This window comes from Pelagirhabdus alkalitolerans, assembly GCF_900096905.1.
Classification (GTDB): domain Bacteria; phylum Bacillota; class Bacilli; order Bacillales; family Amphibacillaceae; genus Pelagirhabdus; species Pelagirhabdus alkalitolerans.
Genome location: NZ_FMYI01000004.1, coordinates 1 through 115,343 on the forward strand (window position 1 = coordinate 1; position 115,343 = coordinate 115,343).

Sequence of the window (115,343 nt, forward strand, 5' to 3'; positions counted from 1 at the left end):
CGCCAGCGTTCGTCCTGAGCCAAGATCAAACTCTCATTAAAATGAGTTAAGTTTATCTAAACTCGGTTCAAAAGCACTAGCTTTTGTCTTACTTCATTTCTTAACGTACTGGTTGTTTCGTTCAGTTTTCAAAGATCAATATGATTCGCTATCTTTGCGACAGCTTTTATATTATATGATATCTAACAGGTTATTGTCAATAACTTTTTTTAAAATCATATAATACTTCAGTTGCTATTTAAAAGCCTTAATATTTGCGCTTAATTAAGCAACGTTTATAACTATACCACGGAAATAAAACAGTCGTCAATCCTTTTTTATATTAAAAAACATTGACGACATATTCAAATCATATCTTACTATAAAGTCGATGATAAACATTAACACCTTTTGTTTCTTCTAAAGTAACCTGGACATATTCCTTCTCTATTAAATACGCAAGCATCATCGACAAATCAAGTTGATACTCCTGAACAGAAGGATGTGATTTTAACTGTTTAAAGCCCCATTTTTCCGAGCTATCTCCCATTACATTTAATAAATGACTAGAGCCAATGCCAATTTTCCCATTTATAGCAAAATCAATTGCGAGCATCATTAGTTCTAATCGCTCATTAATAGGTTCATTATTATTTAATAATTCTTCATATAGCTTATATGTCGCTGGATCAATTCTCCTTACTTGATTCCAAACAACCATCTCTGGATAAAAACCTTCTTGGATAAGGCTTAATCGCCCTAAACTATGAATGGCACTAATAATCTTTTGATAACTATCTAAAAAATCACGATTTTTATATAAGCTTTTTGCTTCTTGATAGCTACGTGTTAATTTCGCAAATTCTATAGCTAGTCGCAACTCTCTTTTTTCTTTAGGATAAACATCGAGATCTTCTCTTAGTTTTGAAACATACTCATTTTGATCATACACAACATCACCTTCAGTCACCCAGTAAACCATTCGTCTATACGAACTCGTATCAATCCAATATTCAAGACGATTTTTATCAACGACATGCATGGCACATGTATAATCTTCAATTAAATAGTGTTTGACATACCAATCATTTTGAGCATTTTCTACAATGATTAATAAAACAACATCAAATTGGTCCGTTACTGGGCTGGCGCTATTTGTTTTATATAACTTTATAACACCTAATGTATCTGGATCACTTGCTCGTTCTTGATAGAGAGAACGTAATAAATCTTCCATCATAACTCACCCCTCACTTAATCTACTACCATGATATAACCTTTTTCGACAAAAAAGCAAAAGTTCCTCTTAACTTGATTAATTTTATGCTAAATCAAGTTAAGAGGAACTTTTTGCAGAAGATAAAAAACCTTTCTGTAGATCATCTACAGAAAGGTTTTAACATTAATGAGTTGTTTTACAATCCGGACATGTCCCGTAAATCTCCATACGATGATGACTAACCTCAAACCCTGTCACTTTCTCTGCCAACGCTTCTACTTCATCTAACGTCGGATAATGAAAGTCAACAATTTTACCACAAGACTCACAAATCACATGGTAGTGCTTAGAAGTATTGTAATCAAACCGACTGGAAGCATCTCCATAGGTTAGCTCTTTAACTAAACCAATCTCTCTAAACACCCGCAAATTATTATATACGGTTGCTACACTCATATTTGGAAATTTTCCTTCTAAGGCTTTATAAATATCATCAGCCGTAGGATGAATCTCTGCATTAATTAAATACTCGAGGACGGCATGTCTTTGAGGTGTTATACGGACACCTGATTCCTTTAACCGATCGACTGCTTCATGGAGTTCATGTTCATGATTGTGTTCATGCATCGCCATCCACCTCTCTTTCGTTGATAGAAGTACAAATCATTATAACAAGCGACTCCTATAAACACGCATTTAAGTCTTGTTATCGAATAACTTCTATTATTACTTTATAATACTTATAATTAGTGTACCTTTAAATGGCGTGTTCGTCAATCAAACAAGCATATTCTCATTAATTTTTTCAACATTAAAGTTTAAAAAGTGCTCTTAATGTTCTTCTACAAAAGGACGTTCTTCATAAGCACTAAATGTTGTCACATATCTGGCAGCTACAAATAGCAAGTCTGATAAGCGATTTAAATATACAAGAACCAAAGGATTAATCTCATCTTTTAAATCAATTACGATTCTTTCAGCTCTTCTTACGATTGTCCGTGCGTGATGAAGACTCGTTGTCGTTGGGTGCCCTGTTGGGAGAATGAATTGCTTCAATTCAGGTGTTTTTTCTTCCCATTGATCAATCGTCTTTTCCAAGTCATCAATATGAGATTGTTTTATCGGCCAAGGTACCTTCTTCTCAGCAGGTGTCGCCAGCTCCGATCCCACATGAAAAAGCAACGTTTGCACTTTCTCCATACAACGTAAAAATGCTTTACGATCAGAAAGTGACCATGTAAGACCGTGATCTATAGAGTTTTGAGCAATACCAATCACGGCGTTCGCCTCATCACAAGTTCCGTAAGCCTCTACTCTTAAGTGGTTCTTCTTGACACGCTCACCTGAAAATAACGATGTTTCTCCTTGGTCACCTGATCGTGTATATATACGCATTTTTAATACCCCCTACTTGGATTTATAACATTAACGGACGGCTTTTTGTCATTTAAATATTCATTTAAATTATCTTCAAAAATGGCTAACGCTCTAGGTAAATAAAAAACAGACTTACCAGATACGTGCGGCGTTAACGTAATCGATTGATGATCCCAAAATTCATGATCAGACGGTAATGGTTCAATCGGGGTAACATCTAATATCGCATGTTCGATTTCACCTGAATTCAGCGCGTCAATCAAAACAGATGCTTCAACTGCATCACCTCTCCCCATGTTAAGGAATACAGCATCTTGTTTCATCACCTTAAAATGATGAGGTTGATAGAAGTGATGTGTTTTTGATGTACTAGGCAAAATAGAAATAACAAAATCTGATTGCTCTAAAGCATTTTCTAAATGATCGGTATCAAAAACCTCATCAAAATATGGACGCTCACCGCCACGATTTGTTACCGCGATTGTTTTCATTCTAAAAGCTTGCGCTAACCTTGCCAATTCTTCCCCAATTGCACCTGCTCCTACAATAGACATCGTACGGTGTGAGATTTCTTTAGTCGGTATTTTTTGATTCCATTCTTTATCTTCCTGAGCATTTGCAAATGCTAAATTTGACCGGTAATAGTTCAACAACATTGAAATGGCATATTCTGCCATCGGAATCTTATGAATACCTTTAGCGTTTGTTAATAAAACATCTCGTTTTTCAATCGCTTTAAGTGGCATCATTTCAACACCAGCAGAAATAACCATAATCCATTTAAGATTAGGGGCTTTATCGATATGTTCTTCAGCCATATCTTCACCATATGTGATCAGTACCTCAACATCTTGAAAATAAGCCTCAGCTTCATCAATAGATTCTGAAAATACAAATTGACAAGTGGGATAGCGATCGATTAATTGTTTTTCTAATTTATTCGTCAAACGAGTTGTTGATACGATAAGCATCATGATCACCTTACTTTCATATTATTCCCTTAAAAATAGTGTTAAAAACAAATAAGCTCTCGGCATATTTTACCGTTTATGTACAAAAAACGCTAGCCCTTATTATAGAAGAAACTAGCGTTTTTATCTGACTTTTATTTAATGTTGTCTCGAATATATTGTAGCGCTTCTTCAACATGCCCTTCTACTTTCACATCTCGATAGGCTTTTTGAATAACACCATCTTCATCAATAATAAAAGTGGATCGTTGATTACCATAATACTCGCGATCAGGTTTTTTCTTCAATTTCCAAACTCCAAAGGCCTCAGCTAACTGATGGTCTTCATCGACAACCAATGTGAATGGAAGTTCATGCTTTTCTTTGAACTCCTTATGACTTTCACTTGAATCAGGACTCACACCGATGATGACTGTATTTAAGTCTTCAAAACTTTGATAATTATCCCTAAATGAGCAAGCTTCATCTGTACAACCTGGTGTATTATCTTTAGGGTAGAAATATAATACAATCGACTTACCCTTAAAATCTGACAACGAAATAGTCTCACCCTCACTCGTTTGCAAGGATTGCGTTGGTACTTTGTCTCCTATATCAATCATTACTTAGCCTCCTTATATTTTAATTTTAGATTAACGAACTTAAGCCGCCTGAACAAATAATCCGCTTCAATTAATTGATAGCGTTAATAGATCATTTACCCACTTTAAATCAACATTAAACCTATTTCTATTGTATATTTATCGAATAAAGATGATTTGATTTACGGCATATTGTATGCTCCCTTTGATAAATAACATTTTAATTATTACCTGATATTAATTTTGTTACTTCAAAATTCCCATAATATACAAGAATGTTTTTTCTTTAAATAATCATTAGCTAATAACTGATCTTTATACCAGATATAAAAAATTTATTCAATATTTTGAATATTTATTTAATTTAGAATTGATATTATTTTCTGACTATGATATTATAATTTTGAAATCATGCTTTATTTGTCAAATGTATGACTTCCCTTCAAAGCATGAAAGTCTTTGCCTCAACGTTTTCAATTCGTTGAGGTCTTTTTTTGTTTAATTTATCCTCATTACGGCAATAAGTTAAGATAGAGAGAAAAAGGAGGCACTTCTGTCATGCGATTAGGTGCAAGAATGTTTAAAACGGGTCTAGCTGTTGCACTTGCGTTATACCTTGCTCAGTTAATCGGATTTCCTTCAACTGTTTTTGCCGGATTTGCTGCGGTTTTTGCCGTACAACCATCGATATATCAATCATTTAAAACGATCATTAAACAACTTCAAGCAAATTTCATCGGTGTTGTTACAGCAACTTTAATGGCTTTCTTGCTTGGCAACGATCCTATTGTAGTTGGTATTGCTGTCATCTTCGTGATCAGCATGTGTCGATTTTTAAAGTTAGAAAAAAGCGCTGTGTCAATCGCACTTATCGCGGTTATTTCTGTTATGGAAACAACCACCATGGAAATACATCAATTTGCGTTTGTTCGATTCTCAACGCTAATGCTTGGAATTTTATCTTCTTTCCTTGTGAACTTATTGTTTATTCCACCCAAGTATGAAACTCGTCTTTTTAAACAAATAGATGTACTCACAACTGAAGTATTACAATGGTTACGTGTCACATCAAGACACCTTTCTGATGACCCTTCTTTAAAGAAAGAAATGTATCGAATTAAAGTCGAATTAAGACGGTTAGATGAGATTTATACACTGTATTACGAAGAGGGTGTTTATTTTAAGAAAAATCAACTAGCTAAAACACGAAAGCTTGTCGTATTCCGTCAATTAATTCATGTTCTTAACAAAGGATTTGATGTTTTAAAATCTTTACAAAAAGTAGATAATCGAGCCCGTTTAATTCCAGAAGACGTAAGAGACTTGCTCGTTAAAGAAATTGACCTAGCTATTCACGCACACGAACAAATATTACTTGGCTTCATGCGTAAATTAAAGCGAGATGATGATATCGATCACTTAGCTCAATCAAATATTCCACTACTTGTCGACCGATTACTTGAAATGTATCAAAAAAACGAAACAGATTATTTAACATTTCTACCACTTGCTACAATGTTAATGCGTTATCACAATGAATTAAAACATTTAGAAACTTTATTAAATAGCTATGATCGATTTTACAACAATGAAAAGTTAGAAATGATCGCTAAGCGTGATTTAGATTATTAAGACGTAAAATCAATTAAAAATGAGGTGAGCTCTTTTAATTAGAGCCACCTCATTTTTTAAATAGGATATGTTAAAAATAGTTCGTACAATTGCTCGACCTTTTCATGCGAAAAAGGTCCCTTACGTTGTCTAATCATATGCGTTAATTCTTCAACACTATCCCATAATACACGGTCTATTTCTTGCGGATAATTCATTTGTTGACTGTGCAACTCATATTCGTCTTCATCTAACAACGTATACGTCATGTCAGGGAACACCTTTACATCTAAGTCGTAATCAATGTATTTAACAGCGCCATCTTCAAAGACAAAGGGCGAGCTAATATTGCAATAATAGTGAATTCCATCTGCCCTTAGCATACTTATAACATTAAACCAATGTTCGGTATAAAAGAAACATATAGCGGGTTCCCGCGTTAACCAAGACCTCCCGTCACTTTCTAATACACGCGTCCGATCATTTGCACCAATTATACGCGTGCTTGTCGCTTTTAGAATTGTCGTTTCCTGCCAAGTTCGATGGAGCTGCCCATTATGCTTATAGCTTTTAATTTGCATAGGTGAACCTATCTTAGGGTCAGCCATCTTATCTTCCTTTCTTTATCTGAATAACTAACATTATTATAACTTTTATCCATCAGAAAAGAAAATAAAATAACCAAAAAGTTAATGATCAAATTTTCTATAATTAATATGAATACAAAAAATGACCCCTCATATGAGCGGTCATTTTTTGTGCTTTATTGATTTTTTTGTTGGTTGTTCTGTTGTTTGTTTTGTTGAGATTTCTTATTTTGTTGCTTCACACGCTCAATATCAGTTTCTGAAGCGAATTCAGCACCGTATTGACCTTGACCTTGTTGCATTTGTTGGTTTTGTTGAGCTTGTTGTTTTTGGCGTTTAGCTTGTTCTTGGTTTTTTCCTTCGCGTTGTTGATTTTGGTTTTTAGCCATATTTATCACCTCCACGGTTGTTAACTTAACCATTACGAGATGAATTTATGCTAGTAAATTAAACCATCTTTAATTCAAATATTGATAAACCTTTTGATGTGGTACAGGGAAAGGAAACGCATCTATTTTGGATTTTTCCACCAACATTTGAGAGTGTTCAACATGCTTAATATTTTCAACTTTAAAATAATGAACATCTAATTCCCATATCACATGGGAAAAAACATGCTTGATCGATTCAAGCTGTTTATGTTCAAAAACTTGTGTTTGATAAACCTCTTCAACATAGGGAAGAATAAGCGCTTGATCAACTTCTTTTTTTTCCAACATCATAAATTGCCACATATTCGCTAGCAATCCGTTTTCTGGACGCTTTTCAATTAGCAATTGTCCTGATTGATCTTCCAAAACAAGTACATAATAAGAGTGTGTCGACTGCTTTTTCTTTTTTGATTTTATCGGTAATACATTTTGTTTATTTGAATGAAAAGCTTGGCAATGAGCTTTCACAGGACAACGATCACATTTAGGGCTTTGCGGCCGACAAATAAGAGCGCCCAATTCCATTAACCCTTGATTAAAACTAGAAGGGTCTTGCTCTGATATCAATTGCCTTACGAGTGCTTCAAATGTCTTTTTTGTTTTAGGTTTGGCTATATCTTCTTCAATATTACAAAGACGTGATAAAACACGCATGACATTGCCATCAACTGCCGGTTCAGGCTGGTTATAAGCAATACTCATAATCGCGCCTAATGTATAAGGACCAATACCTTTTAATTTAGAAAGGGACTGTTTTTCCTTTGGTACGACACCACCATAAGATTCTTTTACTTCTTTTACAGCTGTTTTTAAATTTCTTGCCCTTGAATAATACCCTAGACCTTCCCAAGCTTTCAGCACTTCTTGTTCATCAGCATCTGCTAGAGCAGAAGGTGTTGGAAATTGTCGAATAAATGCATTAAAATAAGGGATAACCGTATCAACTTGTGTTTGCTGCAACATAATCTCAGACACCCATACTTTATATGGGTCTTGATCTTCTCGCCAAGGTAAGGTACGTTTATTGTTATTGAACCAATTAATTAGATCACGTCTGAATGCATCTTGATCTATTCGTTTTGCATAATCTGTCACTATTATCATCCTTTATATTCACCAATGTTTCCTTAAGGTTTAATTCAATCAAAAAATGGCTACAAGTAAGTATAACACTTTTTAAATCACGATTAGATTATATAGTGAACATAAATAAATTGGAAGGGGGCGGACATAAATGGACACCGGTACCCATATTGCAATGGGAGTAGCCCTCGGCGGTATTGCAACCTTAGATCCCTCTGTTGGTGGTGACCCAGTACTTTTTAGCGCTGTCATGGCAGGAACCGTTATCGGGTCACATGCACCTGATTTTGATACTGTACTAAAATTAAAAAGTAATGCTGTCTATTTACGACACCATCGCGGTATTACACATTCGATCCCTCTTGTTTTGTTTTGGGGTCTTCTCATTTCAAGTTTAATTTTTTTGGCCATCCCTAACATGCCATATGCTGTTTTATGGCGCTGGACGACATTAGCTGTTGTTATTCATGTGTTTGTCGATATTTTTAATGCATACGGGACTCAAGCGCTTCGTCCTTTTTCAAATAAATGGATAGCTTTAGGTTTTATTAACACCTTTGACCCCGTCATTTTCACAGCACATATTGTTGGTTTTGGTTTTTGGATGCTTGGGTTTAATCCCGCCCAGACGTTTTTAACAATTTATAGCCTACTCGTCTTTTATTATTTAAAACGTTTTTTACAAAAACGTGTATTGGAAAGAAAAATTGAGATCTACTACGGGGAAGTTGAAGGAATATTCACCTCTCCAACCATTAATCAAAGAATTTGGCGACTAGCTATTACAACGAAGGATAGTTTTTATGTCGCTCGTGCGAATCACGGAAATATCCAAATCGTTGATCAGTTTGAGCGGATTCCAGTTCCGAATAATAAATTGATGGCAACGGCTAAAACGGATCGTAACGTGGCTGCCTTTTTATCTTTTTCAAAAGTTTATAGGTGGGAGCAAGTTGAATATGACGACTACACTGAAGTTCGGTTTATCGATCTTCGATATCGATCAAAAAGTCACTACCCATTCGTAGCTGTCGTTAAAATATCTGAGGACTTGGAGATCTTAAACTCATACACGGGGTGGGTCTTCTCTGAAGATAAACTTCAAGATAAGCTATTGCTTGAGGACGTTTAATATTAATAAATATAAGTAAGACAGCATGACGAACGTATTTGCCAATTCAATATTGGTAAGTACGTTCTTTTCATCTGCTCATCGTTTTAAAGAGTGATTATTTCAAATCGTGTGTAGATCCATGTATAATAGAGGAAAAAAGTTAGGAGATAACATGATTAAACTATTTGCAACTGATTTAGATGGTACGTTACTAAAAGAAAATAAATATATTACGGAAAAAGATCAAAATATGCTAAGACAACTCTATCAACAAGGGATCGAGATTGCTTTTGCAACAGGTCGGTCTGATTCAGAGATTCTTCGTTTGTTTGAACAAATTGGGATAAAGGGGCATCGTGTGAGTCAGAATGGCACTTTCGTCTATAGCAAAAACGACGACACAATTAGTGAAAGACATTTCAAACAAGATATAAGTCTTCAATTGATCGATGAAATCGAAGGATTGCATTTGCCTTATTTTGTCTCGACTAAACATGACATTTTTTTCACTGAGCATTCCCCTTTTATTGAACAAATACAAGGATTGTTCCATTCTAAACTAAAGCACTTACCTAATTTGAACGACGCGATTTCAAATGGACTAAAACCATCAAAATTTATGGTTCTTGGTGAAACGGAACCTTTAAAAGTCATCCAAAAGCAAATGTCTACGAAATTTAATCACGAAATGGAAAGTTTTCTGTCTGATCCTAGGTGTATCGATATAGTACCTAGCGGTGTTAACAAAGCGAATGGACTCGAACATCTTATGAGACACTTAGAGATTGAAAAACAAGACATCGCTGTCGTGGGGGATTCTTATAATGATATTCCGATGCTTAATATGACTGAAAATAGCTATGTCATGACAAGTGCCGCAACCGATGTAAAAGTACATGCCTCTAGCGAAGTCCAACACGTTTATGAAGTGATTGAAGCGCTCCAATTTAATCTAAAATAGTGTAAAAACCTGAGTGACCGATATATCCTTAACTCAGGTTTTTCTATACTTGGTGAGTATCATGTTCATCCATGAATCGGTTGATTAAATCTTGTGTAAAGCCTTTCTGATAGAGGCCGGCTTTTAATTTTTGGGTTAGCATATAACCTTCGTGTTTCTTTCGGTAACGTTTCAATAATTTCTCGCCTTGATAAACTAAAGCATCCCACTCATCATTACTTGAGTCTTCACGCTCTTCAACCAAACGCTCAAAAGCTAAATTAATAACATGTTGGTCATATCCTTTTCTCATAAGGGTTTGTTTTTGCTTTTGCATCATTTGTTTGAGTGATTCTTTTTTTGAATGTAATGATTGTTTAGCTAGCCATTTTTCTATGTGCTGCAACTGTTGTTGATCATCAAATGCTTCAAGTGCTTGATTAATAATCAATTGATCGACACCTTTTTGGATCAATTCTTTACGAATCATATTAGGACCTTTCATCGTTGTATTTATTTTCGTTAACACATAAGCTTGACTAAACGCTTTATCATCTAATAATTGATCATTTAATAAACGCTCAACAATGTGGTTGATCTCCTCTTCATCAATCTCTTTGTCCTTTAAATACGTTCGCATTTCATAAACAGATCGCATCCGATGACTTAAATAATTCAATGCTTTTGAATATCCTTTATGAACAGAATCTTTTCGAAGTAGTGATTCGATTTCATCTTGAGTTAGTTGGACACCTTTTTGTAAACCTTCTTGAATTAATGTATCTTCTTCAACACTAAAACCGTAGTATTCTTTTTCTTGGTCAATTAAATGAATATTATATCGTTGTTTATTTTTTTTCTGAATCGATATTTTTGATATCGTTGGCATCACGTACACTCCTTCAAGTTAATCGTTTCTCCTCGTCGATCGTAATTATAGTTTAACACGTTCAAGATAGAGAATATAATTAATGCAAATTGTACACACTATTTACAAACAAAAAAAGCTCTAAAGACCAATGTCCAAGAGCTTACGTCGTTTGATTATGTGATTGTGATTCTTTAATAACATATTTACAACTCTTTTCCCCTTTTGCTATGCAGGTCACACGTTCAATATGATCTGTATTAAGTGCTTCTTTAAATAATTCTAATTCGCACTGACAAGGGGTATCATAACGACTTGAAATCGCAGCGATCGGACAGTTAAATTGTTCAAATGTCACTGTAGACTCCCCACTTAGATCAGACTCTTCAGTGAACTCAGCCATATAGCCATTATCTTTTTGAATATCGACCAACTGTTTCACGCGCTCTCGGAGACTATCTTCATCATAAATGTGTCGTTTGTATTTTCGCAACATACGTGCTTCTCGTTTTTGAAACAGCTCATCGATTGCATCATTCCCAATCGTCTCTTGAATGTCTTGAAGCATTTCAATCACTAATTGGTCATAATTATTTGGAAATAACCCATGCCCTGCATCAGTCAATCGATAAAAAATGACAGGCCTCCCCATTGGTTGCCTTACTGTTCTAGAGGTAATATACCCTTCACCTTCAAGTTTAACTAAATGTTTTCTAACAGCCATTTCTGTAATATCTAAGTATTCTTTTAACCCACTAACTGATAGCTCTTTCTTTTTTTTCAACAATTCTAAAATAGCTTCCCTAGTCGATTGATCCTTCGCCATATCCAACACCTACCCTTATGACTATAGTAACGAAAAAAGTTTGTGAAGTAAATAACAATCTTGCCTTTTTATATATTTTTATTAAATAAGTATAGATGAACAGGACAACTTAATGAATGCAAAATATATGACAATCATGTATGATTCAATTATAATATACTTCTTACAATAACACATTTATGGGGGAGTGGGTATTATCGGTATCGTTATTGTTGAAATTTGTGAAAGTAATCTTTTACAGACGATTGAAGCAGAGCAATTATTCGAATCCACCTACCCTGAAGTATCTGTCATTGTTAGCGAATGCTTATCATTTTGCGGTATGTGTCGATTCAGGCCTTTTGCATTAGTAAACAATCGCAGAATTAAAGGGAAAGATGTCGATGATTGCATTAAAAATATAAATCAAGCAATTGAAGAAGAACTTGCTTTTTATGCTTAATATGCAGAAACTGGATGATCAACTATAAAACGTTGAATGCATCCAGTTTTTTATTTATGCACTAAATTTTAAATTGTTTAACTAATTGATCCAGTTCAGCAGCTGATTTTCTTAACGTTTTCGAACCCGTTGATACCTCTTCCATTGATGATGAAGCCTCTTCAGCTGATGCTGATGTCTCTTCTACACCTGCTGCTGACTCCTCAGAAATAGAAGCAATTTCTTGAACAGAATCATTAACACTTTCAGAATCACTTGCTAACTCTTCTAAACCTGACATAACTGAGTTAACATGGTCTGTCATGTTATGAATCGCTTTTTCAATCGCTTCAAACCTGACACCTGTTGCGTGTATATCTTCTGTTCCTTGTGCGACTTCCTTATAACCTTTTTCTAAAGCTTCAGAAACAGCCTTAGACTCGAGTTGAATTCTATTTACAATCTCGGTTATATCCACAACAGACTCTCCAACTTGTTCTGCTAGCTTTCTTACTTCATCGGCAACAACTGCAAACCCTTTACCTGATTCACCTGCTCTAGCCGCTTCAATCGCTGCATTTAATGCCAGTAAATTTGTTTGATCTGCTATATCCTTAATAACACCGACCAATTTAGAAATTTGTTTAGACTCATCATCTAAACCTGATACTTTACTAACTGCTTGTTTCACAATTGCATCAATACTGCCCATTTGTTCAATTGAACGATTCATGTACTCATTACCGGAATGCGTTTCATCCAATACATTTGATGTCGATGTGCTAATTGTTTCACCACTTGTATTGATTGATTGAATTTTCTCAGCAAAAGCTTTCATCGTCCCCGCTAAATCTGAAGCAGCATTTGCTTGTGTTTCAGTACCGCTAGACAATTCTTCCATTGTTGCTGCAATTTGCTCTGTTCCTTGTCTAACATCATCAGCCGATTGATTTAAATCCTCACTTTGAGTATTTACTAAGTTCGATGTTTGTTTAATTTGATCAATCATTTGAGTTAAATTCAAACGCATTTTATCCATCGATGATGCGAGACGTCCAATTTCATCTTTTCCTTGATATGAAACAGACTCCACCGTCAAATCACCAGATGCAATTTGGTCACTGACTGTCACCACTGATTTTAAATGTTTAGAAACATGGCGACTAATCAACAAGAAGAGTACAACACCAATAACAAAGGATACGAGCATTGCACTATATAAGACTGTTTGAGCTAACATTTGAGCGGAATGAGCATCATCTAAAGCTTCGTCACGTTCTTCTAATATTGAATCTCTCAAATATTCTAAATAGAGTGATGTTGAACTTGCTAAATTATTAAACCGGTTACTATATATACTCATTACATTTTCCGGTTCGTCCATTGCATCTGCAATATCTTCTTCAAACATTTCATCTAATTCATAATTATTATCTAACACTTCTTGATATAATGCTTCTTGTGTATGGTTATTTAATTCTCCTCCTAAATAATCGAGTAGCTGGTTTACTTCTTCACTCGCTTCCATATAATCATCGTAATGTGTTTGATTCCAAAATTGTGAATATGTATTCGCAGACAATGCTTTAGCTTGTATTTGCGCACTTAGTTCCGTCACAAATACTGCTCGGTCTCCACGTCTTTCCAATTGTTCAACAGATCTTTGTGATTCTTGAATAGACCAACCAATCAAAACTGTGGATAGAAATAACAAAATAAAAATAAAGATAAATGCAGCCCCGTACTTCCATCCAATCGACATATTATGTAGTGGTGACATTCGTTTAGATTGTTTACGTTCTTTCTTATTTTTTTTAACAAACTTAAATCGACTTACCTTAAATCTTTCTCGTGGTTTTTTCTTTTTCTCTCGACTTTTTAATTTTTTGATCATGTACACGCCTCCTATAAAAACGCTTTCATAATTTTTGTAAAAAACTTCGTTCATTAGATAAATTTACTAACGAAACTTAATATCATTGTATACTTAAACACACGCCCAAACAAGTCATTTTTTTAATGTTTTTGTGACAAAGTTGAAAACGGCCTCTATATTAAATGAGGCCGTCTCCGTCTTTTCTTCTTTTACTTATTTCTTTAACAGCATTTGTTATATGTTGTTCTCTTTCGTCATCTTCAAATCCTTCAAGACCGTAGTAATACATACCTTCTAGTTCTTTTTTCCAAGCGATTTTACCAAGCATATTAAGGTCAACATTTTCTAAATTAAAATACGCCTCAACAAGAAATGCTTTTTTGTTGATCGGAATATTTAAGGCTGATTTAAATTTCATACCACGCGGGCTAATATCTAAAATCTCCATACTTCCTGTATCTGTCTTACTCAAGTTTTTTTGGTCTTCTTGATTTAATAAAAGTGAAAAAGATCCTTTAATTGGATCAAGAAACTCGTAACGAAACGGCTCACGGCGTTTATATTGCATGAACTCACCTTCTTTTTATTAGCGTAATGTTAAACGACCATCTTTATTTAAACGTGCATGGATCATCGATTCATCACGTTCAAACGCGTGTTGCTGATCACCAACACGAATAATGGTACCTTCCATTGCTTTTCCTATCCTGATTTTTTCATCTTCGGGAACGGTTACAAACGTTTTCGTTCCCATTTTACCCCCGACTTCATTTAAATCAGCGCCACCTAAAGCTTCAATACGACCCCCACGCGCCACGCCTTTAATATAAACTGCTCCTTCAGCTTGAATATCCGTATTAACACATGATTTTCCAGTGATCGTAATATCACCAGCGCTAATTAATCGACTGTTTAATGAGTTCTTCAAAGAGATCTCTGCCTCAGCATCATTTTGTAAATCTGTTAATTGCTTTAACCCTTCCATTTGTTCAACTAAATTTTTCAAAAAGTCGAGTGTCACATATCGGCTTGGGATTTTTAAATAGACTTCTTTTAAATCTTTCGCTACCTTTTTCCACTCTTCATCCGCAAGAAATTTCTCTTCTTGGTCAACAAGCTTAATAAATGTCCGAACATTTGACATTAAGTTGTTAAATCTTTTTTCTTTTAACATGGTCACAAGTGAGCTGACACTAGCATCACTAAACTGACTCTGTTTAAAAGACTCAGACTGCACAATTTGTTCAATTAAACGATATAATTGATCTGACTGTGTATGGAGGGTTTTTAAGGCGTGCTGTAATTCTACATTAACCTCACCACCTGCTGAGACATCAGAGGCATTAACACTACCATATATTTGAATCGATTTACTTGCATGAATGACTGCTCCATTTACCGTATCATTAATTAATACACTCCCGCCAGAGCTAATGGTCATATTTTCAGTTACTTGACCGGTAATTCGAATATCACCTTGGAAATGTATATTGCCTGATTCCATATCGACATTACCTTCATGAACCATTTGTTGAAGAACTTTTGTTTTAACAAATTGATCTCGTTGTTCGATAAATGGACGTCCGTTTTCATTTGCTACCACTTTATCATCGAGTAAAATCGTTCCTTTTTGAGTTTTTACATTAATCTCTTTTGGTTTTCTTGGCTCAATAACCTCACCCTTTATAGAAGTTCCTTTTAAACCTTCAAATGCTGGATGAATGATCGCAATAACTTGACCTTGTTCAACTGTTGGAATTTGTTTTCTTTCTCTATAATCAATTTGATGCTCATCTTCAGAAGCTTTAAGAAAATCTAATACATCGGTTTCGACTATCTTCTCAACCGATCCATCAATAGGCTCTGTTGGCTTTTTACCTTCAGCGATCACAAAATCGCCACCCTCATCTGAGAGAAGGGCTTCATTTATTTTATTGTGATCAATACCGTATACAACACCAATCTCTTCTAAATAGTCTAATACATCCTTTGCTGTAATGGATTGATGTAACTCTGTTTTTTCTATTGTATCCACAGTGATTTGATATGATGGAGCAACATCTTTTACTTGTCTTTTAATTAGAACACCTGGATAAATCGTTAATATGGCCTGAAGGTCATTTTCTGTTAATTTAACAGACCATTTTGTGGGTCTTTTTTCTTCTAATAATTCAAATTCTAACTGGTCATTTTCAGATATAAAGATAAATGTATCTTCAACAATTTTACTGTTCTTTTTTAACTTTACCCCTTTACTTACTTGAATGGATGGTTGGTGTTTATCACTATCTCGAACATAGACGCGACCATTTTGAACCCACACTTTTCCTTCCAATGATTTTGATGCATAGCTTTCCCCGTCATCTATCTCATTAGGTTCATTATTTTTCACGTCATCTATTATCACATCATCTTGAGTCGTCTCAACCTCTGCTTCATACGTATCAAGAAATTCATCTAACGAAAGTGAACGCTCTTGTTTTTGACTATCTTTACTGGGTGCAGTCACAGTTGGGTTTGGACTCGTTGGCTTTTCAACTTGCTCTCTTGTTAATTTTACGATCGCATCTTTACTGCCGATCCCAAACACACCTTTTTTCTCAGATTGAATCACTTCGATGTGTACTTGTTCAATGTTTAAGTTTAACGTCTCTAAACCAACGCTAATTGCCTCTTTAACTGTAGATCCTTTTGAAATAAATGTTTGCATCTCATACACTCCATTCTGCTTTCAATCATTATGTATGACGGAGAGGATTAAAATAAAAATCCACCTAAATAAAAGAGGTGGACTTATCGACTCGCATCTCTTCGGTAGCCCGGCGATCATCATTATTTTACATAATATTAGACCCGTAGCTTTGCGTCCTTATTTTTCAATAAGTTTGCCATTATCGTCATGCCGTTATTTATTTTTTGAACGCTTTTATTATAGTAAGAAAGAATTAGAATCGCAATCCTAATGACAAAAATAAATTTTTTCGTCTTTCAAACTACCTCTTTCTTCTTTAGTCTTATTTCCCTATATCCTTTTTAGATAAACATTGTTTAAATAGATAGAGTGATTACTTTACATACCTTTTGGTTTTTTATATTAGACAAATTCTGTTGCGTTATGATACTATATATAGTGATTAAAGAAATTATAAATCACTATATATAGTATTTTTTGTGATTGAGGAGGATTATTCATATGCAAACGACGATTCAGTCGATTCAAAACAAACTTGATTACCTTGCTAAGTGTTATGACGTTGATTTAACATCATTAAAGGAAAAAGTTCATCAAGCTGAAAGAGAGGAAAAAGAAGCAAGAGATACCGCTTTATTTTATGCGTTAAACCAAATCGCGATGGATGCACCCGATTGGACGTTTATATCAGCTAATTTTTATCTTGACCAACTTTATGAACAGGCAAGCAAAAACAGAGGTTATGACGAAGTTAAAAAATACGGTGATTTCAACCAATTAATCTCAACATTAATTGAAAAAGGAATTTACTCAAAACAACTACATAATAGCTATACAGCTGAAGAAATCAAACAACTTCAAGAAGCTATTGATCCGAGTCGAGATGAGTTGTTTAATTACATCGGATTATTCTTACTCAGTGACCGGTACTTAGCTCGTGACCATGATCGAAACTTATATGAACTCCCTCAGGAGCGATTCATGATTATAGCAATGACTTTAATGCAAAATGAGGACACATCAAAACGCATTGAGCGTGTCAAAGAAGCTTACTGGGCATTATCAAACCTTTATATGACGGTTGCAACACCAACATTATCTAATGCTGGTAAAAGCTACGGACAACTCTCTAGCTGTTTTATCGATACCGTCGATGATTCATTAGATAGTATTTATTTAAATAACTGGGATATCGCTAGACTTAGTAAAGACGGTGGTGGTATCGGTATTTATTACGGTAAGGTACGAGCACTTGGTTCTGACATCAAAAAATTCAAAGGCAATTCATCAGGCATTGTTCCGTGGATTAAATTAATTAACGATACAGCCGTAAGTGTTGATCAACTCGGACAGCGACAAGGCGCCGTTGCAATCTATCTCGATATTTTCCACAAAGATATTATGAATGGCTTTTTAGACCTTAAAACAAATAATGGTGATGAGCGCCGAAAAGCACATGATATATTCACAGGTGTATCCATTCCTGATCTATTTATGGAGCAACTTAAAATTAAAGATGAAAACGGCAAAAGTGTTGGTGAGTGGTCTACATTCTGTCCTCATCAAGTGAAGCAATTTATGGGCTGGAAAGATGAAGATGGTAATCCGCTTGGACTTGAAGACTTCTATGATGAAGAAGATCAAAAGTATTTCACTGAGAAATACCAAGAGGCCGTTAATCATCCAACGCTACCTAGAAAAACATACCGTGCAATGGACATCATGGCGCGCATAATGGTCGCTCAACTTGAAACGGGAACACCTTACATGTTCTATCGTGATGAAGTCAATCGTCAAAACCCGAATAAACATGTGATTGGCGAGGGTAGAACGTCGATCTATTCAAGTAATTTATGTACAGAAATAGCTCAAAATATGTCACCAACGACTATTGTTCGTGAGTATCAAGACGAAGATGGTAACATCGTCATTGTTAGAAAACCTGGTGACTTTGTTGTTTGTAACTTGTCATCCATTAATTTAGCAAAAGCGATTCCTAGCGATGTCTTGTCCCGTCTTATTCCAATCCAAGTACGCATGCTCGATAATGTCATCGACTTAAATACCATTAGTGTCGGACAAGCTGAAGCAACAAATAAAAAGTATCGTGCTGTTGGACTTGGAACATTTGGTTGGCACCACTTATTAGCAAAAGAGCACATTCATTGGGAGTCTGAAGAAGCGATTGATTATGCTGACTCTGTTTATGAAGATATTGCGTATTACACCATTCAAGCTTCTATGGAGCTTGCAAAAGAAAAAGGATCTTACGAGAAATTCAAAGGAAGCGAATGGGACACAGGCCGCTACTTCACAAGACGTGAGTACACGAGTGAAAGATGGCAACAATTAAGCCAAGATATTAAATCATTTGGCCTTAGAAATGGTTGGCTGATGGCTGTTGCACCTAACTCTTCGACTGCTAAAATTGGTGGCTCAACAGATGGGATCGACCCTATTTATGCGATTGAATATGCCGAGGAAAAGAAAAACTTTAAATTTAAAGTAACAGCACCTGATATCAACCATGAAACGTACCCATTCTACAGACGCGCACGTCACGAGCTGGATCAAGTTTATAGCATCAGACAAAACGCAAAGCGTCAGCGTCACGTCGACCAAGGTATTAGCTTTAACCTTTATGTCAGACACGACATTAAAGCTAAAGAGTTACTAAATTTACACCTAGCAGCTTATGAAAATCGTTTAAAAACAACTTATTACGTACGAAGCACTTCTCAGACAGAGATCGACGAGTGCGAAGCATGCCATAGTTAATAAGGAGGCTAACAATGAGTTTTACTGATACACCTTTATCTCGCATAAAGCTATTAAATCCAACCTACCCAAACAAAGCAACTGGTGTCATTAACGGACAAAATTCTGGGCTTTTAAATTGGAATGATATTGCTTATCCACAAATGTATGATCTTTATCAAACGTTGCTATCAAACTTTTGGAAAGCTCAAGAGATCAATATGCAAGATGATATTAAACAGTGGGATTATTTAACGGAAACAGAAAAAGATGTTTTCTTAAGAATTAACACTCAGCTGGCATCTTTAGATAGCTTGCAAACACCAACAATGACACAAGTCATGGATTATGTAACAGACTCGAGTTTTAAGGCGATTTTTGCAGTCATTAGCCAACAAGAGGCTGTTCACAATGAATCTTATTCATATATTTTAAGCTCTCTTGTTCCGCTTGCCGAACAAAACAAACGATTTGATCAAGCAAAAGAAGACCCTGTCGTGCAAAAACGAAATCAATTAATACTAGATCACTATGAAGCGTTTAGAGAAGAGCCAACACCACAAAAATTATATGAGCTCGCCATCAATTCAATTAATCTTGAAGGTATTTATTTCTATGCTGGTTTTGCCTTTTTCTATCACTTAGCACGTCAGCAAAAGATGTTAAAAACAAGCACGATGATTAGCTATATTCAACGTGATGAAATGCAACATGCTTATTTCATCAGTCAATTTATTCGTATTCTTTTAACTGAGAATCCAGAACTAAATACAGATGAAAACATTCAATATGCATATGACACCATTGACCGTGCCGTTCAACTTGAAAAAGAATGGGCAAATTATATTCTTGAAGATATTGAAGGGATTGATTTAGAAGAATTCCATCACTACGTCGAATACCTAGCAAATAAACGATTCCGACAGATTGGACTTGATAATTATTACCCTGAACGTGACAATCCAATGGCGTGGATTCATGTTTTTAGTGATGAAATGATGAACGAAACGAAATCAGATTTCTTCGAACAAAAATCAAGAACGTATACGAAAGTGTCGTCATCAAATGGTTTTGATGAGTTGTAAAGGAGCGTATAATCAATGAAAGCATGTATCATTTATAGTTCAGTGACAGGTAATACCTATCAGTTAGCTCAAGAGGTCTATGATACTCTATCCGCTTCTATAGAAGATTTAGATTATGTTCATGTTGATGAAATTGATTATGATCAGCTATTAAATTATGATTTTATTGCTATCGGAACGTACACATGGGGAAGCGGTGACTTACCTATGGAAATGGAACCTTTATTTGATTGGTTTGAAGAACAATCACCGAAGCATTTAAGAACAGCCGTATTTGGCACGGGAGATAGCTTTTATCCTAACTTCTGTGGTGCGGTTGACTTATTCCGGGATATGTTATATGTTAAAACGACTTTAACTGTCACCCTTAAAGTTGAACTCATGCCTCAATCACATGATATCAAAAAAGTACCAACTTTCTGTGACCGTCTCATGCCAGAGCCTGTTTATAGCTAAATATATAATCTTAACTAAAGCATAAATAAAGCTAATGATCCGTTCATGTGTTGAACAGATCATTAGCTTTAATTTTTTTGAAAATATGATATAAAACTATTTTTCAGTTTTAAACTGTTTCATTTGTCGATCGAGTGATTCACCCGATTCTTGTAACTGCTCTGCAGAGTCTGTTACCATCTTAAGCGCTTCTAATTGCTCTGCCGCTGAGGCATCAACTTCTTCAGATGCAGCTGCTGTTTCTTCTAATATCGTTGCAATATGACTAATCGATTCAACGACTCGTTCCTTATATTGATCAATTTGATGTATATCCGAACCAATTTCCTCAATCGCACCAATCATTTGTTTATTCTCAGCTGAAATATCACTAAATAATTGTGATGAGTCTCGAGCCACACCACTTTGTTTATCTGCCATCGTTTGAGTCTGCTCTATCTGATCAACGGCCGTTTTAGAAACATTTTGAACAACTTGAATCGTACTAGAAATGTCTGTAGTCGCATGAGATGTTTGTTCTGCAAGTTTTCTAACTTCCTCAGCCACAACGGCAAATCCCTTACCGTGTTCACCAGCACGTGCCGCTTCAATTGACGCATTTAGAGCAAGTAAGTTTGTTTGCTCGGAAATATCGCTGATCGTATTTACAATAGAGTCAATGTTTGTAATCTGACTTGATAAATCAGTTATCACATGCCCAATCTCATCAACGACTTGTTTAGATTGATCGGCACTTGATTGTAATTCACTCATCTGCTCCACACCACGATCATTAATCTGATCAACCTGTTCAGAAAAGGATTTGAGTTGCTCTGTTTTCTTCACTAAATTTGTCAGCTGCTCAGATAAACTTAACGTTTGTTCATTTGTGTCTTCTGCATGCTGACTAGCATCTGTTGTCCCTTCTGAAACTTGACTCATTGCCCGACTAATTTCTTCACTTGATGCCGTGGTTTCTTCTGATACAGAGCTTAGTTGTTCAGTCGCATCAGATACGGTTGTAACCGATGTACGAACAGCTTCAACTAAACCTTTAATATTTGCTACCATCTGATTAAAGTTCGTTGTTAATTCACCCACTTCATCAGAAGTTTGGGGCTTGATATAAACGGATAAATCACCTGAAGCCACCTTGTCAACTTCTTTATTCAATCGATGAATAGGTTTTACAAGTCGTCTTGCTAGTATAAGAGCAATCACGATAAAGACAAGCATGACAATTAATGCAATACCGCCCATCGCCATTAACAATTCATTTAATGCTGCATATACTTCGCGATCTGGCATCACAAATCCTAACGTCCAATTTGTTCGTGGAATTTCTTGATAGTAAATATGTGCTGAATCTCCATCTACTTCTGCTTCATGAATGCCAGTTCGGCTTTCATTGATCGCGTCATTCAATGTGCTGAATGTCTCATCTTCACTCAGTGCTGATCCTGAAAATTCATCTTCATCTGGGTGCACGATAAAATGGTCTTGAGCATCTAGAAGGAATGCTTGTCCACTCGTTCCAGTATCCACATCTTGAATCACTGTTTGCAATTGACTAATGTCAATATCACTTGAAATAACCCCTGAAAATGTGCCGGATGCATCGTAAAAAGGAATACTTGTCGTAATTAACGTCATGTCTAACGCCTCATCATAATAAGGAGCTGTCCATGTAATCTCATCCTGTTCTTTTCCAGCTAAATACCAGTCGTGCGTAGGGTAATCGTAATCAGGATCTTCATATTCATCAGTAAATATGACGTTATCTCCATCTTTATAGCCATATGGACCAAAAAATTCTATGTCTTCATCATACATAAAAGGTTCAAACCATACGCCCATTCCATACGTATCCTCATTTAATTCAAGAAATTCTTCAAACAGCTGTTGATACTGATCATGGTCGAAGGATGTTCCTTCAACTTGAACTACACGAGCCATGGACTCCCCTAATCGTTGATGTCCTAACAATTCACCATCAATATAATGTGTGATGTCATTTGCTAAATAGTCCATTTTTTCTTCTATTTGATCTTCTAGCTCAGCCTCAGCTAATCGGTAACTAAAATAACTAAGCACGAACATGGCCAACACAACAATCGGTATGAAAATAAGAATTTTCATCCGAATACTACTTTTTCGTTTCATAATTCTCCCCCTTGATCATATCTTTTATAGATGATCAGATTTATAAAACCTTATATTTATTTATCGACATAATTCGCGAAATGTATAGAGTTTCCTTATATTTCGCTGTGTAATTTATGTTGACTTTGCCAACTATTAACATTACTCTAAAATTAGCTATAATCGGATACATTAACTCGTTTTTCGGAGGTGACGATATGGACGAGATCGCAAATTTAATTGAATTTTTACTCCCGCTTTTTATTTTGCAATTTATTCTCATGGTGGCTGCTCTTATTGTCTGGTTTAAAACGGATCAGACAAAAGGCCCTAAGTGGCTTTGGTTAGTCATTATTATTTTTGTGAACACGATTGGCCCGATCCTGTTTTTCATAATCGGAAGGAGACATGACTAGATGCAGTTACAAGTTAAAAAACTAACAAAAGACTTCAACAATATAAAAGCTGTTGACGAGCTATCTTTTGAATTAAATCAAGGTGAGTGTGTTGCACTTCTAGGTGCTAACGGTGCCGGTAAGACGACAACACTACGCATGTTAGCTGGACTACTAAAGCCGACTGACGGGACCATTGAAATTGAAGGATCGAACGGAAAAAAAGATGTTCGATCTGAAATTGGTTACCTTCCCCAACACCCTGTCTTTCACGGTTGGATGACGGGTATGGAGTTCTTAGTATTTGTTGGTAAACTCGCTCACCTCTCGCAAAAAGAGGCCAAAACAAGAGCGATCGAATTACTTGAACGGGTTGGTATTTCTGATGCTGCAAATATGCGCATCCACAAATACTCTGGAGGCATGAAGCAACGATTAGGTATTGCACAATCATTGATTCATCAACCTCGCTTACTCTTAATGGATGAGCCTGTTTCATCTCTTGATCCAATTGGAAGACGAGAAGTTTTAACATTACTTAAGGAATTAAAAAAAGAAACAACTCTATTATTCTCCACGCATATTCTTAATGATGCTGAAGAGATTAGTGATGGTCTTATCGTTATTGATCACGGCAAAATTAAAGAAAAAGGTTCTCTTGAAGCATTACAGAAAAAATACCAAAATCAAAAAATTGATCTCCACTTTGAAACAGTTGAAGAAAAACAAATTGAAGAAATCGAGGCGTTAGAAGGCATTGAAAGTGTGTTAGCAACTGCTGATGGCATCACGTGTATGGTTTCTGATTTAGACGTTGCAAGAGAGTCTGTTCTAAATGCTACTTTGTCTCACAATTGGTCCTTGAATTATTTCACGACTGGGAAAACAACACTTGAGGATATGTTTATGGAGGTGCTCAACCAATGAATCAATTTAAAACATTGATGAACAAAGAATGGCTTGAACATTGGCGTAATTTTAGTTGGATTTGGGTACCCATCACTTTTATATTAATTGGGATTATGGATCCGATCACTACTTATTATTTACCTGTTTTATTAGAGGAATTCGGTGGATTTGAAGAAGAAATTATCTTTGAAATACCCGCTATGTCAGGGGCTGATGTTTTAATGATGAGTCTATCAGAATATAGCATGTTCGGTGTTTTAATTATTATCTTATTAACGATGGGAACGATTGCCGCGGAACGTCAAAGTGGCGTTAGTGACTTAATTTTAGTTAAACCAATATCAACCGTGTATTACATTTTATCTAAATGGCTCACTAAAGTTATATTTTTTATAACATCTTTTATTTTGGGCATGCTTTTTAGTTGGTATTATACTAATTTATTATTTGATTCTATTTCCTTTAGTGAATGGTTCTGGACAATTCTCTTTTACAGTTTATGGCTCATTTTTGTCATAACGCTTGTTGTCTTTTATAATACCTTATTTAATAAACAAGCTGTTGTGGCTGGTGTTTCAGTATTAACATTGATTATTATGTCCATCATTAACGGCGTTTTCTCAAATAGAATGCCATGGTTCCCTAATAATATTAGTGCCTTAATAGCAGACATGTTAAATGAAGGTCAAATTTCTACAGATTTATGGATTGCATTTTTTGTTATGATCGCTATCATCTCAAGTTTACTCTTGTTATCGTTCACCACATTTTCGAAGAATGAAAAATAAAATCACGCATTCGATTACTAATATCGAATGCGTGATTCTTTATTTAGATTGACGGACTGTTGGAAGTGTCGCACACCTAAATGAGCCACCCGATTTAATAATTTCTGAAAATGGAACTTTTATGACTTGAAATCCTCTATCCTTTAATGCCTGATTGACAAGTAAATTTTCTGGTAAACTAATCACCGTCTTATTGCCTAATGATAAGACGTTCGTCCCTAACGATATATACTCAGAATCATCGACCTCTATTAAATCGTAATGCTCAGACAATTTATCATAATCTGCGTGAGATATTCCTTTTTTATAAACAATCGCCACATCAGGTGACACAATATTAAATGCACAATCCAAGTGTAAAATGTCCTCACCTAAATCAATCATCTCAATCGAATATGTCGGCAAATAAGCTTTTAATTCTTCGACAGCTCTTCGGCTAGTGCGTTTACTTAACCCTATCCAAACACGAGTGCCATCAATGATGACGTCTCCACCTTCTATTGGATAATCGGAAAAGGTAATATAATCAAAGCCTAGATCATTTAAATGCTGTTTTAATTTATCGGTTTCAGCTTTTCGAATCGTTCGTTTCATCTTACTCACAAAAAAAGTTTCACCGATGGTAAAACCGATATCCCTTGTGAATACTTGTTCATTTAATTGCTCTTCCGGTTCAAGACTTGTAATTTGAACGCCTCGTTCTCTCATCAAATCTACAAAATGAAGGTGCTGTTTTTTCGCTTTATTGATATCGATATTATGGTCAATATAATATTTTTGTGTTTCGTTAATAATTTGTGTAATTCTCATATAATTAGGTGGAGAAACGATCACTTGTTTTAACGGATCATACTCTGTATGGCACTCATATTGTTTTTCTTTAATCATCTTAACTTCCCCTCCTTCTGTCTGTATTCGACATTATAGCAAACATTTCACATAGAAACATCTATTCAAAACGCTGTGTATAAACTATTTAAACAGTTCTTTACATGATTATTCACAATAGGATTTGTAGAATTTAAGGAAATATGCTTTATTTCTCCATATTATCTAAACTATCATTATCAATACTCAACAATAAATGAATATATATTCAAAAAATTTAATTTATTTTTATTACAATTGTCTGTAAAATACATTACATGAAGGCTTCTATTGGGAGCAATATGTGTTCTAAAATGAATATATTAATGAGAAAGAGGGGGTTATCTTATCTTCGGTTACTATAACAAGCTATCTTCTAAAGTATATAATCTAGATAAATATATTGGACTTTCTTTTGGAGATGTTGAATTCTACAGAGATCGCTTAAGTTCTTGTAAAGGCGATATTCTTGAACCCGGGGTTGGAACAGGGCGGATCTTAATACCACTCTTAGAAAGTGGCTTAAAAGTAGAAGGATTTGACTTATCAGAAGACATGTTAGATATTTGTCGACACAACTGTAAAAATAAAGGGTTAAATCCAAGTTTATTTAAGGGACATATGGAAAGCTTTTTAGTGGATAAAAAGTATGAAGCCATTATCATACCTACTGGAACATTTTTATTATTACATAAAAGAAGCGATTCTATAGATGCTTTGAAAAACTTCTATAATCATCTTACAACTGACGGTAAGTTGATATTAGATATCTTTTTACAACCCAATCTAACAGTTGACAATACCACTACTAAGACCTGGGAATTAGAAGATCACATCATAACATTAGAAAGCAAGGTCGTCGATGTAGACGTAATCAACCAATACACCCTATCACACCATCGCTATGAGAAATGGACTAATGGTGAACTATCAAAAACTGAATTAGAGCGTTTTCCACTGCGGTGGTACGGCATTGAAGAATTTAAATTAATCTTAGAAAAAATAGGATTTAAAGACATTATCATATCAGCAGATTACAATTATGGAGAGTATCCAACTAAAGCGAGTCAAATGGTGACATTTGAAGCAACAACTAATAAACAAGAAAGAGTTTAAATATAAAATATCATAAATAACTCAATGATAAGCTTTTCGAGCCAATCATTGAGTTATCATTTAACTATGCTTGTTTATTTACAACAATTTGATCATTCTCTACATCGACTAACATTTTTTCTACCTCTTCATCTTCTAACAAGAGATCCGTGATCCCGTCCTCAACGGTTTCTTGAATCACCCGTCTTAAAGGACGTGCACCAAAGTTTCGATCGTAACCTTTCTCTGCTAAAAAGCTCTTAGCTTCTTCAGTCACAGTAATGGTATACCCTTGTTCTTCTGTTCGTTCTCTTAATTCACCTAACATCAAATCAACAATTTGAATTAAATGTTCTTGTTCAAGTTGATCGAAGGTAATAATGGAGTCGAAACGGTTCAAGAATTCTGGTTTGAAATAATCACTTAAACTTTCAAGCGTTGTAACAGCTTCATTTTGATCTTTCGTGAAACCAACATGTTTCTCTTTAAAGCTTGTGCCTGCATTACTTGTCATAATAATGACAGTATCTTTAAAGTTAACGGTGCGACCATGGCTATCGGTTAGATGTCCATCTTCCATAATTTGAAGGAACATATGCTGAACATCTGGATGCGCCTTTTCAATTTCATCTAACAAAATTAAACTATATGGTTTACGACGGATTTTTTCTGTCAGTTGACCCGCTTCTTCATGGCCAACATAGCCTGGTGGTGAACCGATAATTTTAGATACAGCATGTTTTTCCATATATTCACTCATATCCAATCGGATCAGGGCATCTTTTGTTCCAAATAATTCTTCAGCTAATACTTTCGTCAATTCAGTCTTCCCTACACCAGTTGGTCCAACAAATAAGAATGAACCAATTGGACGGTGTTCGGATTTTAATCCTGCTCGGCTACGACGTATCGCTTTGGCCACTTTATCAACCGCATGGTCTTGTCCAATCACAGAAGATGCTAGTTGGTCTTTCAAATGACGCATTTTCGTCTGTTCATCAGCCTGCATTTTTTTCACTGGAATACCCGTTTTTTCTTCAATCAATGATTGAATGTCTTCTGATGTTACCGATTCAGAAGGATCATCATTTGCTTCTTCCAGCTGCTTTTCTAACTGAATTTCTTCATGTCTTAAGTGAGCAGCACGTTCATAATCTTCCTTTTCAGCTGCTTTAAACTTTTCTTTTTCGATTGTATCTAAGCGTTCTTGAATGGAAGACCGATCTGATTCAGAATGGGTTAAGTTAAGTCTGGCACCAGCCTCATCAATTAAATCAATCGCCTTATCCGGTAAGAAACGATCTTGGATATAACGTTTAGATAAACGCACAGCATCTTCGATCACTTCGTCAGGATAAATAACATGATGATAGTTCTCATATCGATCTTTAATGCCTTTAAGAATTTGAACGGCTTCTTCAACAGATGGTTCATTAACCATAACCGGTTGGAATCGACGTTCTAGTGCTGCATCCTTCTCAATTTGACGATACTCTTTAAGAGTTGTTGCCCCTACTAACTGGAGTTCCCCTCTAGCAAGTGCGGGTTTTAAAATGTTCCCAGCATCCATTTGAGAACCTTCTGCTGTACCAGCACCAACCAATAGATGAATCTCATCAACGAACAATATAACATTTGATCGTGATTGTAATTCTGATACAAGTTCTTTCATTCTCTCTTCAAATTGACCTCTCACACCTGTGTTGGCAACTAATGAAGCAACATCTAATAAATATATTTCTTTATTTTCTAGTTTTTTCGGAACGTCTTGATTAACAATTTTCAAAGCTAACCCTTCTGCAATCGCCGTCTTACCAACACCAGGTTCACCGATTAAGACTGGGTTATTTTTATTTCTGCGATTTAACGTTTCAACCACACGTTTAACTTCTTGTTCACGGCCAATCACTGGATCAATTAAGCCTGATCTAGCAGCATCCGTTAAATTACGGCCTAGCTCATCAAGTAAGCCACCTTGGTCGTTGTTTTGTTTCGTATGAACGTTTTGTTTCGATTGATTAAATTGAGGACCATTTTGACTAAACCCTTGTTGGTCACCTTGACCATAAAAACCACTAGGGTTCATCGACTGTTGTTTAATTTCATTAAAGCATGATTCACAGAGGTGCATACGTTCAGTATGCTGATTCATTCGGAGTGTCACATTGACAGTTGCGGGACGTTGCATACATTTTTGACATTTCATAAGGTCTCTCCTCCTTTTCGCTTTCTTTTGACCTTCTTTGACTATTAGTATACTCTGACCTTCTTTGACTTTCAACTCATTTGATCAAAATTTACAAATTCTCTTTTCGCCAAGCCATTTATCAACCCTTTATATGTTATGATAGATATAACTATAAAGGAGGAAGATTAAATGAAATGTAAAATCAAAAGTCAAAAGAAAGTAGCTACCCTTTCCACAAAAGGACTTGCTATGTACCAACACGCTAAAATCGTCCAAGCACAAGGTCGGTCAAAATCAAACTACTATTTAATCTTTCATAAAAATCGTTACATCAATACCATTAAAGCTGATGAGCTAAAACAAAATAGCTTCATTAAACGAGCGTTCGATAACGGTATCGTTATTCATGGTGATCACCCAGCGATCTATGAATTAACGAACGACTCTATTTTTCCTTGTTCTAAACCGAGACAAGTCATGGATCGTTCCTTAAAAATGCAGCCGAACATCGAACAACTCATCATCCTCTCTTATTTCGATCAAGTCATTGACTCTGCCAAAATTCATAACGAATTCATTAAAACAGCACGTACTTTTCTCCAAAATGGTAAACGTCAAAAGGCATATACAGCCTTAACACTCCTTCTTCAAATGGAACCCCATCATCATTATGCTAAAGACATGGTCAATGATGTTGCTTTTGTTGATTCACATATGAAACCCGAAGAACTTGAGTTCTACACACCTCTAGACATTAATCGATTAAAAAACCTTTTCAAAGAACAAAACCGCACACTTGATTACTTAATTTTACAAACTCATCGATTAACAAATCGTTTTAGCCAACAAGCGTGGGATGCATTTTTACCACAATTAAAGACTTATCCAACCTCCGTGCAGCGTCTGACATTACTCAGTATGTATAAACATAAACCAGCATTAATGAACTATGAAGTATTTAGTGACGCTCTTTTATCCGTTGTAACCTCTGATGAATATATAAAATTAGTCCTTCACCCTACATTCAATCATAGTATTGAACCTAAACAATTTTTATCACAACTTAAACAATCAAGTAATCGTACAAAATATCAAATATTCCAAAAGAGAAGCCATTCTTTTGATGATCGTATACAAGATTTTGATAACGAAACAAAAGAGATCGCTATTCGTATCATTATTGAATCATTATTAGATACAACTGAGATTGATACCATTCTTGAATGGATCGAATCAAAACAGGACAACCTGTCTTATACGGGGGCACTACAACAAATCAAACAACTTCAAGAAGACCCGGATAAACAAGAAACACTAGCCGAGCTCTATAAAAAATTTCACGCATATTCAAAAGCGATAGCTTGTTATAAATGGGTAATGGATTTGGACCCTACAAACGAGGCTGTTAATAAGCAATTAATTACTTTATTAAAAGAACAAGATCAAACAGAAGAGGCCAAAGCTTATCAACAACAATTCATTCAACTCGTTAAATACGAACAGTAAGGAAAGGACTGAAATCGGATGAATCAAGCAAAAAATTACTATGCTTTAATTGATATTGGTTCAAATACAATGCGTCTTGTGATCTATGAACAGGAAGCATCCAGACGACTAAAAGAGGTTGAAAATGTTAAAGTCGTCGCCCGATTAAGAAACCATTTAAATGCAGACAATGATCTAACAGAACGAGGACAAGCCATCCTAATCGATACTTTATCGGACTTTTCTTCAGTCCTAAACGTCTATCCTTTACAACAATTCACCTGTATTGCAACAGCTGCCATTAGACAAGCCAACAATCAAACACAACTTGTTAAACGGGTAAAAGATGAACTTGGTTGGGACATGCGTATTCTTAGCGAGGCAGAGGAAGCTTATTATGGTTATCTAGCTGTCGTGAATTCAACATCCATAAACGAAGGTATTACGGTTGATATGGGTGGTGGGAGTACAGAGGTCACCTATTTTAAAAATCGGGATATTCTTTTTAGTCATAGTTTTCCTTTTGGTACATTAACACTGGATCAACTTATTTCAGATCAGGACTCTAAAGAGACAAACAATCAGCGTATTAAAGATTTTGTATATGAACAATTCGCAACGCTCGATTGGCTAAAAGATCGACACGTCCCCATTATTGGTATTGGTGGTAGTGCTCGTAATTTAGCACAAATCGATCAGCATGATAAAGCCTATCCAATGGCCGGGCTTCATCAGTATGAAATGAATCAAGATGATATTTTACGCGTTTTTCATTATCTCAATCCATTATCTTTGAAAAAACGTCAAAAAGTAGAAGGATTATCAAAAGACCGCGCAGATATTATCATCCCGGCCATACTTACGTTTAATTGTCTTTATGAATACACAAAAGCTACTCAATTCATATTAAGCCAGAAAGGTTTAAGAGATGGTGTTAATTATTACTTTTTATTGAACAACCAACAAAAGCCGTTATTTCCAAATGTTTTAGAAGATAGCATGCAAGAGCTAGTCAATGATTATGAGTTAAATATGCGACAAATTAGTCATGTGCAATCACTTGGCCGGATGTTTTTTGATACGATTACACGTGCCGAAATAAATGATTTTTCACCAAATGATTGGACTCTTTTGAAGCGAGCCTCTTACGTTTATAACCTTGGTCATTATATAGATGCTGAATCAAGTGCACAGCATAGCTTTTATTTATTAGCTAACCGAACGATTGATGGTTTAATGCACGATGAGAAATTAAAAGTTGCACTTGTTGCTTCTTTCAAAAACAAAACCGTTTTTAAGCAGTTTATTCATCCATACAAATCTTGGTTGACCAAAACTGAACGAAAAAAATTACAACATTTAGGTGCATTGCTTAAATTTATCTATGCCTTAGACGCAACCAAACGTCAAGCGATTGATTCAATGGACATCGTTATTGAACATAAAACCATTCAAATAACCTTTTATCATACAAAAACCGTCACACCAGAAGCCTATCAAATTGAAAAGCAGAAAAAACATTTAGAAAAAGCACTAAAACGGACAATTAAGTACGATTTTGTTAAAACATCGCTGTAAATAGGAGGGATTTCGGTTGTCCTTACCAACATCATTGAGCAGATTCGACCAACATGACCACTTTATTAATCGTGAACTAAGTTGGTTACAATTTAACTATAGAGTATTAGAAGAATCAATGGATCCTTCTAATCCCTTGTTGGAGCGTGCACGCTTTTTATCGATTTTCACATCTAACTTGGATGAATTCTTTATGGTACGTGTAGCTGGTTTAAAAGAGAGAATCAGACATAACTATGATCACGTCGATTCAAAATCAGGTTTATCCGCTAAAGAACAGGTCCATTATATATCTGTTGAGACGCATAAACTTATACATTTACTCTCTGAGTATTACGATCAACTGCTTTTAGATTTAAGACAAGAAGATATTCACATTTTAAAAATCGATCAATTAACAGAAACCGAATTAAATCAATTAGAGACTTATTTTGATCAGATGATCTATCCAGTTTTAACAGCTTTGGCTATAGACATCACAAAATCCCTGCCATTAATTGCAAATCACACTCTTAATGTGGCAGCGACACTATCGATTAACGAACAAACAAACATGTATCAAACCGTGATTGTCCAAGTTCCTGCTCTGTTAAATCGATTAATCCAAATTAAAAGTCAATCACGCTACGTATTACTAGAAGATGTCATCACGCATTTTTCGGCTAAATTATTTACAGGGTACAGTATTAAAAATGCGATCGTCTTTCGCATTACACGAAGTGCTGACTTAACATTTGACGAAGGCGATACAGAAGACATTTTACGGTCGATCGAACAAGAACTTAAAAAACGTGATTGGGGGCAAGCTGTTCGTCTTGAAGTTAATCCTTCAACAGATGAGACTGAGCTTACGTCTATTTTTTTAGAGAAATTACAGTTAAGAAATCAAGATATTTATACACATCAAAACCCAATTGACCTTAGCTTTTTAAATGAACTTTATGATGAATTAAAACATGTGAAACCCAAACTCTGTTATCCACCCTTATGTGCATTACCTGCAACAGAAGTTAATCAGGACGTTACTTTGTTCGATCAACTATTGGAACGTGACCTTATGATCCATCACCCGTATGAATCATTTGAAACAGTCGTCAACCTGTTAGACCAGGCAGCAAGTGACGACAATATTCTGGCGATCAAACAAACACTTTACAGGGTTAGCGGAGACTCTCCAATTATTCATTCTTTAAAACGAGCAGCTAGAGCTGGTAAACAAGTCACAGTGCTCGTCGAACTTAAAGCACGGTTTGATGAAGCAAATAACGTTCAGTGGGCAAGAATGTTAGAAAAAGAAGGCTGTCATGTTATATTAGGAGTAAAAGGTTTAAAAACGCATAGTAAAATTACGCTCGTTGTTAGGCGACAATCTCAAGGCATTCAACAATTTGTTCATTTAAGTACCGGCAATTATAATGACCAAACGGCAAAGTTCTATACCGATATAAGTTTACTAACATCAAGAGAAGCCCTTACTTCAGATGCTACACATTTTTTCAATTATTTAAGTGGGTTCTCAGAAATACCGATATTTAATGAATTATCGATGGCTCCTGCTACTTTATTAGATGATTTATTAGGGTGGATTGATGAAGAAATAGATTATCACAAAAAATATCAAAACGGACGTATCATCGCAAAAATGAATGCCCTAACAGACAAGACATTAATTTTGAAACTTTATGAAGCATCTTCCGTTGGTGTTGAAATTGATCTAATCGTCCGAGGCATTTGCTGTTTAAAACCTGGTATAGAAGGTGTGAGTGACACCATTACTGTTCACAGTATAGTTGGAAGATTTTTAGAACATAGTCGTGTTTATTATTTCCACCATAATGGAAACGATCATTTCTTCTTAGGTTCTGCAGATTGGATGACACGAAATATGTCAAATCGGATTGAACTACTATTCCCTATTATTCAACCTTCTCACAAAAAAAGGCTGGATTACAGTCTGAATTTAGCTTTAAAAGACAACACAAAACGTCGCATCTTAAACAATGATGGTTCTTATCGAAAAATAAAAAAACAAAACACTGATCGATGCATTAATAGTCAAGAAATACAATGTATTCATCCTAACCCATCTCATCAACCTTCATATTTTTAGAAAATCATCTAAAAAGAGCCTGGGACAAAATAATAATGAGTATCTTGAAACACGAACAATTCGATCAAGAGGGCATCGCAATCTGAAATGGACTCCCTTTCTACGGGCACGGCCTCAGCTAACGTTAGAAGCAAAGAGCGCTTCTAAAGTGGATCTTCGGACACGTGCTTTTCCCGCAAGAGTCTCGTCTATTTCAGATTGCTATGAGATATGTAAAACAAATAGCCGGGAAAAATAGATAAAATACTATTTTTTTCCGGCTAATGCATTGACTTATTAGCTTTTATCTCATACGCATTCTTTTTTTTTTTTATTTTTAAGGTTAATCGACTAAAGGATCCATTACTTGATCACGAAAGACTAAGTCATCTAACGATTTGAATGTATAGCCTTGATCTATGCAGTCTTTAATAAAATGTTCTAACATATCAGCATTATCTTCTGAAACAGTGTGTAAAAGAATAATCGCACCTGGGTGCAATTGATCCATCACTTGATTGTAAGCAGATTCCCACCCTGAAACGTTATCTTCGTGCCAATCAACAAACGCCAATGACCAAAACATATGAATATACCCTAATTCATTCGCCCATTCTAACGTTTGAGCATTAAAAATACCTTTAGGCGGTCTTATATATTGTGTACGGTCATAGTTAGTCACTGACTGCAACGCACGTTCAAATAACAACAAATCCTCTTTAAACCCAGATTGTGTTAATGCTGTGAAATCTGCATGTGTATATGAATGATTACCGATTAAATGACCATCACTCACCATGCGTTGAATCAATTCAGGTGCACTTTTTACATAATGACCGGTGACGAAAAATGTAGCCGGCACCTCATTTTCATCTAATATGTCTAAAATCCCGTCTGTATAACCCGCTTCAAATCCATTATCAAATGTTAAATAGAGCGTCTTTTCACCTGAATCATCATGGTAATAGCCCCCATATTGATCTAACAAATCTTGATACATTCCAATCTCTGGTACTTGATGGTCATTCGTTCGTTTATAACCCCAACCGTAAGCTGAAAAAGATGGTGAAAATGCAACAATTATACAACTCAAACTAATTAGACTAAATATTATTTTTCTCAATAAAAACACCTCACTTTTTATTAGCATGATAAAAGTGAGGTGTTTTATACATCTTATAAAATAATAGCGGCTAACCAACCAAACAAAATTAAAGGAATATTAAAATGAATAAACGTTGGCACACACGTATCCCAAACATGGTTGTGTTTCCCATCTGCATTTAGACCAGATGTTGGCCCGAGCGTAGAATCACTAGCTGGTGATCCTGCATCACCTAATGCAGCTGAAGTACCAATTAAAGTAGCAATCGCCATCGTTGAAAATCCTGCCGCTAAACCGATCGGAACATACAATGCTGCCAGAATCGGAACTGTTGCAAAAGATGAACCGATGCCTAATGTGATTAATAAACCAACAATTAACAACACAAAAGCTACTAATACTTGATTCGTTCCTAAGATCTCCTCAGTCGATACAACAAGTGCTTCAATCGCACCAATCTCTTGAAGCAGCTCACCAAATCCTGCCGAAATTAGCATAACAAAGGCAATCGTGCCCATCATCTTAATCCCCTCAGTCATAACACGTTCACCTTCTCTGAATGGGACAACTAATAAAATAAACATCGTAAACAGACCCGCTAATGCACCTAAAATTAATTCTTCAGTCACTAGTTGGACGGTTAATGCAACGACGATCGCAACCAATGTTAAGGCATGTTTAATATTAAATTTCACAGCCTCTTCCTGTGGTTCAGAAAACATTGGCGCGTAACCTTTATGATGTAAAGTTCTTGGCTTGCGATACGTTATAAATACAGCGATTAAAAGCCCGACGATCATGCCTGTACCTGGCAATAACAGAGACATGGCAATTTCACCTATTGAAGCATCTAAACCATTATTCGCCATCCCGCTTTGAATCGTTTGATGAAACATTAAGCCATACCCTGCTGGAATCATGACATAAGGTGCTTTTAGACCGAATGTCAATGCCGTCGCTACAGCACGTCGATCCAACTCCATTTGATCAAATAATTTTAATAAAGGCGGAATAAGTAATGGTATAAACGCTATATGAACCGGTATAACGTTTTGCGATAGTGATGCAATAGCTGCAATCGCCAACACAATCCAAATTCTTTTGTTCGATAAATGATGTACTAAATGACGAACTAATATAGAGGTGATACCTGTATATGAGATCGCAACTGCAAACGCACCTAACGTAATATAACTCAAGGCCGTATTTGATTGCTCACCCATACCACCGACAACAATCTCTAATGTCTCAGCAACCGATAAATTAGCTAATAAACCTGCAATAAAACTTGATAATAGTAGTGCAATAAAAACATGAATCCGTAACAAACTAAATATTAGTAAACTCATTACGGAAATCACAACAATCCATTCCATTTGTTGACTCCCCTTTTTATCTTTATCGTTTTACCATACTAAAGTATTGTCGTAAAAAAATCAATCCCTTTTAATGGATTGATTTAAGTTTAGCGTAATTTATTTTCCATATCTTCTATGATCTTTAGTAATCGATCAATGTCTTCAACTGAGGTCTCTTCTGGTTCTAATTGATCCAATTGATTAAGAAATGTTTGTAATTGTGTTTTTAATTGATTCACTTTATCTTGTTGGTTCATGTTACCGTCTCCTTTTTTCAGCACTTTCTCCATCTTACTAAATCCGTTTGTCACTGTCCAGATTTTATTAAATCATGTTATACTATGAATGGTTTGTTAAGTAGGAGGTATAAATATGGAATTATCCTGGGAGCGTATAACAGATCTTTTAACAATCATCTTTGAAAATAGTGTGACACAAATTATATTAGGTGGTTTGATTATTCTCACGCTTGTCCTCGTTTTAAAACGAGTGGTAAGATCTGTTTTATCGAGATCAAAAGTAATGGAAACAAAAGAATCAGACACTGTTATTTCATTAATTAATTCAATTATAAACTATATAGGCTTAATCGGCTTTTTGTTTTTTGTCTTAAGCGTATTTGGCCTTAATATTGGCAGCATGCTTGCCGGTGCTGGTGTATTAGGTATTGTCATTGGTTTTGGTGCACAAAGCTTAGTTCAAGATTTACTTGCTGGTGTCTTTATTGTTTATGAGAAACAATTACAAAAAGGGGACTGGGTAATCGTCAACAGTACTCACGAAGGTTTAGTAGAAGAAATAGGATTCCGCATGTTAAAAATACGTGCCTGGTCGGGTACGATTATTTCCATCAATAATGGGCAAGTTCAAACAGTTGAAAATTTCAACAAAGATAAAATGCGTATTATTGAAACGATCACAACAAGTTTTTATGAAGATCCAGAACGTGTAACGGATGTCCTCACGAAAGCATGTGAAGAATTAAATGCTGAACTTCACGAGTATTTAAGAAAAGACTTATCACAAGATCCTATTGAGCCTTTTCGGGTCATTGGTATGGCTTCATTAAATGATAATTACCGAGGTTATAGTTATATGATCGCTGGTTTAATTGAAGACCTCACCTTTTTCCCAACTTCACGTGCCGTTAGAGGTATTATCGCAAAATATTTATATAAATATGATATTAAAATGCCAGAGCAACAAGTGCGGACAAGACAAGATAACCATCCCTCTAGTGAATAGGGATGGTTAATTTAATTCAATGGCAATGTGTTGATTGATCGGGAGCCATGCCACCATATCTTGTTCAATGATATTTTTAATTACAAGGGATTTTTGACGACCTTTAGTTTTTAAATAAACATCACCATATTGTAAATGACCCGTTTCTTTAATCGCTCCTGCATACGCTTTAAGCATCTGTCTGTTTTCATTTGCCAAATCAGCTACTTCTACTTCTGTTCCTTCACCAAAGCGAACACGATCATTAACTGGCAGGTCAATACGCTCTCTTACATCTTCTAACAACATCATCTGAACTTGATCGGATTGGTCAACTTTTACTTGTAAACCACCGCTAACCTCAACCGTTTCTTCTTGAACATAATGGGCACGATCATTCGTTAATTCATTTTCATTAATGTTTTGGTAAAGCCAATTGGTTTCTGTATCATCTGATTGATAGTTTAGCACCCAACGACCTAAAAACACCTCACTTCGTGAACCAAAACTAAAAAATGGTTGGTGAATCGTTGTTTGATTTAATTGGTCGATAAGATAAGGGTTCGTTATCGGCTCATCGATCTCACTTATCACTTCCTTTACCCATTCTTCTTTTTCTACTTCTTTCGTATCTGTTTTTGGACTTTCTTCTGTATTGAATGATTCAACGGAGATTATCTTTGGCTCATTGTTTGGTTCTGTTTCTGCAAAAACGGATAGTGTTGGTAATAAGCTAAATAAACACAACAACATAATATATCTCATAAAAAAACCTCCTTCTGGTGTCATTTAGCATGCACCTTCGGAGGTTTTTTATACCAATCCTTTAACCTTTTTCAACGAATCGGTTAAAGTAGTTCTCAAATTGCTCTTGAACAAATGAAATCACAATACAAAGTGGCCAATAAATAAATGCAACAAGGACATACATCGTCAATGTATCAAACGCTCGGCCACCTGCAATTTGTGTTCTTTGAAGAAGTTCAGGTACCGTAATCATGGCCGCTAGTGAACTTGCTTTAACAAGGTCTAAAAAAATATTTGTAAGCGGCGGTATAGCAATTCGTGCAGCTTGAGGTAAAATCACACCTTTTAACGCTTTAGCATAACTTAAACCTAACGAATAACTTGCTTCCCACTGACCCTTCTCAACACTGCTTAAAGCAGATCGATTCACCTCAGCAATGTATGCGGCACTGTTTATACCAAAACCTATAACCGCAGCTTGAAGTGGCTGAAATTGAATATTGGCATAAGGCAAACCAAAGTAAATAATAAATAGTAAAACAAGAATCGGGGTTCCTCGCATAAAAGAAATATAAACACGTGCTGGATAACGGAGCATTCTTGACTCACTCCGCCTTGCTAAAGCAAGAAACAATCCCAAAACCATACCAACAGCCATACTAAAAAACGATACATATATAGTCATTGGTAACCCTGTTAAAATAAATGGTAAATTTTCAATGGCTAAAGGCAAATCAAAAAATGGTATGATATCCATTATGCGCCTCCCCCCTAAATAATATTACAGATCTAAACCTTCAATTTCTTCAATTTCTCCTTCAGGTTCAGTTGAAGCATCTTCCTCGTAGAAATTGATGGCTAATTCAGATAACGTTCCATCTTCTCTCATTTCATCTAATGTTTCATTGATCGCTTCTGTTAATTCATCTTCACCTTCAGGCATCGCGATCGCTTGTTCGGTTGGATGGAACTTTAGATCTGGATGAATCATAATATCAAAATCAGGAAAAGCTGCAACACCAAAGGTCGATAAATAATAATCATTAACGACCACATCAGTCTGTTCATTTGATACATCACTTAAGTAAGCTTCATTTGAGGCATTTCCATATGTGACGACTTCAGCTCCAAAGTGTTCAGCTATTTGACTATAAATGGTCGTCGCGCCTCCTCCAGCTCTTTTTCCTTCTAAATCCTCTAGACTATGGATGCCTGAATAATCACTCTCTCTAACGACCATCGTTGAGTAAGAATATTTATAAGGTTCTGAAAAGTTAAACTGCTCTCTTCTTGAATCCGTTGCTTCGATATCATTAATCGCCACATCAACGCGACCACTATTGATCGCTGGAAGCATTGAATCAATCCCCATAACTTCAAACTGAACATCTAAACCAAGACGTTCACCAATCTCTTTCATTACTTCTACATCATAGCCTGTTAATTCATCATCATCGTCATAGAATGATGCTGCGATGAGTGTACCTGACGTTGCGACGGTAATTTCACCTGCTTCTTGAATCTCTGATAACAGGTGATCACCTATTTCTTCTTGCTCTGTTTCTTCAGATGCTGCTTCCTCAGATTCAATTGGCTCTTGATCTTCCTCTCCACAAGCAACCAATACCAATAATCCGATGATCAACAAAACCCCTAATTTTTTGAACATAATTTATTGTCCCCCATCTTTTTCATAATTTTACTATGTTTAAAAAGATAACAGTTTTCACCAAATAAATCAACCAAAAAACACAATCTGTATTAATAAAATTGTTACTTATTGTTATATAACAAAATGATGTTTTCTGAAAATTGTTTTATAAATAAAACAATAATTTTCGTGAAACTATTGTATATTATATCAATCATGCTATCATTAAATTATAATAATTTTAATCTAATGAGATTCGTTTTCAATTGACACAATTGGTTTTATTGAATCGTTAATGACATTCATTATCAATTAAAAAGGAGAGTGGTTAATAGTGACCCCTATATTTAAAATTAATATAAATAATAATCGTATCTATTCTCAATTAAAAAACAAATTAATAACCAGGGTCAAGCCTCATGTTGAGTTAATCGCTTCAATAGTAAGTGGTTTAATGATTGTAATGGCTTGGGTGTTCCAAGATCAGCTTACTAGTACAGCTTGGATAACAGTTAATTCGCTTGCTTATATAATTGGTGGTTTTGCAAAAGCAAAAGAAGGGATCACAGATACATGGCAAAATCGCACCTTAAACGTTGAGCTTTTAATGATTATTGCGGCAATTGGGGCTGCAACAATTGGATACTGGACAGAAGGCGCTATTCTCATCTTTATTTTTTCATTATCAGGAGCTATGGAAACTTATACGATGCAAAAAAGCGAGAAAGATTTATCTGCATTGATGCAATTACAACCTGATACAGCTACTAGAATTGTAAATGGTGAAGAGGAAGTTGTGTCCGTTGATAAATTAGGTATTGGAGACCGGATTAGTATTAAAGCTGGTGAGAAGATAGCAGCAGATGGTCAGATTAAAGAAGGGTATTCGACCATTGATGAAAGTGCGCTAACAGGGGAGTCGATCCCCGTAACCAAAACAGTGAGTGATACAGTATTCACAGGAACGATTAATACAAATGGTGCACTAATAGTTGAAGTCACAACTCAAGCGAGTGAATCTTTCGTTCAAAAAATCATGCAACTTGTTCGAGACGCACAAAATGACAAGTCACCTACTCAACGGTTCATTGAAAAATTTGAAAATATTTATGTGAAGTCTGTTTTAATCTTTGTTGCGCTTATGATGTTTATTCCACATTATGCGCTAGGGTGGAGTTGGACGGATACAATCTATCGAGCGATGATCTTACTTGTTGTCGCTTCACCATGTGCGCTTGTTGCATCTATATCACCTGCTACACTATCTGCTATATCAAACGGGGCTAGACATGGCATTTTATTTAAGAGTGGCATTCACCTCGAGAACTTAGAACGTATTAAAGCTGTTGCATTTGATAAAACAGGTACTTTAACCATCGGTAAACCTACCGTTACAAACTTTATTTCAAAAGATTCTGAAGCAACTAATATGTTGCTTAATGTAGCTAAAATTATTGAATCAAAATCTTCTCATCCCCTTGCAGAGGCGATTGTCCGTTATGTTAACGATGAAGCAGAGACAGTACAGTCCTTAACGATTACAGATATAATTGAAGAAACCGGAAAAGGCATGCGCGCAACCATCGATGACGATGTCTATACAATCGGTAGCCATAAACTGATTTTAGAACACGAAGAAGCAGACTGGTATCACACGTGGCGCGACCAATGGACAGATCAAGCTAAAACACTTGTCTACCTTGCTAAAAACCACCAAATCGTTGGCCTATTTGCATTAAAAGATACGATTCGTGAAGATACACTCGATGCAATTAAACAATTTAAACAGAGTGGTATGCATACGGTTATGCTGACAGGTGATACAGAAGGAACGGCAAAAGCAATTGCTGAAGAATCAAATATTGATGATTATAGAGCTGAATGTATGCCGAATGATAAAGTTGAAGCACTCAAAGCGTTACAATCTACGTATAAACATGTATTAATGATTGGCGATGGGATTAATGATGCTCCCGCACTCGCTACAGCCGATATAGGTGTCGCAATGGGAGCTGGAACAGACGTTGCACTTGAAACAGCTGATATCGTTTTAATTAAAAATAAATTAGAAAAGATGATTCATGCCCACAACTTATCTCGAAAAATGAATCGCATCATTAAACAAAATATTGTCTTTTCTGTTAGTGTGATTGTGCTTTTAATTATCACAAACTTCCTGCAAATTATTAATTTACCTTTAGGTGTGATTGGTCATGAGGGAAGTACAATACTCGTCATATTAAATGGTCTGCGTATGTTGAAATAATCTAACCACACACATCCCTGTTGATGTGTGTGGTTATTTGTATGCTTCATCACAAGCATATTAGATGATTTATGAACGATAAGACGTGTATAGTTGACTAAAAAAGGAAGAAAGTTGGTGACACAATGGAAAATTATAAAATAAATCCTGACAATGGATTAGAATTTGGTATTTATACCTTAGGCGATCATTTGCCAAACCCACACACAAACGAACGACCTTCAGCTCAAAATAGACTGCGGGAATTAGTTGAGTACGCTAAGTTAGCAGATCAAGCAGGACTTGATTTTTTCAGCGTTGGCGAAAGCCATCAATCTTATTTTGCTACCCAAGCCCATAGTGTCGTATTAAGTGCCATCGCACAAGCGACCGAACAAATCAAGATCGGAAGCTCATCTACGATTATCAGTACTTCCGATCCCGTCCGTGTTTTTGAAGATTTTGCAACGATTGATCTTCTATCCGGTGGAAGAACGGAAATCGTCGCTGGACGTGCGTCTCGGATCGGGCTTTTTAATTTGTTAGGTTATGATTTAAATGATTACGAAGCGTTATTTGAAGAAAAATTTGAATTATTGAATCAAATCAATCAACAAGACGTCGTGAACTGGGAAGGTGAATTTAGAGCACCCCTAAAAAACGCAGAGATTCTTCCAAGACCTGTAGGCGGTTCGTTACCGATTTGGCGAGCAGTTGGCGGAACACCAGCAAGTGCGATTAAAGCAGGTAGACTGGGTGTGCCAATGTTTATGGCGCATTTAGGGGGGCCTGTATCCGTTTTTAAACAGACCATTGATGCATACAGACAAGCATTAACTCAAAGCGGATTTGATCCATCAACAAAGCCTGTTGCAACTGCCGGGTTTTTCTATGCAGCGGAAACGTCACAACAAGCACTGAGAGATCTGTATCCTCACATTAACGAGGGGATGAAGCGAACAAATGGACAAGGTTTTCCGAAGCAACACTTCGCTCAAGGTGTTGATCCCAAAAATGTCATGAATATCGGTAGTCCTCAAGAAATTATTGAAAAAATCTTGTATCAACATGAGCAATTTAATCATCAACGCTATATCGCTCAAATCGATTTTGGCGGCATGCCATTTGATCAACTACAACGTAACATCGAGCTAATCGGAACTGAAATTTTACCAGCAGTGAAAAAATACACTAAAAAATAAAGATGAAACACATTATTCAGAACAGGAGTGATGATCATGAATATCCTTCTTTTGTCCGGATCGACAATTGGATCTAAAACAAGAATTGCAATGGAACACTGCTATAAGCAATTAAAACAACATTCACCTGAGAGTGAGATAACCTTTATTGATTTAGCTGATTATCAGCTTCAATTCAGTGATGGACGCCATTACTTGGATTACGATGGCGATACCGCACATGTGACGCAATCGATCATGAATGCTGACATTATTATGATCGGTTCACCCATCTTTCAAGCATCAATACCAGGTACTTTAAAAAATGTATTTGATCTTCTTCCTACAGATGGTCTTAGAGATAAAGTTATCAGCATGATTATAACAGCTGGCTCAAGCAAGCATTATTTAGTCCCGATGATTCAATTAAAACCGATTTTGACCTATATGAAAGGTTCCGTTGTAGATGATTATGTCTTCATCGAAGAAAAAGATTATCATTTGAAAGAAATTGTCAATGATGATGTTTTCTTAAGAATCGATCGATTAATTGATGATACAATAACACAGTATGATGCACTTCAATATACAAAAGAAAAAGAAGTAGAAAAGTACGGTTTTTAATCTTTTTCATTAAAAAGGACACAGATGAGATCGTTATAATCACTCATCTGTGTCCTTAATTATTTTCGACCTTTATATTCGGCAATAAGGGCGTTAATTTCTCCTCCTGTTATGATGATAATACCAGAAATATAAAACCAAATCATCAAGACAATCACACCACCCAAACTACCGTAAGTGGCTGAATAATCCCCCATTGTATTAACATAAAAAGAAAAACCTAACGAAGATAGTTGCCACCCTATCGTTGCAAAAATAGCACCGTATAAAACATCTCTCAAATAAACTTTTGTGTTAGGTGCCAGTCGGTATAAATATAAGAACACTAAGAAGAATACAGAAGATGACACCACCCATCTCAACGTATTCCAAACATCTAAGAACTCCTCACTCGCTCCAAACATTGAGAACACATACTCCCCAATCATTCTTCCGAAAACAGGTAACAACAATGCAACCACGATAAGGAGTAACACAGAAATCAACAATGAGATTGCGATTAAACGTCCGACTATGAAAGAACGATTTTCTTCGACGTCATACGCTTTATTTAAGGAACGCATAATCGCATTAATACCATTTGAAGCAGACCATAATGTACCGATTATACCTACCGATAATAGACCTCCACCACTACTCTCGATGACTTGTTCCAAATTATTTTCAATTAAATCCATTGCATTTGCTGGAACATAGGTGCTCAATAAACCAATAATATCTTGCTGGTCGAACGGGAGATAACCTAATAATGTAACGAAGAAAATTAATAATGGAAATATAGATAATAAGAAAAAATAAGACAGCTGCGCGGATAGCCCTGTCACCTCATCATCTGAGAAGCGTTTGAATAAGTCCATTCCGAACTTTTTCACCGGTTTAAAATAACGTTTAAATCGTTCCATTATTACTCACCTCCCTGTCGTGATGTTTATTGATCACCGTTTTGGTCTTCATATTGCTGAATCCACTTTTCTACTTGATTGAGTACATCAATCGTCAAATCAAGTGAATGAGATGTAACATCTAAAACGTTTGTTAATTGATCATTAACGTTTTTAACCACTCCAGTTGGGTGTTCAATAACATAACGTGTTGCATTTTTTCCTTTAGACGTTATCTGTTTTAATTCTTTCCTTGCACTTGGGTGCGTTAAGCTAAGTAATCCACCAATAACGGCACCTAACAAGACACCTTGTCCTATAAATGAGCGTTTCAATATAATTCCTCCTTATTGACCACTTTCTAATTGGTGATCTTTTTTAATTTGTTCCAATAATGCTAAACAGCCCGCTTCGACAAGCTGATACGTTTCATCAAATGCTCCTGTGTGATAGGGATCGGGTACATAGTCAATCGAATCATCAGCAATATAATCTGTTAATTTTTTAACGATTGCTTTAGGCACTTCTATTCTTAATCGATTTAAATCGTCTATGTTTTGATCATCCATCGCTATAACATAATCAAACGCATCTAAATCACGAGCATTGATCTGACGCGCTTTCATACCTTGATATGAAATCCCTTGTTCATCTAACTTTTCTCGCGTTTTATGATACGGCGGCTTACCAACATGCCAATCGCCCATTCCTGCAGAATCAATTTCAAAATGATTTTCTAAGTTCTTTTTATGAATTAGCTGTCTAAAATACGCTTCAGCCATTGGCGAACGACAAATATTACCTAAACAAACGAATAAAACCTTTATCATTTCTGTATACCACCTTTTCTCTTCATTTACACATATTATACGAGAAAAGAGGGTTTAATTAAATAGCAAAAGCTTTTCTGAACTTAGTGTTCAGAAAAGCTCTAGATAACCTCATACATTATAAATAACTTTTTCTAATTTTTCAGCTGGTAACGGGCGACTATAGTAATAACCTTGATAGTAATCACAATTATGATCTTGTAACAACGCTAAAATATCTGCCTCTTCAACACCTTCTGCCACTACTTTTAATCCAAAAGTATGTGCAAGCTGAATCATTGCTTTAACAATCTCACTGCTGCTTGATTCTTTTAATGCACTTCTCACAAATGATTGGTCAATCTTTAAGAAATTAATCGGAAATTGCTTAAGGTAACCAAAAGAAGAATAGCCTGTCCCAAAGTCATCAATCGAAAGGGAAATACCCATTTGTTTCAATGTGTTCATCGTTTGAATACAATCTTCTGTATTTTGCATCACACTGTTTTCCGTGATCTCAATTTCCAAAAATCTCGGATCCATTTTTGTATCAGCAAGAATTTGAGCAACACGATCAGCAAAATCAAAACGCTGAAGTTCAATAGCTGACACGTTTACTGCAATTCGAATCGGATCAAAACCTTGTCCGACCCAGGCTACATGTTGTCTACACGCCTCTCCGATCACCCATTCACCAATTTGTGTAATAATACCACTTTCTTCTGCTAGCGGAATAAAGGTACCTGGTGATATGGATCCCTTTTTAGGATGTTCCCAACGAATCAAAGCTTCAAGCCCCATTACATCACCATTCGATACATTTAACTGAGGTTGATAGTAAAGTTCAAACTCATGACGTTGAACAGCTTTTCTAATATCTGCCTCTAAAAGCAGTATATCTTGATACGATTCATTCATTTTAGGTGTGTAATACATATAACTGTTTCGACCATTCATTTTACAATAGTGAACAGCGACACTTGCATGGTGAATCAACTCTTCATCTGTCCACGCATCTATACCGTAGTAACTTAACCCCATAGATGAGGTGATGAAAAATTCGTGTCCTTTTATCGTGGTCGGCTGCTTGATCGCTTGTAGCAATTGTTTAGCAAGCCTTGTGACTTGTGTTTTAGATGCATCAATAATAATGCTGAATTCATCACCACCATAACGATACACAACACCTTTATCTTCAATAAAGTAATTAAGGCGTTTAGCCATCGTATCAATCACTTGATCCCCAATACCCTCACCTAATGTATCATTGATATATTTTAACCGATCAATATCACAATAAACGACCGCAAATCCGTTTGACGGTTTTCTACTTACTAAATGCTTTAAGTCATCCCTAAACTTACTTCGGTTAGGAAGTTGCGTTAGACTGTCATAATAAGCCAATTGTCTAACCTTTTTCTCCGCTTCTTCTAATGACGAAATATCAATCGTTGAACCCACGACTTCCATCACTTCATTCTTTTCATAAATCGGTGAAAGCATCGTATATAAAACGAGATCTTTAAAGTAATGTTTAAAAATGACTTCTTCACCTTCAAATGCTTGAGCAAAAAAGTGATCGATCGGCTCATAATTTTCATGAAAGAATACGTCATCAATCGTTTCGCCTTGATCACTATTCAATAACGATGTTAATTTGTGGGCTAGTTTTCCTTCAAACATTCTAAACCGATAAGCTTGTGTTTTTTTATGACGTTGTACACGAAACGTTAGATTCATTAATTGACTGAAAAGACGTCTGTAATCATCATCAAGTGCTTCGACTAGCTCTTGATCATCTTGTTTCACATCACTAATATCCGTTCTAAAAACGGTATAGGATGTATCGCCTTGTTGATCATTAGCATTCGGTATGATAATCGTACGGAACCAAAACATTTGTTTTGATTTTGAGGCGGTACAAATATCCCCTTTCCAAACCTTTTTCTGCCTAATCGTTTGCCACATTCCCTCATAAAATGCATCATCATGAACACCTGCATGTAAAATTCTGTAATGATGATACAATAATTCTTGAGGTTGATAGCCTAATTGTTCACAGAATGATTCATCAATATAAATAATATAACCATTATCATCAATCGTTAATACTTGGAACGCTTCGCTGATCATATCTTTTAGAACATCGTACTTATGTAAATGGTTTTTGAGATATTGATATAACTCGCCTGTTAGTTTGGATTTCATTTCTTCAGTAGGGTGATGATAAATTTTATCAAGAACGGCTTCTATTTGATTGTATTCTAACACTTGGGCAATGGTATCAGTTGTCATCATTTCACCTTTTTTAAAAGTATTTTATCAATCAGTAAGTTTTAGGTACATAACAAAAATAATTTCATTTTTTTACAAAAAATGCATTACTATTTATTATTCAACATCATGTTGATTCGTTCCTGCAATTCACTTGCAAGTTGCTGACTTTTTAAATTCGCATACTCTTCCTTATATATCGGCTTTCCGATTGATAATGTTAATTGAGTCGGTTTGATTTTATTACCATTTCTCTCATACATATTATGCGTCCCATTAATTGCAATCGGAATAATTGGAACCTCAGATCGCATCCCCACGCGTAAACTTCCAGGTTTAAAGGGCTTAAGTGATTGACCATCATTTCGCGTACCTTCTGGGAACAATACAATGGATTGACCGGATCTTAAACTTTCAATACTATCATCAATGACTTTAAGCGCCGCTCGTCTATTGGATCGATCAATGAATACACATTTCATTTGTTTCATCCAACTACTTATAATTGGAAGCTTTTTGATTTCTGCTTTTGCTATAAAGCCAATTGGTTTATCTAAATAACCTAGCAATAATAAGATATCAAATAAACTTTGATGATTGGCTACAAACAATACCGGTTGATCAATAAGATTCTCTTCACCTCTTACATTGACGTTGGATTTTGTTTTAATAATTACTTTTTGAGACACTTGAGCTGGTATGTGATAAATTTGACGTGCTTTGTCAGAATAAGAATCGTCAGGTATTTTTTTGACTTTCCATAACTTAGGGATTGTTAATATAACAATCCACGTAGCATATATGTATATACCTAATGTTTTCATCTTTTTTTCTCTCCTTATCATTCAAACGTACCCTCTATTATAACGGATTTTAACAATTCTTTCGACAAATTTTATTCATTTTGTGAAACTACTCACGTAAATCTATATCTAGCACGAGCCCTTATAAATACGCAAAAATGTTTCAGGTGGTACTTTTTACTTTTGCATTCATTTTTTAAAGCGTGCTATACTATCTTACACTGTCAGTTGAAGTTAACATCAACGAGTAACATTGATAAATTATTGGAGGATAACCATGTTTAACCATACAGCAATAGGAATTGACTTAGGAACAGCGAATATTTTAGTGTACACAAAACAAAAAGGAATTGTATTTAATGAACCTTCTGTCGTTGCCATAGACACACGAAACAATCAACTTGTCGCCATTGGACAAGAAGCCAAGGATATGATCGGAAAGACCCCTCAACACATCGCTTCAATTCGCCCATTAAGAGAAGGTGTCATCGCTGATTATGATGTGGCTGCGCAAATGTTAAGCGCCATATTAAAAAAGGTCGGGAAAAAAATTGGCACTTCTTTAAGAAAACCCATTGTCATTGTGTGCGCACCAACTGGTAGCACAGCTGTTGAAAAAAGAGCGATTGAAAATGCTATTCAAAATTTTGGTGTGAAAGATGTCCATTTAATCGAAGAACCGGTCGCTGCAGCGATTGGAGCCGGACTACCCATTGCTGAACCAATCAGCAATACAATCGTTGATATTGGGGGCGGAACGAGTGAAGTCGCGATCATTTCTTACGGAGGAATCGTAACATCCCGCTCCATTCGAACAGCTGGTGATAAAATGGATGAGGAAATTGTGCATTTTATCCGTCAAAAACATAACGTACTGATTGGCTACCAAACGGCTGAACGTATTAAACAAGAAATTGGCTATGCCCCTGTTGAACATGATCCCTTATCAATTGAAGTAAGCGGACGTGATTTAGTTTCAGGACTTCCAAAAGAAATTACGATAACATCAAATGATGTTCAAAAAGCAATTCGTGAAGCTTTAGAGAATATCGCATCAACCATTCATGCAACACTTGAAGATTGTCCACCAGAATTAAGTGGGGATATTGTTGATCAAGGTATTACGTTAGCGGGTGGTGGCGCCTTATTACACGGTATTGTGGAGTGGCTAAAAAATGAGCTGCATGTTCCTGTTAGAGTAGCTGAAGATCCTCTTAATGCTATCGCCATCGGAACTGCAGAATCTGTTAAGCAAGTCGATAAATATAAAAAGCTTGGGAAATAATCCCAAGCTTTTTCCTTATAGATTTACGGTTAGTACTTCTGTTTCGCCCTTAACAACCGTTTGAGCATCTTTTGCATCAATTGACGCTACTTCACTTGTAATGACTAACGGTGTAATGGTTTTAGCTTTTTCTGAAATGGCATCTAAGTCTGCAGTGATTAATTTATCACCAGCTTTTACTTCATCACCTTGTTTAACGTGTGCTTCGAACCCTTCACCGTCTAACATAACCGTATCTAAACCGATATGAATTAAGTATTCAACACCTGCTTTTGATTTAATACCTATAGCATGCAATGTCGGGAATAAGTTAACAATTTCCCCACTTACGGGTGCTACAAATTCACCTTCTGTTGGTTTAAATGCAATACCGTCACCCATCATTTTCTCTGAAAAAGTTGGATCTGGTACTTCTGTAATAGCAACCATTTCTCCTGTAACAGGGGCTACAAGTACTTCGTTTTCGATCTTTTCTTCTTTACCAAATAATTTTTTAAACATATTTTTTACCTCCCAAAAGTTCTTTCTAAGATGTGTATACCCACATTTTCATATTATAAAGCAAATTATGATAAATTCATATTGATTTCATTTAAGTTTTGTTTCAAATTGACGAGTTCTTCTTTTGATAAAGTGATCCCTTTGCCCATCTTTTCATGATCAGGTGACCAGTCTCTGATATCATATTTTGGTTCTCGATTATTCCAACTAACGAGATTTAATTCTTTCGTCCAACCAGATGCCGATGTTGATAAACAGGCGATTTCCTCAATGATTTCATACTGAATGGATGCCATATCCTTATCCCCCCTATTTTATTGACCATTGATCAAGTGTATCGATCGTATAGGTCGGTTGTTCATCAATTGATGATAAGTCATCTGGAGTCGTGACACCGGAGAAGACGAGCAACGAATCAATACCTGCTCTTATACCAGCTAATATGTCAGTATAATAATTATCGCCAACCATTACTGTTTCCGATTTTTCAGTTCCTAATACATCCATCGCTTGATCAACAATGATCGATTCCGGTTTGCCAACAAAAATTGGCTTAACACCTGTTGTCACAGACAATACTGATATTAAAGAGCCTGCACCTGGTAAAAATCCTCGTTCACTCGGCAAGGCCACATCTCCATTTGTAGCGATAAACTTAGCGCCATTTCGAATAGCGAGTGCGCCTGTTGCTAATTTTTCATAAGTGATGCCACGATCAAGCCCCATAACAACATAATCTATATTTTGATCAGTTACAATTAGCCCCGCTTGTTTTAATGCAAAATCTAACCCCTCTTCACCGATCGGATAAACACGAGCACCTGGAGACATCTCACTAATGTAAGTGGCGGTCGCCATGCTTGTTGTAAATACATCTTTTTCTTTTGCATCGATACCCATATCTCTAAGTTTATTCGCTACATCTTTAGGATGCTTCGTTGAATTATTCGTTAAAAACAAATAAGGAATTGATTCTTCATTCAACTGTTTAACAAATTGAACGGCTTCTGGTATTTTTTCGGTACCATTATAAACGGTGCCGTCTAAATCAATTAAATATCCACTGTACTTTTTCATCCTTAACCTCCATTAAAGTTTTAAAACTATTTGTTATTTTCTGAATACGTGATAATATAGTAGGTATAGCTAAAACGCATTATAACTTTTATTCGCGTAAAATGTAAAATAGTTTATAAAAAAGTGGTATAGTGGTATCTTTATAAAGACGATCACGAACACTTTTTTAAAAATTTTATATTAAAAAAGAGAGGTAGTATATGTCCATGACACAGCAAACACCGAGAGCAGTCATTGTTATTTTCGGAGCAACTGGGGACTTAGCAAACCGCAAATTATACCCATCCTTATACCGATTATATCGCAATAACAAATTATCCAAACATTTTGCGGTCGTAGGAGTGGCAAGACGCCCACTTACAAACGAAGATTTTAGAAACAATGTTAAAAAATCAATTGAATCATTTAAAGACGATCCAATTGACCATGATGAATTCGCGTCACACTTTCATTATAACCCATTTGATGCTCAACACTTATCAGAGTATCAAAAACTTGATCGATTCATTTCTGAACTCGATCAAACACACGATGCGGGAGAAAATCGCTTATTTTATATGGCGATGGCTCCTGAATTTTTCGGTCCAATCGCAGCGAATTTAAAATCACAAGGACTGACAGATAACAAAGGTTGGTCACGTCTTGTGATCGAAAAACCATTCGGTCACAATTATGAAACAGCTAAAGAATTAAACGAACAAATTGGTCAAGCATTTTCTGAGGATCAGATTTATCGTATCGACCATTATCTAGGGAAACAAATGGTTCAAAATATTGAAATTGTTCGTTTTGCAAATGCTTTGTTTGAGCCTTTATGGAACAACCAGTACATTGCTAACGTGCAAGTCACATCAAGTGAAGTATTAGGTGTTGAAGATCGTGGCCGTTACTATGACGGTTCAGGGGCTCTTAGAGACATGGTACAAAATCACATGCTTCAAATGGTCTCATTGCTTGCGATGGAACCACCTGCAACACTTAACCCTGATGAAGTACGTTATGAAAAGGTAAAAGTATTAAGAAGTTTACGCAATCTTCAACCAGAAGATGTAAACGATTATTTTGTTCGTGGTCAATATGATGCGGGTGAAATTGATGGAGAATATGCTGATCGCTATCGTGATAGCAAAGGTGTTGAATCAGATTCAAATACTGAAACTTTCGTAGCTGGTAAGTTTATGATTGATAACTTCCGTTGGGCTGGCGTGCCGTTTTATATCCGAACTGGAAAACGCATGGCTAAAAAGTCAACCGAAATCGTTGTTCAATTTAAAGACCTACCGATTAACCTTTATAAGGAAAAGGGAGACACGATTGACCCTAACTTGCTCGTTATTCGTGTCCAACCAGATGAAGGAATTACCCTTCATTTGAATGCAAAGAAAACTGCTTATGAAACGATCAGTACACCTATTTCTATGCATTATGACAAAAATGATGAAAAAGCAGAAAGTCCTGATGCTTATGAGAAATTATTAAACGATTGTTTACACGGCGATTCAACTAGTTTTGTTCACTCTGATGAAGTGTCATTATCTTGGAAATACATTGACACTATTTCAGAAGCTTGGGAGAAAGAAAAAGCTGACTTCCCTAACTACAAATCGGGTACGTATGGTCCAGCTGATTCTGATGAGTTACTAAAAAAAGATGGATTCCAATGGTGGAATGTTGTCAATTAAAACAAAAAACGATAAAAACACAGGCTTTCCAAAACGGAAGCTTGTGTTTTTGGTTGTACAATAATGAAACAAAAAGCTTGACTCCAAACATACAGGAGTCAAGCTTTTTAACGTTTTTATTCCATCCACTCTGTGTGGAATGTACCTTCTTTATCAACACGTTGATATGTGTGAGCACCAAAGTAGTCACGTTGTGCTTGTAGTAAGTTCGCTGGTAAGCGCTCTGTACGATAGCTATCGTAATAAGCAAGGGCACTAGCAAACCCAGGAACAGGAATACCGCGTTCCATCGCAATAGTTACAACTTTACGTAGTGATGACTGATATTTTTCTACAATCTCTTTGAAGTAATCATCCAACATTAAATTCGCTAAGTCTGGATTTACATCATAAGCTTGCTTAATCTTCTGCAAGAATTGAGCACGGATGATACAACCGCCTCTCCAAATCATGGAGATCGCACCATAATCAAGGTTCCAATCATATTCTTCAGATGCAGCACGCATTTGAGCGAATCCTTGTGCATATGATGTGATCTTACTCATATAAAGCGCCTCACGAATCGCTTCAATTAATTCATCTTTATCGCCATCATAAGGCTCTTCTTCAATCGCAGGACCACTTAATACGTCACTTGCTTTAACACGCTCGTCTTTCATTGCAGAAATAAAGCGTGCAAAAACAGATTCTGTAATAACAGGAAGTGGCACACCTAAGTCTAATGAACTTTGGCTCGTCCATTTTCCAGTCCCTTTTTGGCCTGCTGTATCTAAAATAACATCAACCATTGGTTTACCTGTTTCTTCATCTTTTTTCGTAAAGATATCTGCAGTAATTTCAATCAAATAACTATCAAGCTCACCTTGATTCCATTCAGCGAACACTTTATGAAGTTCATCTGTCGATAAACCAAGAATACGTTTCATCATGAAGTATGCTTCACTGATCAATTGCATATCGCCATACTCAATACCGTTATGCACCATTTTGACATAGTGACCAGCACCATTTGGTCCCATATAAGTCACACAAGGCTCGCCATCAACTTTTGCTGAAATAGCTTCAAAGATAGGCGCTACACGTTCATAAGCTGTCTTTTGACCACCCGGCATAATAGATGGGCCTTTAAGTGCTCCTTCTTCACCACCTGAAACACCCGTTCCAATAAAGTGAATACCTGAAGCATCTAATTCTTTATTACGACGGATCGTATCTTGATAGAATGTATTACCACCATCAATAATGATATCTTCATCATCTAAAAGGGGTTTTAACGTTTCAATCGTTTTATCTGTTGCAGGTCCTGCTTTGACCATTAACATGATTTTACGAGGTTTTTCGAGTGAGTTAACAAATTCTTCAATGGTCTCGGCCCCTAAGAAATTTTTCCCCTTTGCTTCATTCGCCAAAAAGTCTTCTGTCTTTTTGTACGTACGGTTAAAAACAGCTACTGAATAACCTCTGCTCTCAACATTTAAAGCAAGGTTTTTCCCCATAACCGCTAAACCTATAACACCAAACTGCTGTTTTCCCATATTTTTTAGCTCCTTTTTGTATGTAATTCTATTTCTATCATACGTGTAATTGACACATTTCGCAACTTTCGAAGCTCTTTATACACGTCACTCTATACTAAATTATAACAGAATACGCTAGGATGCAAATGAATTTTTAGAAAAATGCAATTATTTGAACAATCCTTTATCTTGTGCCCATAAACTTTCAATTGCATAAGCGGCACCCTCTTGATGTAAGGATTTCGTTATATAATTTGCTTTTTCTTTCACTTCATCTTGGCCATTTCCCATTGCTACTCCGATGCCAGCACTCTCAATCATCTTTATATCATTCATACTATCACCAATAGCCATCACAGCATCAAATTCGATTCCCTTTGATTTAATTAATCGCTCAATTGCAGCTTTTTTATGGGTTCCTTTTCGATTTAACTCCATATTTTTTAAACTCGAATTACTTAATTCAATCGTTGGCATTTGAGCGAATTGCGCTCTCATTTTTTCGCGTTGTTGATCATCTTCTACATGGAATCCAAATTTAATCCAAGTATGCTCCAAATAGTTGTCTGGTAACTCACCTCTGTATATTCGTTCATCTGAGACAAGCCAATGATATGTTTCATTTTGTTGGTGAATCTTTATAATTTCTTTCACAGTCTCTTCATCAATAGCAGCACGTTCAATCAGTTCACCATCTCGCGTCCATATTTCCCCACCGTTCAATGTGATCATATAATCAACTTGTAATTGTTCAGCAATTGCTAAACTCGTTGAACGATGTCTACCTGTTGCAATGACAACTTCAATCCCCTGTTCTCTTGCATCGTTAACGGCCTTAATCATACGATCTGAGACGTAACGCTCTCCGTGATCAACGAGTGTACCATCGAGATCGAGTGCAATCCATTTAATGTTATTTATCAAAACTCATCCCCCCTAAACTAATCTTCTCTACTATATCATGCTCGTCTTTATTATTGAATCCCATATACATTCTCTAATGACTTGACATTTTTGTCGTTATAAGAGATAATGTTCATTGAGCTTCAAATTGGAGCAAAGGTAAAATGATGGCATCCGCCAAATGTTTTTCAAAAAATTTTGAAACGGAACTAGAAATTAATCGAAAAAAAGCACAACAACTAAGTGTTTAATGAGAAAGACTTATTCACACTGGATCGACTTTGGAGTCGTAAGGATGTAGGAGAGGTAGGGCTTACATCGTTTAGGTTAAAAACATTCCAGGTGGACATACCGCGGCACAATGATGATAAATTAAATCATTGTATAACAAACAAACTTAATAAAAGAAGTTTTACTTTTGCAAGACTCATAATAGAGGGTACTTTTCACCATGAAAAGTACCCTCTTTCCAATTTATCGCATCAACGTACCACCTGATATTTTTACAGATTCCCCTACAATATTGTCACAAGCGTCAGTTAGTAAATAACCAATTGTATTCGCTACTTCCAACGTCGTTGTCAATCGCCCTGAAGGAATCTTTTTCTTCGTTTCTTCTATTAATGTTTCATAAGACTTCCCTTGTTGCTTAGCTTGTTTTTCTAAAATTTGTGCAGCCATACTTGTATCAACAAAACCTGGACAGACAGCATTCACCCTAATACGATGTTTAATCGCTTCATATGCCATGGATTGTGTCCACCCGATCATCGCAAATTTAGAAGCTGCATAAGCTGTATTTCCAGCTGTTCCTCTTAACCCTGATAGTGAAGCAACGTTTACGATATTCCCAGCACCTTGTTCTATCATCTTTTGATAAATAGGTTGGGTAAGGCGTAATGCACTAAAATAATTTACATCCATAATCATTTCTGCTTCTTTTGGATCAAGCTCATCTACTTGACCACCACCTGTTATACCAGCATTGTTCACTAAATCCGTAATCGATCCAAGCGTTGACTCTGCATCAGCGATCAACTGCTCACGGTCTAACTGTTTTGTAATATCAGCTATGTGTGTATAAATAGAATGATTTGATGTAACCGTCTCAAGCTCTTTTTGCAAACTCCTAAGTTTTGATTCATTGCGTCCAGTAATGGTCACTTTAGCACCCATTGATGCCAAAACTTTAGCCGTTTCAGAACCAATTTCACCTGTCGCGCCTGTGATCAACACATGATGATTTGCTAATGCTTCATTTGAAAATACACTCACCTTTTCAACACACTCCTTAAAAATCGTTTTAATAAATATTTCCTTTTACAGGTCGCGTTAAACCTTCATTGTTGGGAAAAGTTTATATTGACGGGCGTTGAAAATACTGGTACGATTTCTTTATTAGTTAAATAAAGAGCGATGATGATTATGGGTCACACTATAATAGGAGCTACTTCTGGAGAGTTCGTCTAGACGACACCGAAGGATTCACAATCTCAGGTAAAAGGACAGAAGACAACACGTATAATGATACATAATGTTGTCTTGAGATTGGGGAAAATAACCTCCAATCTTTTTTAATACGTATGAAAAGAAATAACTAAATAATTATTGAGGTGAAGAAAATGAAAAAAAGAGCCGTTGTAACCGTAGTAGGAAAGGATCAAGTCGGAATTATCGCACGTGTTACCAATGTGTTAGCAGATTATAAAATGAATATTCATGACATTAGCCAAACGATCCTACAAGACTATTTCACGATGATGATGATTGTTGATACAGCTGAAGAAGATCAAATTGATGCATTGCTAAAAACATTTGAAACAATTGAAACTGAAATGAACTTAACGATTAGCATACAACTTGAAGATGTCTTTCAAGCGATGCACCGTATTTAAGGAGGCCTAATGATATGACAATTGCACATGGAGAAATTCAAGAAACCATTCGTATGGTGCAAATGGAAAGTTTAGATATACGAACAGTCACAATGGGGATCAGTTTAAAGAATTGTGCATCCCACGATTTTGAGACCGTTAAAACAAGCGTTTATAACAAAATCGTAAACTATGCCGGACAGCTAAAACCTGTTGCAGAACGCGTTGAAAAAGAATACGGTATTCCGATTGTCAATAAACGAATTGCGATTACACCTATTGCTGAAATATTGGGTGATGCTTCTGTTGAGCAAGCGATTGAGCTTGCTGACGTATTAGACCAAGCAGCCGAAACAGTAGGTGTTGATTTTATCGGAGGTTATTCAGCTCTTGTACATAAAGGCATGACTAAGAGTGATGAAACATTATTAGAGGCGCTTCCTAAAGCATTAGCATCAACGAATCGCGTCTGTGGATCGGTATCAATCGGTACAACACGCACAGGCATTAATATGGATGCTGTTGGTAAATTAGGTGAAGTCATTAAAGACACTGCTGAATTAACGAAACATGATAACAGTATTGGCTGTGCGAAATTCGTAGCTTTTTGTAATCCTGTTGAAGATAACCCGTTTATGGCTGGTGCTTTCCATGGTGCTGGTGAAGGAGAAGCGGTTGTTAGTGTTGGTGTAAGTGGACCTGGTGTTGTATTAAATGCACTCAAACGCTATCCTGACGCTGACTTAGGTGAAGTCGCAGATGTGATTAAAAAAACAGCTTTCAAAATCACACGTGCTGGTGAGTTATTAGGTCGTGTCGTGAGTGATCGATTAAACGTACCCTTCGGTATTATGGATCTCTCTCTTGCACCGACAAATGCAATGAATGATAGTGTTGCCGAAATTTTAGAAGAAATCGGACTTGAAAGTGTTGGTACACATGGAACGATCGCAGCACTTGCACTGATGAATGACGCTGTTAAAAAAGGTGGTGCCATGGCGAGTTCTTATGTTGGGGGCCTTAGTGGTGCTTTTATTCCCGTTAGTGAAGATAATGGTATGATTCGAGGAATTGAAGATCAATCGCTTAGTCTCGATAAACTAGAAGCGATGACCTGTGTCTGCTCAGTTGGTTTAGATATGATCGCTGTTTCAGGTGACGCATCACCTGAAACGCTTGCTGCGATTATAGCTGATGAAGCGGCAATCGGTATGATTAACAAAAAAACAACAGCCGTGCGCGTCATTCCAGTTATCGGTAAAGAAGAGGGCGAAATTGTAGAATTCGGTGGCTTACTAGGTCGCGCGCCAATCATAGGCGTTAAACCGTTTAGCTCAGATAAAATGATTAAACGAGGCGGAAGAATTCCAGCACCGCTTCAGTCACTTATAAATTAATGATAGAAAAATCCCATTCACGCTAATCAACGTGAATGGGATTTTTTAATCTCTATTGTCTATTTCATATGTCTTAAGTTGTTGTAGAACGACTTCTCACTACAGCATCAAAATAAATCACAGCATAACCTACCATGAAAACAGCGTAAGAAAGAATCAAAAAACCGAAGCTTATAATTGAATACAATATACTAAATCCGATTACAACAATAAGAAAGTCAGCAGCTAAACGGATAATACCTGTTAAAATAAGTAAGGTTAAGAATAACCAAAATAAAAGCCAGGATCTCTTTTGAGTTATTCTAAAACTTTCACCTAACCCTGGTGCTACCTTATGAAATGTAACAACGGCAAGGCTCAAACCCCAACGAGCAAATAATAGTCCAATTAACACAAGCGCCACAACCATAAGAATGATACTTAAAATAATGGGATACACCGTTTCTGAAACAAGAGCAATTGTAATGCTAATTGAAAAAATGATAAGGGGTGCTATTAAAAAAAGGAATGCTAAAACACCTAATAATAAGTATGTTCCAACCAATGGCCAAAAGCGTTTGAAGGCATTTTTAATAATCATTGAAATATCATACGTTTCATTATCCATTATTTGTTTAACCATAATCAATACAGATGCAATCGCAAGAGGATAAATAAAAACCTCCAATAAATTAATGGCTAAACTACTGAAAAACTCACCAGGTAAAAAGAACTCACCATTATTTTCAATCATATTTAATAGTTGCTCGTTTATTGCGTTATTTTCGGTACCTGAAGTAAAAAACGGGCGCCCTGATATGAACTGAGTTACGATTTGAATCAAAAGGATCGGACTAAATAAAATAAATAATAGCTTGAGTAAAGATCCAAAATGCTTTTTCACAATATAAAAAGTCAAATCAATAATTTCTCCGAATTTCTTCGGTCGTTCAAACAATTGTTCCATACTATCTCCCTCCACAATCAATCTTTTCTTCATTTTAACATGTTCCAAGTAAAATAATAGAAAAATCTGTTATAAGTTTATGTCCAAAATAACCTCATCATGTTTTTAATGGTTCATTCGTTCTAACCTAAAAAACCCTTCAAGTGTTCAATTAAACACTTGAAGGGTTAAACTAAAAAGGCTATCTGAGTTAAGTTAATTCAAACATACCTGCTGAAAGCTGATAATACTTCCCGCCTTGTTCAATTAATTGATCATGATCTCCACGCTCAATAATTTCACCGTGCTCTAATACCATAATGGCATTGGCTGATCGAACGGTTGATAAGCGGTGTGCAATGATAAATGAAGTTTTTCCCTCCATCAATCGATCCATACCTTTTTGAATCAGAGTTTCTGTTCTGGTATCGATCGATGATGTTGCCTCATCTAAAATTAAAATAGGCGTTCTTGCAATAGCAGCTCGTGCAATGGCTAACAGTTGACGTTGACCTTGTGATAAGTTTCCACCGTCTGATTTTAATACGGTTTGATAGCCATGCTCAAGCTGACGAATAAAGAAGTCAGCATTTGCGAGTTTTGCCGCTTCCACTACCTCTTCGTCTGTTGCATCCAAGCGTCCATAGCGAATGTTTTCCATGACTGTCCCCGTGAAAAGGTGCGTATCTTGTAACACCATTGATAAAGAGCGTCTTAGATCTTTTTTCTGTATTTTATTGATCTCAATACCGTCAATACTTATATTGCCACCCGGAACATCATAAAAGCGATTAATTAGATTGGTAATGGTCGTTTTACCTGCACCTGTAGAACCGACAAACGCTATCTTTTGACCAGGTTTTGCGTATAATGAAATATCGTTCAATACGGTTTTATTTTCTTCATACCCAAACGTCACCTGGTCGAATACAACCTTACCTAAAACAGGTGTATAATGAACAGAGCCATCTTCTCGTAACTCTTTCCAAGCAAATTTTCCTGTACGATCATCTGTTTCTATAATCTGACCTGAGGCATCTTGATCAATCGGTACCATCGTAATATGTCCCTGATCTCGTTCAGGCTCCTCATCAATCACTTTAAATATTCGCTCAGCACCTGCGAGTGATGTTAACACAGCATTCATTTGCTGAGAGATTTGTGTGATCGGCTGTGAGAACGTACGTGTAAATTGAAGGAACGCGACCACCGTACCAATTGTTAATGCTTGCGTAATCGCAAGTAATCCTCCAACCATCGCGGTTATCGCATATAGCACATACGATAAGTTCCCCATAATTGGCATTAATATATTGGCAAATATATTAGCTTTTGTTGCATTATCTTGTAGTTGTTCATTTAACTCTTTAAATTCATCGATCACTTTATCTTGTCTAGAAAAGACTTTAATGACTTTTTGACCTTCAATCATCTCTTCTATATAACCATTTACACGTCCTAATTCTTGTTGTTGCTTAACGAAGTAATTCGCACTTTTACCACCAATTTTCTTCACTGATAAAAGCATGATCGCTAGCATAATGACAACAATGATCGTCAATTGCCAACTAAAGATAATCATCATCGTGAACACACCGACAACTGTTATGAGTGACATAAAAAATCCTGTCACACTGTTGGATAGCACTTGTCTTAATGTATCAATATCATTTGTATACAGACTCATAGAGTCACCATGCGTATGCGTATCGTAATATTTAATCGGTAGTTTTTCCATCTTTTTAAACAAGTCAACACGTATTTTATAAAGCGTTCGAGTTGACACACCGACCATTAAACGGCTAAATACATAAGTCGATACAGCACCCGTCACATATATAATTGAAACGAGTCCGATGACTTGAATGAAATCTGTCATTAATTCTTGATCGTAACTTTCTGCTAGTGGCGCAAGATACGTATCAATAATGACTTGTAAAAATGATATACCAATCACATTAGCTAACGAGCTAAAGATAATCGCAATCATTACAATAAGCAAAATCCATTTATCATCTTTCATATAGCTTGCAATACGTCTAGTTGTTGACCAAAGGTTCGTGGGTTTCCCCATTCCTTTTGGACCACCCATAGGACCACCGATCGGTTTTCTTGGTTGACTACTCATTTATGCCACCTCCCTTGCTCTGTGACTCATAAATTTCTTGATAAATCGTATTTGATTTCAATAAATTATCGTGTGTATCAAAGCCATTAATCTTTCCATCTTCTAAGACAATAATTTTATCTGCATCAGAGACAGACGTGATGCGTTGTGCGATAATCAATGTTGTCACATCATTTAAATGTTCCCTGAATACTTCACGAATCGCGGCATCAGTTGCCGTATCAACTGCGCTCGTTGAATCGTCTAATATAACAATTTTCGGTTGTTTTAAAAGCGCGCGCGCAATCGTCAATCGTTGTTTCTGTCCACCTGAGACATTCACACCACCTTGACCAAGTTCTGTATCATAGCCATCTGGAAATGCCGTAATAAAATCATGTGCTTGAGCAGCTTTGGCTGCCTCTATGACTTCTTCATCCGTCGCTTCTTCATTTCCCCACTTTAAGTTCTCTTTAATCGTACCTGTAAATAACACATTATTTTGTAAAACCATCGCAACGTGGTCACGTAATGTATTTAATTTGTACTGCGTCACATTTCGACCTGCCACATGCACTTCTCCGCTTTGAACGTCATATAAACGCGGGATCAATTGAACTAACGTCGATTTAGAAGAACCTGTTCCTCCAATGATCCCAACTGTTTCCCCCGATTTAATAGATAAATTGACATGATTCAAAACAGCATGTTCAGCATCATCTGAATAACTAAAGCTAACATCTTTAAATTCAATGTCACCATTTTCAGGCTTTAATTGTGGATCGGCATCACCGTCATCCAAAACAGGCTTCTCTTCAAGTCCTTCAACGATTCTTGAGAATGAAGCTCTTGATATAATGAGCATAATAAACACCATAGAAAGCATCATTAATGAAATAAGTACTTGCATAATGTACATAATGAAACTAGAAAGCTCCCCAATATTAAAGGTACCTTCAATAACCATATTCCCACCAAACCATAAGATCGCCACAACACTTGTATAAATGGTCATCTGCATGATTGGCATATTCAATACGACCAATTTTTCTGCATTTAATTGTGCGTCTTTGACACGTTTGGCATTATCTACAAATTTCTCTTCTTCATGATCTTCACGGACGAATGCTTTAACGACTCGAATATTAACAATAAAATCTTGAACTTTCTCATTTAAAGAATCATATTTTTCTAACATATCAAGAAAACGAGGGTGGGCAAATTTCCCAATTAAGTAAAGGGCTGTACCCAAAACTGGAATAGAAAAAATAAAAACAGTCGACAACTGCGGGTTGATCGATACTGCCATAATCGTCGCACCGATTAACATAACTGGTGCTCTTACAGCCATTCGAATCACCATCATAAATGAATTTTGTGTATTCGTAACGTCTGTCGTTAATCGTGTCACTAGAGATGCTGTTGTGAATTTATCAACATTTGCAAATGAATAGGTCTGAATTTTTTTAAACAATCCTTCACGAATATTCTTCGCAAACCCCATCCCAGCTATTGCTGCATACCGACCACTTAACGCACCAAATATTAATGCAATAATAGCCATCAAAACCATGAGTGACCCCATTTGAATTGTATAGGTCATGCCACCGTCACCTAGAATACCGTAATCAACAATTCTTGCCATCATAAACGGTATCATAAGCTCAAGCGCCACTTCGATCGTGATCATCACAGGTGCAAGAATCGTTTCAAGCTTATATTCCCCTATGAAAGGTAATAATTTCTTTATCATACTGACTAACCTCCACTTTCCATCTATTCCTTGTTTTGATTTAAGTTATCTAAAAACACTTTTAAGTGATCGATGGTTTGATCAATGTCACCTTGAGACAAACCTTTAAATAACTTCGCTTCTATTTCATCCTTATGTCCCATAAATTGCTTTAAAACGTCTACACCATCATCTGTTAAATGAATGAACTTGTTCCTTCCATCGACTTCACTCTTCACTCGTTTAACAAATCCTTTTTCTTCTAGACGGTTAATTAATCCCGTCACCGTCGGATTTGTTAGTTGGAAATGATTTTCAATATCTTTTTGATTAACTTCTTTATTGTGATATTGACATCCTCCTAAATAGAGCAAAAGATCTCCTTGGGAAGCTGTTATGTTTTGGTGTTCAAAGTAATTATTTTTTTCACGTTCTAAAGCGAAATACACAAGACGTATGTAAAGAATCATATCATCTGGCATGCATAAATCCTCCTCGCTATATATACATAGCATGCTATCTATTATCCGTATTCTTACTTTCTTTGTCAATAAAAAAACTTTAAAGAACTTATCAAAAAAATAAGCTCTTTAAAGTTTCACCTTTTGACCTATAGGTAATAAGCGGCTGTTTAGTTGATGACCAATTTGATCAGTCTTGGCTACTACTAATTGATGTTTTAAAATAAACGGTTCCATTAATTCAATTAACCGATCAGTGGAATATTCTGTTTCAAGTTCAGTGAACGTACCTAACAACACACCGCTTACTTCTTCAAAATAACCCATTTGATCCAACTGGTTGAAAAAACTAGCGATTCGATTAGGCTGACCGCTTCTGCTTTCCAAAAATAACATTTTCCCTTTGGAATCTGGCATATACGGTGTACCCGCTAATTTTAAAAAACATCGAATATTACCACCCATTACCGTGCCTTCTAATTGATCACCATTAATAAAATGATAATCAAATGTTGGCTTTAACATAGTCTGGTTCAACACGTTTAAAAAGTCAGATGACGGGATCTCGCTTGCCTCTTGTGCTAAGTGCAGCGCTTGGAAGTGATAAGTCATTATATCTGCTTTGTGATAAAGTGCATTCAATAGAACGCTCACATCGCTATAACCAAAAAACGGTTTAGGGTGCTTTCTGATTTTATCAAAATCCAGATAAGGTAAGATTTCATTTGCACTATCACCACCGGATAAATCAAAAATCGCAGCAATTTGATCATCGATAAATAAATTCATTAATTCTCTAGCACGAACTTCAGGTGGGGCACTCCAGTAATGAGAGGGTTCTCTTTTAAAAGCATTTGATTGGACAATATTTAGTCCTGCTTTGTGAAAATAGTCTTTTAAAAGGTCAACTTGTTCTAATGCTTGCTCTGACTTCCCATCAGAACAGGCAATCCACCCAACACGATCTCCCTTTTTCAACATCCTATCACCTCAACTAACACCTAATGCTTCTCTAGCCATTTGTTTGTATTCTTCTAAATCTGATATCTTGGCAAATTCAGCAATCGCAATCGGAAAAGCCGCTTCAGTTTCGATAATATGTTGTTTCATCTTCAGCCATGTATAACCACCCACAGCTCGATAAGCTTCTATTAAACGGTCTAAGCTATCTTCTCCGAATAATGTGTAATAGACAGAGAAATCCATTGCAGGATCAGATATTTTAGCCTCGGTCCAATCAATAAGTGCTGTCACATTGGCATCTTGATCAATTAAAATATGTCCCGCATGCGCATCTCCATGAATTAGAACCGTTTGTTTCGGCCATAAAGATTCGTCATCAAGCCAATTCATCCACCTTTGCCATAGGGCTTCACTTACACCGAATTCATCTTTAACGGCTTGCATACGTTTTTTAAAATGTGGGCGAAGTTCATCCGCTGTCACAATTTCTATATCCGTATCTTCAAAATCTTTTGATTCAAGTTGATGCAGCTCTGCCAAAGCTTCTGCAAACGTTTGATGAAAATTATCAGGGAGGTTCGTCGGATCAATTGTCCACTCATATGCTTGCTTTTCAATATCGATCGTACCAACAGGAACACCCGATAATTTCGGATAAGCAATCAAATCCTCTGAATAGATCAACCAGTCGGGCGCGTTAAAGGTTGTGACATAACGATTAACAATATCCAATACTTGCTTTTCAACTTTCGTTCGTTCGATCACGTCGTCGCGTCTTGGCATTCTGAATACCCAATCAACCTTTTCTGTATCCACAACAAATGCGACCAAAAAATCGACCCCTGATTGGTCAATAATAATGTGATCAGGGTCAATCGATACGTCATGTTTTTCAGCTAACGCCAACACCTTTTCTTTTTCATTCATGACCAGAATCCCCTTCTGCTTTGATTTCTTTCACACGGCCTACTTCACCCGTTTCTAACATCACTTTAATCCCATGAGGGTGGCTCGGTGAATTTGTTAAAATCTTTTTCACTCGACCTTCAGTTAGATTCCCCGTTCTTTGATCGTTCTTTTTAACAACAGCTACGGATTGTCCAATTTTAATTTGTCTTCGTGTTTTACCGTCCATAAATATTACACCTCTTCAATCATAGCCTTTATCAAACTGGATTAAGCTGTAGCCAATCCTTTAACCGGTCCACATGATCTTCTGCAGATTGGTAGCCAGCTCGATGTAATCCATTTAACTTTTCAGCATCTTTTTCAGCTCTTCCAACTTGTTCTTCACCTTTCGGACGAATAACAAGTGCATGTCCATTTTCTTCTAACTCATCAATATAATCAAGTGTATCATTATAGATTTGATGGCGTCTCTCTAATGCTTTTACGAGTTCCTTATACTTCGGATAAATAAGACGCGCTGTCATACGAGCTCGAAAAGGTTTCTTCCGGTAACCCTTAGGTCTTGTCAAAATAATGACATGACGTTCATTACCATCTTCAATTGATTTCTGTATAGGGATTGGATCAGCAATACCGCCATCAAGTAATGTATGAGAACCTAGATTAACAGGTTTACCGACTAACGGCAAGCTGCTAGAGGCACGTACTGCTTCAATTATTTGTTTGGATTCCGACTCCTCAAAATAAAGCGCCTCTCCTGTTTTGCAATCCGTTGTTGGAACAACTAAACGTTCTGCTCGCTGCTCAAACGTTTCAAAGTCAAAAGGCACAAGATCATTTGTAATGTCGTTAAATAAAAACTCCATGTTGAAGATCCCTTCGCCTCTTAGTAAATTCTTATAGTTAATATAACGAGGATCATTCGCATAATTAACATTGATATAGCGACTTCTGTCCTTTTGACGTGATAAATAAGATAAGGCATTACATGCTCCTGCTGAAACACCAATAACATATGGAAAATATAAATCGTGATCCATAAATCCATCCAAGACACCAGAGGTATAAACACCTCTCATGCCACCACCTTCTAATACTAATCCTGTATTTTCTAGCATGTACAACGCCTCCTACGTACTTGATAATTATTACCAATTATAACAGATTATTAAAACAAAAACGATCATTCTCTTACCATTCATCAAATGCATATTTGATGATCATATTGAATAGATATAGCTATGTTCATTTTAGAGAGGAGCGAATTAAAATGGAAAAGAACTACCCTTCATTTATTCATTTGATTGATAGTTATTTATATGAAACCTTGAAGCAATTAAACCAAAAAGAAGTCATTGTTCAAACGACTAAAGGGACGGTTAGCGGATATTTGAAAAAAGTGATGCCAGACCATATCGTTGTTTATTCTGGGGGATCTGATTTCCATATTCGGATCCAACAAATCGTTTGGGTGATACCGAAAAGATAGGAGGTTTGACATGTTTAAACGTGAAAACCGGTTGTTAATTGATTTGCCGATCCCGGAGCATGGAGATGCCAATGCAGCTGCGGCTGTTCAAGAATTACTCGGGGGTAAGTTCGGGGAAATGTCCACATTAAATAACTACATGTATCAATCTTTTAACTTTAGAAATAAACACAAACTTAAGCCCTTCTATGACTTAGTTGCTAGTATTACAGCAGAAGAATTTGGCCATGTTGAACTTGTCTCCACAGCGATTAACTTGTTATATAAAGGAACGACTTTTAACACTGGAGATCCTGATGTAACACCACTAAGAGAAGGCAAAGATAGCCGAAACACATACGGATTCATTCAAGCAGCTAATACATCACTGGCAATAGATTCAATGGGAAGTCCTTGGAGTGGCGATAACGTTTTTAGTAGTGGCAATTTAGTATTGGACCTCCTCCATAATTTCTTCTTAGAAGTAGGTGCTAGAACACACAAAATGCGTGTCTATCAAATGACTGAGCATGAAACAGCTCGGGAGATGATCGGCTATTTACTTGTTCGAGGCGGCACACATGTACTCGCTTATGCCAAAGCGATTGAAATTGCGACAGGAGTAGATGTTAAAAAGTTAGTTCCAATACCTGATTTATCAAATAGACGATTTGATTATGCTCGAAAGTTCGAAGACCAAGGATTGGGCAATATTCTCTATACATGGAATGATGTCGGTGATTATGTAGACATCAAACAAATTTGGAAAGGAAGAAACCCCGAAACGAATCAAAGGCTCGTCGTACAAGAAGGAGCACCAAAAGGCAGTAAGATCCCTGACTTAGAAGATTTACCTGAACAATTCGCACCGGGTATTGATCGTGATGATTACAAAAAAATCGCAAAACGATTATTAGAAAATCTCTAAACACTTCCTTTAGAAATGCTCATTAGTATAGGAATCGCCATCTGAACAAAATCTTCGGCTTTAGTTGACGAATCCTGTCGCCATTCAGTTAACATACCATGCAACCCGTGGCTTAATGCGACTGATTTTAACCGGTGAGATTGCTCACTTTCATGGGGAAAAACATCATTTAATAAGCGATAAAACTGATCAACCATTGTATCTTTAATCAATGCTTCGATTGTTGATTCAAACTGATCATAATTTTTTCTGCAATCATGCGAGAGTTTATCTTGAAAAGCCATCAACGCATAAAAGGTCTCTCTTAACATATCCTCGCTCACTTCATCATAAGCACTCAACTTATCAACCACACAAGCATTAAAATCTTCTTTAAAAGTCTGCTCAAATAAATCATATTTATCCTTAAAATGATAGTAAAATGTTGCCCGGTTGATATTCGCCTGACTTGTAATATCTTTTACCGTAATAGCGTGTAAATCTTTTTGGGTCGACAAATCGAACAGCGCATTCATCATTAATTTTCTCGTCCGAATAATTCTTGGATCTTTAAGTTTTCTCATATCATCTGATGCCTCGTTTTTATACAGTTTTTTAGTTATGTTGTTTTTACAATTATTCCGATTAATTGTTGGTTGTCTCGAATTAAAAATGAATTACACTAAAAATTATACAGTAGATTGATGCGTTTTAAAAAAAATTCTGCTCAAACTAGGTCAATCTTTTGTATAAATAGAGAAGATACATGGGGGATGTAAGCATGACAAAATTATTAGTTGTAAAAGCAAATAATCGACCTTCAGATCAGGCGATTACAAGCAAGATGTACGATACGTTCATGGAAGAAATTAATCAATTTGATAACTTAACAGTTAAAACATATGACGTATACGAAGAAGACACGCCATTTTTAGGTCAAGAATTATTTAGCGCTTTTACAAAAATTGAAGCACATGAAGCATTAACAGACACAGAACAACGTCTCATCAATGCTAAACAAAAAGCAATGGATTTATTTGAAGAAGCAGATGTAATTGCATTTGCCTTTCCACTTTGGAATTTAACCATTCCTGCTAAACTCCAAACGTTTATTGATTACATCTTTTCAGCCGGATTTACATTTAACTACGCTGAAGATGGTGGCATGATCCAACTAATGCCTGAGAAAAAAATCATTTTATTAAATGCAAGAGGTGGTGTCTATTCAACAAGTGACATGTCACCTATGGAAATGGCTGTTAATTACATGAAGACAACTTTCGGTGGTGTCTTCGGAATGGATATGATCGGTGAAGTTATTATAGAAGGCCATAATGCTGATCCAAGCCAAGCTGAAACGATTATTCAAAAGGGTTTAGAAGATGTTAAGAAGGTTGCACAAACCCTACAACACTAAAATTAACAAAACGCATGGACATAATTAGAAGTCCGTGCGTTTTTTAAATACATAAAATGATTAAAAAAAGTTGCGTAAACGAACGCTTTGCTGACATTTCGGGCACTTCACTCGATGTTTTCCTCTTTTTCGCTTTAACCGTAAAGTCGTCCTGCAGTTCGGACATGTTTTATAACGGTGTGTTCGAATGGTTAACACACGCATTTTCACCCGTTTGAAGTTCTTTTTTATCACCGTCAAAAACTTGAGTAAACGTTGATTTTCCTGATAGCGCTTCGGTATATTTTTAGAAAAAATGCGATAGATGGCCCAAATAATAATGAAAGACATTAAAAAATCAATCAATAAGAAGTCAACCCAACGACTAAAAAACAATAAGATAAAGTAGACGACCAAAGAAGTAACATATAGTTGATCAATACCATAACGCCCTTGCATAAACTTATGAAATTTCTCTTTTAATTGAAACAAAATCAAACTTCCTTCCTACTATTCTACAATCTCTATTAATCATAATCGAGACACTTTTAGACTGTCAATTTTATTTGATTGTTTTAAAGAGTGAAGAAAAAGGGTAACCATAATTAGTTAAACTGATAAACAGGAGGCACGCTCATGATCACATTTGATAATGTCACAAAAACGTTCCCCGATCAAACAACGGCTATTAATTCAATTGATTTGTCTATAAAAAAAGGTGAATTTTTTGTCTTGATTGGTCCTAGTGGGTGCGGTAAAACAACGACTTTAAAAACGATAAATCGTTTAATCCCCATCAGTGATGGTACGATTTTAATTGATGATAGACGTATTAGCGACTATAACATTAATGAACTACGATGGAATATTGGGTATGTTTTACAGCAAATCGCTCTTTTCCCTCATATGACGGTCGCAGAAAATATTGCCATCGTACCAGAGTTAAAAAAATGGTCAGCTCAATCCATTTCAAAACGAACGAGCGAATTGTTAGACATGGTTGATTTAGATCCGGATACATATAAGGATCGACTTCCTACTGAACTATCAGGCGGGGAGCAACAACGTATTGGTGTCATCCGTGCATTAGCCGCTGATCCAGATATTATTTTAATGGATGAGCCTTTCAGTGCACTAGATCCCATCACTCGGGAAAAACTCCAAGACGATATGATTCGATTACAACAAAATATAAAAAAAACAATTGTCTTTGTCACACATGATATTCAAGAAGCTGTGAAACTCGCTGATCGGATGGCCATTATGAAAAATGGCCAACTTGTTCAAGTAGGAACACCTGAACAGATTATCGATCATCCTGCGAATGACTTTGTTAAAACCTTTACGTCAAACCAAAAACACCACAATCACTTAAAAATTGAAACCTTTGTCCAAGAGACCGAACTTGATGTAGACTCACACGTTAGCATTTTAAAAGATCGCCCTCTATCTGAATTATTAAGGTTACTTCATGACCATGAAGAAGTCATCGTGCGTGATCAAGAAAAGGTCATTGGAAGTATTCATCGAAATCAATTGATTATTAAACTCGCCGATTATTATGAAAAAGGAGGCGAATTTAATGAATCAACTCATTAATACGTTATCTGATCGACAAGATCAGTTAATACAAGCACTTATTGAGCACATTCAAATTTCATTTATTTCACTGTTGTTCGCCGTTCTCATATCAATTCCTCTAGGGATTTATCTAACAAGACATGAACAGTTTGCAGAAAGTATCATAGGCGCTTCTGCTGTCATGCAAACCATTCCGTCACTTGCACTACTCGGTTTATTTATTCCACTTTTCGGAATTGGGACCGAACCCGCTATTGTGGCACTTGTTATTTATGCACTACTTCCTATTTTACGAAACACGTATACTGGAATTAAAGAAGTTGATCCGTCGTTAAAAGAAGCCGCTTTAGCTATGGGGATGTCTTTAAACAAGCGATTGATTAAAGTTGAGTTACCTTTAGCAATGCCTGTTATTATGGCTGGGATCCGAACGGCCATGGTTCTTATCGTCGGAACCGCCACTTTAGCTGCTTTAATAGGCGCTGGCGGATTAGGTGATATTATTTTACTTGGGATTGACCGGAACAATACATCGCTCATTATACTCGGTGCCATTCCAGCTGCAGCACTCGCCCTTATTTTTGACTTTATTTTACGTCAAATGCAAAAGCTTTCCTATAAACAATCTATATTTACTGTAATCGGTATGATTATACTGGCACTTATGCTAACTCTTTCACCGATTATTTTCTCATCATCGAGTGAAACGATTGTTATAGGTGGAAAATTAGGAACGGAACCGGAAATTTTAATTAATATGTACAAGGAATTAATTGAAGAAGAAACAGATCTAGATGTCCAATTGCGACCAGGATTAGGTCGTACATCCTTCTTATTTAGTGCGTTAGAAAACGAGGATATTGATCTTTATCCAGAATTCACCGGTACTGTTTTGAGTGAATTTCTAGATGAAACACCTGAAGTCAATGAAGCAGAAGCAGTTTTTGAGCAAGCAAGGGACGGCTTACTTGATCAATATAACATGCTCTTAATGGATCCTATGGCCTTTAATAACACCTATGCATTAGCGGTATCAGAAGAATTTGCAAATGCATATAATCTTGAAACCATTTCTGATCTTCAAGGTATTGAAGACCAAGTATCGGCTGGTTTCACACTGGAATTTTCAGATCGTGAGGATGGCTATTTAGGGATTCAAGAATTGTACGATATAGAATTTAATCAGCTACAAACAATGGAACCAAGCTTACGCTATAATGCGATTGAATCCGGTGACATCAATCTCCTTGATGCTTATTCAACAGACAGTGAATTGGAACGTTACGATCTCGTTGTTTTAGAAGATGACTTAGAGCTCTTCCCACCGTATCAAGGGGCACCACTTATGAGATTGGAAACAAGTGAGTCTCACCCTGATTTAGTGGAGGCGATCGACCAGCTAGCTGGACGCATTACAGATGACCAAATGCGGGAAATGAATTACCGGGTAGCGGTTGAAGATGAGAGCCCTAATCAAATAGCCATTGAATTTTTACTAGAAGAAGGCCTTCTTGAATAAAAGCCAAAAGCGATGCTTTGTTTATTTTGACAAAGCATCGCTTTTATAACGATCAATTCACCTTTTCATTTAAAGCTAACAGATCCTCTTCTTCTCCTAAAAAGATTAATACATCTTGTGGTCTAATTATATAATTATCTGCTGGATTAAATGAAATGTCATCAGTACCTTTTGATTTAATCGCAATTAACATTCCTTCTGATGATTTAAAAATCTCCACATCTTTTATCATTTCACCACACAAGCTGGACTCCGCACTGACAGTTATTTCATTTAAATTTAGATTTAAAGATCCGCTGTGAGTAATCGTATCTAAAAACGCCATGACAGACGGTTTTAACAACATGGATGCCATCCGATGCCCACCTATTTCATTAGGTGAAACGGTTTTATCAGCCCCTGCACGTATCAATTTTTCATGCGATGTATCCGTAATCGCCCTCGCAATGATTAGAAGTTGACGATTAATTTCTCTAGCTGTTAAAACAGTATATAAATTATTGGCATCCGTTGATAATGTTGTCACGAGTCCTTTAGCACTCTCTATGTTTGCTTCTTGTAAAATCGACTCATCTGTCGCATCTCCTTTAAGCACTAATAGTTTTTCCTCCTTTAATGCTTCTACTCGTGTTTGATCACATTCAATAATAACAAAATCAATTGCCTCTTTTTTTAGCGAATTAATGACATGACGCCCTGTTTCCCCAGCCCCACACACAATATAATGGTTTTTTAAATTCTTAATCGCTTCGTTCATTTTTTTATCCCTCCAAAATGCTCTTATGTTACCTTCTAAAAAGTAACTAACAATTGTTGAAGCTGCATACCCAATCACACCTATACCTAAAAAAATCAAAATCATCGTAAAGATTTGGGCTTCCGGTGTTAAATCGACGACTTCTCCATAACCGACTGTTGATATCGTAATTATGGTCATATAAAGAGAATCTAACAAACTAATATCTAATAAAATCCAATATGAAGTTGTGCCTAGTAGAACAATGAATGTTAACATGACGAATAATATGATGACTTTTCTTTTGTTTTTCATAGATTCTTCACCTCAAATTTCAGATAAGCATTTGATTGTCATTCTAAAAGCTTCTTATGTATAATGGTCTCTTGTATGCGAGTTTTACTATTATATAAAAATTTAATCACATCATAACATAGTTTATTGATTTTAGGAGTGGAAGCATGTCTACACAACAAGAAGTATCATTTAAACCTTACTTTAAAATAGCAACTGCTGCTAGTTTTTTAATGGGATCAGCTGCTATTATTTTTTCAGCATTAAGCTTTTTTGTTGAACCTGTTACAAGTTACTTTGGATTCTCAAGAACAGCATTTACGCTAACATTCACCATCACAAGTTTAATTCAAGTATTAAGCATGCCAATTATTGGACGTGCATTGGAACGTTTTAGCTTAAAACGTATATTTTTGGTAAGTGGTGCGACTTCTAGTGTCGGATTAATTGGTTATTCCTTTTCATCATCGATTATTAGTTTCTATCTCTTTTCATTATTGATCGGCATATTAGTTCCCGCTTTTACAGCACTAGGGTCAGTCGTTTTAATTAATCGATGGTTTGTTAAGAAAAAAGGAACTGTACTTGGAATTAGTGGATCTTTCACAGGTGTGTTTGGAGCCATATTTAGTTTAATTATTCCAAACTTTATTGAACAATTCGGTTTTCAAGCAGCCTATTTATTTTTAGGGATTACCTTAATTACAATTGTGTCATTAACTGTCATTTTCTTAGTTGATAATTCACCAGAATCTGTCGGACTTATAGCTTATGGAGCTAATGATGATGATCAACAATCTAAACACAGTATAGGAGAAACACCTAGCATTCGTTATCGTGATGCTATTAAATCTCCTGTTTTCTTTATGCTTTATATCGGTTTTATCTTAATCACTTTTATTGGCGCATTCCAACAACATTTACCTGCATTCTTCGGAGAAACAGGCCTTCCTTCTGATCAAGTTGGAACCTTATTTTCTCTATTAATGATCGCCCTTATTTTCGCCAAAATTATTGCGGGTGCCTTGAACGATCGCTTAGGACCACTGATGACCATCATGATTCACATTAGTTCAGCTATTGTAGCGTTTATATTATTGATCACCAGTACAAGCTACCTTATGATGATTTTAATGGTGATTCTCTACTCATTTGGCCTTAGCATTATGAACGTTTTATTACCATTATTATCTCACGAAGTGTTTGGACCAAGAGATTACTCTCAAATATGGAGTCTTCTAGCTACTGGGATTACAGTCGGCGTTGGTGTCGGAACACCTTTATGGGGAATGATTTACGACTTAACAGGGGCTTATACAATCGGATTATACGGTATGATTTTTATTTTACTAACCGTTATGACCTTATTTAATCTCGCTTACTTTAAATCAAAAAAATTAAAGCAATCCAATCAACACACTCAACATGTATAACGAAAAAAGAGCACTGATATCATTTAAGTGCTCTTTTTGTATGATCTAGCGCTAGATATAAGCCATAATCAATATAATTCATATTCAATTGATCCATGTCTCTTATAATTTTATTTGACGGTAATAAATGTGGTTTCTCTAATCTATCTTTATAGCGCTCAACTACCTGATTATAGTGAGGATCATTAAAAAAGGTTGCTGCTTTTTCTAACTTTTTAAATAGCTTATTTGCCCATGTTTCAAGTGTAACCGTCTCATGGTGGTTACTAAAGAGTTGTAAATTAGGTAAACGACCTAAAAGGGCAACTAACTGGTGATTTTTGCTTGCTCGAATCAATTCTTCTTCTGTTAGATCAATTGATTCATCAAATAAACAAAGCATCATAAACACATGTAAAAAATCAATTTGATCTGCTGTAATCCCATAAGGTGCATAAGGATTTAAATCTAATAATCTCACCTCTACATATTGAACCCCCGCTCGTTCAATTGCTTCTAAATTCGACTCACCCGACTTTTGGTTCGACTGCTTGAAACGAATCGGCGTATAAAATTCATTTTCATTCTGTATCAAACGACTATTTAATTGAACTTGCTGATCTTTATGATAAATGCCTAACGTTTGGTAATGCGCACTTTCTGTTTTTAGAATTTGCTTTAGATCATGTATGTAATCTTGTATCGTTCGATAAGAAACTTGATATTGACTGCTCATTTCAATCGGATAACCAAAACGACTTAATCGAATTGACGTCGCATATTTCTTTAAATTTTCTTTTTCATGGCATAGGTCATAACATTGTTTAGACAAATTAGAAAGTTCCTCTTTGATCACTGAATCATAACTTTCATGACAAACAGGTGATGCACCAAATAAATAGATTAATAACCAACGATAATCAATAAAACGTCTCGCTAAGCGCATGTACAAGCGATCTTTAAACCATTGATCCGATTCACCTGATTTTTTTTGATCGCTTAACGCATCTAATAAATCATGACCGATCGAAAAATTAAAGTGAACACCCGAAATCATCTGCAGCTTTTTGCCATATCGTAACGCTAATCCCTTCCGGTAGATTTCTTTTTCTTTTGCCTCATCTGATGATCCGAATTTAGCTATTGGTATGTCTTTTTCATCTGGTAAGATAGGTGGCATGCTAAAAGGCCATATCAATTCATTTTGTATTTTTTTCTCAACTTCCCCTCGAATCTTTACTAATTCACCTATAATCGATTGAGAAGATTGATAGGGCTCGGTCATGAATTCTAATTGATTTTCTGCAAAGTCAACAGTGACAAAAGGGTGATTAATTTTATCTGGAAATGGATGATTTGTTTTAGCAAGCTCACCATTTAAATTTGTTCGCTGACCTTCTATCTCAATGCCCATGTGCACATCTTTTAATAAAGACTGATCTTTCTCAGTCATCTGTTTTAACACTTTCTCATCCATCGGCTACACTCACTCTCTTTTTATTATCCTTTTTATTTCCCCTCTTCGACTTTATTCAAAACATGCTCGGTACTCGAACAAATTAATCTATGTATGACTTTAACGTAATAGTCCTTATTTCACAAAATCGATTTCGTTATTTTATTTATAACGTGTTTTAGCTTATTTATATATGGGTAAAAAATACAATGAGAGAAAAAGGAGGAGCAAGTATGTTAAAAAAATTGAATTCCAGTGAAGCTAATATTCTAGAATATGAAGTAACAGATGGTATGAGTAAAGCAGAAAACGATATGTTGCTAAGGGATCTAACACAGACAATGGACAAGTTTGGAAAAGTGAAATTGCTCGTGAAATTAAATGACATTTCCGTTACTGAAATGGAAGGGTTTAAAGAACGTTATATATTCGCCAAAGAGCACCTAGACAAAATTTCTAAATACGCTATTGTCACAGATATGAAAGTAGCTGAAGCCATTCAAAAAGTGATCGATCCTATCACAGAAATGGAATTAAAAACATTCCCACCTGAACGCGAAAATGAAGCAAGACAATGGCTTAGATAAAAAATAACGCCCTTTGAGTTAAAGAAAGATTAACTCAGAGGGCGTTATTGTTATTTCGGACCATTAAATATTGACCATACCATTTGTTGCGGTAACGGATATGACCATGCCTTTGAATTTCAAAGCGATGTTTCAAATAAAACTGAATAGCACGGTCATTCCGTTCATCTACTAACAAAGAATACATTTGGTTAGGTTTAGTAGTGATTAAATGACTCAAAACAAACGATCCAATTCCTTTGTTTTGATGGTCTGTATCAATGGCAAACAAGTGAATGTGTTGTTGGTTTTCAAGTGTAATTTCAGGTAAATGGCGCGCCATTTTACGGTAGAGACTGTAATGCTTATGAAATCCCCATACACCCAATTCTTGTTTTAAATGATCGTGACTTTTTTGATTGAGTGTCAAAGCATATTGAATTGGATAATCAATGACAACACCAATTAAATCCTGATGATGATAGACACCTTTCAAATAGTGGTGTTCAACAAAAAGTGATTTATCGTTTAACAGCGAGGCAAGCATTTTTTTATCATGAAATTTTGAAGACACACTAGACCAATTACTTTTACCTGCTACATACCAGTCGACTAACTGTTCAATAGGTGGAACATCATCTAATGCTTTAACCTCGATCATGTACTTACCTCCCGAAATACGCTTAGTTTATTGCATCAAATTTCTTCTCAAAAATCATACCAATAAAATGTACGGGATCTTTTGCATTTGAATAAGGAGGAGCGTAAGCGAGATCTAGATGGAAAAGATCTTCAACTTTAGCCATATAGCTTATAAGTGTCACAAACACATCAATTCGTTTGTCAACACCTTCTTTACCGATAATCTGAGCACCGAGAATCTGTCTTGAATGTCGATCAGCTACTGCTTTAATCCGCATCTTCTCGCCACCCAAATAACGGGGCTTATTCGCTTTCGTTAAATCAGCAACGACAACATCATATCCACTTTCAATAGCTGCCTTTTCAGTTAAACCTGTATTAGCGATGGTAAGATCAAATAATTGATAAATACCTGTGCCTAAATTGCCTTGGTATCGACTTGAACCACCCGTTAATGCATCACCTGCTATCCGACCCGTTTTATTAGCCGTTGAACCGAGCGGGCGGAAAACAGGTTGATGATTAATAGATAGAAACGTTTCAATACAATCACCGCACGCATAAACATCTTCCAAATTCGTTTGCATACGTTCATCTACTTTAATCGCTTTTGTCTCCCCTAATTCCACACCCATGTTAGAGGCTAACTGCGTATTTGGGCGAACACCTGTTGCAACAATAACGAGCTCAGCATCAATGTCTGGTGAGTCTTCTAATTTAACGTGATCTTGTTCAACGTGCGTGATCGTTGCATCTTTTAATATACGAAAGCCTTTATTCGTAATCAATTCTTCAAGATATTCCGCCATATCTTCATCTAAATTCGGTGTAATTTGAGGCATTTTTTCCACCACTGTCACATCGATATCATTTGCATACAGGTTTTCTAGCATTTCTAACCCAATGAATCCAGTTCCAACGATAACAGCCGATTTCGGTCGATGTTGGTTAATGAAATCAACAATTGAGCGAGCATCATTTGGATTTCTAAGTGTGAACACGTGTGATTGATCAACACCTTCAAGTGGTGGAACAAATGGTGATGCACCTGTTGCTAAAACCAGTTGATCGTAATGATCAGTAAAGGTATCACCTGTGTCTAAATTTTTCACTGTTACTTCTTTAGACTGGTGATCAATTGATTGGACTTCATGACGAACTTTTATATTTATATTATATTTTTCTTTAAAAAATGATGGATCCCGAGGTGTTAATGCATCCATATCCTCAACTTCCCCACCAATATAATAAGGTAGGCCACACCCAGAGTACGAAATATCTTGATCGCGTTCATAAATAACAATATCTAATTCCGGATCATTACGACTTGCTTTAGCAGCTGCAGATGTCCCCGCAGCAACAGCACCAATTACTACTAATTTCATTACCATCAGCCTCCATTTATAGCTTTAATCTTTATCTCATTAAGCAATTCCCCAATTAAGCGTTTCTCAATCGTTTGTCTTTTTTCTTTTCACGTGCAATTTGCCAAATGATAATTCCCATCATAATCGCTTCGGTCAAAACAAATGACAACCAGACACCTGTCATCATTAACCATTGTGCTAACACGATAATAATCGGTACGATCAAGACAAAACTACGGACAATTGATAATTTAAATGCAATCCCTGCTCGTTCAATCGCACTTAAATATGCAATTGAAATCATATTAAATCCCGCAAAGAAAAATCCAATAAAATAAATCATTAAACCTTCTTCAGCCATCCCATGTAAATCTGGATTTTGATTGCGATTGAATAAATCAATTAACGGATCAGAACCTAATGTGACAAACAAGTAAATCGTAAAAGCCAAAAGAAGGGATACAATCACACCGTACTGTAAAATACGTCTCATATCACGGTAATGACCTAAGCCAAACAAATGGCTGACAATAGGCTGAATACCCTGAGCCATCCCCGTATAGATCGCAATGACCACGAAAGATATATTGGCAATAATGCCATATGCTGCAACACCTATATTTCCTGAAATCCGTAAGATCACAAAGTTAAAAATTAAGATAACAATACCACTTGATATTTCTGTAATAAAGGCAGAAATCCCTAAAGCAATCGTTTTTAAAAAAACGTGTAAATGCCACTGTATTTTTTGAATTCTAAATGTATTTAATGGCGTTTTAAAATGGAAACTCAAAATCATTAAACTAACAATCGGGGTTGATCCTGTCGCAATTGCAGCACCTAACATCCCCATCTCAAAAGTAAAAATTAAAATATAGTCCATGACAATATTAAACAAGCTACCGACAAACATTCCTGTCATCGCAAGCTTTGGGTTTTTATCATTTCGAACAAATGCGACAAGCATATTGTTAAAAATGAAAAATGGAGAAAATAATAAAATGACTTGTAAATACGTTTGAGTCAAAATTAACGTTTCATCATTCGCGCCGGATAAGCGCGCTAATTCTTCTGAAAATATCGCACCAAGTACGACGAACACTAAACTTAAAAGACTAGCAAGTGTAAGCGCGTGATTAAATACACTTGTTGCACTTTGTTCTTTTTCTTGAGCACGTAATATCGTATACCACGTCGCACCACCAATGCCAATCAATAATCCAATGCCTGATATTAACGTAAAGATTGGAATGGCTAAATTTAGTGCAGCTAACCCTATTTCACCAATCCCGTTAGCAATAAAAATTGTGTCTGCTAGTATGTAAACCGCTAGTCCAATCATTCCGATTACATTTAGACTAACGTATTTTGAAAATGTCTTGAAATCTCCCCTAATCTCCATGTTGTCTGCCTCCTGCATGTCTTTTCGCTTCTATCCATTAAAAAGAGCACTTAATGCCGCGTTTTAAATGGCATTAAATGCTTGAAAATCAGAAATTAACTCGTCTTATTTAAAGCTTAATATAGCAATCCCCTCATTTATTGTCAACTAAAGTCGTTTTATTGAATCCACAATTTTTGAAGTATGTGAAACGAAATTTTTCTACATAAAAAAGCAACCACATAGGGTTACTTTTTTTGGACGACGTATTTTTAATGATGATGGTTATGATGATCGTGATCCGCTTCTTCTTTTGTTCGATGTAAGGTTCCCTTTTCATGGTGTGGAGGTGCATAAATAGAGTACAATGCTAATGGTGTTGCACCTACATTCACTAAATTATGCCAATATCCAGCCGGAACAAAAATGGCATCTCCACTTTTAACGTAACACTGATAGTACATATTCGATCGCGATGGTCCCATTTCAACCCAACCTTGACCCGATTCAATACGCAAAAATTGATCTTCTCGGTTGTGCACTTCTAGGCCAACTTCACCATATACCGGTATACACATTAAGGTTAGTTGCAAATGATCTCCAGTCCATAATGCGCGTCTAAAATATGGATTTTGACATGTTTGTTGCCGTATATTTGTCACATAAGGCTCACCACCAAAATCATATCGATTTACATGGTTAGAACACTTCGAATGATACATAGACTTCTTCCTCTCTATTTTTTCTACACAATAGAATATGGTTAAATGTCTCATTCGTGCATAAAATTCTTCTCAAAAAAAGCAGTTAGCAACTTTAGAGTTATTGCTAACTGCTTTCTATTTAGTCTTTCGTTTCAAAATAACGATCACTTTTTCTAAAATCTTTTGCAACACGGAAATCAGGATCATCACTACGCATATTAATATAGACCACTTTACGGTGACCTACAATATAACCAACAACACTTCCGATGACAGCTGAACCCCCAACTTGAAAACCAACCATCTCAATCAACATAATGGGTGCTGCAATCGGGACATTCGCTACACTCGCCAAGCTAGCTGTCATACCAGAAACCATAAGTGCGTTACTTAAGCCATTCGTTCCATCAACTAAGTAATTGCTCAAAATTCCACCAACAACTGCTCCAATAAACAGAGCAGGAATCACAAGACCTGCACTCCCCCTAAAACCAACAGTAAAAGATGTAGCTAACATTTTAGCAATCAAAATTGCAATTAAAAAACTTGTACCGTATGAATGCTCAATTAGGCTCTGAATAAAATCTGTACCTGTACCCGCAGCACTTGGATAATAAAGCAAAATAAAACCGGTTAGAATACCTCCTAGAATAGGTAAGTAACCTTCTAACCCATGTTTATTTAGCCAATCACCAAAATATTCAACTTTATGAAACAATTGCATAAACAATACAGAAATATAACCTGCAATAATACCTGCTAATATATAATAGAAAACATTCGTTGGTGTCGTTACATAATCACGCATCGCAAACATCGGGTTTGATGTCCCTAATGTACTGTATACAATAAAACCCATCGAAGATGACAATATAGCAGGAAACACATCACTATAATGTAGCGATGATTTATAAAGAATTTCAGCAGCAAAAATGCCCCCTCCAAGAGGTGAACGAAAAATGGCACCTATAGCTCCTGCAGCACCACAAACCGTTAAAATTCGATGGTCTTCTTTATCGATCCACTTCGATACCCGCTTCCACTTTGAAATAAAGTTAGCGGTACTTCCTCCCATCAAAAGCATCGGACCTTCTACACCACCACTGCCTCTAAAACCAATTGTCGAAGCCGAAGCGATCAGTTTTGCTATCCATGTACGACGCTTCACATGACCTTGATACAGGTTAACAGAGTCAATATACTTAGCTGAACCTGAACCAAAAACGTCTGGATCGAATTTATATAACAAAGTGACGATTACACCACCTATAATTGGTGCTAGGTGAATGGGAACTCGAACACCTAAGAAAGTCACCGCGTCAATTGCTGCATTTAATGCCAAAGCAGATAACCCTCCCCCGATACCGACAAGGGTTGCAAAGAACATCCACTTCATCATATATTTATTTCCATATCTCATTTTTTCCATTCTGTATAACACCTACTCTCTGACTCTGTAACATAACGATTCAAAATAAGAAACGTCATTATAACACATTCGCATAGACATTCAACGTATTTTAACACAAAAGTCATACATTTTGTTTTTTTATCATTTATAATCATATAAAGTTTATAAAGTATACTGAATACATTAAAAAGAGTCTGAGACAAAACAAAAATGAATATCTTAAAAACACGAACAATTCGATCAAAAGGGCGTCGCAATATGAAACAGACTCGCTTTTTAGCTCACGCGGCCTCAGCTAACTTTAGAAGCGAAGAACGCTTCTAAAGTGGATCTTCTCACTCGTGCTTTTCCCGCAAGAGTCTCGTCCATTTCAGATTGCTGTGAGATATGTAAACAAATAGCCGGACAAAAATAGTTAAAATACTATTTTTGTCCGGCTATTAAATTGACTTATTTACTTTTGTCTCAGACTCATTACATTGACTTATTTACTTTCATCTCAGACTCTTTTTATAAGTATCTATGCTTTTAAATAATCAATAGCGGCTCTTTCTATATCCAGCCCTTCTCTATAACGATCCATAAATACCTCAAAACCTTCAACGTCTTCTCGTTCTGGCTCTGTTGTTTCAATTGCTTCATTTTTAAAGACTTTATTGGTTAAATAATCATCTAAAGTTTCTGTTTCAGATTGTTGAACTAAATAAGCTGCTAGTAAAGCAATGCCGTATGCGCCACCTTCACCCGCTGTTTCCATGACAGAAACAGGTGTATCAAGTGAAGCTGCCATCATTCGCTTGCCGACATCTTTTGTTTTAAACAGGCCACCATGCCCTAGCATATTCGTAAGCTTAACGCCCTCTTCTTTTAATAGTAAGTCCATACCAATTTTCATGGCTCCTAATGAACTAAAGAGGTGTGCTCTCATAAAGTTTGCTAAATTAAAATGACTTTCAGGCGTGCGAACAAACAATGGACGCCCTTCTTCAAATCCTGTCATATGTTCACCTGATAAGTAACCATAAGATAATAAGCCCCCAGCATCCTTATCGCCTTCTAATGCTTTACGGTATAACGTTCCGTAGAGTGTATCCATATCAAGGTCTTGTCCCATCTCTTTTGCAAATTCACCAAACAAACCGACCCAAGCATTTAAATCAGATGTACAATTATTCGCATGCGCCATCGCCACTAAGTTACCCGTTGGCGTTGTCACAAGATCTAATTCCAGATAAACTTTTGATAGTTCTTTTTCCAACACTACCATCGCAAACACAGAAGTCCCGGCCGACACGTTTCCTGTTGTTGTCGCAATACTATTCGTTGCAACCATTCCAGTGCCTGCATCCCCTTCAGGTGGTGCTACCTCACTTCCTGGTTTGAGTGCACCTGTTGGGTCTAATAATTTAGCACCTTCTTCAGTAATTTTCCCACCACTTTCTCCTGCAACTCTTACCTCAGGTAATAGATCATTTAATGACCATGAAACATCCTTATCTTTAGTTAATTGATCAAAGGTTGTCACCATATTTTGATTAAACGATTTTGTGTTTAGATCAATTGGGAACATACCAGATGCTTCACCAACACCTAATACTTTCTCACCTGTTAATTGCCAGTGGATATAACCCGCTAATGTCGTTTGAAAGTGGATATCATTTACATGCTTTTCTTTATTTAAAATCGCTTGATATAAATGCGCAATACTCCACCGTTGTGGAATTTGATAATTAAATGTTTCAGTTAATTGCTTAGACGCTTCTTCTGTTATATTATTACGCCATGTTCTAAATGGGACTAATAGTTCATCATCTTTATTAAATACCATGTATCCATGCATCATGGCACTAAAGCCCATTGACGCAATTTCTTTTAATTCGACGCCGTAACGAGTTAAAACGTCCTCTTTCATATCTTGGTAACTAGTTTGTAAGCCTTTCCAAATTTCATCAAGCGGATACGTCCAAATGCCATCGATATATTGATTCTCCCAATCGTAACCACCTGAAGCGATTGGCTTGTGGAACTCATCGATTAAAACAGATTTGATACGCGTAGAACCTAATTCAATCCCAAGCATCGCTTTCCCTGACTCAATTGTACTTTTCACTTGTTCACTCATGATCCCGCCTCCAATAAAGTATCACTTATAATGTTTTTAACTATAATTTTTACTCAAAACTATATTCATACGTACAAGTTTACAGAAAAAAAGACAGTTATATAGTCTTTTATATTAAGATCATAACATTAAACCCGTTTTCATCCAATAGATAAAATGAAATTCAGCTAAAAATTAATTAACATGTTCGCATAAGTATACGTACTTAAAATTTTAAAAAACACTTATAATACACAGAAAAGAGTCAAAAAATCATTTATTAATGATCTTTTGACTCTTTCTCCAATATTACACTGTCAATTCAATTAAATTACCTTCAGGATCTTCTATGACACTCTCATAATAACCATCACCTGTTGTACGTGGACCATTTAGTAATAAAAACCCATCACTTACCAATTGATTGGTTAACGTATTTACCTGTTCTTTCGATCCAGTTGAGAATGCAATATGTGCCCAACCGATTAGATCGTTTTCGTTTGATTGTTTAAGATCTGGCTTTTTCATAAGTTCAAGTCTTGCGCCTGTATCAAATGTTAAGAAGTAAGACTCAAATTCCTTTTTAGCATTATAATATTTTTGATTCGATTGAGCACCAAAATATTTCTCATAAAAGGTACGCATACCTTCTAAATCTTGTACCCAAATCGCTACATGTTCAATGTTCAATTAACCAACACCTAACCTTTCATCATTTTACGGTTGCATCGCACCAAATAATACAAGCCAAGCTAAAATCGATTTAGCTACTAGACTGAGTATAATATAAATACGCTCTCCATATAAATAATCAGACCACTTACCGATCTTTTTGTATTGTAAAATCATATTGACTGGGAAGGTGTTAAATGCGATGAAATAAGTTACGAGAATCGCCCACACAAACCACGGCACCATATCAAAGTTCCCTGTACCAAACATATATAAGAAAATAGCAATCCAAGGTGCAACACCTGCGATTGACCCCCATATAAAGGGTCCCCAGTTAATATTCTTTTTGTCACGATTGGCATTAAGTTGTTCCATAACTAGGCCGAATAAGTTCATTGTTGCATTCACAACAAAAATCAGTAAAAGCGAGGCAATATCATAAATCCCGAATAACGTCGCAATTAAAACAATCATAATTGAAGAGCTTAACGCATATTCAAACCATCTAAACTGGTTGATCCCCAGCTTCAAATCACGATTGTAAATAGCATTCGTTTTCTTAGGTAATGCAATGAGTGCGTGAGCAGCTGCTGATATTAATAAAAATAAACTAACGCCAATACCAAATGGTAACTCAAATAATTCTGAAACAGCTACTTCAAGTGATTGTGTTTCCGGATTGAATTCTAGGTAAAATTGCGTGATCGTTGGTGTAAATTCTGAAATGGTTTGAATAACAGTTGTCGCTAAAAACAACATTAATAGACCTTGAATAAAGTGAAAAGCCCCCATTACTAAATTAAAACGTCTCAACTTCTCGAATCGTTGCTCGCTCATTCTTTCTCCTCCTCTAACTGACTTATGTAACTACTTAATTCCCTTTTTCACTTGATGCAAACCCTCCCTCCATTTTTTTAAATTGTGACAAAACGTTCACATATACAATTTGTCACATTTTGTTGTTTTTTCTTTTTAAAAACGCTAACATTGTTAGTTAGAACTAATCGTTTAGTATTAGGAGGAATGAACGTGAAAGGAACTGTTGTTGGAACATGGATTAAGACACTAAGCCGACTATATCCAGAAGATATTGTAAAAGAAAAAATGAGATTAGCAGGTATGGATCCCGAAAAAGCAATCTCACCGCTCGATAATATTGAAGATGATGTTGTATTTAAATTTATCACTGAAATTGCCAAACATTATTCAATGAATGAAGCAGCATTATGGGAAGCGATCGGAGAAGATAATATTCAAGCATTTTATGAAGGTTATGGCTCCTTTTTTAAGAAAGACAACCTCTTTCATTTTCTAAATTCAATGAATGATGTTCATCAAGTCGTTAGAAAGCGGATCTCAGGATCCAAACCTCCTATTTTAGACATTGAGATCGTTGGCAAACACGATGTTTTACTCGTATATCGTTCAAAACGTGGTATGTTTAGCTATTTACATGGATTACTAAAAGGTGCTCAAAAACATTTCAATGAGACCGTTCAAATTGAAGAAATTGAACGAACTCAAGAAGAAATGACGTTAAAATTAACATTTCCTTATCCAGTAAAGCGTTATAAGACCTATCACTTAAATAAATGGCTCTCCTTTGGGTTCATTAAAAGTATTGGTGCAAAGGCAAGTCTTGTTGGACTATTCGTTGGACTGATCACTGGCTTTTTCACCCAAGAACTTGAGCAATCTTTTTTTATCATCCCGATCATAACGACCTTAGCAACTTTTGTAACATTTAAAGGACTTGAGCGCCCCAGCAAAATACTTCATGATGAACTCAACAACTTAAATCAAAAACAATTTGTTGTCACGACAAAGATCAACTCTGGTCATGACTTTTACGAGCAATTCCACGACGCTTTAAATACTTATAAAGAAGCAATTCATGAAGACTTTATTGGTTTTAATAGTATGACAGAAGAAATGCAAGGATTTAGTGAAACGTTGCGCGGGATCTCTACGACGATGGATGATACAAGCAAAGATATTGCAGGTGTTGTTGAAGAACTTGCACATACAGCAACATCTCAAGCTGAAGAAACAGAACAAAGTGTCACCACACTACAAAGTAATATTGAAAACATTGAATCCATATCCAATCAAGAAAACCAAAACAAAAAAGAATTAGAACAGGCCTTATCAACGATCAAGCATTCCTTCAAAGGACTGGACGAAACCGTTGATCATCTATCAAACATTTTAACGGATTTTGAACAAGTGAAAGATGAAAGTTTAAGTTTGAAAAATAAAGGGCAAGAAATTGAAAAAATTGCAACGTTTGTTTCAGATATTGCCGATCAAACAAATTTATTAGCCCTTAATGCATCGATTGAAGCGGCTCGAGCAGGAGAAGCTGGTAAAGGGTTCTCAATTGTTGCTGAAGAAGTAAGAAAACTAGCAACTGAATCGGAATCAGCTGCTAGTAATATTAAAACAAACTTAGATGATTTTCTAACGGACATGGATGTAATGGTAGACCATTTTACCGACCAGTACACGATTGTTAATAAAGAAAGTCAAGTCATTGAACAATCGATTAACCAAACTGAATCATCTTATGAAAGAATTGAAACCGTAGCTGATAAGATGCTTTCATCGATTGAATCTCTACAAACACAGTCAACTGAAATCAACCGATTATTTGAAACGATTGAATCGTTAGCCGCTATCGCTGTTGAAAATTCTGCCTCAACAGAAGAAGTTAGCTCTAATGTGTCGAGTTACTCAGAAGAAATTCAAAAGCTAACCGATGGCATTGATGATTTTAAAAATCTTGTGAATGAATTTAAACACAGTTTATCAACCTATCATTTTTAAGAGATCGAATAGAAAAGCATTGACTAACACTTTCAAAAAGTGTCAGTCAATGCTTTTTAAACGTTTACGATTTCTTCTTTTGTCAGTGTACGCATTCTGGCTAAATAAATAGAGACACTTCCGCCCATTACGATTAAAAACACCGTAATCAGAAGCGAACGAAAGATGAGCATCGTTGGAATCATAGATAACCAGATTAAGCTGATCGCAGCTATTTTTGTCTTAAACGTAATCGCTCGATATGTGACATAACTTTTAATATAAGCGCCGAATAATCTATGGTTCAATAACCATACATACAATCGATTCGAGCTTCTAACAAAAAAGTAAGCTGACAACAAAAGGAATGGCGTTGTCGGAAGGAGTGGGACAACGATCCCCAAACTCCCTAAAACGAGCGTAAAAATGCCTATACTTATATAGAGATATTTAAGCAAACCTGTTGCCATCATCAACACATACTTTCTTAAGCTTTTGCTTTTTTCTTCTTGTTTACGAATGAATCGACGATTAAAGCAATCGCACCATCACCTGTAATGTTACACGCCGTTCCAAATCCATCTTGAGCCATATATAAAGCAATCATAAGCCCAGTTTGCGCTTCTGTAAAGCCTAGAATAGAAGAAAGTAATCCTAAAGCGGCCATAACGGCTCCACCCGGCACACCTGGTGCTGCGACCATCGTCACACCTAATAATAGAATAAACGGTAAGAATTCCATAAATTGCGGTGTCTGATCTCCGATAATGAGGACCGCAACAGAACAGGCTACTAATGTAATCGTACTACCCGCTAAATGAATCGTTGCAGAGAGCGGAATCACAAAGTCGGTCGTCTCATCACTTACCTGGTTTTGTTTAGTACTTCGATGTGTAACTGGGATCGTCGCTGCACTACTCATCGTTCCTAACGCTGTTAAATAAGCTGGTATCATATTTTTGATCGCTTTGAATGGATTCACACCTGTTCTAGATGATGCAATGCTATATTGAATGAAGATGTACCCAAAGTGCATTAATATGATTAAAATGAAAACTTGACCGAATACACCTAAAATATGAAATGCCTCTCCTGATGCTGCCATGTCTGCAAAAATACCTGCAATATGTAATGGTAACAATGGGATAATAATCTTTTTAATCGTTAAAACAATAATCTCTCGAAACTCATTCATCCCTTGATAAAGTAATGTGTAAGCTTTTTCGTGACGAATATAGTTAATACCTAAACCAAAAATAAATGCTGTGACTAATGCCGTCATCACACCCATAATAGCTGGAATCTCTAATTCTATAATCGGACTTAAACCCGGTGCTTCAGCGTCTGCTACCGATCCTTCTGTTACAATCAACGGAATGATAAAAATAGAAATAAAGAATGCAATAATCCCCGCTGTGATTGTCGAAGCATAAGCTAGTCCAGCTGTACCTGCTAATAATCGCCCTGCCTTTTTACCAAGATCTGCAATTCCTGGAACAATAAACGACACAATGATCAGTGGTACAATGTAGCCTAGAAATTCTCCAAAGATATGCGTAAAGGTATAAAGCGTATTGCCTATCCATTCAGGAAATTGAAATCCAATTAAAATACCTCCCAAAATCCCAATAATAAGCCGTGGAAGTAAACCTATTTTTTTCATAACAACTCTCCTTAACTCTTTTTTGATCAAATTTCTTAAAAGCAAGTTCATCTTATCACAGATTATTCGCACTCGATAGAATTTTTTGAAAATTAGTTATGAAAAGTTTTTTATAACTGATTAAAAAATAATAAGGAGCAGAAAAAATCATTCTGCACCTTTTTTAATTAACAATCTTCAGTTTGTTTATGATGTAATGGAGGCGGTAGTAACCATCCCTTTTCTTTACTAAGACGAAGCACTTTTGCTCCCAGTGTTACTTTTTGCATATGAAATTGTCCATACATCATGGCAATATCTTCTCGAATGCACTGACCAATCATCTGACTGCATACTACGAGTCCAGTAATGATATCTTGGCTTAAAGCCGCAATAATTTCCGGATCTTGAAAACGTGCGCCGGTCGGAATATCGTTTAGAGAAGCATGTGGCCGTTCAGGTGGTGTTGGAATCAATCCAACTCCATTTTCCTTTAGTAATGTTTCAAGTTGTTCAACCTCTTGTTGAGTCCCTTGGATAGCTTCTATTAATAATTTCTTAAGGTCGTCATCACCTGCATGGTTTAACCGTGTTTGATAACCTGCAATTGCTGCTTTAGCAGCCAAAAGTGATGACCACGCCCCAAAAACTTCACCATAATGCATCGGCTCATTTTTAGGATTGCCACTTAAAATTCCCATAAAAACACTCCTTTTTTTATTAATACTTTAACCCTCTCCTGCTTTCGAAGAGTCCATGTATAGAATGTGTGTAAGAATGAAAATTATACATATAAATGATATAAAATTTTAGTGAACTTAATACTTATTGAATTTTTTGGTAACATTAATTCAATAATCATTATAAGGATTAATTTTAAAACAGGAGTGATTTTTAAATATGAAAAAAGTAAGCTTTTTACTCTTGACCATTGTATTTTTACTACTAGGCTGTACCACCGATGTCAATAGAGATTACGAACAATTTGTAGCTTCTGAAGAAGGCACTTATCAGTTATATTTTGCTGCAGATCCCGACAACGAGGAAGACATGATTGATCGCGACATCCTCAAAGAACATGATATTCGCCATGTCCCAAGCTTTACATTTGCGGATTCTACAGACAGTGCATCGTTACCAGACATGGACGAACTACCGACTTATATCTTATTTGACACAGAAGATAAAGTTTACCAAACACACAGTCGAGAAGAATTAATTGAATTTTTACAAGAAAATTAAATCACAACCTCCAACATAGAAACAGGCATGATAATGATCATTATCATGCCTGTTTCCTTATTTTATGGATTGTAAAAGTAGCGTTACACCCGATAGATCATTTTCAAGCTCATCACACTCAGCTTGTTGACTTTGAATATAACTTTCAAATAAATCAGCTTTATCCGGCCATTCTTGCTTTAATTCATTCGCCCTATTCACAATATGTTTTTGTTGTTCAACATTTAAAACTTCTAATTCATCATTTTCAATCATCTTTTCATCGATCAATTTCACGCCAGTACGCTTAAAAATGTTAAGCCATTGTTCTTTCGTGTAGTAGGAAGGATTGGTTTCATCATGTCCATAGACATCGTCGATGATAATATAACAACCTTCTTTCACTGTGTTCTTAAGCAAAGTTATGGTTTCTTCTGGTGTGCCTAGGACATCTCCTACAGCTCCTAAGATGACAATATCATAATCTTTTTCGTACCGAACAGCTTTAGTTATATTTCCTACTTCAAACTCACAACAGCCCACTACATCGTGTTGCTTAGCCTTCTCATTCGCAAAATCAATAAATTCTGGCATTAGATCAATACCCTTCACGTTGCTGTTTAAGTGTTGAGCTAAATATACACTAACAGCTCCTTTTCCACATGCTAAATCAAGAATATTTAGTGGTTGTCGTAATGAAATATGGTTAGAAATCATATCTAAAATATCTTGAGGCGATGAACCTAATTCCCACAAATCTTGTAGTAAATACGGGAGATATGGAATAAGTTCTTTTGATTCGGCTGTCAAAGATTCTGCCAATTTGTCTTCAATCGTCTCCATTATTCTCCCCACTCCCCATCATCTTTTGATTGAAATACATCCTTATTTCTTTGTCAGCAATACGACGGTCTCTATATGATCTGTTCCTGGAAACATATCTACAGGGGTTATACTTTTGACTTCATATCCCTTTTTCGTTATGTCTTGAAGATCGCGCTGTAATGTTTCTGGGTTACAAGATATATAGACGATTTTTTTCGGTTTGATCGATACCATCGCATTAATAAATAACTTCGTACTCCCTGCACGTGGTGGGTCCATAACGACCGCATCAACCGTTTCTTTTTTGGCTGCCATTTGTTGCATAAATTCACTTGCATCTTGATGATGGAAATAAACATTTTTCGTACCATTTCGTTTCGCATTTTGAATCGCGTCTTTAAACGCATTGCGATTCAGTTCTACACCGATGACTTTTTTGACATAATCGCTCATGATCATCCCAATCGTACCAATGCCACAATACGCATCGATAATGGTTTCATTCCCTTTAAAGTTAGCAACATCTATTGCTTTTTGATAAAGCACCTCTGTTTGCACAGGATTCACTTGATAAAACGACTTTGGTGAAATGCGAAATACTTTATCGAACAATGTATCCTCTATAAAACCTTTTCCATAAAGGACTTGTTCACGATCACCTAACACCATACTTGTCTTTTTCGTATTGACATTCATCACAACTGTCGATATTTCTGGGTGTTTATCCAGTAAGGCTTTCATAAATTTCTTTCTCGATGGAAACACCGTTGAACCAATGACGAGCACAACCATTATTTGACCGCTCTTTTTACCTGTACGAATCTGCACGTGGCGTAGCAAGCCTTTTTTCGTATCTTCATCATATGGTTTCATCTTAAAAGAAGCGAGCATATCACGAATGGATACAATAATCCGGTCTGCTCGTTCGTCGTGTAGTAAACATTGGTCAATAGACACCACTTGATGCGTGCCTTTTTGGTAAATACCTGAAATCACTTTTCGCTTTTTATCCATAGCAAATGTCGCTGTAGACTTATTACGATAGAAGTATGGATCATTCATCTGAATAATGGGATCAACTTGATGAAATCCACCTAATAATTTTTCTACATTCTTTTGTTTAATCGAAATCTGTTGTTCATATGCTAAATGCTGCACTTGGCAACCGCCGCATACTTTTACAACAGGACAATGTCGTCTCTTTACTTGATTTTGTTGTTCGGTTGTCATAAGAACTCCTTTTTATGTCTCATTTATTGTTTCACACCGATCATAGCTGTTAAGGGATACTCACCATCATCGAATACATTATCATCATATAATGGAGCGACCTCATTAATATCTAGATCAAACCCATATTGATGATAGAGATCGACCCATTCTTGCTTAGTAAAAAGCCCAAGTGTGTGGACATCGTGTTTAATCGTTAACTCACCGTCGTGACGAATTAAGAAAACCATTGTTGCTTCATATTGGTGATCAGAAATGCATTTATTACTTTCAAACATTGTCACATGATCAGGGCTTTTTTCACCTGTATAAACAAAATTATTCTCCATAAAGTGTTCTTTGAAATGGGTGACAATAAATAATAAACCACCTGATGCTAAATGATTGACGGCATTTTTAAATAGTGCGTGGAGGTCATCTTTTGTATTCATATAAAACACAGAATCCGGGATCATAATAAGATCGAATGTTTCATTCAATTGAACATCTCGCATATCGCCGTGGATATACGTCAATTCTGGATTACGCTTTTCTGCTAATTTTAGCATACCTCGTGACAGGTCAACACCCGTCACATCAAAAGCCTGTTTAAAATGATAGTCATGTCCTCCGGCACCGCAACCTAAATGTAACATGGAAGGGCGCTCTTTCAGTGAATAACGCTTCAGCCATTTCAGATAGCCTTCAACCTCTTCTTCATACTCTTCAACAGGGCCAAGAATCTCTTCAATCCATGCCAGTTCGTTGTATGCTTGCCAATCCATTAATATCCTCCTAGCTATAAATTAAATACTTGATTACATGAAAAAAACAAAGCTGATGATAACGATTATGACAGTTGCTAAAAGCGCAATCAATCCTAGTGGATGACCAAAATTAAGTGTCCACCCCACTCCAAATCTCTTTTCAATAAATAGAGTTGGATCTTGTCGGTTATAATAAATTAATCCCCACTTCCAATACCGATCATCATCTTTATCAATAACGTGAGCATTCATTTCTTCGTTTTCCTCAACTTTTATACGGCTACCACTTTGCCCTGTTTTCATCGCTATAATGACAGCTCCCAAGACTGGTACAGAAACACCTAATATATGAAAAAATGCATTAGCTGTTACTGTTGGCGAGATAATTGCTAAGATCATCAATTGAATATACATTAAATATAAATTAAGAATGCTATTTGTAATCAGTGTATATTTCGCCCAATAATGTTTAGCTATTTTATTTTGTTTGATTGATTTCTCAGGTCTTGATGCTTGAATACTCGTCTTCGCTCTTTTTAACATGACATAGATGCCGTAAAATATTCCGGTCATAACGCCCTGAGTGATCGGTATTAAATACACACTCCAAAAGCCTGTGTCTCTGTAGTTAAGGGGATCGCCTAAGATATTAAAACGATAAGGAATCTGTTGAGGCAAATCAGAATAGTGAATCATAGTCGTGATAAAGGTTATCAATAAAACAAAAACTGGAATAAGCCAATAATAGGTTAACCCCATACCCTTATCAAACGAATGAGATGTATTAACCACCACAACTTGCTTTTTATAATCTGTCCATCTTTCACTTCTTTTTAATTTTTTAGCCTTATGATGAACATAAAGGTAATTGATAGTAAATGTAATAAGTAGTATGATCAAACCGACTAATAACATATCAATGTTTTGATACCTTAAAGCAATTCCACTAACCATTATACTTATAATCAAAACAGACAAACTACAATTTGTTGTATAATCACGCCGAATTTTCCTCACTTTATCACTTTTACTTTGATCCTCGGGTATGACAACACCAAAAAGTAGTGTGTCTTTCGTAAATGCAGGCATAAAAATCCCTAATAAGATAAGCGGTATATAAATAGTTAATAAAATTAGTGAAAATATAATTGGGAACATTTTATTCGCTCTCCCTCATGTTATAACGATCATAATTTCTCTCTACTAACGTTATAAATTCATCTTTAGATATCCCTTTTAAAAAAGATTCGGCTGTAATATTTTTCAACAAATCATCAAGTTCTTCAAGGGCTTCTGATGATTGATTGAGATTCAAGTGAGGATTAATCATCACTCCACTCTTTCTATGAATCACAACCCAACCTTCTGATTTAAGTTGATTGTATACCTTATTCACCGTGTGAAGGTTTATGCCTATATCCGCAGCTAATTGTCTGACTGAAGGGAGCTTCTCCCCAAGCTTTAACTCTCCTAAAGCAATGCCTCTAATGATTTGATCTTTCACTTGTTGGTATATGGGCGTTTCCGAATCAAACTGTATATGTAAAAGCACGTGATTCCTCCGTTCAAATACTTGTTATATATATCATATAACAGAGCGCTGTAAGATACAATTTTTCTAGTCGCTATATGATTAAAAAGTGAAGTTCATCTATTCATGAACTTCACTTTTAATCAACCTATCATATAAAGTCACACATTGATTTGATCAAACCGGCGACTATAAACACCAAATACCATATAATAAGCCACACCAGATAATACAAAGAAAATACTTGTCAAGATCATGACCCATTCATTAGCTGACAAATTAGGCAGTCTTTCGTAGAAGAAATAAGCAATTCCTCCGATCACCGCTCTAATCACTAACGATATAATCACATTAATATTATTTTTCACCGCAGCTGTCGGACTGACCCAATCCAACAAAGGGCGTTCAATATTAATGATAATATCAACCGTTGAGAAGAATAACGTCGCACCTACACAAAACAGGATCGCTCGTATCACGATAGCCAAGCTTACATTCAAATAAATGCCTGCTATAACAGCTAATAATAAAGAAGAAGCAAAGCTAATGATCAGCGTCGTATAAATGCGATACTTTAAATTATCAGTGGTGTGAAGAGGTAAAGCTCTCGTCTCCCAAAACGCTTTTCCTTCTCGCGTGATCGCTGTCGCTGAAAGATTCCCTACAATAGTAGGTGTTGTAATAATCGCAGCATATATATAAAGCTTATAAGGTTCTAAGGCCGTTGACATCAATTCATCTTGTGTCATGGTTCCAGTCAGTAACACGATGATAAATATAATAATCGGTAAAAACATCGTTAAAACGGTATTTAGTAAAAATATAGGGTTCTTAATGATGATCGCTAAATGACGCTTAACCATTTGATAACCCATACGTCTCTTTTTATAGTGAATCCCTTTTTTGTTAACAGCTTGTTTTTCTTCTCCACCTTCATTAAAGGCTCTTAAACCCTTTGTATACAAAAGAGAGGACACGCCTTTAAGCATGTAAAGTATCAAACCATTCAACAAAATAAATAAACCACCATCTAGTAAAGAACCTTGTATCATTCGCGTTAACCAAATGCTTGGCGGAAAGTTTCTACCCAGTTGTCTTAACAACCCATCTTCTTCTAATAATAAATTATGAAATACATCCAAATCCATTTCAGCTCTTGAGGCAAGCAATTGAATCGAAATAAACGCTACTAAAAATAAAAGCATACCAGTGACAACGAGTAAATTTTTATTTTTTCCAGTTCCAACGAGTGCCATAAAAGGTATGACTAATAACGCAATCAAGGTCATCGGTAATATCGGCGCTAAACCTAACGCCACAACGCCTAAAGCTAAGCCATACAAATCAAAGCTCGTCATGCTCATATAAACGACAATCGATGTGCCGAACAATAGAGCCCCTAAAATAAAAAGATAAATATAAATTGATGCCAATTTAGAAAAAACAATCAGGTCCACTTTAACGGGTAAGGCTGCCAGAAGAGTCGAATCATTTGAGTAAAAAAATACAGAAAGCAAAATCGGAATACATGCTAGCGCCATCATTACAACGGTGCCTAGATACATATACGTGATCGTCAGTTCTGGAAATCCAATTAAACTAAAACCTTCATACATACTCTGGACTAATTGATAAGCAGGTAGAACGAATAAAACGGGTATAGCAAGTGCTAATAAACCTAACCACTTATTTTGTGCGTTTACATGCTGAATATACTTATTTGTAAAATCCTTTAGTTGTATGTGTGTTAACGCCAATAATTTACGCATCTTTTGTCATCTCCAAAAACACTTCTTCTAATGTTGTATCACGACGTTTCTTAATGGCTTCTACCTTATCACAAGCCATTAATTTGCCTTTGTGAATAATGGCGACTCGATCACACAAATCCTCGACAACATCTAATCCGTGAGAAGAGAAAAAGACCGTTCCACCTTTTTGACAATGCTCCTTCATCAAATCTTTTAAAACTTTTGCTGAATGCGGATCTAAACCAACCATCGGTTCATCCAATATAAATAGCTTGGGATTCGATAGAAGGGCCCCGACAATTAATAGTTTTTGTCGCATACCATGGGAATAAGCATGAATTTTTTGAGTCAGTGCATGGTCAATTTGAAAGGCTTCAGTAAATGTTTCAATTCTGTTTTTTCTATCTTGTAATGAGACGTCATACATATCTGCCATAAAATTTAAATAATCGATACCAATTATTGAATCAAATACCGTTGGCTGATCTGGCACATAAGCAAAATTTTTCTTAGCTTCAACCGGTGAGTCCGCTATATCCTCTTGGGCAATTTTTATTGACCCCTTCGTTGGTTGAATGATTCCAGTCATCATCTTCAATGTGGTCGTCTTACCTGCTCCGTTAGGCCCTATAAACCCAATGATTTCACCTTTTTTTACTTCAAGAGAAAGAGAATCAACTGCCTTTTTTGTATCAACATAACTTTTTGATACATCTCTCAACACCAACATTCTGACACGCCTCCATTTCTTATTTTGTTTTATTTGTTATATATAATATATTACAGATAAAACAAAAGTGCAATAAATTTCAAAACTATTTTTTACAATTTTAAAAAGACCCTAAATCCAAAGCTTTTAGCCTCAGGATTTAGGATCTAATTTAAGTGCCAGTTAGCATACCATTAAGGGACATCTTGACAATCGCCAATAAATGTAGCGGGGTTTATTTGTGCCATAAATGAAGTAGAAAAACTATTCCCACTAAAGTCAGTGGCATTAACCGTCCATGTCGCTAATCCTCCCGTACCAATATCACAAGTAATGGTCACTTCATAAATGCCACCCGGGAGCACATTACCTGTTACACGAGCCATGCCTCTGACACGCGCAAATGTGTTGCCGTCACATTCGATTTCGATTCTACGGCCTGTAATAAAGTTAATCGTATTCCCTCCGCTACCAAATGATACATTAAAATTATCGACTGCTGGATTGCACATAGCTGACGCGCTGAAACATTGAACGGCCGTAACATTGATCGTTCCCGTTAAAGTCGATGGCACTCCGACAGATACAACATCAACTGTTGCGGGTGCAGCATTTCCGCTGATTCCGATTCTAAACTTACACGGGCATTCAACAACCGGCAGGCATTCAACATGGACATTAATGTGTCGACCAACCGATTGCCCTCCTACGATCGTGGTTGCTGTTACAACCGTTGATAAATGCGGTGTCTCTTCAGGAATGGTTAAAGTCGTTGAAAATGAACCGTCTGCTAGAGTCATTACCGGGTTTGGATTAAATTGACCCACTGATGGAAAAATCGAAAAGTCTACTTGTTGTCCTTCTACCGGGGCACCATCACACGTTAACACACCAGTTATCTCACCTTCGCACGTTATAAATGCATCTGCATTTAAAGTTAACTCACATTCAGATTCACAAGACACATTGACTGTGATCGTCTCGGTTAGTAATTCACCGTTCACAGTGGCTGTAGCCGTTATCTCTACATCAGTCGGAGGTGTTCCATCAGGTATCGAGACATTTGCGAAATAATCACCCATTCCGTCGGTAATGGTTGGATTCGGATCAAATGAAACAATCGGTGGATTTGCCGTTAATTCGACTTCAACCCCTGGAACAAATGTATTGTTACACCAGACCCTTCCCGAAACGACATCATCACACGTCATCGTCTCTGAACCAAATAAAGTTAAAATACAAGGTTCTGCTAAACAAAGGACAATTGTCGGTAGCGTGGTTGAAACAAGATCTCCGTTGATCGTTGATGAAGCTGTTATCTCAATATTGGTTGTATCCGTACCCGGTGGTACTGTCACAACAGTTGTTAAGTGTCCATTTTCATCTGTAACGGCTGGGTCAGGAGAAAAAGTAACAATGTCCGGAGTAGAAGAAAATTGAATACTTGCCCCCTCAACTCTCTCCCCATTACACTCAAGCGTTCCAGAGATTGTTCTCTCACAAACCAATACAGCTGGAACAAAGAAATGCAGCGCGCAACGATCACAAATAAAAGGGGCATCTTCGGCACTTTTTCGAATGGTCTTCTGGGATTTTAGAATGACCCAGTCATACACTTTTGCTACATGCGTACAATTTTGAGTACGCTTATTTTGCTCCATCGTTTCTATCCTTTTTTGAGATGATGGATTAACAGATATGCGGGGTAGAGGCCGAATACTTCCTTTGTCCTTGCAATCATTATTGGCTAGAATTTCTCTTGGATGACAAGCATCACCATAAATTTCAATAGCAACACCAGCAGACACTTGAACATCTAAACAAACATCTAAATCGATCGTCATCCCTCTGTAAACGCCATTTTGACAATCAATACTCACATGACAGTTAAAATCCCGGGTCTTACACACAATATCTGTACCTTCTGGTGCACAAAGAATCACACGTTCATTTAAACAGAATGGAATAGGGATTGATTGACATTGCTCTGAATCATTCGTTACTTGAACAACGATAAACCCTTCCTTCTTTATCCATATTTTTTGCAAGTTAACCTCTTGACCTTTAGAGGTCTTAACCTTCACATCTTCACGTTTATCGTCGACGGTACACACTATACCCGATTCTACAGGTGTTCCCGATGAATCAGACAAATAACAACTAACGACACCCCCAGTTTGAAGTAAGTGACATACATTCGAATTCAATTAAATGCCCCCTTATTATCATTTCCTAAGACATCATATGAATGAAGCGCCATAAATGTTTAGACGTTCATCAGGAATACAGTTACGGTATAAGTAGAATCGGACAAAGATAAGGTTTCAGGTACCTAGTTATTACACGTTCACTTTAACCTGATAGGCTTCCATCCACGTATTAATTTGGATAAAGTATGCAATAAGTTGAGGACCTGTCATTAATTGACCAAACCAAGGCGTTTTAAACGATGCACCTCCTGATTTAACAATCTCTGTTAGTTTATTTCGATCAATTAATTGAAAGATCGGCGCCTGTTTATTAGACATAATCTCATTCATCCACTTTTGGACACCTTTTGTATAATCAATGTGATGCGTTTTAGGATACGGGCTTTTCTTTCTTTCAATAATTTCCTGGGGAATGATACCCCTCATCGCTTCTCTTAATAACCCCTTCTCTCGGCCTTTATAAAATTTCATCTCATTCGGAATATTAAAAGCATATTCAACCAATCGATAATCAGCAAATGGCACTCTTACCTCTAAGCTGTTGCCCATGCTCATTCGGTCTTTCCTGTTTAATAACGTGATCATAAACCATTTTATGTTTAAATAGAACAATTCCCTCATTCGAGCTTCTTCTTTCGATTCACCTTTAAGTTTTGGCACTTTTTTGATGGTATCTAAGTATTTCTCACCTACATATTCTTCAATCGGATACTGGGAAAAGTCCTTATTGATCAAGCCCTTTCTTTCTTTAATCGATTTTGACCAAGGAAACGTATCTGCCTGAATATCTTCAGATCTTGTAAACCACGGATAGCCCCCAAAAATCTCATCAGCACATTCACCTGATAAAGCGACTGTCACTTTTTTTCTCACTTCTTTACAAAATAAATAAAGAGACGAATCAATATCGGCCATACCTGGTAGATCGCTGAATCGTGTCGCATCCTTCAACGCCTCAATAAGTTGAGCGTTATCTAAAGTGACCGTATGATGGTTACTCCCAATATATGCGGCCATTTTTTCTGCCCAAACTTGATCGGCATTGGGTTGAAATTCATTGGCTACAAAGTATTGATCATTATCTTTATAATCTATGGAAAAAGTGTCTAACTGACCTCTCCCCTCTCTTTCAAAAAAGCGCGATGTGATACTTGAGATCGCACTGGAATCTAACCCGCCAGATAAGAACGTACATAGTGGTACATCAGACACTAACTGTCGTTCCACTGCATCCACTAACAGGTGTCTCGTCTGTTCAATTGTCGAGTCTAGATCCTCTGTATGAGTTTTTGCTTCTAGTTCCCAATACTGCACAAGCTTAGATACCCCGTTTTTATACGTTAAATAATGAGCTGGGGGAATTTCGTCAATAGCTTCAAATACACCGTGCCCCAGTGACCGTGCAGGGCCCAATCCTAAAATCTCCATAACGCCTTCACTATTAATAGTAGGTTCAACCATTGGATGAGCTAAAAGTGCTTTTATTTGAGAACCGAAGATTAGGTGGTTATTTTGCTTGCTATAAAATAATGGCTTAACCCCTAAATGATCTCTTGCTAAAAATAATTCTTTTTCTTTTTTATTCCATACCCCAAATGCGAAAATACCGTTAATGTGTTTTAAACAATCCGCTCCCCACTCCATATAAGCCACCAATAAAACTTCAGTATCTGAGTAAGATTCAAAATGATACCCTTTATGTTTCAATTTCTCTCGTACGTCTTCGGTGTTATAGAGCTCACCATTGTAAACCAGAGCATACTGACGATCGCCCATCGTTTTCATCATCGGTTGGACACCGCCCTCGGGGTCGACAATCGTTAATCGTCTGTGTCCTAATTGAGCATGCTCTGAACAAAAGTAACCAAAGTCATCAGGCCCTCTTTCCTTAAGTGTCCAGTTCATGTTTTCAATTACTTGTGTATAGTCTTTGATGCTTTCTTCACGACTAATCCACCCTACAATTCCACACATGATCTGCGTCCCTCCATTTTTTCTTATTTATTAATCTATGTCTTTAATCACCATCATGTGAAATCATGTTAAAATGAAATAAAAAAACAACCGCTTAAACGGTTGGAGGTAGGTGCTGTATGATTAATGTCCCTAAAACGTTTCATAGCCTTTTAGGCCGCAAACAAACCGAGCTTTCCTTAGTTCTGATTTTTCTTTTCATAATGATCTCTGGATTTCTAGTAGGGGTTCTTGCTTATGATGAGTGGATCGATTTATCCTTAGCCAAACAAATCATCCTTTGGGCATTATTCATCGATATTTCAGGAGGCGTGGTCGTCAATTTAACAAAAGCGGCCGACCAGTTTTACCAACATCATTCAAGAAAAAGATCGTTTTTTATCTTAATTCATATTCAACCGATTATTATCACGTGGATGATGGAGATTCCTCTTCATTACGGGATCGCACTTTATGTTTACACAGCAATCGGTGCTTTATTCTTAAATACGATAAGACAGCACACGATCCATAAACCAACAACAGGTGCTCTAACAGCTTTAGGGTTCATCGTCGTTGTGTATTGGGGACAAACCATGCCTCTCTTTGTCACAATATTATTCTTGTTTTATCTATTTAAAGTATTGTACAGCTTCTCAGTTTGTCATTATGAATAAGAGATACAACAGATAGCCCTGACTCTTTAATAATATTCAATCACAACGATCTAAAAAACAGGATCGCTCCGACTGTACCGATCGCAACACCAATCGTGAACATGGTGATTAATGTTTTTTTGCTTATAGATACACCTAGCACCTTCACAACATCCGTACTTTTATCTGCCTGCAAGTTTTTTAAGTTCTCCATATCATACACCTCCTAAATTTTAAATAAGTAATTGTGAAAAAAATTCACTTAGTAAGTATATACTATCACAAACAATCAAATATTGTATCTTATCTTGAATAAAATTAATGATATCATTGAAGACATTAGCTCCTACCTACCACTTAAACTGAAATAAACCACAGCCCATTTTTAGGCTGTGGTTTTTATAGCATCTTTAAATCAGATTCTTTAATTTTCTAAAACGTTGATCAGTTCAAACGTCGTCACATCAACCAAACCACGGTTCGAAATACGGATGTCTGGAATAACGGGTAGCGCAATGAGTGAGAATGTCATAAATGGTGCGTTAATCGTACAACCGAGTTGCTTCCATGCCGCTTCTAATTGCTGAACTTGCTGAACAACTTCCTCCGCTTTACGATCAGACATTAAGCCCGCAACAGGCATTGGCACTTCTGCTAGAACCTCTCCGTCTTCAACCACTAACATACCACCACCAAGTTCAACTAACTTATTCGCTGCGATCGCCATATCCTGATCATTTGCACCCATCACAAGAAGGTTATGACTATCATGAGCAACCGTCGAAGCAACTGCTCCACGCTTTAAGTTAAAACCATGTGCAAAACCGACTGAAATATCACCAGATTGATGATGACGATCTAAACAAGCGAGTTTAATGACATCTTGGTTTAGGTCAGATTGAATGTCGCCCTCATCATCAACCGTTAACTTAAATTGCTCACGTTCTGTACGAGCACTATTTTCGATAATCTTAATCACATTAACTGAAGCCGTTTCTTTTATTTGATCGGCTTTAACAACAAAATCAGACTGGTCAACGGTTCGCTTAACATGAACGGATTGCTTGATATGATCCGGATAGTTATACGAAGGTAGATCTTTAATCAATTCACTTTCTCGTACAACGACTTCGCCATTTACAATGACCATTGATGGCTCTACCTTTTCTAAATCATCCAGAATTATTAAATCTGCGACTTTTCTTGGAGAAACACTGCCATAATCATCCGCTAATTTAAAATACCGGGCTGTATTAATGGTCGCCAATTTAATCGCCGTAACCGGATCCACGCCTTCCTCAATCGCACGTCTGACAACGTGATTAATTTGTCCCTGCTCTACTAATGTTTGAGGGTAAATATCATCCGTCACTAACATAATCTGATCTGTACTTACATTATCTTCTGTGATCACTTTAATGACTTCTTTCACATCTTGCCACGCAGAACCTTCACGTATCATTAAATACATACCGAGACGCAACTTCTCGAGAGCCTGTTCACGGGTGACTGTCTCATGACAAGAATCAACACCTGCTGCAAAATAGGCTTGTAACATGTGATCAGGCCCTTCAGGAAAATGGCCTGTTACTGTTTTTTGCGCTTCAATCGTCGCATTAATCTCACCCATCATTTTTTTATCACGACTTACAACACCTGGAAAGTTCATCACTTCTCCAATGCCCACAACATTTGACCACTTAAGTCCTTCTTGAACATCTTCAACAGTGATCGTCGCACCAGCATCTTCTAACCCATCTGTTGCGGGTACACATGAAGGAAATGTGGTGAATACATGTAATGGTAGCTGTTGACCTTCATCATGCATATACCCAACGCCTTCTTTACCAAATACATTAGCCATTTCATGCGGATCCATAAAGATGCTCGTTGTCCCTTTTGTTAACGCAATGCGAGCAAATTCAGTGACAGTTAACATCGTACTTTCCACATGCATATGACCATCCATCAATCCTGGTGCGATATACTTTCCTTCAAGGTTGATCACCTCAGTCGATTTTCCAATCGTATGATCAGCTTCTCCAACATAAGCAATACGTTGATTAGATATCGCAACATCGATTCCTTTATTCAACTCACCTGTAATGACGTTGACCAACGTTCCATTCTTCAAGACCAGTTCCGCAGGTTGTTCCCCGAGTGCTACAGCGATTATGTCTCTATTAACTTTCGGTAATTGACTGATCATGATAAAACATCCCTTCATTTTCTGTTCATTATATCATGAAATGATTGACAGAAAAGATTAACAACCTTTGAATCTTAAACCATAAAGTGTGGTTTCTATCATATCCAGCTTATTAATATCACCAATAAGCTGATCAATCCTAATAGAATTGAGGGATGGCTTTATTTTTGGGTTATCGACAATAGATCTTCATAGCATCTCTTAAAAACTCGGCAGATCCTTCAGCCACCTCATCATAATAGGCTTTAAAACGAGGATCCTCAACATAAAGCTGAGTCAAACCTAAGTGAGCCTCTTTCGAATACTGATTCCAATAGCAGCTTATCCATTCCTTATGCAAAGCACATATCTTCTGTGCTAATTCACTTTCTGGATCGTCTTGTTCAACGGCTATTTTAAGGTGTTCATTGATTTGACGAGACAACCTTTCAGCCTCTTCATATTGATCAGGTGACATACCCATTATTTTCTCATGACTCGCATCTACTATCTCATCACCATAGTTCTTACGAATCTCTTTACCGTATTTCTTTTCGTTTTCATCTACTATATTTTGTTTAAACCCTTGAAATTTTTCTTGATCACTCATTTGAACCCCTCCTTTTGATGCTGCAATCGTTTTTTCCACATTGTTAATCAATACATCAATTTGTTCCCTTTTGGCTCTTAGTTTTGAAAGATGACTTTGCAGTGCTTCTGTTTCGTCATAGTTTTCCGATTCGATCATTTGTTTAATCGATTCAAGTGGCATGGCCATTTCACGATAAAATAAAATCTGTTGAAGTAAGTCTACTTCTTTTTGACCGTATATCCGGTAACCATTATGGCTCTTCCTCTTCGGAGATAATAGATTAATTTCATCATAGTATCTTAACGTACGCGAACTCACGCCTGCGAGTTTTCCCAACTCGTTAATCGTATATTCCATCTTTAACCCCTCCCATAACGATTTATTGGCCAATAATTGATCATAGCTACACTATAAATGATGACGTAACGTAAAGGTCAACAGATTTTTAAATAACTTTTTTAGTTATCTAATATCATGACATGTTAAAAGACGTTAATGAGTAAAACTCACCAACGTCTTAGAAAATCTCTTCATCTATATCAACGATTACAGACCCACAACCTTCACCCTACTTTACCTAACAAACGTTCTTTATCTTGGCGTTGCCTTTAAACTAAACATTATAGGTACAGCGCCTTCTAACTCTGGATGATACATAAGCCCCTCTTCATCTGCCACTTTACCGCCAACACCTGGCACGCAGCGATCATATTCATTAAACCATTCAATACATAATCCTGCCTGAGCTAGACCATTTATGATATCACCAATCGTATACATCCAAAAATAATTTTTAGCTTCTTTTGATTCAGAAGCATAACCTCCAATTCGAGTATCTTCATCGGGGTCTTTTTTAAAATATGGATATTTGATGTCAATGACGCCATCATTAATTTTTTCTTCATCAAAGGAAAGGTAGAAAGGGTGGCCATCATGAGCATAGAAGAACCCATCATCCTTCAAGAAATGTCTGATCGTTCGGCCCCATTTCTTTAAATCAGGCAACCAGCCAATCGCGCCATCAGATGTAAACACGATATCATATTTTCCTTCGTGATTGTCCATCAACTCCATAATATCAGATACTATGAAATTTACATTTTCAACTTCTAGGTCTTTTGCGAGTTGTGTGGCAAAATGTATATTGTCTGGAACTAAATCGACACCTGTCACATGTGCCCCCATTTTTGCTAATACAATCGAATCGGCACCCGTATTACATTGCAGGTGAAGGACTTTCTTTCCTGATAGATTGCCTATCTCTTTTAATACAAATGGATTAAAAAAATAATTATCCTCTTCAAAACGCTTCTTAAAATGTTTGTAATGGTCTTCTGATAGTAACCCCCAAGCCTCTTTATTTTTTTCTACTTGATTCATTTCAAATCATCCTCTCTTCTTTATCACCATACTGCTAACCTGCAAAAAGCCTCTCTGTCTATTAACGAATTAATTGTGATTATTTTCACATGATGTTATTAATATCCTATCACACTTGTCCTCTACTAACCATTCATTTATAAATGTCCTTTTCATCATAAGTGTTTATCGGTAATATATAACTAAATAATGAATCGAATGGAGGCCTTTTTATGACACCTCAACAACAACGAACGTATGGTTTCAAATATAAAGGGGATCACCAAGATCGTATAGCGAGCATTCATGCGATTGGACATGAGTATCGACAAGATGAAGATTATAAATGGCATGGTCTTAAACGACATGAAGAAAGCAAAGTCGTTTTTCAATATACGCTTTCAGGTCAAGGTATGATCGAAATCGATGGTTCAACACACTCACTTACAGAAGGACAGGCCTTCTTAGTCGAGTTACCAAGTGATCATGTCTATTATTTATCAAATGATGCCACGCATTGGGAATTCATTTTCATTACGTTATATGGTAATGAGGCATTTAACTTCTTCAATAATTATACAAAGGCACACGGTCATTTCATTAAACTGAATCGACAAGCGCGTCCGATCCAACAGTTGTTTTACCTTCTTGATAAAATTGAAACAAATCAGGTCACAAGTAGCTATCAATTAGCAGCGGATGCCTTTACCTTTCTTATGAACTTAAGTCATGATTTAGAACATCCAGAAACGCCTAATAAAGATTTACCTGTTGCGATCGCCAAAAGTATTGCTTATATTAAACAACATTTCCAAACCGACATCAGCTTACCAGACATTGTTCATGCATCTGGTCTATCAACTTATCATTTTTCACGCTTATTTCAACGTGAAATGAAAGATAGTCCGATTAAATATGTGACAAAAATGCGAATCAATCATGCATTAAACCTTCTTCAAGATCCTAACTTTTCTATTGAAGAAGTCGCACGACAAGTTGGTTATGAGGATGCTAACTATTTTACTAAAGTGTTTAAGCAATATGTTGAGTTAACACCTAGTGACTACCGTCATAACAAATCCATCATGCCTGTGAATCAAATTTTTTTCAATTAGTGATGTAAGCAATATTTTACTACTATCTCTTTTATTTGCGATTGAAACCGCTATCAACTCCCTATAGACTAAAAGCATCCAATCATTATTGATTTAAAGGAGGAAACAGGATGAGTAAAATTACGTTTTTAGGTGCTGGAAGTACGATTTTTGCGAAAAATGTTTTAGGTGACTGTATGACAGTCGATGCATTGCAACATTTTGAGTTTGCACTTTATGATATTGATCTTGAACGATTAGCTGATTCAAAACGAATGCTTGATACGGTTAAAAAGAACTTAGGATCTTCAGTGACGATCCATACATACGAAAACAGAAAAGAGGCTTTGCGTGATGCCAAATATGTGATCAACGCCATTCAAGTTGGAGGCTATGATCCTTGTACGATCACTGATTTTGAAGTACCCAAGCAGTTTAACTTGCGCCAAACGATCGCTGATACAGTTGGAATCGGAGGCATTTTCCGTAACTTGCGAACCATTCCCGTCATGCAAGAATTTGCGAGAGATATGAAGGAAGTCTGTCCGGATGCTTGGTTTTTAAACTATACCAATCCAATGGCCGTTCTAACCAACGTCATGCTTAAAGAAGGGATTAAAACAGTTGGGCTATGCCACAGTGTACAAATTTGCGCCGATCACCTTTTAGATCACTTAGATCTACCGAAAGATAACGTTCAGTGGAAAATTGCAGGCATTAATCACATGGCCTGGCTTTTAGAAATCACTCGACATGGTGAAGATTTATATCCGGAAATTAAAAAACGAGCAAAAGAAAAACAAAAAGAAACTCACCACGATATGGTACGCTTCGAGCTAATGGATAAGTTCGGTTATTACATTACAGAGTCGTCTGAGCATAATGCTGAATACCATCCGTATTTTATCAAAAAGCAGTATCCTGAACTTATCGAACGTTACAACATTCCTTTAGATGAGTACCCACGACGATGCATTGCTCAAATCGAGGGATGGAAACAAATGCGAGATGACTTAGTCAATGATCAAACATTGAACCATGAGCGCACTCACGAATACGGTTCGTATATTATTGAAGCGATGGAAACAGATCAACCGATTAAAATTGGAGGTAATGTATTAAATACAGGCGGGTTGATTGAAAATCTTCCGAAAAACGCTGTCGTTGAAGTCCCTTGTTTAGTTGATGCAAGTGGTGTGACACCAACCTATGTTGGCGAGTTACCTGAACAATGTGCCGCATTAAATCGCACCAACATCAACACGCAACTTCTAACCATTGAAGCTGCGCTAACACAAAGCAAACAGAAAATTTACCAAGCCGCTTTACTAGATCCACATACAGCTGCAGAGCTTTCAATCGATGACATTACCTCATTGTGTGATGCATTAATCGAAGTACATGGTGATTGGTTGCCGACTTATCAATAGACAGAACATATGTAAATGAGCCCGTCATAACCATTTGGCGGGTTTTCAATCTATATCATCATCTTAATTGTTGACTAGTAAAGTAAAGATCTTCTTTTAAAAAAATAACAATTTACCTGTATAGCTATACTTACGAGTTTAAACTGTAAGATACTTGGTAGTAGTGAGTTTTTATAAAACGATGAGAAGGTGTGATGTTATGAACTATTATGTATCAACAAAAGGAAATGACCAGGCAAAAGGAAATCAAGACCAACCATTTCGCACAATATCTCAAGCTGCGGCCTTAGCTATGCCCGGTGATACGGTCACAGTCCATAGCGGCATCTACAGAGAATGGGTGAACCCAGCTCATGGTGGCACAAAAGAGCATCGAATTATATACAAATCGGCAGGAGACGGCGAAGTCATTATTACAGGTGCTGAACGCATTTCGGATTGGGAAGCTGAAGGAGACAATGTTTGGTGTGCAGAAATCCCCAATTCACTCTTTTCCGTTCGCAACCCATTCGAAGTAGAGTTAAGCGGCGATTGGCTATTTGACGGCGCTTTAACCGTTCATCTTGGTGACGTTTATTTAGATGGAAAATCATTGTATGAGTGCGATCATATTGATAAAGTACATAATCCAGAGATTTGGTCTGAATCACAATATCCTGAGGACTCTTTACTAAAATGGTATGCCGAAGTCGGTTCGACCACTACTAAAATTTGGGCCAACTTTGGTGATCGTGACCCTCGAGAAGAAAATGTAGAGATCAACGTCCGCCCGTATTGCTTCTGGCCGGAAAAACCAGGATTGAACTATATAACCGTAAGTGGATTCACCCTTCGTCAAGCCTCTCCTCAATGGGCACCGCCAACAGATTATCAGGAAGGTTTAATCGGCCCCCATTGGAGTAAGGGCTGGATTATTGAAAATAATATGATTAGTGAATCCAAAAACGTTGGGATCAGCTTAGGTACAAAAATTGGTACAGGTCATGCTAAATATTCAGGCAAGCACCCTAAAGGCGGAACACAACGTGAACAGGAAGTTATCTTGCGTGCATTACGATCTGGTTGGCATAAAGATAACATAGGCAGTCATATCATTCGAGGTAATGTCATCCATGATTGTGAACAAGCCGGGATTGCTGGACATATGGGTTGTGCTTTCAGCCATATCTCCAGAAACCGAATTTATAACATTCACCATAAAAAACTCAGACATGGAGCTGAAGTAGGTGGGATCAAACTTCATGCGCCACTTGATACACAAATTAGTGAAAATACAATCTACAGCTGTTACCGCGGAGTCTGGCTTGACTGGCAAGCACAAGGCACCCGAATCAGCCGTAATCTATTTTTAGATAATTTATCTGAGGACTTCTTTGTTGAAGTGTGTCATGGCCCGTATATGGCTGATCACAACCTATTCCTTTCACCGGTGAATTTCAGAAATATGGCTCAAGGCGGAGCCTTTGTACACAATTTATTTGCAGGTCAATTTGTCGTTCGCTCAGAGATTAACCGCATAACGCCATACCACTTCCCACATGAGACAGCTATGGCCGGTTACTCTAACATTACTGGCGGTGATGACAGATACTATAATAATATCTTTTTAAGAGAAGGCGATACAAATAAAGAACCTGTCCCAATCACCTTCTTTGAACACCTTCCACTCAAAGATAGGGATGAAATAGACGATGATGGAAAAACAGCCATGGACGGTGTCCCAGATGATGCCATTTGTCACTTACATCCTGTGGGACTAGGAAGCTACAACAAGCACTCAAATGTTCAAGATAAACAATGGTGGGAATACACAAAAGAAGAGATTAAAGAATTAGGAGACGCCGCAAAAGACTTCTTCATAGGTAATGCCGTTCTTCCTGTTGCGATGGGTGGGAACCTGCATCTTAACGAAGCCGTTCCAAGCACACATGAACCCGGAGCAAAAGTATATGAACAAAAAGGAATCAACGTGACGATTGATCCTGAAAAAGGCAAAGTACGCGTTCAAATCAATAAACCCGAATGGCTAAAAGGAGCATCTCCAATGTTGATTACCACTGATTTGCTTGGCAAAACCTATCACGCCGATATGAAGCATGAAAAACCAGACAGCACGCCCTATCGATTTGACACCGACTTCTTCGGAAACAAGAGACCTGATGCAGATGTTACACCAGGTCCCTTTGAAGTAAGTAAAAATGGTGTTGTTGATTTTGATATTTAGTTCATGACGAAAGATCCAATCATTTTAGGTGATTGGATCTTTTTTAAATGAAGATATGTTATTGACTTTAATATGAGTCTTGGATTTATTCTGGCATTATTACTTTTTTTATAATGTATCGATTCGACTGTTTCGGTATATATGGAAACATTTAATCAATTAAATTATTAATAAGTTCCCAAGACTATTGGCAAATGGTCTGAATAATTCAACCATTCTTCTTTGTCCAAGATTAAAAAATCCTTGATTTTCTCAGCATTTAAAAATGCATAATCTATATGATATCCTTTATCCCGATGTCGATACATGTAAAAGGTATTTAAAGTTTCTTCACCTTGTTCTTCGTTTTCTACATTATGATAAGCTGAATATAAATTTATTTCTTTTAATTTATTTACAACCATCGAATGATTTCTACCAGCATGCTCATGATCCCAAATTTTATTACTATTAAAATCACCTATGATAACCATTTCGTTATTATAGTTTTTGAAATTAATTGATTGATACACACAGTATTCTTCTATATAAGGTTTCCCTGCCCATACCGCTAAGAGATCAAAACTTCTATTTACCTTTGCTGAAATAAAGTTTCTGAGATAATGTGTTTCCCAATGATTATTTTCTAATAAAATTTCTTTGCTTGCAAAAATCCCTAAACCTTTATTCTTATTATTACCAACCCACAAACAATTACTTCCGAATTCAATATATCCCTTATCACCTATTAATTCTGGGTTTTCACATTCTTGAATGACGTATATATCTGCATTTAGTCTTTTGATATTTTTATATTTTTCTCTAAACTTACCATTACAATTCCAACTAACTATTTTCAATTTATCTCACCTGACTCCAGTTGATGAATGTATGTGTTAACTTAAAAGTATACCACATTTTCACTTTGAAAATGAACCACTCTACTAGTAGAAAATAACCCTAACAGGATAATGTGTTAGCGGAGAATAAGGAGTAATTGATTTGAAGTGAAAATATGACTTAATTGATCAAACTGGCGCTCAACTCCAAAGTTTGTATAGTACCAAGTACTAACTAATTCATTTAACAAATAAGTACCGTTATTTCCATTCGTTAAAATAATAAGCCCATTTCCTGTTTGTGGTTCCATTGAAAAATGTTCCTTCCAACCGTTGTTACTTCCATCATGTGTAACGATCATACTGTTATTTTCGTGATTAATAAAATGACCCAATGCTGTCTCGTCATTAATAAAGCTTTCAAAACCTCTAGCTTCTAAAATAGGGGTAAACATTTCTTGAACCGTGTTAGCTTCTAAAACCCCTGAACTATGAAAGCTATTGATTTCAGCAATGATAAACTTATTCATGTCTTCTATCGTTGTATAAAGTCCAGCCGCTGCTTTCTCGGTAAATAAGTAGTTTGGTAACAACTGTAGCTTAAAATCGTAAGCTTTTGCTGTCTTATCTTGAAGATGATCATCCCACTTAAAACTACTATTATCCATCTCCAACGGTGCAAGAACAACTTCATATATATGAATGAAAATCTTCTCCTGTTACTTCTTCAATCATGAGTTGCAGTAAATTATAACCACCACCTGAATAGCTATACCGCAATCCTGGTTCATGTTCTAATTCAACAGGTTTTGAACCACCACCAATCCCACTAAGTGATTGCTCTAAAGTAGGCAGCTGTGTATTGGACGCGTATCCAGGATAACCTCCACCGACAGATAGCCCTGATGTATGACTTAATAACCCTCGCACTGTTATCGCTTTTTGATCATATTCACTTTCAGGTAGCTGCCATCTTGTTATGTAATTCTCAATAGGATCATCTAAATTGATGAGACCATCCTCCACCAATTTCATCACACCAAGTGCTGTCACTGATTTAGAAATCGAAGCAACCTGAAACACAGTGTTTTGATCAACTTTCCTATTAACGTCAAGATCCGCATAACCGAACGTACCCATCCATGTAACTTGGCCATCCTCTATCATAGAAATTGCTGCCCCAGGAATCTTATATTTACTTAGTAATGTTTCAGTTTTTGCCTCTACGTCTCCAATCAATTTATTAAGATCAGTTGTTCTAGTTAGATCGTTATGATTCAAAAAGTATGGAATAGTAGTGATGATTGCTAATATAAGAAAAATGATGACTTTTCTTTTCATAGATAACCTCCATGTTTATCAATATATAAATATTATATTACTATAGGCTCAGAGCAATTGAGTTACTACTTGATAAGATGGAAGTAAGTGATGACTTATCATTAACTTTAATTTCTTGTTTAATTAAATGGCTACATTAGCGTTTATATCGCTATTCAAAAGGTGATAGTATTCACTCTTATTCTGAATCAATTCTCGGTGAGTTCCTGTCTCTATTATTTCTCCATCTTGCAACACAATAATGACATCTGCTTCTTTAATGATGTCTAAATCATGCGTTATCACAACAGTTGTCTTGTTTTCCATTAAATCACTGATTGTTTTAACCAACACTTTTTCAGATTCTCTATCTAGCGAAGAGGTTGGCTCATCTAATAAAACGACAGGTGAATCTTTTAGTATTGCTCTAGCAATCGCAATCCGTTGCTTTTGTCCGCCAGACAATTTGTTTCCTCTTTCGCCTACTTGATAATCAAAAGTAGAAGGTAAATCTTGAATGAACCTCATCGCATTAGAGACTTTAGCGGCACTAATGACCTCGTCCATACTGGCATGTTCTTTTCCTAACCGAATATTACCAGCAATGGTTCCCGGAAATAGAAAGCTCTCTTGAGGTACTAATGCAAAATAGCTTAATAACTCTTCAAATGACATGTCTTTTGTATTTCGTCCATCAATTTTAATTATTCCATCATAGTCATAAAGGTTAAGAATTAATTTTAAGAGGGTTGATTTACCTGAACCATTTGCGCCTACAATGGCCGCATTGGTTCCTTTTTCT

At 36.4% G+C, this 115,343-nt stretch carries 105 protein-coding genes, 1 pseudogene and 2 riboswitches (1 of these 108 running past the window's edge); of the genes and pseudogenes, 35 read left to right on the plus strand and 71 right to left on the minus strand.

Going from position 1 to position 115,343, the window contains the following annotated elements; all coding sequences use genetic code 11:
• Nucleotides 1-349: 349 nt before the first annotated feature.
• The 5 genes from BLR62_RS06220 to bcp form a co-directional block, all read right to left on the minus strand.
• Nucleotides 350-1,216, minus strand: a complete 867-nt coding sequence (locus BLR62_RS06220) for a nucleotidyltransferase-like protein (protein ID WP_090794825.1) — start codon at nucleotides 1,214-1,216, stop codon at nucleotides 350-352.
• Nucleotides 1,217-1,381: 165 nt separating this feature from the next.
• Nucleotides 1,382-1,825, minus strand: coding sequence for a peroxide-responsive transcriptional repressor PerR (gene perR, locus BLR62_RS06225; protein WP_090794827.1), 444 nt, complete (start codon nucleotides 1,823-1,825; stop codon nucleotides 1,382-1,384).
• 204 nt (nucleotides 1,826-2,029) lie between these two features.
• The gene (locus BLR62_RS06230) at nucleotides 2,030-2,593 is read right to left on the minus strand and encodes a cob(I)yrinic acid a,c-diamide adenosyltransferase (protein ID WP_090794829.1); all 564 of its coding nucleotides are present in this window, start codon (nucleotides 2,591-2,593) and stop codon (nucleotides 2,030-2,032) included.
• Nucleotides 2,594-2,595: 2 nt separating this feature from the next.
• Nucleotides 2,596-3,522, minus strand: a complete 927-nt coding sequence (locus tag BLR62_RS06235; protein WP_245719417.1) for a D-2-hydroxyacid dehydrogenase — start codon at nucleotides 3,520-3,522, stop codon at nucleotides 2,596-2,598.
• A 158-nt stretch (nucleotides 3,523-3,680) separates the two neighbouring features.
• Nucleotides 3,681-4,148, minus strand: a complete 468-nt coding sequence (gene bcp / locus BLR62_RS06240) for a thioredoxin-dependent thiol peroxidase (RefSeq protein ID WP_090794834.1) — start codon at nucleotides 4,146-4,148, stop codon at nucleotides 3,681-3,683.
• A gap of 537 nt (nucleotides 4,149-4,685) precedes the next feature.
• Between bcp and BLR62_RS06245 the strand changes: the two genes are divergently transcribed.
• Entirely contained in the window at nucleotides 4,686-5,759 is a 1,074-nt protein-coding gene (locus tag BLR62_RS06245) for an FUSC family protein (protein WP_090794835.1), read from the plus strand.
• 56 nt (nucleotides 5,760-5,815) lie between these two features.
• On the opposite strand, the gene ntdP is transcribed toward BLR62_RS06245, so the two are convergent.
• The 3 genes from ntdP to mutY form a co-directional block, all read right to left on the minus strand.
• The gene (gene ntdP, locus BLR62_RS06250) at nucleotides 5,816-6,346 is read right to left on the minus strand and encodes a nucleoside tri-diphosphate phosphatase (RefSeq protein WP_090794837.1); all 531 of its coding nucleotides are present in this window, start codon (nucleotides 6,344-6,346) and stop codon (nucleotides 5,816-5,818) included.
• Nucleotides 6,347-6,501: 155 nt separating this feature from the next.
• Nucleotides 6,502-6,714: a gamma-type small acid-soluble spore protein gene (locus tag BLR62_RS06255; protein ID WP_090794839.1), complete on the minus strand. Its 213-nt coding sequence runs from the start codon at nucleotides 6,712-6,714 to the stop codon at nucleotides 6,502-6,504.
• A 69-nt stretch (nucleotides 6,715-6,783) separates the two neighbouring features.
• Nucleotides 6,784-7,860: an A/G-specific adenine glycosylase gene (gene mutY, locus BLR62_RS06260; RefSeq protein ID WP_090794843.1), complete on the minus strand. Its 1,077-nt coding sequence runs from the start codon at nucleotides 7,858-7,860 to the stop codon at nucleotides 6,784-6,786.
• A 130-nt stretch (nucleotides 7,861-7,990) separates the two neighbouring features.
• Here mutY and BLR62_RS06265 point away from each other — a divergent pair, with 130 nt between their 5' ends.
• Both BLR62_RS06265 and BLR62_RS06270 read left to right on the plus strand, forming a co-directional pair.
• Entirely contained in the window at nucleotides 7,991-8,971 is a 981-nt protein-coding gene (locus tag BLR62_RS06265) for a metal-dependent hydrolase (RefSeq protein WP_090794846.1), read from the plus strand.
• Between the two features lie 154 nt (nucleotides 8,972-9,125).
• Nucleotides 9,126-9,914 (plus strand): HAD family hydrolase, encoded by a 789-nt coding sequence (locus tag BLR62_RS06270; RefSeq protein WP_176759236.1) that lies wholly within the window; start codon nucleotides 9,126-9,128, stop codon nucleotides 9,912-9,914.
• Nucleotides 9,915-9,957: 43 nt separating this feature from the next.
• Here BLR62_RS06270 and recX read toward each other — a convergent pair whose 3' ends face one another.
• The gene (gene recX, locus BLR62_RS06275; RefSeq protein WP_090794851.1) at nucleotides 9,958-10,782 is read right to left on the minus strand and encodes a recombination regulator RecX; all 825 of its coding nucleotides are present in this window, start codon (nucleotides 10,780-10,782) and stop codon (nucleotides 9,958-9,960) included.
• A gap of 142 nt (nucleotides 10,783-10,924) precedes the next feature.
• Nucleotides 10,925-11,587 carry a helix-turn-helix transcriptional regulator gene (locus tag BLR62_RS06280; RefSeq protein WP_090794854.1) on the minus strand — a complete coding sequence of 221 codons (663 nt, stop codon included), beginning with the start codon at nucleotides 11,585-11,587 and terminating at the stop codon, nucleotides 10,925-10,927.
• Nucleotides 11,588-11,783: 196 nt separating this feature from the next.
• Here BLR62_RS06280 and BLR62_RS06285 point away from each other — a divergent pair, with 196 nt between their 5' ends.
• Nucleotides 11,784-12,029, plus strand: coding sequence for a YuzB family protein (locus BLR62_RS06285; protein ID WP_176759250.1), 246 nt, complete (start codon nucleotides 11,784-11,786; stop codon nucleotides 12,027-12,029).
• 61 nt (nucleotides 12,030-12,090) lie between these two features.
• On the opposite strand, the gene BLR62_RS06290 is transcribed toward BLR62_RS06285, so the two are convergent.
• The 3 genes from BLR62_RS06290 to BLR62_RS06300 form a co-directional block, all read right to left on the minus strand.
• The gene (locus BLR62_RS06290) at nucleotides 12,091-13,902 is read right to left on the minus strand and encodes a methyl-accepting chemotaxis protein (protein ID WP_090794858.1); all 1,812 of its coding nucleotides are present in this window, start codon (nucleotides 13,900-13,902) and stop codon (nucleotides 12,091-12,093) included.
• 160 nt (nucleotides 13,903-14,062) lie between these two features.
• The gene (locus BLR62_RS06295; RefSeq protein WP_090794862.1) at nucleotides 14,063-14,452 is read right to left on the minus strand and encodes a PilZ domain-containing protein; all 390 of its coding nucleotides are present in this window, start codon (nucleotides 14,450-14,452) and stop codon (nucleotides 14,063-14,065) included.
• Nucleotides 14,453-14,470: 18 nt separating this feature from the next.
• Nucleotides 14,471-16,594: a flagellar assembly protein A gene (locus BLR62_RS06300; protein WP_090794864.1), complete on the minus strand. Its 2,124-nt coding sequence runs from the start codon at nucleotides 16,592-16,594 to the stop codon at nucleotides 14,471-14,473.
• A 100-nt stretch (nucleotides 16,595-16,694) separates the two neighbouring features.
• A riboswitch (cyclic di-GMP riboswitch) is annotated at nucleotides 16,695-16,784 on the minus strand.
• 293 nt (nucleotides 16,785-17,077) lie between these two features.
• On the opposite strand from BLR62_RS06300, the gene BLR62_RS06305 reads away from it, so the two are divergent.
• The 3 genes from BLR62_RS06305 to BLR62_RS06315 are packed head-to-tail and all read left to right on the plus strand — an operon-like array spanning nucleotide 17,078 to nucleotide 20,874.
• Nucleotides 17,078-19,354, plus strand: a complete 2,277-nt coding sequence (locus tag BLR62_RS06305; protein WP_090794867.1) for a ribonucleoside-diphosphate reductase subunit alpha — start codon at nucleotides 17,078-17,080, stop codon at nucleotides 19,352-19,354.
• Between the two features lie 14 nt (nucleotides 19,355-19,368).
• Nucleotides 19,369-20,418: a ribonucleotide-diphosphate reductase subunit beta gene (locus BLR62_RS06310; protein ID WP_090794869.1), complete on the plus strand. Its 1,050-nt coding sequence runs from the start codon at nucleotides 19,369-19,371 to the stop codon at nucleotides 20,416-20,418.
• 15 nt (nucleotides 20,419-20,433) lie between these two features.
• A complete protein-coding gene (locus BLR62_RS06315; RefSeq protein ID WP_090794871.1) occupies nucleotides 20,434-20,874 on the plus strand; it encodes a flavodoxin domain-containing protein in 441 nt (146 codons plus the stop codon).
• 96 nt (nucleotides 20,875-20,970) lie between these two features.
• On the opposite strand, the gene BLR62_RS06320 is transcribed toward BLR62_RS06315, so the two are convergent.
• Nucleotides 20,971-23,016 carry a methyl-accepting chemotaxis protein gene (locus BLR62_RS06320; protein WP_090794873.1) on the minus strand — a complete coding sequence of 682 codons (2,046 nt, stop codon included), beginning with the start codon at nucleotides 23,014-23,016 and terminating at the stop codon, nucleotides 20,971-20,973.
• Between the two features lie 197 nt (nucleotides 23,017-23,213).
• Here BLR62_RS06320 and BLR62_RS06325 point away from each other — a divergent pair, with 197 nt between their 5' ends.
• Genes BLR62_RS06325 through BLR62_RS06335 form a run of 3 tightly spaced genes read left to right on the plus strand, consistent with a single transcriptional unit; the run spans nucleotide 23,214 to nucleotide 25,087 of the window.
• On the plus strand, nucleotides 23,214-23,411 hold the full coding sequence (locus tag BLR62_RS06325; protein ID WP_090794875.1) for a PLD nuclease N-terminal domain-containing protein: 198 nt from the start codon (nucleotides 23,214-23,216) through the stop codon (nucleotides 23,409-23,411).
• Nucleotides 23,412-24,317 (plus strand): ABC transporter ATP-binding protein, encoded by a 906-nt coding sequence (locus BLR62_RS06330; protein WP_090794878.1) that lies wholly within the window; start codon nucleotides 23,412-23,414, stop codon nucleotides 24,315-24,317.
• Nucleotides 24,314-25,087: an ABC transporter permease gene (locus tag BLR62_RS06335; protein ID WP_090794881.1), complete on the plus strand. Its 774-nt coding sequence runs from the start codon at nucleotides 24,314-24,316 to the stop codon at nucleotides 25,085-25,087. The genes BLR62_RS06330 and BLR62_RS06335 overlap by 4 nt, the downstream gene beginning before the upstream one ends.
• A 39-nt stretch (nucleotides 25,088-25,126) precedes the next feature.
• Here BLR62_RS06335 and BLR62_RS06340 read toward each other — a convergent pair whose 3' ends face one another.
• Nucleotides 25,127-25,975 carry a dimethylarginine dimethylaminohydrolase family protein gene (locus tag BLR62_RS06340; RefSeq protein WP_090794882.1) on the minus strand — a complete coding sequence of 283 codons (849 nt, stop codon included), beginning with the start codon at nucleotides 25,973-25,975 and terminating at the stop codon, nucleotides 25,127-25,129.
• Between the two features lie 327 nt (nucleotides 25,976-26,302).
• On the opposite strand from BLR62_RS06340, the gene BLR62_RS06345 reads away from it, so the two are divergent.
• Complete coding sequence (locus BLR62_RS06345) at nucleotides 26,303-27,070, plus strand: class I SAM-dependent methyltransferase (RefSeq protein ID WP_090794885.1); 768 nt, start codon at nucleotides 26,303-26,305, stop codon at nucleotides 27,068-27,070.
• 64 nt (nucleotides 27,071-27,134) lie between these two features.
• Here BLR62_RS06345 and BLR62_RS06350 read toward each other — a convergent pair whose 3' ends face one another.
• Entirely contained in the window at nucleotides 27,135-29,255 is a 2,121-nt protein-coding gene (locus tag BLR62_RS06350) for an ATP-dependent Clp protease ATP-binding subunit (RefSeq protein WP_090794888.1), read from the minus strand.
• A 171-nt stretch (nucleotides 29,256-29,426) separates the two neighbouring features.
• Between BLR62_RS06350 and BLR62_RS06355 the strand changes: the two genes are divergently transcribed.
• From BLR62_RS06355 to BLR62_RS06365, 3 genes are read left to right on the plus strand one after another with little or no spacing between them, the layout of a single operon-like run.
• Nucleotides 29,427-30,743, plus strand: a complete 1,317-nt coding sequence (locus tag BLR62_RS06355) for a hypothetical protein (RefSeq protein ID WP_090794890.1) — start codon at nucleotides 29,427-29,429, stop codon at nucleotides 30,741-30,743.
• Between the two features lie 18 nt (nucleotides 30,744-30,761).
• Nucleotides 30,762-32,300, plus strand: a complete 1,539-nt coding sequence (locus BLR62_RS06360) for a Ppx/GppA family phosphatase (RefSeq protein WP_090794893.1) — start codon at nucleotides 30,762-30,764, stop codon at nucleotides 32,298-32,300.
• 16 nt (nucleotides 32,301-32,316) lie between these two features.
• Nucleotides 32,317-34,410 (plus strand): RNA degradosome polyphosphate kinase, encoded by a 2,094-nt coding sequence (locus BLR62_RS06365; RefSeq protein WP_245719419.1) that lies wholly within the window; start codon nucleotides 32,317-32,319, stop codon nucleotides 34,408-34,410.
• Nucleotides 34,411-34,732: 322 nt separating this feature from the next.
• Here the strand turns inward: BLR62_RS06365 and pdaA are convergent, their stop codons facing one another.
• From pdaA to BLR62_RS12460, 3 genes are all read right to left on the minus strand, one after another.
• Nucleotides 34,733-35,521, minus strand: coding sequence for a delta-lactam-biosynthetic de-N-acetylase (gene pdaA / locus BLR62_RS06370; RefSeq protein WP_245719428.1), 789 nt, complete (start codon nucleotides 35,519-35,521; stop codon nucleotides 34,733-34,735).
• 44 nt (nucleotides 35,522-35,565) lie between these two features.
• A complete protein-coding gene (locus BLR62_RS06375; RefSeq protein WP_090794897.1) occupies nucleotides 35,566-36,870 on the minus strand; it encodes a Na+/H+ antiporter family protein in 1,305 nt (434 codons plus the stop codon).
• An 89-nt stretch (nucleotides 36,871-36,959) separates the two neighbouring features.
• A complete protein-coding gene (locus tag BLR62_RS12460; RefSeq protein WP_176759237.1) occupies nucleotides 36,960-37,109 on the minus strand; it encodes an SE1561 family protein in 150 nt (49 codons plus the stop codon).
• A 115-nt stretch (nucleotides 37,110-37,224) separates the two neighbouring features.
• On the opposite strand from BLR62_RS12460, the gene BLR62_RS06380 reads away from it, so the two are divergent.
• On the plus strand, nucleotides 37,225-38,097 hold the full coding sequence (locus tag BLR62_RS06380; protein ID WP_090794899.1) for a mechanosensitive ion channel family protein: 873 nt from the start codon (nucleotides 37,225-37,227) through the stop codon (nucleotides 38,095-38,097).
• A 6-nt stretch (nucleotides 38,098-38,103) separates the two neighbouring features.
• On the opposite strand, the gene BLR62_RS06385 is transcribed toward BLR62_RS06380, so the two are convergent.
• The 3 genes from BLR62_RS06385 to BLR62_RS06395 all read right to left on the minus strand — a co-directional run bounded on the left by BLR62_RS06385 (nucleotide 38,104) and on the right by BLR62_RS06395 (nucleotide 40,492).
• Nucleotides 38,104-38,841, minus strand: a complete 738-nt coding sequence (locus BLR62_RS06385; protein ID WP_176759238.1) for a YfkD family protein — start codon at nucleotides 38,839-38,841, stop codon at nucleotides 38,104-38,106.
• Nucleotides 38,842-38,902: 61 nt separating this feature from the next.
• Nucleotides 38,903-39,580, minus strand: coding sequence for an amino acid ABC transporter permease (locus BLR62_RS06390; protein WP_090794905.1), 678 nt, complete (start codon nucleotides 39,578-39,580; stop codon nucleotides 38,903-38,905).
• 24 nt (nucleotides 39,581-39,604) lie between these two features.
• Complete coding sequence (locus BLR62_RS06395; protein WP_090794908.1) at nucleotides 39,605-40,492, minus strand: transporter substrate-binding domain-containing protein; 888 nt, start codon at nucleotides 40,490-40,492, stop codon at nucleotides 39,605-39,607.
• A gap of 316 nt (nucleotides 40,493-40,808) precedes the next feature.
• Between BLR62_RS06395 and BLR62_RS06400 the strand changes: the two genes are divergently transcribed.
• The 3 genes from BLR62_RS06400 to BLR62_RS06410 all read left to right on the plus strand — a co-directional run bounded on the left by BLR62_RS06400 (nucleotide 40,809) and on the right by BLR62_RS06410 (nucleotide 44,524).
• Nucleotides 40,809-42,740, plus strand: coding sequence for a heavy metal translocating P-type ATPase (locus tag BLR62_RS06400; protein WP_342706536.1), 1,932 nt, complete (start codon nucleotides 40,809-40,811; stop codon nucleotides 42,738-42,740).
• 125 nt (nucleotides 42,741-42,865) lie between these two features.
• The gene (locus BLR62_RS06405; protein ID WP_090794909.1) at nucleotides 42,866-43,921 is read left to right on the plus strand and encodes an LLM class flavin-dependent oxidoreductase; all 1,056 of its coding nucleotides are present in this window, start codon (nucleotides 42,866-42,868) and stop codon (nucleotides 43,919-43,921) included.
• A 36-nt stretch (nucleotides 43,922-43,957) separates the two neighbouring features.
• Nucleotides 43,958-44,524: an NADPH-dependent FMN reductase gene (locus tag BLR62_RS06410; protein ID WP_090794912.1), complete on the plus strand. Its 567-nt coding sequence runs from the start codon at nucleotides 43,958-43,960 to the stop codon at nucleotides 44,522-44,524.
• 59 nt (nucleotides 44,525-44,583) lie between these two features.
• Here BLR62_RS06410 and BLR62_RS06415 read toward each other — a convergent pair whose 3' ends face one another.
• The 5 genes from BLR62_RS06415 to BLR62_RS06435 all read right to left on the minus strand — a co-directional run bounded on the left by BLR62_RS06415 (nucleotide 44,584) and on the right by BLR62_RS06435 (nucleotide 49,312).
• Nucleotides 44,584-45,426: a YihY/virulence factor BrkB family protein gene (locus BLR62_RS06415; protein WP_090794914.1), complete on the minus strand. Its 843-nt coding sequence runs from the start codon at nucleotides 45,424-45,426 to the stop codon at nucleotides 44,584-44,586.
• Between the two features lie 26 nt (nucleotides 45,427-45,452).
• Entirely contained in the window at nucleotides 45,453-45,740 is a 288-nt protein-coding gene (locus tag BLR62_RS06420; RefSeq protein WP_090794916.1) for a hypothetical protein, read from the minus strand.
• A 12-nt stretch (nucleotides 45,741-45,752) separates the two neighbouring features.
• On the minus strand, nucleotides 45,753-46,235 hold the full coding sequence (locus tag BLR62_RS06425; RefSeq protein ID WP_090794919.1) for a low molecular weight protein-tyrosine-phosphatase: 483 nt from the start codon (nucleotides 46,233-46,235) through the stop codon (nucleotides 45,753-45,755).
• Nucleotides 46,236-46,346: 111 nt separating this feature from the next.
• Nucleotides 46,347-48,509: a sensor domain-containing protein gene (locus tag BLR62_RS06430; RefSeq protein WP_090794921.1), complete on the minus strand. Its 2,163-nt coding sequence runs from the start codon at nucleotides 48,507-48,509 to the stop codon at nucleotides 46,347-46,349.
• A gap of 89 nt (nucleotides 48,510-48,598) precedes the next feature.
• Nucleotides 48,599-49,312 (minus strand): lysophospholipid acyltransferase family protein, encoded by a 714-nt coding sequence (locus BLR62_RS06435; RefSeq protein WP_090794924.1) that lies wholly within the window; start codon nucleotides 49,310-49,312, stop codon nucleotides 48,599-48,601.
• A 256-nt stretch (nucleotides 49,313-49,568) separates the two neighbouring features.
• On the opposite strand from BLR62_RS06435, the gene mreBH reads away from it, so the two are divergent.
• Nucleotides 49,569-50,576, plus strand: a complete 1,008-nt coding sequence (mreBH, locus tag BLR62_RS06440; RefSeq protein WP_090794925.1) for a rod-share determining protein MreBH — start codon at nucleotides 49,569-49,571, stop codon at nucleotides 50,574-50,576.
• Between the two features lie 15 nt (nucleotides 50,577-50,591).
• Here the strand turns inward: mreBH and BLR62_RS06445 are convergent, their stop codons facing one another.
• The 3 genes from BLR62_RS06445 to BLR62_RS06455 form a co-directional block, all read right to left on the minus strand.
• Entirely contained in the window at nucleotides 50,592-51,077 is a 486-nt protein-coding gene (locus BLR62_RS06445) for a PTS sugar transporter subunit IIA (protein ID WP_090794928.1), read from the minus strand.
• Nucleotides 51,078-51,142: 65 nt separating this feature from the next.
• Nucleotides 51,143-51,373, minus strand: a complete 231-nt coding sequence (locus BLR62_RS06450; protein WP_090794931.1) for a YdbC family protein — start codon at nucleotides 51,371-51,373, stop codon at nucleotides 51,143-51,145.
• A gap of 13 nt (nucleotides 51,374-51,386) precedes the next feature.
• A complete protein-coding gene (locus BLR62_RS06455; protein WP_090794934.1) occupies nucleotides 51,387-52,154 on the minus strand; it encodes a TIGR01457 family HAD-type hydrolase in 768 nt (255 codons plus the stop codon).
• A 206-nt stretch (nucleotides 52,155-52,360) separates the two neighbouring features.
• Between BLR62_RS06455 and zwf the strand changes: the two genes are divergently transcribed.
• Entirely contained in the window at nucleotides 52,361-53,836 is a 1,476-nt protein-coding gene (gene zwf, locus BLR62_RS06460) for a glucose-6-phosphate dehydrogenase (protein WP_090795291.1), read from the plus strand.
• Nucleotides 53,837-53,952: 116 nt separating this feature from the next.
• Here the strand turns inward: zwf and gndA are convergent, their stop codons facing one another.
• From gndA to BLR62_RS06475, 3 genes are all read right to left on the minus strand, one after another.
• Nucleotides 53,953-55,371, minus strand: a complete 1,419-nt coding sequence (gene gndA, locus BLR62_RS06465) for an NADP-dependent phosphogluconate dehydrogenase (protein ID WP_090794935.1) — start codon at nucleotides 55,369-55,371, stop codon at nucleotides 53,953-53,955.
• A gap of 150 nt (nucleotides 55,372-55,521) precedes the next feature.
• A complete protein-coding gene (locus BLR62_RS06470) occupies nucleotides 55,522-56,277 on the minus strand; it encodes a Cof-type HAD-IIB family hydrolase (RefSeq protein ID WP_090794936.1) in 756 nt (251 codons plus the stop codon).
• 453 nt (nucleotides 56,278-56,730) lie between these two features.
• Nucleotides 56,731-57,531: an SDR family NAD(P)-dependent oxidoreductase gene (locus BLR62_RS06475; RefSeq protein ID WP_090794939.1), complete on the minus strand. Its 801-nt coding sequence runs from the start codon at nucleotides 57,529-57,531 to the stop codon at nucleotides 56,731-56,733.
• 168 nt (nucleotides 57,532-57,699) lie between these two features.
• A riboswitch (glycine riboswitch) is annotated at nucleotides 57,700-57,775 on the plus strand.
• A 103-nt stretch (nucleotides 57,776-57,878) separates the two neighbouring features.
• On the opposite strand from BLR62_RS06475, the gene BLR62_RS06480 reads away from it, so the two are divergent.
• Together BLR62_RS06480 and BLR62_RS06485 are read left to right on the plus strand one after the other, a co-directional pair.
• The gene (locus BLR62_RS06480; protein WP_090794942.1) at nucleotides 57,879-58,151 is read left to right on the plus strand and encodes an ACT domain-containing protein; all 273 of its coding nucleotides are present in this window, start codon (nucleotides 57,879-57,881) and stop codon (nucleotides 58,149-58,151) included.
• Between the two features lie 14 nt (nucleotides 58,152-58,165).
• A complete protein-coding gene (locus tag BLR62_RS06485) occupies nucleotides 58,166-59,527 on the plus strand; it encodes a PFL family protein (RefSeq protein ID WP_090794944.1) in 1,362 nt (453 codons plus the stop codon).
• A gap of 73 nt (nucleotides 59,528-59,600) precedes the next feature.
• Here BLR62_RS06485 and BLR62_RS06490 read toward each other — a convergent pair whose 3' ends face one another.
• The 8 genes from BLR62_RS06490 to BLR62_RS06525 form a co-directional block, all read right to left on the minus strand.
• Nucleotides 59,601-60,473, minus strand: a complete 873-nt coding sequence (locus BLR62_RS06490; RefSeq protein ID WP_090794947.1) for a hypothetical protein — start codon at nucleotides 60,471-60,473, stop codon at nucleotides 59,601-59,603.
• A gap of 190 nt (nucleotides 60,474-60,663) precedes the next feature.
• Nucleotides 60,664-62,580, minus strand: coding sequence for an ABC transporter ATP-binding protein (locus tag BLR62_RS06495; RefSeq protein ID WP_090794950.1), 1,917 nt, complete (start codon nucleotides 62,578-62,580; stop codon nucleotides 60,664-60,666).
• Nucleotides 62,573-64,312 (minus strand): ABC transporter ATP-binding protein, encoded by a 1,740-nt coding sequence (locus tag BLR62_RS06500; protein WP_090794953.1) that lies wholly within the window; start codon nucleotides 64,310-64,312, stop codon nucleotides 62,573-62,575. The genes BLR62_RS06495 and BLR62_RS06500 overlap by 8 nt, the downstream gene beginning before the upstream one ends.
• A gap of 23 nt (nucleotides 64,313-64,335) precedes the next feature.
• Nucleotides 64,336-64,773, minus strand: coding sequence for a MarR family winged helix-turn-helix transcriptional regulator (locus BLR62_RS06505; RefSeq protein WP_090794956.1), 438 nt, complete (start codon nucleotides 64,771-64,773; stop codon nucleotides 64,336-64,338).
• Between the two features lie 108 nt (nucleotides 64,774-64,881).
• Nucleotides 64,882-65,733 (minus strand): S66 family peptidase, encoded by an 852-nt coding sequence (locus tag BLR62_RS06510; RefSeq protein ID WP_090794958.1) that lies wholly within the window; start codon nucleotides 65,731-65,733, stop codon nucleotides 64,882-64,884.
• 9 nt (nucleotides 65,734-65,742) lie between these two features.
• Nucleotides 65,743-66,642 (minus strand): macrolide 2'-phosphotransferase, encoded by a 900-nt coding sequence (locus tag BLR62_RS06515; RefSeq protein WP_090794961.1) that lies wholly within the window; start codon nucleotides 66,640-66,642, stop codon nucleotides 65,743-65,745.
• Nucleotides 66,635-66,850: a YwbE family protein gene (locus BLR62_RS06520; RefSeq protein WP_090794962.1), complete on the minus strand. Its 216-nt coding sequence runs from the start codon at nucleotides 66,848-66,850 to the stop codon at nucleotides 66,635-66,637. Before BLR62_RS06520 ends, BLR62_RS06515 begins: the two co-directional genes overlap by 8 nt.
• Before the next feature lie 31 nt (nucleotides 66,851-66,881).
• Entirely contained in the window at nucleotides 66,882-67,742 is an 861-nt protein-coding gene (locus BLR62_RS06525) for a patatin-like phospholipase family protein (RefSeq protein ID WP_090794965.1), read from the minus strand.
• Between the two features lie 152 nt (nucleotides 67,743-67,894).
• On the opposite strand from BLR62_RS06525, the gene BLR62_RS06530 reads away from it, so the two are divergent.
• Together BLR62_RS06530 and BLR62_RS06535 are read left to right on the plus strand one after the other, a co-directional pair.
• Nucleotides 67,895-68,113, plus strand: coding sequence for a YuzF family protein (locus BLR62_RS06530; protein WP_090794968.1), 219 nt, complete (start codon nucleotides 67,895-67,897; stop codon nucleotides 68,111-68,113).
• 10 nt (nucleotides 68,114-68,123) lie between these two features.
• Nucleotides 68,124-69,020, plus strand: coding sequence for a manganese catalase family protein (locus tag BLR62_RS06535; protein ID WP_090794971.1), 897 nt, complete (start codon nucleotides 68,124-68,126; stop codon nucleotides 69,018-69,020).
• Here BLR62_RS06535 and BLR62_RS06540 read toward each other — a convergent pair.
• Nucleotides 69,017-69,583: a TetR/AcrR family transcriptional regulator gene (locus BLR62_RS06540; protein WP_090794973.1), complete on the minus strand. Its 567-nt coding sequence runs from the start codon at nucleotides 69,581-69,583 to the stop codon at nucleotides 69,017-69,019. The two genes, BLR62_RS06535 and BLR62_RS06540, sit on opposite strands and share 4 nt — an antisense overlap.
• Nucleotides 69,584-69,780: 197 nt before the next feature.
• Here BLR62_RS06540 and BLR62_RS06545 point away from each other — a divergent pair, with 197 nt between their 5' ends.
• From BLR62_RS06545 to BLR62_RS06560, 3 genes are all read left to right on the plus strand, one after another.
• Nucleotides 69,781-70,416, plus strand: coding sequence for an FMN-dependent NADH-azoreductase (locus BLR62_RS06545; RefSeq protein ID WP_090794976.1), 636 nt, complete (start codon nucleotides 69,781-69,783; stop codon nucleotides 70,414-70,416).
• 615 nt (nucleotides 70,417-71,031) lie between these two features.
• Complete coding sequence (locus tag BLR62_RS06555) at nucleotides 71,032-71,994, plus strand: ABC transporter ATP-binding protein (RefSeq protein WP_090794980.1); 963 nt, start codon at nucleotides 71,032-71,034, stop codon at nucleotides 71,992-71,994.
• Nucleotides 71,978-73,495, plus strand: a complete 1,518-nt coding sequence (locus BLR62_RS06560; protein ID WP_090794982.1) for an ABC transporter permease/substrate-binding protein — start codon at nucleotides 71,978-71,980, stop codon at nucleotides 73,493-73,495. The genes BLR62_RS06555 and BLR62_RS06560 overlap by 17 nt, the downstream gene beginning before the upstream one ends.
• A gap of 52 nt (nucleotides 73,496-73,547) precedes the next feature.
• Here the strand turns inward: BLR62_RS06560 and BLR62_RS06565 are convergent, their stop codons facing one another.
• Nucleotides 73,548-74,546: a potassium channel family protein gene (locus BLR62_RS06565; RefSeq protein WP_090794985.1), complete on the minus strand. Its 999-nt coding sequence runs from the start codon at nucleotides 74,544-74,546 to the stop codon at nucleotides 73,548-73,550.
• Nucleotides 74,547-74,692: 146 nt separating this feature from the next.
• Here BLR62_RS06565 and BLR62_RS06570 point away from each other — a divergent pair, with 146 nt between their 5' ends.
• A complete protein-coding gene (locus BLR62_RS06570) occupies nucleotides 74,693-75,958 on the plus strand; it encodes an MFS transporter (protein ID WP_090794986.1) in 1,266 nt (421 codons plus the stop codon).
• Nucleotides 75,959-75,977: 19 nt separating this feature from the next.
• On the opposite strand, the gene BLR62_RS06575 is transcribed toward BLR62_RS06570, so the two are convergent.
• Complete coding sequence (locus tag BLR62_RS06575) at nucleotides 75,978-77,414, minus strand: glutamate--cysteine ligase family protein (RefSeq protein ID WP_090794989.1); 1,437 nt, start codon at nucleotides 77,412-77,414, stop codon at nucleotides 75,978-75,980.
• Nucleotides 77,415-77,626: 212 nt separating this feature from the next.
• On the opposite strand from BLR62_RS06575, the gene BLR62_RS06580 reads away from it, so the two are divergent.
• Nucleotides 77,627-77,980 (plus strand): SpoIIAA family protein, encoded by a 354-nt coding sequence (locus BLR62_RS06580; protein WP_176759239.1) that lies wholly within the window; start codon nucleotides 77,627-77,629, stop codon nucleotides 77,978-77,980.
• A gap of 34 nt (nucleotides 77,981-78,014) precedes the next feature.
• Here BLR62_RS06580 and BLR62_RS06585 read toward each other — a convergent pair whose 3' ends face one another.
• From BLR62_RS06585 to heR, 8 genes are all read right to left on the minus strand, one after another.
• Nucleotides 78,015-78,620: a GNAT family N-acetyltransferase gene (locus BLR62_RS06585; protein ID WP_090794994.1), complete on the minus strand. Its 606-nt coding sequence runs from the start codon at nucleotides 78,618-78,620 to the stop codon at nucleotides 78,015-78,017.
• A gap of 22 nt (nucleotides 78,621-78,642) precedes the next feature.
• Nucleotides 78,643-79,986 (minus strand): FAD-dependent oxidoreductase, encoded by a 1,344-nt coding sequence (locus BLR62_RS06590; protein WP_090794996.1) that lies wholly within the window; start codon nucleotides 79,984-79,986, stop codon nucleotides 78,643-78,645.
• A gap of 55 nt (nucleotides 79,987-80,041) precedes the next feature.
• Nucleotides 80,042-81,370 carry an MATE family efflux transporter gene (locus BLR62_RS06595; protein WP_090794998.1) on the minus strand — a complete coding sequence of 443 codons (1,329 nt, stop codon included), beginning with the start codon at nucleotides 81,368-81,370 and terminating at the stop codon, nucleotides 80,042-80,044.
• A gap of 251 nt (nucleotides 81,371-81,621) precedes the next feature.
• Nucleotides 81,622-82,071 carry a cupin domain-containing protein gene (locus BLR62_RS06600; RefSeq protein WP_090794999.1) on the minus strand — a complete coding sequence of 150 codons (450 nt, stop codon included), beginning with the start codon at nucleotides 82,069-82,071 and terminating at the stop codon, nucleotides 81,622-81,624.
• 121 nt (nucleotides 82,072-82,192) lie between these two features.
• Nucleotides 82,193-83,482, minus strand: coding sequence for a chloride channel protein (locus tag BLR62_RS06605; RefSeq protein ID WP_090795001.1), 1,290 nt, complete (start codon nucleotides 83,480-83,482; stop codon nucleotides 82,193-82,195).
• A gap of 502 nt (nucleotides 83,483-83,984) precedes the next feature.
• Nucleotides 83,985-85,586, minus strand: a complete 1,602-nt coding sequence (locus tag BLR62_RS06610) for a xylulokinase (protein WP_090795003.1) — start codon at nucleotides 85,584-85,586, stop codon at nucleotides 83,985-83,987.
• A 288-nt stretch (nucleotides 85,587-85,874) separates the two neighbouring features.
• On the minus strand, nucleotides 85,875-86,255 hold the full coding sequence (locus BLR62_RS06615; protein WP_090795006.1) for a VOC family protein: 381 nt from the start codon (nucleotides 86,253-86,255) through the stop codon (nucleotides 85,875-85,877).
• Between the two features lie 27 nt (nucleotides 86,256-86,282).
• Nucleotides 86,283-87,074, minus strand: a complete 792-nt coding sequence (heR, locus tag BLR62_RS06620) for a heliorhodopsin HeR (protein ID WP_090795009.1) — start codon at nucleotides 87,072-87,074, stop codon at nucleotides 86,283-86,285.
• Between the two features lie 192 nt (nucleotides 87,075-87,266).
• Here heR and BLR62_RS06625 point away from each other — a divergent pair, with 192 nt between their 5' ends.
• Nucleotides 87,267-89,063, plus strand: coding sequence for a heme NO-binding domain-containing protein (locus BLR62_RS06625; RefSeq protein WP_176759240.1), 1,797 nt, complete (start codon nucleotides 87,267-87,269; stop codon nucleotides 89,061-89,063).
• 56 nt (nucleotides 89,064-89,119) lie between these two features.
• Here the strand turns inward: BLR62_RS06625 and BLR62_RS06630 are convergent, their stop codons facing one another.
• From BLR62_RS06630 to BLR62_RS06640, 3 genes are all read right to left on the minus strand, one after another.
• Entirely contained in the window at nucleotides 89,120-89,515 is a 396-nt protein-coding gene (locus BLR62_RS06630) for a YbaN family protein (protein ID WP_090795014.1), read from the minus strand.
• 14 nt (nucleotides 89,516-89,529) lie between these two features.
• Nucleotides 89,530-90,705 (minus strand): dicarboxylate/amino acid:cation symporter, encoded by a 1,176-nt coding sequence (locus BLR62_RS06635; protein WP_090795017.1) that lies wholly within the window; start codon nucleotides 90,703-90,705, stop codon nucleotides 89,530-89,532.
• Between the two features lie 167 nt (nucleotides 90,706-90,872).
• Complete coding sequence (locus tag BLR62_RS06640) at nucleotides 90,873-91,385, minus strand: DUF3231 family protein (protein WP_090795020.1); 513 nt, start codon at nucleotides 91,383-91,385, stop codon at nucleotides 90,873-90,875.
• 199 nt (nucleotides 91,386-91,584) lie between these two features.
• Here BLR62_RS06640 and BLR62_RS06645 point away from each other — a divergent pair, with 199 nt between their 5' ends.
• Nucleotides 91,585-91,926, plus strand: coding sequence for a hypothetical protein (locus tag BLR62_RS06645; protein WP_090795022.1), 342 nt, complete (start codon nucleotides 91,585-91,587; stop codon nucleotides 91,924-91,926).
• Nucleotides 91,927-91,983: 57 nt separating this feature from the next.
• On the opposite strand, the gene BLR62_RS06650 is transcribed toward BLR62_RS06645, so the two are convergent.
• The 9 genes from BLR62_RS06650 to asnB form a co-directional block, all read right to left on the minus strand.
• Entirely contained in the window at nucleotides 91,984-92,748 is a 765-nt protein-coding gene (locus tag BLR62_RS06650) for a class I SAM-dependent methyltransferase (protein WP_090795024.1), read from the minus strand.
• Between the two features lie 42 nt (nucleotides 92,749-92,790).
• Nucleotides 92,791-93,960 (minus strand): 23S rRNA (uracil(1939)-C(5))-methyltransferase RlmD, encoded by a 1,170-nt coding sequence (gene rlmD, locus BLR62_RS06655; protein ID WP_090795027.1) that lies wholly within the window; start codon nucleotides 93,958-93,960, stop codon nucleotides 92,791-92,793.
• Nucleotides 93,961-93,983: 23 nt separating this feature from the next.
• Nucleotides 93,984-94,724 (minus strand): class I SAM-dependent methyltransferase, encoded by a 741-nt coding sequence (locus tag BLR62_RS06660; RefSeq protein ID WP_090795028.1) that lies wholly within the window; start codon nucleotides 94,722-94,724, stop codon nucleotides 93,984-93,986.
• 33 nt (nucleotides 94,725-94,757) lie between these two features.
• Nucleotides 94,758-95,864, minus strand: a complete 1,107-nt coding sequence (locus BLR62_RS06665) for a DUF1648 domain-containing protein (protein WP_090795031.1) — start codon at nucleotides 95,862-95,864, stop codon at nucleotides 94,758-94,760.
• A 1-nt stretch (nucleotide 95,865) separates the two neighbouring features.
• Entirely contained in the window at nucleotides 95,866-96,258 is a 393-nt protein-coding gene (locus BLR62_RS06670) for a GntR family transcriptional regulator (protein ID WP_090795033.1), read from the minus strand.
• 140 nt (nucleotides 96,259-96,398) lie between these two features.
• Complete coding sequence (locus tag BLR62_RS06675; protein WP_090795035.1) at nucleotides 96,399-98,006, minus strand: ABC transporter permease; 1,608 nt, start codon at nucleotides 98,004-98,006, stop codon at nucleotides 96,399-96,401.
• Nucleotides 97,999-98,718, minus strand: a complete 720-nt coding sequence (locus BLR62_RS06680) for an ABC transporter ATP-binding protein (RefSeq protein ID WP_090795037.1) — start codon at nucleotides 98,716-98,718, stop codon at nucleotides 97,999-98,001. The genes BLR62_RS06675 and BLR62_RS06680 overlap by 8 nt, the downstream gene beginning before the upstream one ends.
• Before the next feature lie 173 nt (nucleotides 98,719-98,891).
• A complete protein-coding gene (locus tag BLR62_RS12580; protein WP_245719420.1) occupies nucleotides 98,892-100,904 on the minus strand; it encodes a BMQ_0737 family morphogenetic spore coat protein in 2,013 nt (670 codons plus the stop codon).
• 132 nt (nucleotides 100,905-101,036) lie between these two features.
• Nucleotides 101,037-102,881: an asparagine synthase (glutamine-hydrolyzing) gene (gene asnB, locus BLR62_RS06690; protein WP_090795040.1), complete on the minus strand. Its 1,845-nt coding sequence runs from the start codon at nucleotides 102,879-102,881 to the stop codon at nucleotides 101,037-101,039.
• A 203-nt stretch (nucleotides 102,882-103,084) separates the two neighbouring features.
• Between asnB and BLR62_RS06695 the strand changes: the two genes are divergently transcribed.
• Nucleotides 103,085-103,537, plus strand: coding sequence for a hypothetical protein (locus BLR62_RS06695; RefSeq protein WP_245719421.1), 453 nt, complete (start codon nucleotides 103,085-103,087; stop codon nucleotides 103,535-103,537).
• A 40-nt stretch (nucleotides 103,538-103,577) separates the two neighbouring features.
• Here BLR62_RS06695 and BLR62_RS12465 read toward each other — a convergent pair whose 3' ends face one another.
• The 4 genes from BLR62_RS12465 to BLR62_RS06710 all read right to left on the minus strand — a co-directional run bounded on the left by BLR62_RS12465 (nucleotide 103,578) and on the right by BLR62_RS06710 (nucleotide 107,676).
• Nucleotides 103,578-103,730: a hypothetical protein gene (locus BLR62_RS12465; RefSeq protein ID WP_176759241.1), complete on the minus strand. Its 153-nt coding sequence runs from the start codon at nucleotides 103,728-103,730 to the stop codon at nucleotides 103,578-103,580.
• A gap of 210 nt (nucleotides 103,731-103,940) precedes the next feature.
• Nucleotides 103,941-105,725, minus strand: a complete 1,785-nt coding sequence (gene ade / locus BLR62_RS06700) for an adenine deaminase (RefSeq protein WP_090795044.1) — start codon at nucleotides 105,723-105,725, stop codon at nucleotides 103,941-103,943.
• 172 nt (nucleotides 105,726-105,897) lie between these two features.
• Nucleotides 105,898-106,653 (minus strand): MerR family transcriptional regulator, encoded by a 756-nt coding sequence (locus BLR62_RS06705; protein WP_090795046.1) that lies wholly within the window; start codon nucleotides 106,651-106,653, stop codon nucleotides 105,898-105,900.
• Nucleotides 106,654-106,887: 234 nt separating this feature from the next.
• Nucleotides 106,888-107,676: a class I SAM-dependent methyltransferase gene (locus tag BLR62_RS06710; RefSeq protein ID WP_090795049.1), complete on the minus strand. Its 789-nt coding sequence runs from the start codon at nucleotides 107,674-107,676 to the stop codon at nucleotides 106,888-106,890.
• 212 nt (nucleotides 107,677-107,888) lie between these two features.
• Here BLR62_RS06710 and BLR62_RS06715 point away from each other — a divergent pair, with 212 nt between their 5' ends.
• The 3 genes from BLR62_RS06715 to BLR62_RS06725 all read left to right on the plus strand — a co-directional run bounded on the left by BLR62_RS06715 (nucleotide 107,889) and on the right by BLR62_RS06725 (nucleotide 112,403).
• Complete coding sequence (locus BLR62_RS06715) at nucleotides 107,889-108,770, plus strand: AraC family transcriptional regulator (RefSeq protein ID WP_090795052.1); 882 nt, start codon at nucleotides 107,889-107,891, stop codon at nucleotides 108,768-108,770.
• A 110-nt stretch (nucleotides 108,771-108,880) separates the two neighbouring features.
• Nucleotides 108,881-110,179 (plus strand): alpha-glucosidase/alpha-galactosidase, encoded by a 1,299-nt coding sequence (gene melA, locus BLR62_RS06720; protein WP_090795053.1) that lies wholly within the window; start codon nucleotides 108,881-108,883, stop codon nucleotides 110,177-110,179.
• A 199-nt stretch (nucleotides 110,180-110,378) separates the two neighbouring features.
• Nucleotides 110,379-112,403: a right-handed parallel beta-helix repeat-containing protein gene (locus BLR62_RS06725; RefSeq protein WP_176759242.1), complete on the plus strand. Its 2,025-nt coding sequence runs from the start codon at nucleotides 110,379-110,381 to the stop codon at nucleotides 112,401-112,403.
• Between the two features lie 167 nt (nucleotides 112,404-112,570).
• Here BLR62_RS06725 and BLR62_RS06730 read toward each other — a convergent pair whose 3' ends face one another.
• The 3 genes and pseudogenes from BLR62_RS06730 to BLR62_RS06745 all read right to left on the minus strand — a co-directional run.
• The gene (locus tag BLR62_RS06730) at nucleotides 112,571-113,242 is read right to left on the minus strand and encodes an exonuclease/endonuclease/phosphatase family protein (protein WP_090795057.1); all 672 of its coding nucleotides are present in this window, start codon (nucleotides 113,240-113,242) and stop codon (nucleotides 112,571-112,573) included.
• Between the two features lie 116 nt (nucleotides 113,243-113,358).
• Nucleotides 113,359-114,562 (minus strand): annotated as a pseudogene (locus tag BLR62_RS12585) (serine hydrolase domain-containing protein).
• Nucleotides 114,563-114,685: 123 nt separating this feature from the next.
• Nucleotides 114,686-115,343 carry the final stretch of an ABC transporter ATP-binding protein gene (locus tag BLR62_RS06745; RefSeq protein WP_090795064.1) on the minus strand. It continues 1,079 nt past the right edge of the window, so the window shows 658 of its 1,737 coding nt (coding positions 1,080-1,737); its start codon lies beyond the right edge, outside the window; the stop codon is at nucleotides 114,686-114,688.

What these genes read in the sequence shown, in the direction of transcription:
- BLR62_RS12465 (WP_176759241.1), bottom strand. Translation starts at nt 103,730, where the DNA reads ATGGAGAACTTAAAAAACTTGCAGGCAGATAAAAGTACGGATGTTGTG.
- BLR62_RS06530 (WP_090794968.1), top strand. Translation starts at nt 67,895, where the DNA reads ATGGAAAAGAACTACCCTTCATTTATTCATTTGATTGATAGTTATTTA.
- BLR62_RS06705 (WP_090795046.1), bottom strand. Translation starts at nt 106,653, where the DNA reads ATGGAATATACGATTAACGAGTTGGGAAAACTCGCAGGCGTGAGTTCG.
- perR (WP_090794827.1), bottom strand. Translation starts at nt 1,825, where the DNA reads ATGCATGAACACAATCATGAACATGAACTCCATGAAGCAGTCGATCGG.
- BLR62_RS06245 (WP_090794835.1), top strand. Translation starts at nt 4,686, where the DNA reads ATGCGATTAGGTGCAAGAATGTTTAAAACGGGTCTAGCTGTTGCACTT.
- BLR62_RS06635 (WP_090795017.1), bottom strand. Translation starts at nt 90,705, where the DNA reads ATGAAAAAAATAGGTTTACTTCCACGGCTTATTATTGGGATTTTGGGA.
- BLR62_RS06350 (WP_090794888.1), bottom strand. Translation starts at nt 29,255, where the DNA reads ATGAAATGTCAAAAATGTATGCAACGTCCCGCAACTGTCAATGTGACA.
- BLR62_RS06695 (WP_245719421.1), top strand. Translation starts at nt 103,085, where the DNA reads ATGATCTCTGGATTTCTAGTAGGGGTTCTTGCTTATGATGAGTGGATC.
- BLR62_RS06335 (WP_090794881.1), top strand. Translation starts at nt 24,314, where the DNA reads ATGAATCAATTTAAAACATTGATGAACAAAGAATGGCTTGAACATTGG.
- BLR62_RS06480 (WP_090794942.1), top strand. Translation starts at nt 57,879, where the DNA reads ATGAAAAAAAGAGCCGTTGTAACCGTAGTAGGAAAGGATCAAGTCGGA.
- BLR62_RS06320 (WP_090794873.1), bottom strand. Translation starts at nt 23,016, where the DNA reads ATGAAACGAAAAAGTAGTATTCGGATGAAAATTCTTATTTTCATACCG.
- BLR62_RS06535 (WP_090794971.1), top strand. Translation starts at nt 68,124, where the DNA reads ATGTTTAAACGTGAAAACCGGTTGTTAATTGATTTGCCGATCCCGGAG.
- BLR62_RS06325 (WP_090794875.1), top strand. Translation starts at nt 23,214, where the DNA reads ATGGACGAGATCGCAAATTTAATTGAATTTTTACTCCCGCTTTTTATT.
- BLR62_RS06220 (WP_090794825.1), bottom strand. Translation starts at nt 1,216, where the DNA reads ATGGAAGATTTATTACGTTCTCTCTATCAAGAACGAGCAAGTGATCCA.
- heR (WP_090795009.1), bottom strand. Translation starts at nt 87,074, where the DNA reads ATGAGCGAGCAACGATTCGAGAAGTTGAGACGTTTTAATTTAGTAATG.
- BLR62_RS06310 (WP_090794869.1), top strand. Translation starts at nt 19,369, where the DNA reads ATGAGTTTTACTGATACACCTTTATCTCGCATAAAGCTATTAAATCCA.
- BLR62_RS06540 (WP_090794973.1), bottom strand. Translation starts at nt 69,583, where the DNA reads ATGAGAAAACTTAAAGATCCAAGAATTATTCGGACGAGAAAATTAATG.
- BLR62_RS06425 (WP_090794919.1), bottom strand. Translation starts at nt 46,235, where the DNA reads ATGATAAAGGTTTTATTCGTTTGTTTAGGTAATATTTGTCGTTCGCCA.
- BLR62_RS06665 (WP_090795031.1), bottom strand. Translation starts at nt 95,864, where the DNA reads ATGTTCCCAATTATATTTTCACTAATTTTATTAACTATTTATATACCG.
- BLR62_RS06490 (WP_090794947.1), bottom strand. Translation starts at nt 60,473, where the DNA reads ATGGAACAATTGTTTGAACGACCGAAGAAATTCGGAGAAATTATTGAT.
- BLR62_RS06565 (WP_090794985.1), bottom strand. Translation starts at nt 74,546, where the DNA reads ATGAAAAACAAAAGAAAAGTCATCATATTATTCGTCATGTTAACATTC.
- BLR62_RS06525 (WP_090794965.1), bottom strand. Translation starts at nt 67,742, where the DNA reads ATGCTAGAAAATACAGGATTAGTATTAGAAGGTGGTGGCATGAGAGGT.
- BLR62_RS06300 (WP_090794864.1), bottom strand. Translation starts at nt 16,594, where the DNA reads ATGCAAACATTTATTTCAAAAGGATCTACAGTTAAAGAGGCAATTAGC.
- BLR62_RS06230 (WP_090794829.1), bottom strand. Translation starts at nt 2,593, where the DNA reads ATGCGTATATATACACGATCAGGTGACCAAGGAGAAACATCGTTATTT.
- rlmD (WP_090795027.1), bottom strand. Translation starts at nt 93,960, where the DNA reads ATGACAACCGAACAACAAAATCAAGTAAAGAGACGACATTGTCCTGTT.
- BLR62_RS06485 (WP_090794944.1), top strand. Translation starts at nt 58,166, where the DNA reads ATGACAATTGCACATGGAGAAATTCAAGAAACCATTCGTATGGTGCAA.
- BLR62_RS06255 (WP_090794839.1), bottom strand. Translation starts at nt 6,714, where the DNA reads ATGGCTAAAAACCAAAATCAACAACGCGAAGGAAAAAACCAAGAACAA.
- BLR62_RS06455 (WP_090794934.1), bottom strand. Translation starts at nt 52,154, where the DNA reads ATGAAAAAGTACAGTGGATATTTAATTGATTTAGACGGCACCGTTTAT.
- BLR62_RS06560 (WP_090794982.1), top strand. Translation starts at nt 71,978, where the DNA reads ATGAATCAACTCATTAATACGTTATCTGATCGACAAGATCAGTTAATA.
- BLR62_RS06650 (WP_090795024.1), bottom strand. Translation starts at nt 92,748, where the DNA reads ATGGAGACGATTGAAGACAAATTGGCAGAATCTTTGACAGCCGAATCA.
- gndA (WP_090794935.1), bottom strand. Translation starts at nt 55,371, where the DNA reads ATGGGAAAACAGCAGTTTGGTGTTATAGGTTTAGCGGTTATGGGGAAA.
- mutY (WP_090794843.1), bottom strand. Translation starts at nt 7,860, where the DNA reads ATGATAATAGTGACAGATTATGCAAAACGAATAGATCAAGATGCATTC.
- BLR62_RS06355 (WP_090794890.1), top strand. Translation starts at nt 29,427, where the DNA reads ATGAAATGTAAAATCAAAAGTCAAAAGAAAGTAGCTACCCTTTCCACA.
- BLR62_RS06495 (WP_090794950.1), bottom strand. Translation starts at nt 62,580, where the DNA reads ATGAGTAGTCAACCAAGAAAACCGATCGGTGGTCCTATGGGTGGTCCA.
- BLR62_RS06445 (WP_090794928.1), bottom strand. Translation starts at nt 51,077, where the DNA reads ATGTTTAAAAAATTATTTGGTAAAGAAGAAAAGATCGAAAACGAAGTA.
- BLR62_RS06500 (WP_090794953.1), bottom strand. Translation starts at nt 64,312, where the DNA reads ATGATAAAGAAATTATTACCTTTCATAGGGGAATATAAGCTTGAAACG.
- BLR62_RS06555 (WP_090794980.1), top strand. Translation starts at nt 71,032, where the DNA reads ATGATCACATTTGATAATGTCACAAAAACGTTCCCCGATCAAACAACG.
- BLR62_RS06435 (WP_090794924.1), bottom strand. Translation starts at nt 49,312, where the DNA reads ATGAAAACATTAGGTATATACATATATGCTACGTGGATTGTTATATTA.
- BLR62_RS06585 (WP_090794994.1), bottom strand. Translation starts at nt 78,620, where the DNA reads ATGATCGAGGTTAAAGCATTAGATGATGTTCCACCTATTGAACAGTTA.
- BLR62_RS06290 (WP_090794858.1), bottom strand. Translation starts at nt 13,902, where the DNA reads ATGATCAAAAAATTAAAAAGTCGAGAGAAAAAGAAAAAACCACGAGAA.
- BLR62_RS06715 (WP_090795052.1), top strand. Translation starts at nt 107,889, where the DNA reads ATGACACCTCAACAACAACGAACGTATGGTTTCAAATATAAAGGGGAT.
- BLR62_RS06515 (WP_090794961.1), bottom strand. Translation starts at nt 66,642, where the DNA reads ATGAATGAAAAAGAAAAGGTGTTGGCGTTAGCTGAAAAACATGACGTA.
- BLR62_RS06640 (WP_090795020.1), bottom strand. Translation starts at nt 91,385, where the DNA reads ATGGGAATTTTAAGTGGCAATCCTAAAAATGAGCCGATGCATTATGGT.
- zwf (WP_090795291.1), top strand. Translation starts at nt 52,361, where the DNA reads ATGACACAGCAAACACCGAGAGCAGTCATTGTTATTTTCGGAGCAACT.
- BLR62_RS06385 (WP_176759238.1), bottom strand. Translation starts at nt 38,841, where the DNA reads ATGAGATATATTATGTTGTTGTGTTTATTTAGCTTATTACCAACACTA.
- BLR62_RS06315 (WP_090794871.1), top strand. Translation starts at nt 20,434, where the DNA reads ATGAAAGCATGTATCATTTATAGTTCAGTGACAGGTAATACCTATCAG.
- BLR62_RS06605 (WP_090795001.1), bottom strand. Translation starts at nt 83,482, where the DNA reads ATGGAAAAAATGAGATATGGAAATAAATATATGATGAAGTGGATGTTC.
- BLR62_RS06680 (WP_090795037.1), bottom strand. Translation starts at nt 98,718, where the DNA reads ATGTTGGTGTTGAGAGATGTATCAAAAAGTTATGTTGATACAAAAAAG.
- BLR62_RS06570 (WP_090794986.1), top strand. Translation starts at nt 74,693, where the DNA reads ATGTCTACACAACAAGAAGTATCATTTAAACCTTACTTTAAAATAGCA.
- BLR62_RS06580 (WP_176759239.1), top strand. Translation starts at nt 77,627, where the DNA reads ATGTTAAAAAAATTGAATTCCAGTGAAGCTAATATTCTAGAATATGAA.
- mreBH (WP_090794925.1), top strand. Translation starts at nt 49,569, where the DNA reads ATGTTTAACCATACAGCAATAGGAATTGACTTAGGAACAGCGAATATT.
- asnB (WP_090795040.1), bottom strand. Translation starts at nt 102,881, where the DNA reads ATGTGTGGAATTGTAGGGTGGATTAGTCGTGAAGAAAGCATCAAAGAC.
- BLR62_RS06545 (WP_090794976.1), top strand. Translation starts at nt 69,781, where the DNA reads ATGACAAAATTATTAGTTGTAAAAGCAAATAATCGACCTTCAGATCAG.
- BLR62_RS06660 (WP_090795028.1), bottom strand. Translation starts at nt 94,724, where the DNA reads ATGGATTGGCAAGCATACAACGAACTGGCATGGATTGAAGAGATTCTT.
- bcp (WP_090794834.1), bottom strand. Translation starts at nt 4,148, where the DNA reads ATGATTGATATAGGAGACAAAGTACCAACGCAATCCTTGCAAACGAGT.
- melA (WP_090795053.1), top strand. Translation starts at nt 108,881, where the DNA reads ATGAGTAAAATTACGTTTTTAGGTGCTGGAAGTACGATTTTTGCGAAA.
- BLR62_RS06450 (WP_090794931.1), bottom strand. Translation starts at nt 51,373, where the DNA reads ATGGCATCCATTCAGTATGAAATCATTGAGGAAATCGCCTGTTTATCA.
- BLR62_RS06390 (WP_090794905.1), bottom strand. Translation starts at nt 39,580, where the DNA reads ATGGATATCATACCATTTTTTGATTTGCCTTTAGCCATTGAAAATTTA.
- BLR62_RS06675 (WP_090795035.1), bottom strand. Translation starts at nt 98,006, where the DNA reads ATGCGTAAATTATTGGCGTTAACACACATACAACTAAAGGATTTTACA.
- ntdP (WP_090794837.1), bottom strand. Translation starts at nt 6,346, where the DNA reads ATGGCTGACCCTAAGATAGGTTCACCTATGCAAATTAAAAGCTATAAG.
- BLR62_RS06510 (WP_090794958.1), bottom strand. Translation starts at nt 65,733, where the DNA reads ATGTTGAAAAAGGGAGATCGTGTTGGGTGGATTGCCTGTTCTGATGGG.
- BLR62_RS06305 (WP_090794867.1), top strand. Translation starts at nt 17,078, where the DNA reads ATGCAAACGACGATTCAGTCGATTCAAAACAAACTTGATTACCTTGCT.
- BLR62_RS06430 (WP_090794921.1), bottom strand. Translation starts at nt 48,509, where the DNA reads ATGACAACTGATACCATTGCCCAAGTGTTAGAATACAATCAAATAGAA.
- BLR62_RS06600 (WP_090794999.1), bottom strand. Translation starts at nt 82,071, where the DNA reads ATGTATCATTCGAAGTGTTCTAACCATGTAAATCGATATGATTTTGGT.
- BLR62_RS06630 (WP_090795014.1), bottom strand. Translation starts at nt 89,515, where the DNA reads ATGATGGCAACAGGTTTGCTTAAATATCTCTATATAAGTATAGGCATT.
- BLR62_RS06270 (WP_176759236.1), top strand. Translation starts at nt 9,126, where the DNA reads ATGATTAAACTATTTGCAACTGATTTAGATGGTACGTTACTAAAAGAA.
- BLR62_RS06415 (WP_090794914.1), bottom strand. Translation starts at nt 45,426, where the DNA reads ATGGAACGATTTAAACGTTATTTTAAACCGGTGAAAAAGTTCGGAATG.
- BLR62_RS06710 (WP_090795049.1), bottom strand. Translation starts at nt 107,676, where the DNA reads ATGAATCAAGTAGAAAAAAATAAAGAGGCTTGGGGGTTACTATCAGAA.
- BLR62_RS06360 (WP_090794893.1), top strand. Translation starts at nt 30,762, where the DNA reads ATGAATCAAGCAAAAAATTACTATGCTTTAATTGATATTGGTTCAAAT.
- BLR62_RS06410 (WP_090794912.1), top strand. Translation starts at nt 43,958, where the DNA reads ATGAATATCCTTCTTTTGTCCGGATCGACAATTGGATCTAAAACAAGA.
- BLR62_RS06295 (WP_090794862.1), bottom strand. Translation starts at nt 14,452, where the DNA reads ATGCAATATAAACGCCGTGAGCCGTTTCGTTACGAGTTTCTTGATCCA.
- BLR62_RS06405 (WP_090794909.1), top strand. Translation starts at nt 42,866, where the DNA reads ATGGAAAATTATAAAATAAATCCTGACAATGGATTAGAATTTGGTATT.
- BLR62_RS06645 (WP_090795022.1), top strand. Translation starts at nt 91,585, where the DNA reads ATGAAAAAAGTAAGCTTTTTACTCTTGACCATTGTATTTTTACTACTA.
- BLR62_RS06280 (WP_090794854.1), bottom strand. Translation starts at nt 11,587, where the DNA reads ATGGCGAAGGATCAATCGACTAGGGAAGCTATTTTAGAATTGTTGAAA.
- BLR62_RS06380 (WP_090794899.1), top strand. Translation starts at nt 37,225, where the DNA reads ATGGAATTATCCTGGGAGCGTATAACAGATCTTTTAACAATCATCTTT.
- recX (WP_090794851.1), bottom strand. Translation starts at nt 10,782, where the DNA reads ATGCCAACGATATCAAAAATATCGATTCAGAAAAAAAATAAACAACGA.
- BLR62_RS06375 (WP_090794897.1), bottom strand. Translation starts at nt 36,870, where the DNA reads ATGGAATGGATTGTTGTGATTTCCGTAATGAGTTTACTAATATTTAGT.
- BLR62_RS06330 (WP_090794878.1), top strand. Translation starts at nt 23,412, where the DNA reads ATGCAGTTACAAGTTAAAAAACTAACAAAAGACTTCAACAATATAAAA.
- BLR62_RS06265 (WP_090794846.1), top strand. Translation starts at nt 7,991, where the DNA reads ATGGACACCGGTACCCATATTGCAATGGGAGTAGCCCTCGGCGGTATT.
- BLR62_RS06595 (WP_090794998.1), bottom strand. Translation starts at nt 81,370, where the DNA reads ATGGAGATTAGGGGAGATTTCAAGACATTTTCAAAATACGTTAGTCTA.
- BLR62_RS06340 (WP_090794882.1), bottom strand. Translation starts at nt 25,975, where the DNA reads ATGATTAAAGAAAAACAATATGAGTGCCATACAGAGTATGATCCGTTA.
- BLR62_RS06395 (WP_090794908.1), bottom strand. Translation starts at nt 40,492, where the DNA reads ATGTTCAAAAAATTAGGGGTTTTGTTGATCATCGGATTATTGGTATTG.
- BLR62_RS06590 (WP_090794996.1), bottom strand. Translation starts at nt 79,986, where the DNA reads ATGAAATTAGTAGTAATTGGTGCTGTTGCTGCGGGGACATCTGCAGCT.
- BLR62_RS06520 (WP_090794962.1), bottom strand. Translation starts at nt 66,850, where the DNA reads ATGGACGGTAAAACACGAAGACAAATTAAAATTGGACAATCCGTAGCT.
- BLR62_RS06725 (WP_176759242.1), top strand. Translation starts at nt 110,379, where the DNA reads ATGAACTATTATGTATCAACAAAAGGAAATGACCAGGCAAAAGGAAAT.
- ade (WP_090795044.1), bottom strand. Translation starts at nt 105,725, where the DNA reads ATGATCAGTCAATTACCGAAAGTTAATAGAGACATAATCGCTGTAGCA.
- BLR62_RS06575 (WP_090794989.1), bottom strand. Translation starts at nt 77,414, where the DNA reads ATGGATGAGAAAGTGTTAAAACAGATGACTGAGAAAGATCAGTCTTTA.
- BLR62_RS06505 (WP_090794956.1), bottom strand. Translation starts at nt 64,773, where the DNA reads ATGCCAGATGATATGATTCTTTACATACGTCTTGTGTATTTCGCTTTA.
- BLR62_RS06610 (WP_090795003.1), bottom strand. Translation starts at nt 85,586, where the DNA reads ATGAGTGAACAAGTGAAAAGTACAATTGAGTCAGGGAAAGCGATGCTT.
- BLR62_RS12460 (WP_176759237.1), bottom strand. Translation starts at nt 37,109, where the DNA reads ATGAACCAACAAGATAAAGTGAATCAATTAAAAACACAATTACAAACA.